The sequence below is a fragment of the Pseudonocardia sp. HH130629-09 genome (genome assembly GCF_001294645.1).
In the GTDB taxonomy this organism is placed as follows: Bacteria; Actinomycetota; Actinomycetes; order Mycobacteriales; family Pseudonocardiaceae; genus Pseudonocardia.
The window spans coordinates 57,672-173,014 of sequence record NZ_CP011869.1 but is presented as its reverse complement, the minus strand read 5'-3'; the positions used below and the strand labels follow the sequence as shown (position 1 = coordinate 173,014).

At 69.2% G+C, this 115,343-nt stretch carries 107 protein-coding genes, 15 pseudogenes and 3 other annotated features; of the genes and pseudogenes, 59 read left to right on the top strand and 63 right to left on the bottom strand.

Annotated elements, in window-relative coordinates; all coding sequences use genetic code 11:
• Positions 1-329: 329 nt before the first annotated feature.
• The 3 genes and pseudogenes from XF36_RS29105 to XF36_RS29095 form a co-directional block, all read right to left on the bottom strand.
• Positions 330-1,541 carry an IS256 family transposase gene (locus XF36_RS29105; RefSeq protein ID WP_238589343.1) on the bottom strand — a complete coding sequence of 404 codons (1,212 nt, stop codon included), beginning with the start codon at positions 1,539-1,541 and terminating at the stop codon, positions 330-332.
• A gap of 303 nt (positions 1,542-1,844) precedes the next feature.
• Positions 1,845-4,130: a S9 family peptidase gene (locus XF36_RS29100; RefSeq protein ID WP_060715150.1), complete on the bottom strand. Its 2,286-nt coding sequence runs from the start codon at positions 4,128-4,130 to the stop codon at positions 1,845-1,847.
• A gap of 518 nt (positions 4,131-4,648) precedes the next feature.
• Positions 4,649-5,828, bottom strand: a pseudogene (locus tag XF36_RS29095) (IS256 family transposase); the annotation flags it as partial.
• 243 nt (positions 5,829-6,071) lie between these two features.
• Here XF36_RS29095 and XF36_RS29090 point away from each other — a divergent pair.
• From XF36_RS29090 to XF36_RS29065, 6 genes and pseudogenes are all read left to right on the top strand, one after another.
• The gene (locus XF36_RS29090; RefSeq protein WP_145981701.1) at positions 6,072-6,422 is read left to right on the top strand and encodes a hypothetical protein; all 351 of its coding nucleotides are present in this window, start codon (positions 6,072-6,074) and stop codon (positions 6,420-6,422) included.
• Complete coding sequence (locus XF36_RS29085; protein WP_060715148.1) at positions 6,419-6,979, top strand: DUF6879 family protein; 561 nt, start codon at positions 6,419-6,421, stop codon at positions 6,977-6,979. The genes XF36_RS29090 and XF36_RS29085 overlap by 4 nt, the downstream gene beginning before the upstream one ends.
• 53 nt (positions 6,980-7,032) lie before the next feature.
• The gene (locus XF36_RS29080) at positions 7,033-7,869 is read left to right on the top strand and encodes a DUF5753 domain-containing protein (RefSeq protein WP_168169628.1); all 837 of its coding nucleotides are present in this window, start codon (positions 7,033-7,035) and stop codon (positions 7,867-7,869) included.
• Between the two features lie 194 nt (positions 7,870-8,063).
• Positions 8,064-8,348: pseudogene (locus tag XF36_RS29075) on the top strand (WhiB family transcriptional regulator); the annotation flags it as partial.
• Between the two features lie 351 nt (positions 8,349-8,699).
• Positions 8,700-9,497: pseudogene (locus tag XF36_RS29070) on the top strand (transposase family protein).
• Between the two features lie 140 nt (positions 9,498-9,637).
• Positions 9,638-10,447, top strand: a pseudogene (locus XF36_RS29065) (IS256 family transposase); the annotation flags it as partial.
• A 227-nt stretch (positions 10,448-10,674) separates the two neighbouring features.
• Here the strand turns inward: XF36_RS29065 and XF36_RS29060 are convergent.
• Positions 10,675-12,108, bottom strand: a complete 1,434-nt coding sequence (locus tag XF36_RS29060) for an IS1380 family transposase (protein WP_060710862.1) — start codon at positions 12,106-12,108, stop codon at positions 10,675-10,677.
• Between the two features lie 259 nt (positions 12,109-12,367).
• Between XF36_RS29060 and XF36_RS29055 the strand changes: the two are divergent.
• Positions 12,368-12,844, top strand: a pseudogene (locus tag XF36_RS29055) (transposase); the annotation flags it as partial.
• Between the two features lie 225 nt (positions 12,845-13,069).
• Positions 13,070-13,690, top strand: coding sequence for a DEAD/DEAH box helicase family protein (locus XF36_RS29050; RefSeq protein WP_168169627.1), 621 nt, complete (start codon positions 13,070-13,072; stop codon positions 13,688-13,690).
• Between the two features lie 144 nt (positions 13,691-13,834).
• On the opposite strand, the gene fahA is transcribed toward XF36_RS29050, so the two are convergent.
• The 6 genes from fahA to XF36_RS31050 form a co-directional block, all read right to left on the bottom strand.
• Positions 13,835-15,019: a fumarylacetoacetase gene (fahA, locus tag XF36_RS29045; protein WP_060715145.1), complete on the bottom strand. Its 1,185-nt coding sequence runs from the start codon at positions 15,017-15,019 to the stop codon at positions 13,835-13,837.
• Entirely contained in the window at positions 15,016-15,894 is an 879-nt protein-coding gene (locus XF36_RS29040) for a hypothetical protein (protein WP_193394054.1), read from the bottom strand. The genes fahA and XF36_RS29040 overlap by 4 nt, the downstream gene beginning before the upstream one ends.
• Complete coding sequence (locus tag XF36_RS29035; RefSeq protein ID WP_060715144.1) at positions 15,861-17,060, bottom strand: homogentisate 1,2-dioxygenase; 1,200 nt, start codon at positions 17,058-17,060, stop codon at positions 15,861-15,863. The genes XF36_RS29040 and XF36_RS29035 overlap by 34 nt, the downstream gene beginning before the upstream one ends.
• A 147-nt stretch (positions 17,061-17,207) precedes the next feature.
• Positions 17,208-18,076, bottom strand: a protein-coding gene (locus XF36_RS29030) for an IS5 family transposase (protein ID WP_060713651.1) whose coding sequence is annotated in 2 segments (ribosomal slippage) — positions 17,208-17,965 and positions 17,965-18,076 — 870 coding nt in all. Because the reading frame shifts where the segments join, the coding sequence is not laid out codon by codon here.
• A gap of 80 nt (positions 18,077-18,156) precedes the next feature.
• Positions 18,157-19,371: an MFS transporter gene (locus XF36_RS31055; RefSeq protein ID WP_168169626.1), complete on the bottom strand. Its 1,215-nt coding sequence runs from the start codon at positions 19,369-19,371 to the stop codon at positions 18,157-18,159.
• Positions 19,372-19,693: 322 nt separating this feature from the next.
• Positions 19,694-20,092: a DoxX family protein gene (locus XF36_RS31050; protein ID WP_168169625.1), complete on the bottom strand. Its 399-nt coding sequence runs from the start codon at positions 20,090-20,092 to the stop codon at positions 19,694-19,696.
• A 231-nt stretch (positions 20,093-20,323) separates the two neighbouring features.
• Here XF36_RS31050 and XF36_RS31045 point away from each other — a divergent pair, with 231 nt between their 5' ends.
• Positions 20,324-21,010, top strand: coding sequence for an IclR family transcriptional regulator domain-containing protein (locus XF36_RS31045; RefSeq protein ID WP_145981699.1), 687 nt, complete (start codon positions 20,324-20,326; stop codon positions 21,008-21,010).
• 221 nt (positions 21,011-21,231) lie between these two features.
• Positions 21,232-21,684 carry a winged helix-turn-helix domain-containing protein gene (locus XF36_RS29025; RefSeq protein WP_145981698.1) on the top strand — a complete coding sequence of 151 codons (453 nt, stop codon included), beginning with the start codon at positions 21,232-21,234 and terminating at the stop codon, positions 21,682-21,684.
• A gap of 51 nt (positions 21,685-21,735) precedes the next feature.
• Here XF36_RS29025 and XF36_RS29020 read toward each other — a convergent pair whose 3' ends face one another.
• The 5 genes from XF36_RS29020 to XF36_RS35900 form a co-directional block, all read right to left on the bottom strand.
• Positions 21,736-22,509 carry an HARBI1 family protein gene (locus XF36_RS29020; protein ID WP_060715202.1) on the bottom strand — a complete coding sequence of 258 codons (774 nt, stop codon included), beginning with the start codon at positions 22,507-22,509 and terminating at the stop codon, positions 21,736-21,738.
• Between the two features lie 399 nt (positions 22,510-22,908).
• Positions 22,909-23,325, bottom strand: a complete 417-nt coding sequence (locus tag XF36_RS29015; RefSeq protein WP_238589389.1) for a cupin domain-containing protein — start codon at positions 23,323-23,325, stop codon at positions 22,909-22,911.
• A gap of 29 nt (positions 23,326-23,354) precedes the next feature.
• Entirely contained in the window at positions 23,355-24,578 is a 1,224-nt protein-coding gene (locus XF36_RS29010) for an NAD(P)/FAD-dependent oxidoreductase (protein ID WP_060715142.1), read from the bottom strand.
• Positions 24,579-24,635: 57 nt separating this feature from the next.
• Positions 24,636-25,127, bottom strand: a complete 492-nt coding sequence (locus XF36_RS29005) for an RrF2 family transcriptional regulator (RefSeq protein ID WP_060715141.1) — start codon at positions 25,125-25,127, stop codon at positions 24,636-24,638.
• A complete protein-coding gene (locus tag XF36_RS35900) occupies positions 25,118-25,918 on the bottom strand; it encodes a GntR family transcriptional regulator (RefSeq protein ID WP_082375957.1) in 801 nt (266 codons plus the stop codon). Before XF36_RS35900 ends, XF36_RS29005 begins: the two co-directional genes overlap by 10 nt.
• Between XF36_RS35900 and XF36_RS28995 the strand changes: the two genes are divergently transcribed.
• The 5 genes and pseudogenes from XF36_RS28995 to XF36_RS28975 form a co-directional block, all read left to right on the top strand.
• On the top strand, positions 25,912-26,118 hold the full coding sequence (locus XF36_RS28995; protein ID WP_082375956.1) for a hypothetical protein: 207 nt from the start codon (positions 25,912-25,914) through the stop codon (positions 26,116-26,118). The two genes, XF36_RS35900 and XF36_RS28995, sit on opposite strands and share 7 nt — an antisense overlap.
• Positions 26,119-26,239: 121 nt before the next feature.
• On the top strand, positions 26,240-27,649 hold the full coding sequence (locus XF36_RS28990) for an IS1380 family transposase (protein ID WP_060713329.1): 1,410 nt from the start codon (positions 26,240-26,242) through the stop codon (positions 27,647-27,649).
• Between the two features lie 463 nt (positions 27,650-28,112).
• Positions 28,113-28,805: a response regulator transcription factor gene (locus tag XF36_RS28985; RefSeq protein ID WP_060715200.1), complete on the top strand. Its 693-nt coding sequence runs from the start codon at positions 28,113-28,115 to the stop codon at positions 28,803-28,805.
• Entirely contained in the window at positions 28,795-29,037 is a 243-nt protein-coding gene (locus XF36_RS28980; protein WP_060715138.1) for a hypothetical protein, read from the top strand. Before XF36_RS28985 ends, XF36_RS28980 begins: the two co-directional genes overlap by 11 nt.
• Positions 29,038-29,126: 89 nt before the next feature.
• Positions 29,127-29,696 (top strand): annotated as a pseudogene (locus tag XF36_RS28975) (leucine zipper domain-containing protein); the annotation flags it as partial.
• A gap of 29 nt (positions 29,697-29,725) precedes the next feature.
• Here the strand turns inward: XF36_RS28975 and XF36_RS28970 are convergent.
• Positions 29,726-30,972 (bottom strand): IS3 family transposase gene (locus XF36_RS28970; RefSeq protein ID WP_238588955.1). Its coding sequence is split into 2 segments (ribosomal slippage): positions 29,726-30,690 and positions 30,690-30,972, totalling 1,248 coding nucleotides; the frame shifts between segments, so codons are not numbered across the junction.
• Positions 30,563-30,691: a sequence feature (AL1L pseudoknot), on the bottom strand. It overlaps the preceding gene by 129 nt.
• A 135-nt stretch (positions 30,973-31,107) precedes the next feature.
• Here XF36_RS28970 and XF36_RS28960 point away from each other — a divergent pair.
• The 6 genes from XF36_RS28960 (at position 31,108) to XF36_RS28935 (ending at position 36,646) form a co-directional block, all read left to right on the top strand.
• Positions 31,108-31,506, top strand: coding sequence for a sensor histidine kinase (locus XF36_RS28960; protein ID WP_060715137.1), 399 nt, complete (start codon positions 31,108-31,110; stop codon positions 31,504-31,506).
• Between the two features lie 106 nt (positions 31,507-31,612).
• Positions 31,613-31,849, top strand: a complete 237-nt coding sequence (locus XF36_RS32060; RefSeq protein WP_145981697.1) for a hypothetical protein — start codon at positions 31,613-31,615, stop codon at positions 31,847-31,849.
• A 287-nt stretch (positions 31,850-32,136) separates the two neighbouring features.
• Positions 32,137-32,475, top strand: a complete 339-nt coding sequence (locus XF36_RS28950; RefSeq protein WP_060715135.1) for a hypothetical protein — start codon at positions 32,137-32,139, stop codon at positions 32,473-32,475.
• 59 nt (positions 32,476-32,534) lie between these two features.
• Positions 32,535-33,791: an IS256 family transposase gene (locus XF36_RS28945; RefSeq protein WP_060711586.1), complete on the top strand. Its 1,257-nt coding sequence runs from the start codon at positions 32,535-32,537 to the stop codon at positions 33,789-33,791.
• Positions 33,792-34,049: 258 nt separating this feature from the next.
• Complete coding sequence (locus tag XF36_RS28940) at positions 34,050-35,423, top strand: S1C family serine protease (protein WP_238589387.1); 1,374 nt, start codon at positions 34,050-34,052, stop codon at positions 35,421-35,423.
• A 71-nt stretch (positions 35,424-35,494) separates the two neighbouring features.
• Entirely contained in the window at positions 35,495-36,646 is a 1,152-nt protein-coding gene (locus XF36_RS28935; protein ID WP_060715134.1) for a DUF418 domain-containing protein, read from the top strand.
• Between the two features lie 100 nt (positions 36,647-36,746).
• Here the strand turns inward: XF36_RS28935 and XF36_RS28930 are convergent.
• Both XF36_RS28930 and XF36_RS28925 read right to left on the bottom strand, forming a co-directional pair.
• Positions 36,747-37,530 (bottom strand): annotated as a pseudogene (locus XF36_RS28930) (transposase family protein).
• A gap of 121 nt (positions 37,531-37,651) precedes the next feature.
• Entirely contained in the window at positions 37,652-37,900 is a 249-nt protein-coding gene (locus XF36_RS28925; RefSeq protein WP_060715133.1) for a hypothetical protein, read from the bottom strand.
• A gap of 166 nt (positions 37,901-38,066) precedes the next feature.
• Here XF36_RS28925 and XF36_RS28920 point away from each other — a divergent pair, with 166 nt between their 5' ends.
• The 6 genes and pseudogenes from XF36_RS28920 to XF36_RS28890 all read left to right on the top strand — a co-directional run bounded on the left by XF36_RS28920 (position 38,067) and on the right by XF36_RS28890 (position 45,173).
• Positions 38,067-38,837, top strand: a complete 771-nt coding sequence (locus XF36_RS28920; protein ID WP_060715132.1) for an IclR family transcriptional regulator — start codon at positions 38,067-38,069, stop codon at positions 38,835-38,837.
• Positions 38,838-39,026: 189 nt separating this feature from the next.
• Positions 39,027-41,039: an MFS transporter gene (locus XF36_RS28915; RefSeq protein ID WP_060715131.1), complete on the top strand. Its 2,013-nt coding sequence runs from the start codon at positions 39,027-39,029 to the stop codon at positions 41,037-41,039.
• Positions 41,040-41,116: 77 nt separating this feature from the next.
• Positions 41,117-42,025 (top strand): zinc-binding dehydrogenase, encoded by a 909-nt coding sequence (locus XF36_RS28910; protein WP_238589386.1) that lies wholly within the window; start codon positions 41,117-41,119, stop codon positions 42,023-42,025.
• Positions 42,026-42,114: 89 nt separating this feature from the next.
• Positions 42,115-44,010, top strand: a complete 1,896-nt coding sequence (locus tag XF36_RS28905) for an FAD-dependent monooxygenase (RefSeq protein ID WP_060715130.1) — start codon at positions 42,115-42,117, stop codon at positions 44,008-44,010.
• A 47-nt stretch (positions 44,011-44,057) separates the two neighbouring features.
• Positions 44,058-44,616, top strand: a pseudogene (locus tag XF36_RS34710) (IS3 family transposase); the annotation flags it as partial.
• 146 nt (positions 44,617-44,762) lie between these two features.
• Positions 44,763-45,173: a transposase family protein gene (locus XF36_RS28890; protein WP_060715128.1), complete on the top strand. Its 411-nt coding sequence runs from the start codon at positions 44,763-44,765 to the stop codon at positions 45,171-45,173.
• Here the strand turns inward: XF36_RS28890 and XF36_RS28885 are convergent.
• A protein-coding gene (locus XF36_RS28885) for an IS3 family transposase (RefSeq protein WP_145981319.1) occupies positions 45,143-46,440 on the bottom strand; the annotation gives its coding sequence in 2 pieces (ribosomal slippage) (positions 45,143-46,167 and positions 46,167-46,440; 1,299 coding nt in all). The genes XF36_RS28890 and XF36_RS28885 overlap by 31 nt on opposite strands.
• Before the next feature lie 71 nt (positions 46,441-46,511).
• Here XF36_RS28885 and XF36_RS28875 point away from each other — a divergent pair.
• Positions 46,512-47,240: an ISAs1 family transposase gene (locus XF36_RS28875; RefSeq protein ID WP_060715127.1), complete on the top strand. Its 729-nt coding sequence runs from the start codon at positions 46,512-46,514 to the stop codon at positions 47,238-47,240.
• Between the two features lie 256 nt (positions 47,241-47,496).
• Here XF36_RS28875 and XF36_RS32055 read toward each other — a convergent pair.
• Both XF36_RS32055 and XF36_RS28870 read right to left on the bottom strand, forming a co-directional pair.
• Positions 47,497-47,652: pseudogene (locus XF36_RS32055) on the bottom strand (IS256 family transposase); the annotation flags it as partial.
• Between the two features lie 27 nt (positions 47,653-47,679).
• The gene (locus tag XF36_RS28870; protein WP_060715196.1) at positions 47,680-48,453 is read right to left on the bottom strand and encodes an HARBI1 family protein; all 774 of its coding nucleotides are present in this window, start codon (positions 48,451-48,453) and stop codon (positions 47,680-47,682) included.
• Positions 48,454-48,748: 295 nt separating this feature from the next.
• Between XF36_RS28870 and XF36_RS28865 the strand changes: the two genes are divergently transcribed.
• The gene (locus XF36_RS28865) at positions 48,749-50,158 is read left to right on the top strand and encodes an IS1380 family transposase (RefSeq protein ID WP_060711311.1); all 1,410 of its coding nucleotides are present in this window, start codon (positions 48,749-48,751) and stop codon (positions 50,156-50,158) included.
• A 180-nt stretch (positions 50,159-50,338) separates the two neighbouring features.
• On the opposite strand, the gene XF36_RS28860 is transcribed toward XF36_RS28865, so the two are convergent.
• From XF36_RS28860 to XF36_RS32850, 4 genes and pseudogenes are all read right to left on the bottom strand, one after another.
• Positions 50,339-51,424: an ISL3 family transposase gene (locus tag XF36_RS28860; protein WP_238589402.1), complete on the bottom strand. Its 1,086-nt coding sequence runs from the start codon at positions 51,422-51,424 to the stop codon at positions 50,339-50,341.
• Positions 51,379-51,597: pseudogene (locus XF36_RS35895) on the bottom strand (hypothetical protein); the annotation flags it as partial. The pseudogene XF36_RS35895 and the gene XF36_RS28860, both read right to left, overlap by 46 nt.
• 51 nt (positions 51,598-51,648) lie before the next feature.
• A pseudogene (locus tag XF36_RS28855) lies at positions 51,649-51,813 on the bottom strand (transposase); the annotation flags it as partial.
• The gene (locus tag XF36_RS32850) at positions 51,771-52,001 is read right to left on the bottom strand and encodes a hypothetical protein (protein WP_068800947.1); all 231 of its coding nucleotides are present in this window, start codon (positions 51,999-52,001) and stop codon (positions 51,771-51,773) included. The pseudogene XF36_RS28855 and the gene XF36_RS32850, both read right to left, overlap by 43 nt.
• Before the next feature lie 216 nt (positions 52,002-52,217).
• Between XF36_RS32850 and XF36_RS28850 the strand changes: the two genes are divergently transcribed.
• Positions 52,218-53,543: an IS1380 family transposase gene (locus XF36_RS28850; protein WP_064485717.1), complete on the top strand. Its 1,326-nt coding sequence runs from the start codon at positions 52,218-52,220 to the stop codon at positions 53,541-53,543.
• A 57-nt stretch (positions 53,544-53,600) separates the two neighbouring features.
• Here XF36_RS28850 and XF36_RS32050 read toward each other — a convergent pair whose 3' ends face one another.
• From XF36_RS32050 to XF36_RS28825, 6 genes are all read right to left on the bottom strand, one after another.
• Positions 53,601-53,783 (bottom strand): type II toxin-antitoxin system VapC family toxin, encoded by a 183-nt coding sequence (locus XF36_RS32050; protein ID WP_145981694.1) that lies wholly within the window; start codon positions 53,781-53,783, stop codon positions 53,601-53,603.
• 55 nt (positions 53,784-53,838) lie between these two features.
• Complete coding sequence (locus XF36_RS28845; protein ID WP_060715124.1) at positions 53,839-54,216, bottom strand: type II toxin-antitoxin system death-on-curing family toxin; 378 nt, start codon at positions 54,214-54,216, stop codon at positions 53,839-53,841.
• Positions 54,213-54,419, bottom strand: coding sequence for a hypothetical protein (locus XF36_RS28840; protein WP_145981693.1), 207 nt, complete (start codon positions 54,417-54,419; stop codon positions 54,213-54,215). Before XF36_RS28840 ends, XF36_RS28845 begins: the two co-directional genes overlap by 4 nt.
• A gap of 393 nt (positions 54,420-54,812) precedes the next feature.
• Complete coding sequence (locus XF36_RS28835; RefSeq protein WP_060715122.1) at positions 54,813-55,295, bottom strand: hypothetical protein; 483 nt, start codon at positions 55,293-55,295, stop codon at positions 54,813-54,815.
• 54 nt (positions 55,296-55,349) lie between these two features.
• Complete coding sequence (locus XF36_RS28830) at positions 55,350-55,703, bottom strand: type II toxin-antitoxin system VapC family toxin (RefSeq protein ID WP_238589398.1); 354 nt, start codon at positions 55,701-55,703, stop codon at positions 55,350-55,352.
• Positions 55,704-55,797: 94 nt separating this feature from the next.
• Positions 55,798-56,082, bottom strand: a complete 285-nt coding sequence (locus XF36_RS28825) for an AbrB/MazE/SpoVT family DNA-binding domain-containing protein (protein ID WP_060715121.1) — start codon at positions 56,080-56,082, stop codon at positions 55,798-55,800.
• A gap of 215 nt (positions 56,083-56,297) precedes the next feature.
• On the opposite strand from XF36_RS28825, the gene XF36_RS28820 reads away from it, so the two are divergent.
• From XF36_RS28820 to XF36_RS28810, 3 genes are all read left to right on the top strand, one after another.
• Positions 56,298-57,848, top strand: coding sequence for a hypothetical protein (locus XF36_RS28820; protein ID WP_060715120.1), 1,551 nt, complete (start codon positions 56,298-56,300; stop codon positions 57,846-57,848).
• A 6-nt stretch (positions 57,849-57,854) separates the two neighbouring features.
• A complete protein-coding gene (locus XF36_RS28815; RefSeq protein WP_060715119.1) occupies positions 57,855-58,307 on the top strand; it encodes a hypothetical protein in 453 nt (150 codons plus the stop codon).
• A 148-nt stretch (positions 58,308-58,455) separates the two neighbouring features.
• Positions 58,456-59,556 (top strand): hypothetical protein, encoded by a 1,101-nt coding sequence (locus XF36_RS28810; protein WP_145981692.1) that lies wholly within the window; start codon positions 58,456-58,458, stop codon positions 59,554-59,556.
• 46 nt (positions 59,557-59,602) lie between these two features.
• Here the strand turns inward: XF36_RS28810 and XF36_RS28805 are convergent, their stop codons facing one another.
• From XF36_RS28805 to XF36_RS28780, 7 genes and pseudogenes are all read right to left on the bottom strand, one after another.
• A complete protein-coding gene (locus XF36_RS28805) occupies positions 59,603-60,814 on the bottom strand; it encodes an IS256 family transposase (RefSeq protein WP_238589343.1) in 1,212 nt (403 codons plus the stop codon).
• Between the two features lie 177 nt (positions 60,815-60,991).
• A pseudogene (locus XF36_RS31030) lies at positions 60,992-61,261 on the bottom strand (integrase core domain-containing protein); the annotation flags it as partial.
• Between the two features lie 390 nt (positions 61,262-61,651).
• Positions 61,652-62,602 (bottom strand): alpha/beta fold hydrolase, encoded by a 951-nt coding sequence (locus XF36_RS31025; RefSeq protein ID WP_082375977.1) that lies wholly within the window; start codon positions 62,600-62,602, stop codon positions 61,652-61,654.
• Between the two features lie 383 nt (positions 62,603-62,985).
• Positions 62,986-63,810, bottom strand: a complete 825-nt coding sequence (locus XF36_RS28795) for an adenylyltransferase/cytidyltransferase family protein (protein ID WP_082375976.1) — start codon at positions 63,808-63,810, stop codon at positions 62,986-62,988.
• 72 nt (positions 63,811-63,882) lie between these two features.
• Entirely contained in the window at positions 63,883-64,758 is an 876-nt protein-coding gene (locus XF36_RS28790; RefSeq protein ID WP_060715116.1) for a dioxygenase, read from the bottom strand.
• A gap of 13 nt (positions 64,759-64,771) precedes the next feature.
• The gene (locus XF36_RS28785) at positions 64,772-66,352 is read right to left on the bottom strand and encodes a 4-hydroxyphenylacetate 3-hydroxylase N-terminal domain-containing protein (protein ID WP_060715115.1); all 1,581 of its coding nucleotides are present in this window, start codon (positions 66,350-66,352) and stop codon (positions 64,772-64,774) included.
• 67 nt (positions 66,353-66,419) lie between these two features.
• Positions 66,420-66,974: a flavin reductase family protein gene (locus XF36_RS28780; RefSeq protein ID WP_060715114.1), complete on the bottom strand. Its 555-nt coding sequence runs from the start codon at positions 66,972-66,974 to the stop codon at positions 66,420-66,422.
• A gap of 144 nt (positions 66,975-67,118) precedes the next feature.
• Between XF36_RS28780 and XF36_RS28775 the strand changes: the two genes are divergently transcribed.
• Positions 67,119-67,937 carry an IclR family transcriptional regulator domain-containing protein gene (locus XF36_RS28775; protein WP_060715113.1) on the top strand — a complete coding sequence of 273 codons (819 nt, stop codon included), beginning with the start codon at positions 67,119-67,121 and terminating at the stop codon, positions 67,935-67,937.
• 257 nt (positions 67,938-68,194) lie between these two features.
• Here XF36_RS28775 and XF36_RS28770 read toward each other — a convergent pair.
• From XF36_RS28770 to XF36_RS28755, 3 genes are all read right to left on the bottom strand, one after another.
• Positions 68,195-69,462, bottom strand: a protein-coding gene (locus XF36_RS28770) for an IS3 family transposase (RefSeq protein WP_414706267.1) whose coding sequence is annotated in 2 segments (ribosomal slippage) — positions 68,195-69,193 and positions 69,196-69,462 — 1,266 coding nt in all. Because the reading frame shifts where the segments join, the coding sequence is not laid out codon by codon here.
• Positions 69,077-69,208, bottom strand: a sequence feature (AL1L pseudoknot). Its footprint overlaps the gene before it by 132 nt.
• A gap of 137 nt (positions 69,463-69,599) precedes the next feature.
• Positions 69,600-69,923 (bottom strand): ribbon-helix-helix protein, CopG family, encoded by a 324-nt coding sequence (locus XF36_RS28760; RefSeq protein ID WP_060715112.1) that lies wholly within the window; start codon positions 69,921-69,923, stop codon positions 69,600-69,602.
• Positions 69,920-70,222, bottom strand: coding sequence for a hypothetical protein (locus tag XF36_RS28755; RefSeq protein ID WP_060715193.1), 303 nt, complete (start codon positions 70,220-70,222; stop codon positions 69,920-69,922). Before XF36_RS28755 ends, XF36_RS28760 begins: the two co-directional genes overlap by 4 nt.
• A 162-nt stretch (positions 70,223-70,384) precedes the next feature.
• On the opposite strand from XF36_RS28755, the gene XF36_RS32045 reads away from it, so the two are divergent.
• From XF36_RS32045 to dnaB, 4 genes and pseudogenes are all read left to right on the top strand, one after another.
• Positions 70,385-70,615: a DDE transposase family protein gene (locus tag XF36_RS32045; protein ID WP_068797468.1), complete on the top strand. Its 231-nt coding sequence runs from the start codon at positions 70,385-70,387 to the stop codon at positions 70,613-70,615.
• A 275-nt stretch (positions 70,616-70,890) separates the two neighbouring features.
• Complete coding sequence (locus XF36_RS28750) at positions 70,891-71,196, top strand: hypothetical protein (RefSeq protein ID WP_060715111.1); 306 nt, start codon at positions 70,891-70,893, stop codon at positions 71,194-71,196.
• 270 nt (positions 71,197-71,466) lie between these two features.
• Positions 71,467-73,080, top strand: a complete 1,614-nt coding sequence (locus XF36_RS28745; protein ID WP_145981691.1) for a helix-turn-helix domain-containing protein — start codon at positions 71,467-71,469, stop codon at positions 73,078-73,080.
• A gap of 37 nt (positions 73,081-73,117) precedes the next feature.
• A pseudogene (dnaB, locus tag XF36_RS28740) lies at positions 73,118-74,127 on the top strand (replicative DNA helicase); the annotation flags it as partial.
• A gap of 72 nt (positions 74,128-74,199) precedes the next feature.
• Here dnaB and XF36_RS28735 read toward each other — a convergent pair.
• The 5 genes from XF36_RS28735 to XF36_RS28710 form a co-directional block, all read right to left on the bottom strand.
• Complete coding sequence (locus XF36_RS28735; protein ID WP_082375949.1) at positions 74,200-75,132, bottom strand: ParB/RepB/Spo0J family partition protein; 933 nt, start codon at positions 75,130-75,132, stop codon at positions 74,200-74,202.
• Positions 75,129-75,791, bottom strand: coding sequence for a ParA family protein (locus tag XF36_RS28730; RefSeq protein ID WP_349675581.1), 663 nt, complete (start codon positions 75,789-75,791; stop codon positions 75,129-75,131). The genes XF36_RS28735 and XF36_RS28730 overlap by 4 nt, the downstream gene beginning before the upstream one ends.
• Positions 75,792-76,147: 356 nt before the next feature.
• The gene (locus XF36_RS28725) at positions 76,148-76,441 is read right to left on the bottom strand and encodes a hypothetical protein (protein WP_060715108.1); all 294 of its coding nucleotides are present in this window, start codon (positions 76,439-76,441) and stop codon (positions 76,148-76,150) included.
• 1,709 nt (positions 76,442-78,150) lie between these two features.
• Positions 78,151-79,448 (bottom strand): IS3 family transposase gene (locus tag XF36_RS28720; protein WP_145981349.1). Its coding sequence is split into 2 segments (ribosomal slippage): positions 78,151-79,175 and positions 79,175-79,448, totalling 1,299 coding nucleotides; the frame shifts between segments, so codons are not numbered across the junction.
• 551 nt (positions 79,449-79,999) lie between these two features.
• Complete coding sequence (locus tag XF36_RS28710; RefSeq protein ID WP_238589397.1) at positions 80,000-80,614, bottom strand: cytochrome P450; 615 nt, start codon at positions 80,612-80,614, stop codon at positions 80,000-80,002.
• A gap of 120 nt (positions 80,615-80,734) precedes the next feature.
• Between XF36_RS28710 and XF36_RS28705 the strand changes: the two genes are divergently transcribed.
• The 5 genes from XF36_RS28705 (at position 80,735) to XF36_RS28685 (ending at position 84,344) form a co-directional block, all read left to right on the top strand.
• Complete coding sequence (locus XF36_RS28705; protein ID WP_060715107.1) at positions 80,735-82,315, top strand: hypothetical protein; 1,581 nt, start codon at positions 80,735-80,737, stop codon at positions 82,313-82,315.
• Entirely contained in the window at positions 82,312-82,752 is a 441-nt protein-coding gene (locus tag XF36_RS28700; protein WP_145981690.1) for a hypothetical protein, read from the top strand. Before XF36_RS28705 ends, XF36_RS28700 begins: the two co-directional genes overlap by 4 nt.
• Positions 82,753-82,808: 56 nt before the next feature.
• Positions 82,809-83,291, top strand: coding sequence for a hypothetical protein (locus tag XF36_RS28695; protein WP_145981689.1), 483 nt, complete (start codon positions 82,809-82,811; stop codon positions 83,289-83,291).
• A gap of 164 nt (positions 83,292-83,455) precedes the next feature.
• Entirely contained in the window at positions 83,456-83,767 is a 312-nt protein-coding gene (locus tag XF36_RS28690; RefSeq protein WP_060715104.1) for a ParB N-terminal domain-containing protein, read from the top strand.
• Positions 83,768-83,780: 13 nt separating this feature from the next.
• The gene (locus XF36_RS28685; protein WP_060715103.1) at positions 83,781-84,344 is read left to right on the top strand and encodes a hypothetical protein; all 564 of its coding nucleotides are present in this window, start codon (positions 83,781-83,783) and stop codon (positions 84,342-84,344) included.
• A gap of 61 nt (positions 84,345-84,405) precedes the next feature.
• Here the strand turns inward: XF36_RS28685 and XF36_RS31015 are convergent.
• A pseudogene (locus XF36_RS31015) lies at positions 84,406-85,299 on the bottom strand (IS5 family transposase).
• A 145-nt stretch (positions 85,300-85,444) separates the two neighbouring features.
• Between XF36_RS31015 and XF36_RS28675 the strand changes: the two are divergent.
• On the top strand, positions 85,445-86,023 hold the full coding sequence (locus XF36_RS28675) for a plasmid pRiA4b ORF-3 family protein (RefSeq protein WP_082375654.1): 579 nt from the start codon (positions 85,445-85,447) through the stop codon (positions 86,021-86,023).
• Between the two features lie 18 nt (positions 86,024-86,041).
• Here XF36_RS28675 and XF36_RS28670 read toward each other — a convergent pair whose 3' ends face one another.
• Positions 86,042-86,869, bottom strand: a complete 828-nt coding sequence (locus XF36_RS28670) for an IS5 family transposase (RefSeq protein WP_060713947.1) — start codon at positions 86,867-86,869, stop codon at positions 86,042-86,044.
• 198 nt (positions 86,870-87,067) lie between these two features.
• A protein-coding gene (locus tag XF36_RS28665; protein ID WP_238588955.1) for an IS3 family transposase occupies positions 87,068-88,314 on the bottom strand; the annotation gives its coding sequence in 2 pieces (ribosomal slippage) (positions 87,068-88,032 and positions 88,032-88,314; 1,248 coding nt in all).
• Positions 87,905-88,033 (bottom strand) — a sequence feature (AL1L pseudoknot). (Overlaps the previous gene by 129 nt.)
• Between XF36_RS28665 and XF36_RS28655 the strand changes: the two genes are divergently transcribed.
• Complete coding sequence (locus XF36_RS28655; protein WP_060715191.1) at positions 88,313-89,395, top strand: IS630 family transposase; 1,083 nt, start codon at positions 88,313-88,315, stop codon at positions 89,393-89,395. The two genes, XF36_RS28665 and XF36_RS28655, sit on opposite strands and share 2 nt — an antisense overlap.
• On the opposite strand, the gene XF36_RS28650 is transcribed toward XF36_RS28655, so the two are convergent.
• From XF36_RS28650 to XF36_RS31010, 5 genes and pseudogenes are all read right to left on the bottom strand, one after another.
• Positions 89,392-89,739 carry a hypothetical protein gene (locus tag XF36_RS28650; protein ID WP_060715102.1) on the bottom strand — a complete coding sequence of 116 codons (348 nt, stop codon included), beginning with the start codon at positions 89,737-89,739 and terminating at the stop codon, positions 89,392-89,394. The genes XF36_RS28655 and XF36_RS28650 overlap by 4 nt on opposite strands.
• A gap of 361 nt (positions 89,740-90,100) precedes the next feature.
• Positions 90,101-91,204 (bottom strand): IS630 family transposase, encoded by a 1,104-nt coding sequence (locus tag XF36_RS28645; protein ID WP_082375975.1) that lies wholly within the window; start codon positions 91,202-91,204, stop codon positions 90,101-90,103.
• A 117-nt stretch (positions 91,205-91,321) separates the two neighbouring features.
• Positions 91,322-93,775, bottom strand: coding sequence for a TOTE conflict system archaeo-eukaryotic primase domain-containing protein (locus XF36_RS28640; RefSeq protein WP_349675582.1), 2,454 nt, complete (start codon positions 93,773-93,775; stop codon positions 91,322-91,324).
• A complete protein-coding gene (locus XF36_RS32840; RefSeq protein ID WP_168169617.1) occupies positions 93,702-94,070 on the bottom strand; it encodes a hypothetical protein in 369 nt (122 codons plus the stop codon). Before XF36_RS32840 ends, XF36_RS28640 begins: the two co-directional genes overlap by 74 nt.
• A 61-nt stretch (positions 94,071-94,131) precedes the next feature.
• A pseudogene (locus XF36_RS31010) lies at positions 94,132-94,911 on the bottom strand (transposase family protein); the annotation flags it as partial.
• A 154-nt stretch (positions 94,912-95,065) separates the two neighbouring features.
• Between XF36_RS31010 and XF36_RS28625 the strand changes: the two are divergent.
• From XF36_RS28625 to XF36_RS28590, 7 genes are all read left to right on the top strand, one after another.
• Positions 95,066-95,428, top strand: coding sequence for a hypothetical protein (locus XF36_RS28625; protein ID WP_145981687.1), 363 nt, complete (start codon positions 95,066-95,068; stop codon positions 95,426-95,428).
• 338 nt (positions 95,429-95,766) lie between these two features.
• A complete protein-coding gene (locus tag XF36_RS28615) occupies positions 95,767-96,228 on the top strand; it encodes an FAD-dependent oxidoreductase (protein WP_145981686.1) in 462 nt (153 codons plus the stop codon).
• On the top strand, positions 96,198-96,521 hold the full coding sequence (locus tag XF36_RS28610) for a hypothetical protein (protein WP_060715095.1): 324 nt from the start codon (positions 96,198-96,200) through the stop codon (positions 96,519-96,521). Before XF36_RS28615 ends, XF36_RS28610 begins: the two co-directional genes overlap by 31 nt.
• Before the next feature lie 113 nt (positions 96,522-96,634).
• Positions 96,635-97,057 carry an FAD-dependent oxidoreductase gene (locus tag XF36_RS28605; RefSeq protein WP_060715094.1) on the top strand — a complete coding sequence of 141 codons (423 nt, stop codon included), beginning with the start codon at positions 96,635-96,637 and terminating at the stop codon, positions 97,055-97,057.
• 105 nt (positions 97,058-97,162) lie between these two features.
• Positions 97,163-97,756 (top strand): LysR family transcriptional regulator, encoded by a 594-nt coding sequence (locus XF36_RS28600; protein ID WP_238589396.1) that lies wholly within the window; start codon positions 97,163-97,165, stop codon positions 97,754-97,756.
• 2 nt (positions 97,757-97,758) lie between these two features.
• A complete protein-coding gene (locus XF36_RS28595; protein ID WP_060710840.1) occupies positions 97,759-98,049 on the top strand; it encodes a transposase in 291 nt (96 codons plus the stop codon).
• On the top strand, positions 98,046-98,918 hold the full coding sequence (locus XF36_RS28590; RefSeq protein WP_060715093.1) for an IS3 family transposase: 873 nt from the start codon (positions 98,046-98,048) through the stop codon (positions 98,916-98,918). Before XF36_RS28595 ends, XF36_RS28590 begins: the two co-directional genes overlap by 4 nt.
• Here the strand turns inward: XF36_RS28590 and XF36_RS28585 are convergent, their stop codons facing one another.
• Together XF36_RS28585 and XF36_RS28580 are read right to left on the bottom strand one after the other, a co-directional pair.
• A complete protein-coding gene (locus XF36_RS28585) occupies positions 98,919-99,692 on the bottom strand; it encodes an HARBI1 family protein (protein ID WP_060715189.1) in 774 nt (257 codons plus the stop codon).
• Positions 99,693-100,270: 578 nt separating this feature from the next.
• Positions 100,271-101,422 (bottom strand): IS30 family transposase, encoded by a 1,152-nt coding sequence (locus XF36_RS28580; RefSeq protein WP_060710806.1) that lies wholly within the window; start codon positions 101,420-101,422, stop codon positions 100,271-100,273.
• Positions 101,423-101,572: 150 nt separating this feature from the next.
• Here XF36_RS28580 and XF36_RS28575 point away from each other — a divergent pair, with 150 nt between their 5' ends.
• From XF36_RS28575 to XF36_RS28555, 5 genes are all read left to right on the top strand, one after another.
• Positions 101,573-101,932 (top strand): hypothetical protein, encoded by a 360-nt coding sequence (locus XF36_RS28575; protein WP_060715092.1) that lies wholly within the window; start codon positions 101,573-101,575, stop codon positions 101,930-101,932.
• Positions 101,933-102,491: 559 nt separating this feature from the next.
• Positions 102,492-103,142, top strand: coding sequence for a hypothetical protein (locus tag XF36_RS28570; RefSeq protein ID WP_060715091.1), 651 nt, complete (start codon positions 102,492-102,494; stop codon positions 103,140-103,142).
• A 41-nt stretch (positions 103,143-103,183) separates the two neighbouring features.
• Positions 103,184-104,443, top strand: coding sequence for an IS21 family transposase (gene istA, locus XF36_RS28565; RefSeq protein ID WP_145981219.1), 1,260 nt, complete (start codon positions 103,184-103,186; stop codon positions 104,441-104,443).
• 92 nt (positions 104,444-104,535) lie between these two features.
• Positions 104,536-105,291: an IS21-like element helper ATPase IstB gene (gene istB / locus XF36_RS28560; protein ID WP_060714314.1), complete on the top strand. Its 756-nt coding sequence runs from the start codon at positions 104,536-104,538 to the stop codon at positions 105,289-105,291.
• Between the two features lie 580 nt (positions 105,292-105,871).
• Positions 105,872-106,144: a hypothetical protein gene (locus XF36_RS28555; RefSeq protein ID WP_060715090.1), complete on the top strand. Its 273-nt coding sequence runs from the start codon at positions 105,872-105,874 to the stop codon at positions 106,142-106,144.
• 64 nt (positions 106,145-106,208) lie between these two features.
• On the opposite strand, the gene XF36_RS32835 is transcribed toward XF36_RS28555, so the two are convergent.
• The 6 genes from XF36_RS32835 to XF36_RS28530 form a co-directional block, all read right to left on the bottom strand.
• The gene (locus tag XF36_RS32835) at positions 106,209-106,385 is read right to left on the bottom strand and encodes a hypothetical protein (protein ID WP_168169622.1); all 177 of its coding nucleotides are present in this window, start codon (positions 106,383-106,385) and stop codon (positions 106,209-106,211) included.
• A gap of 21 nt (positions 106,386-106,406) precedes the next feature.
• On the bottom strand, positions 106,407-106,790 hold the full coding sequence (locus XF36_RS28550) for a hypothetical protein (protein ID WP_060715089.1): 384 nt from the start codon (positions 106,788-106,790) through the stop codon (positions 106,407-106,409).
• Positions 106,787-106,996: a type II toxin-antitoxin system HicA family toxin gene (locus tag XF36_RS28545; RefSeq protein WP_060715088.1), complete on the bottom strand. Its 210-nt coding sequence runs from the start codon at positions 106,994-106,996 to the stop codon at positions 106,787-106,789. The genes XF36_RS28550 and XF36_RS28545 overlap by 4 nt, the downstream gene beginning before the upstream one ends.
• A 54-nt stretch (positions 106,997-107,050) precedes the next feature.
• Entirely contained in the window at positions 107,051-107,419 is a 369-nt protein-coding gene (locus XF36_RS28540) for a hypothetical protein (protein ID WP_060715087.1), read from the bottom strand.
• Positions 107,398-107,682, bottom strand: coding sequence for a hypothetical protein (locus tag XF36_RS28535; RefSeq protein ID WP_060715086.1), 285 nt, complete (start codon positions 107,680-107,682; stop codon positions 107,398-107,400). The genes XF36_RS28540 and XF36_RS28535 overlap by 22 nt, the downstream gene beginning before the upstream one ends.
• A gap of 130 nt (positions 107,683-107,812) precedes the next feature.
• Positions 107,813-108,037, bottom strand: a complete 225-nt coding sequence (locus tag XF36_RS28530; protein ID WP_060715085.1) for a hypothetical protein — start codon at positions 108,035-108,037, stop codon at positions 107,813-107,815.
• Positions 108,038-108,680: 643 nt separating this feature from the next.
• Between XF36_RS28530 and XF36_RS32830 the strand changes: the two genes are divergently transcribed.
• Positions 108,681-109,088 (top strand): hypothetical protein, encoded by a 408-nt coding sequence (locus XF36_RS32830; protein ID WP_060715084.1) that lies wholly within the window; start codon positions 108,681-108,683, stop codon positions 109,086-109,088.
• Between the two features lie 1,180 nt (positions 109,089-110,268).
• Complete coding sequence (locus XF36_RS33080; RefSeq protein ID WP_060715081.1) at positions 110,269-114,153, top strand: hypothetical protein; 3,885 nt, start codon at positions 110,269-110,271, stop codon at positions 114,151-114,153.
• Here the strand turns inward: XF36_RS33080 and XF36_RS32820 are convergent.
• Positions 114,120-114,920, bottom strand: a complete 801-nt coding sequence (locus XF36_RS32820) for a hypothetical protein (protein ID WP_060715080.1) — start codon at positions 114,918-114,920, stop codon at positions 114,120-114,122. The two genes, XF36_RS33080 and XF36_RS32820, sit on opposite strands and share 34 nt — an antisense overlap.
• Positions 114,921-115,343 lie beyond the last annotated feature (423 nt).

The following is a 115,343-nucleotide window of genomic DNA, read 5'->3' as shown; positions in this document are numbered from 1 at the left end:
CTGCAAAACCGCGGGGTCCCCCCGGGGCCAGCGGGCCGTCCGGGCCGACCAGCGAGGCCCCGGACCGGCGCGTCTCGTCGATCAGCTCTCGAGCAAGTCGCACGTCCTACCCGGTCGCATTCCGGTGGCAGGTTCTGTTGGATCAACGGTCGTCTCCGCGACCGTTCAACGGTATCCCCTCCCGGCTGGAACGAAACCCTCCCCAGCCTGCCGGATCACCGTCACACACGATCTTTCAGACAGTTCCGGACAGAAGACCGAAGGCTCTCGGACAGCCGACCCCTACCAGGATGGGGCCTGTCTCGTGATCGGTGTTTCGGCGTCGTTGCTCAGTAGGTCTCGGCTCCCGGCCAGCGGTCACCGAACGTGATGGCGAACGCGTTGATCACGGGCTTCCAACGCATCGTCCACCTCGTGCGGCCCGTCCCGGTCGGGTCCAGGCTGCGAGTCACAAGATACAAGCATTTCATCGCAGCCTGCTCAGTGGGGAAATGACCACGCGCCCGCACCGCGCGCCGGTAGCGGGCGTTAAGCGATTCGATCGCATTCGTAGAGCAGATCACCCTTCGAATCTCGACGTCGTAGTCCAAGAACGGCACGAACTCTTCCCACGCGTTGCGCCATAGCCGGATCATCGCCGCGTACTTACGGCCCCATTTCTCGTCGAGCTCATCCATAGCGATAAGTGCTGCATTCGGGTTGGGCGCGGCATAGATTGGTTTGATGTCGCGCTTCACCGCGTCCCAGTCCTGTCGACCCACCAGCCGGAAAGTGTTTCGGATCAGGTGCACGACGCAGGTTTGGACAATGGTTTGCGGCCACACGTTGGCCACGACCTCCGGGAGTCCTTTGAGGCCGTCGCAGACCAGGAACAGCACGTCACGCACGCCGCGGTTCTTCAGGTCGACCAGCACGCTCATCCAGAACTTCGCGCCCTCACTGCCGACGCCCATCCACAGCCCCAGCACGTCCTTGCAGCCGTCCACGGTGACGCCGATGGCTGCGTAGACCGGCCGGTTGGCGACCTGCCCGTCCCGGACCTTGACGTGGACAGCGTCGATGAACACCGCGGCGTACACCGAATCCAACGGCCGACCAACCCAGTCATTCATCTCGGCGACGACCTTGTCGGTGATCCGCGAGACCGTCTCCTTCGATACTGACGCCCCATAGATGTCAGCGAAATGTGCGGAAACCTCCCCGGTCGTCATCCCTTTCGCATACAGCGACAGTACGACCTCGTCGACATCTGTGAGGCGCCGCTGACGCTTCTTCACGATCTGCGGCTCGAAAGTGCTGGCCCTGTCTCTCGGAACGTCGATCTCCACGTCACCCGCGGCATCCGAGAGAACCGTCTTCGAGCGGGACCCGTTCCGCACGTTGGTGGATTCCCGGCCGGGGTCGGCCCGGTTCTTGTCGTGCCCGAGGTGCTCGGTCATCTCCTCGTTCAGCGCCGTTTCCAGAACATTCTTGGTAAAGAGCTTCAACAGGCCGTCCGGGCCGGTCAACGCCAGCCCGCGCGCCTTCGCCTCGGCCACCATCGCCGCCGCAGCGGCCCGCTCCGCCGACGCCTGCCGAGCAGGCTTCGGGTCACCCTCGCTTGGATCCACAAGGTCCGATGTCATCACTGTCCGTGCCCATCTCGCCGGACCTCAGCCCGGCGTGTCGGGCCGAAAACACCGATCTTGAAACAGTCCCCCAGGATGGACGGGGCGATTCTGGTGAAGCCGTCGGATAAGCGCAGCTTGATGGTCGTCAGCACTTCTGGGGCCTATCGCGCCGACTGGGAACAGGTAGGGCACGACGGAGTGGTCCTTCTCGGATCGGGTGGGCGTCGTGCCGGTTCAGCCGGACGGGTGAGCTGCCCAGTCAGGGATCGAGGGAAACGGTGCGAGGCGGTAGGGCGGAGGCTCGGTGCCGTGCAGGTGCCGGACAAGGTAGTCCCAGGTGCGCCGTGTGACGTAGTGGAAGCGGCCGTGGAAATTGTGCTCGACGCCGGGAATGACAAGCATGTCGACGTCGGCGTCGGCGTCGATGAGCGCGTCAACCAGCCGCATGCTCTGGTGGGGCAGGACGTTGTCGTCGAGTTCGCCGTCGATGAGTAGTAGCTTGCCGCGCAGGTTGGCAGCGTGCACTGTGTTGATCAGTGCCGCACGGGTTTCTGCGGTGATCTCTCCGTGGTGCTGTTCGACCCAGAACGGCAGGTAGGTCGAGAAATCGTGAGGGCCCGCTTGTGCGACGCCCACCGAATAGAAGTCCGGACGGGTCAGCAGTGCCCGGACGGTGAAGAAACCGCCGCCGGAGTGGCCGGTGATACCGACACGGTCGGTGTCGAGCCACGGGTGGCGTCGGCCGAGCTCGCGGATGGCGGCCACGTGGTCGTCGAGTGCCGCGGACATCCCGAGGTCGCCATAGGAGTGGTCGAGGAAGGCCTTGCTGCGTACCGGGGTGCCCCGACCGTCGAGGGCGACGACCGCGAATCCGAGTGCGGCCAGTGCTTCGGCCTCCCCGGTGAACAGGTCCCCGAACGCCGGCGAGGCTCGGTGAATGTTGGGTCCGGGATAGGTGTGGTCGACCACGGGATAGCGCTGGGCGGGGTCGAAGCCGTGCGGGCGCCACAACAGCCCGTAGATCGGGGTGTGTCCGTCGGCGGCGGTCGTGCGGAACCGCTCGGGTGGGCTCCAGCCGGCTGCCGCCAGTGCCGTCGTGTCCGGAGCCTCGAGCTCGGCCAGCACCTGACCGTCGTTCCCGAGGACCCGCGTGCGGGGCGGGAACTCGACGGTCGATGCGCGATCGACGACGTAGTCGCCACCTCGGGGTGGGGCGACGGCGTCGTGGTCGAGGTCGTCGTCGGTGACCCGCACAAAGCCGCCGCCGTCAAGGTCGACCCGGCACACCTGGCGGACATAGGGATCGTCGTTCAGCCCGCACGCGAGGAACCACACCCGACGGCGGTCTTCGTCGACCCTCAGCACCCGCCGGACCAGCCACTGACCCTTGGTGAGCTGCCCGCGCAGCTCCCCTTCGGCCGAGTAGAGATACAAGTGGCCCCAGCCGTCGCGCTGCGACCACCACAGAATCTCCCCCGAGTCCAGGACCCGCACTAGTGGCGGGATGTGCAGGTACGGCGAGGGATCCACTCTGGTCCGGCCGGTCTCGGTGATCAGTGTCGTCATCGCACCTGTGCCGGGAGCGAGGCGGCGCAGCTCGAGAGTGCGCCCGTCGCGCGACTGGTGCAGGATGTGCACCGCTTCGCCCTTCGCCCCGGTCCACCACCGCCGGTCGAGGGCGTAAGGGGCGGTGAGCACCTCCGGTCCGCCCGCGGCGATGATGTTCTGCCTGGTGCGGACATCAAGAATGTGCCACGTCATCGTGGCCTGTGCTTCGTCACCGGGCATCGGGTAGCGGATGTGGTGGGCGACCGGCGGTCCGCCGTTCTTCGGTGCGGCCTCGACCAGAACTTGTTCTGGCAACTCGCGCTGGTCGATCCGATGGGTGATCAACCGGGTGGAGTCCGGCGACCACGCCGCCACGAGCAGCGATTCGACTCCCAGCAGTGGGAGCTTCACCTTGGTCGCCGCCTCGGGCATCCCACCGTAGTCCCAGTGAGGCTCGGCATCGTGGGTGAGCGCGAACTCCTGCTTCCCGTCACGAGCGCGAACCCACACATCACCGTCGCGTCGGAAGGCCACCCATGCCCGGTCCGGGGACGCGATCTCCCCCGGACCCACTGTCGGGCCCTCGTCGACAGCGAGGCAGTGGCCGGATTTCTCAGACCACTCCCATCGGGTGTCGTGCGCCGAGAAGCGGATCGTGTCCGCGCTGCGGTCGGGGACCTCGAAGTCGACCCGATCCAGGGGGAGGTCGTCGGCTTCCACCGCCCGCCCGGACGCCCGGGACAACTCCGTGGCGAGCCGCTCGTGGTCGAACGCGTCGCAACGGAGACCGGAGGTCGGTTCGACCAGGATGTGGCGAGCTCTGGACCGGTACCAGAACCGCGCTCCGTCCCTGGACCACTGCGGTGCCACCATCGCGGTCGGGACCAACCGGTCGCGGTACGGCGCGAGCATCTGCTCGGCACGGGAGTAGTCGGTGTCGGTGACAGGGGTGTACTCGGACGAGTGGTCCATGAGAGGCCTCGTGGTAGGTGCCGGCGCTGCAGGTTGCGGACGTGTGAGCGTGGGTCAGTGATGCGTGCCGTCCTGAAGAGACGCTGTGCCGTCGGGGCATACGCAAGCTGTGTCGCCGAGTCGTGTGGCCCGCTTGACATCCTGTCGACCATGCTGAGACGGCACGGAGTCAGGTCGAGGGGGAAGATCGACCTGAGGCGGCCGGGACGCTGGCGGCGAGCAGCGCAGTGCGGCCGAGCGCCGCGGGCGGGGACTGCGACCCTCGAAAGCGATGCAGGATCGAAGTACGCGAACCTGCTCGCCGAGCCCGCCGAGCCCGCCGATCACGCCTCGGGCCGGTCCCGCGGCGGGCTGTCGACGAAGACTTACCGACTCGTCGGCGGACACGGCCGACCGCCGGTGGTCCTGGTCGGGCCCGGCCAGAGCGCGACCCGCCGATGTTCCCGCACCTGACGGCGTGATGGTGGTGGTCGAGGTCGCCTCCTCAGCGCTGGTGGCGGTGTCGGGGATCGTGGTGACGCGGGAGCGGGCGAGGACGTCGAGGCCGAGGTAGCGGCGTCCTTCGGCCCATTCGTCGTGTTGCTCGGCCAGGACCGCGCCGACGAGGCGGATCAGGGAGTCGCGGTCGGGGAAGATCCCGACGACGTCGGTGCGGCGCCGGATCTCACGGTTCAGGCGCTCGGAGGGGTTGTTCGACCAGATCTGGCGCCACAGTTCTTTCGGGAAGCCGGTGAAGGCCAGGACGTCGGCTCGGGCGGCGTCGAGGTGCTCGGCGACCTTCGGGAGCTTGTCGGCCAAGGCGTCGAGGACCCGGTCGAACTGGGCGTGCACCGATGCGGCGTCGGGCTGGTCATAGACCGAGTGCAGCAACGCCCGCACCCACGGCCAGGACTGCTTCGGGGTCGCAGCCATCAGGTTCGCCGCGTAGTGCGTCCTGCACCTCTGCCAGGCGGCGCCGGGCAGGGTCGCCCCGATCGCGGACACCAAGCCGGCGTGGGCGTCGCTGGTGACCAGCGCGACGCCGGTCAGACCGCGGGCGGTGAGGTCGCGGAAGAACCCCAGCCAGCCGGCGCCGTCCTCGGCGGAGCTGACCTGCAGGCCGAGGATCTCCCGGTGTCCGTCGCCGTTGACCCCGGTGGCGAGCAGGGCGTGGACTGCCACGACCCGGCCGCCCTCGCGGACTTTGAGCACGAGCGCGTCGGCGGCGACGAAGGTGTAGGGGCCCTGGTCGAGCGGACGCGTCCGGAACTGCTCGACTTGGCCGTCGAGGTCCCGGACCATCTCTGAGACCTGCGACTTCGACAACCTCGTGATGCCCAGGGAGTCGACGAGTTTCTCCATCCGCCGCGTCGAGACCCCGAGCAGGTAGCAGGTCGCGACCACCGTGGTCAGGGCCCGCTCCGCCCGGCGACGACGCTCCAGCAACCAGTCGGGGAAGTAGGAGCCGTTGCGCAGCTTGGGGATCGCCACGTCGATCGTGCCAGCGCGGGTGTCGAAGTCGCGGTGGCGGTAGCCGTTGCGGGTGTTCGTGCGAGCCTCGGAACGCTCGCCCCAGGCCGCGCCGCACACCGAGTCGGCGTCGGCGGACATCAGGGTGTTGATGAACGTGGTCAACATGTGGCACAGCAGATCCGGGCTCGCCTGGGACAGCTGCTCGTGCAGGAACTCGGTGGGGTCGATACTGGAGGGTGCGGTCATCGCGTGATCCATCTTCTGTGGGCTGTGAGAGGCGTTCAGAAGATCACGCGGTGGCCGCCCTACAGCTCGACCAGCTCGTCACCGGGCCGGTCGCACACCACCTTGGTGGACGCCACTATTTCCCCACGGCTCCTGTGCTCGCCACCGGGCCCGGACTCGGTCCTTCCGACACCGTTGCCAGCCCGACTAGTCGTGCTTAGTCTTCGAGGTACTAGGATCGCGGCTCAACGGGAAGGCGAACTCATGAGCATGCAGCTGCTCGCCGGGACGATGGAGTGCCGAAACGGCAACTGTCCGACCGCATGGCTGACCGAGCGGGGATCGGTGATCGTGCAGGGCTACATCGCATCCGCTCTGACGGTGCGGGTGCCGCGCGACATCGTCGAACGCGCCGCGCGCGAACTGCAGATGCACGGCCTGCCCGTCGGCGCCGTGCCGGCGCCGCGGTCCGAGACCATCCGAGCGGCGGGGGAGTGGTTCCTCGTGGCCGGCACCCCGACGACGCTGGCATGCCCCGAGGGAGAACGCGCCCACGAGATCCTGGTGAGCGATGTGCTCACCGCCGTCGACGAAGCGACGAGGGAGGCCGTATGACCCCCGAGGACCTGGACGAGCTCTACCGGACCTACGAGCACTCCGCGTTTCGGCTGGAATGCCGCGACGTCTACGCGATCCCCGGCGAGGACCCGGATTTCGACGCCGTCCTCGCCCACAAGCCCTTCCCCGCGCGCACGGTCGACGACGACGACTGGCTGGCCAACGTCCACGCCCAGGTCGGCCGCGGAAAGTACTTCGGCCGGGTCCGGCTGCTCGGCCACCCGGTCACCGACTACACCCGGTTCCAGCTGCTCTGCTACCCCCGGGAGAACATCCCCGCCGGCGAGGACGTCCGCATCCTGGACCGACACTGGCTCGCCGAGGGCGACGATGCCTGGACTCGGCAGGACTTCTGGATGTTCGACGAGCGGCTCGTGGTGCTGCAGCACTTCGACGACGAAGGGCACTTCCTCGGGGTCTCGCAAGCCAGCGATCCCGCCCCCTACATCGCCATCCGTCGTCGCGCGGTCGAGCTGTCCGTCCCGTTCGACGACTACCGGCTGGTCCCGGCCCCGCGATCGGGTGTCGAGACCCCTGAGCGCGCTGCGAGCTAACCCCCTTGACCCACGCCGACATCCACCCACAGCACCAGCGCCTGGCGGCGCGCTTGAAGGAGCTTCGCCAGGCCGCTGGGCTCTCGGCTGCGGCCCTGGGTGAGCAGCTCGGCTGGTCGCAGAGCAAGACCTCCAAGATGGAGAACGGCCACTCCGCCCTCGTGCTTGCCGACATCGAGCAGTGGCTCGACACGGTCCAGGCCGACGAGGACGTGCGTGCAGAGCTGCTCACACTCGCCCAGGAGGCGGGGACCCGGGTACGTCCGTGGCGCAACAGCAACCGCCCCGACGGGCCCAGCCAGCAGGACGCCAGGGCTCGGCGTGACGCAACGACCAGCGGGATCGGGGTGTATCAGTCCGAGGTTGTTCCCGGGCTGTTGCAGACCCCGGACTACGCGCGCAGACTGCGCGAGGTCCACAGCCTGCTCCCCGCCGCGGAGATCCCCGCCGCGGAGATCCCCGCCGCGGTGCTGTCGCTGATGAACCGTCAGACAGTCCTGTTCGACGAATCGAAGCAGTTCGACCTGGTCATGACCGAGACCGCGCTGCGATGGCGGCCCGGTCCGGCTTCGGTGATGCTCGCTCAGCTCGACCGCATCGCCGCGCTGGCCAGCCTCCCCAACGTGCGCATCGGTGTGCTCTCCCGCGAGACACAGGAGCGCACCGAGGTCCGCCCCCTGCACTCCTTCGTGCTCCTGCGCTACGACGACGCACCCACGACCGTCGAGATCGAGACGCTCACCGCCGAGCAGGAAGTGACCGACCCGGCCGACGTCAAGCTCTACGAGCAGTTCCTCGCCGAGCAGCAGCAGTTCGCAGAGCACGGCCCCGCTCTGCTCGCCCTGCTCGACCGCCTCCGCGCCGACCTCTCCTCGAACACCCCGCTCTAGTCGCAGAACGACTAAGGCCCGCGATCAGCGAAATAGCTGGTCGCGAGCCTTTCCTGTGCGCACTGGTTAGTCGCGAGAGCGTAGGGGCGGACTTGCGACTAGTCTGGATGTAGAGATGCCCCGGCGGGTGCGACCGCCGAGGCATCTGAGCGGACAACCGGACCGATCCCCCATCACGAGGAAGTCAGGCGCCCATGAAGACCGTACCCAGGAACGTCGACCCTCAGGCGGTGCCCTGCTCGCCACCGTGTGCCGATGCCGACGTGATCGAGCTCTTCTTCCCCGTCGGCACGGCCGGTCCGGCCCTGCAGCAGATCGCCGAGGCCAAGGCCATCTGCCGTCGCTGCCCGGTGCTGCAGGCCTGCCGGGCCGAGGCCCTGGCTCGGCCCGGCGCCTTCACCCACGGTGTCGTGGGCGGGCTCAGCGAGGACGAGCGGCACGCGCTGCTGCGGCGTCGCGCGGCACGGGAGCGGGGATCCGATGAGCGCCCCAACCAGCAACGGCCACCACCGTCCGACGCCGCAGTCCACGCTCCCGGCCGAGCAGTGGGGGAGCGAGTTCGTCCCCTCCGACGCCACGAGTGAAGGAAACCCGGTCGAGAAGAACGGGGCCGACGCCAACGAGGTCCGGGCGCTGGCTCGCCAGGTCCACCAGGCTCGTGGCCTCGTCGCGCTCCAGGACGACCCGGCCCTGCACGAAGCACTGAGCCTTTGCCAACCTGGTGTTCGGGCTCGTCAGGGCGGCTACGGCGTGGCGTGCCCTCGGATGGGTGAAGCTCCTGGTAGACGGGCGATTGCTGAGATCGAAACCGTCCAACCAGGAGCTTCAAGGTGCTGTCCTACCCGTCCGGGATGACCGTGTCCAGCCGTGCCCTGCACGTACTCTCCGACGCGTTGCGCGCGCACCGCAACCAGCGCCAGAGCCGGTGGCGGAAGCTGACGGCGGGCCGTCAGGCCCTGCTCGTCATGGCCCACCTGCGCAAGGGCGAGACCTACGCCGACCTCGCCTGCGGTTTCCGGGTCGGGACCTCGACGGTGTACCGCTACCTGCGCGAGGCGATCGACCTGCTCGCGACGATGGCCCCCACCCTCGAGCAGGCCATCGAGATCGCCATCGGCAAGGCGTTCGTGATCCTCGACGGCACCTTGCTGCGCATCGACCGCGTCGGGATGGCCTCGGGCTATGACCGCGGGTTCTACTCCGGCAAGCACAAGTGCCACTGACTCAACGTCCAGGTCATCGCCGACCCCGCCGGCCGGCTGGTGTGGATCTCCCCGCCGCTTCCCGGAGCCCGCCACGACATGGGCGCCGCCCGCGAGCACGGCATCATCGACGCCCTGACCGAACATGACATCCCCGCCGCGGCCGATACCGCCTACCAGGGCGCCGGCCCGACGGTCGCGGTCCCGCACCGGCGGCGACGCAAGGACCCCGACACCGGCCGGTTCCGCCCGCTGTCGCACAACCAGCGCGAGGTCAACGCCGCTCACTCACGCCGCCGCGGACCCGGTGAGCGGGTCAACGCCGAGCTGAAGAACTGGAAGATCCTGCGCAAGATCCGCTCCAGCCCGAACCGGGCCGGACAGCTCATCGCCGCAGTTCAGACCCTCATGATCGTCAACACCTGACCAGGTTGGCAAAGGCTCAGTTAACTTAGCGGGGTGTGTCGCTGCCCTGTAGGTCTCTGGCTGGTTGGGGACTGTTTCAAGATCGGTGTTTTCGGCCCGACACGCCGGGCTGAGGTCCGGCGAGATGGGCACGGACAGTGATGACATCGGACCTTGTGGATCCAAGCGAGGGTGACCCGAAGCCTGCTCGGCAGGCGTCGGCGGAGCGGGCCGCTGCGGCGGCGATGGTGGCCGAGGCGAAGGCGCGCGGGCTGGCGTTGACCGGCCCGGACGGCCTGTTGAAGCTCTTTACCAAGAATGTTCTGGAAACGGCGCTGAACGAGGAGATGACCGAGCACCTCGGGCACGACAAGAACCGGGCCGACCCCGGCCGGGAATCCACCAACGTGCGGAACGGGTCCCGCTCGAAGACGGTTCTCTCGGATGCCGCGGGTGACGTGGAGATCGACGTTCCGAGAGACAGGGCCAGCACTTTCGAGCCGCAGATCGTGAAGAAGCGTCAGCGGCGCCTCACAGATGTCGACGAGGTCGTACTGTCGCTGTATGCGAAAGGGATGACGACCGGGGAGGTTTCCGCACATTTCGCTGACATCTATGGGGCGTCAGTATCGAAGGAGACGGTCTCGCGGATCACCGACAAGGTCGTCGCCGAGATGAATGACTGGGTTGGTCGGCCGTTGGATTCGGTGTACGCCGCGGTGTTCATCGACGCTGTCCACGTCAAGGTCCGGGACGGGCAGGTCGCCAACCGGCCGGTCTACGCAGCCATCGGCGTCACCGTGGACGGCTGCAAGGACGTGCTGGGGCTGTGGATGGGCGTCGGCAGTGAGGGCGCGAAGTTCTGGATGAGCGTGCTGGTCGACCTGAAGAACCGCGGCGTGCGTGACGTGCTGTTCCTGGTCTGCGACGGCCTCAAAGGACTCCCGGAGGTCGTGGCCAACGTGTGGCCGCAAACCATTGAGCCTTTTTCAACCTGACCAGCGAGCTTCTGCGTCAGGAGATCGCGAAGGTTGCAGCGCAACTGCTCTGACCCGAATCCGCGAGTAGGTCATGAGCTGATCTTGGTCGGCCAAAGTTGATGTTGCTTGGGTCGGGAGTTGGGTGGTGGGCAAGCGGGCGGCCCGAGTGTCGCCTCGGGTGGCGGGTTCCTGTGCTGGTCGGGGCCGGTGCGGCCGGGTCAGGACGGAGCGGGCAGGGCGCGGACGCGGGCGAGGACCTCGGCGAGTAGGTGCTCGCCGGGTGGTAGGCGCAGGGTGAGGCCGCGGGCGTGGCGCACGAGGCGGGCGGGGATGGTGATCAGCCGCCGGCGCAGGGTGGCGATCATGGCCTGGCCGCCGCGGACGCCGTGCCCGACCAGGCGCCCGTCGCGGGTGCGGGCGGTGAGGTGGTGCAGCCACCCGCTGGTGGTGGCGGCCAGGAGTGCGCCCCACATCCAGGCTCGGTTCACCGCGAGGTGTCCGGAGGGGAGGTGGCGCAGCGCGGCGCCGTGCTTGGTGTCGCGGAACAGGTTCTCCACCTTCGTGCGGTGGCGGTACCAGTACTCGGCCTGCGCGGCTGCGGCAGGTGTGGAGACGTCGAGGTTGGTCACGATGAACGAGTAGGCGAACACCCCGTCGACCTTGGCCACCGTAGCGAGGTCGTCGAGCGGGAGCGCCCGCTGGGCGGGGTGCAGGGTGCGTCGGCGCCGCGCTCGCGGGTCACCGGAGACCTGGCCGTGGTCCAGGTCGAGCCGGACCCGACGGATCAGCAGCTGGGTCGCTGCGGGCCACCAGTTCGGGCAATAGTCGGCCACCGCGACCTGCGCGCCGGTCATGTCGATCGCGTCGGTCCACCCGTCGGCCGCGACGCCGTCGAGGATGCGCCACAGCGGCGCGATGCGTCGGGCGCCGATGGCGAACTCCACGCCGACGAACAGGGCTGCGCGGGCGAGCTGCCCGGCGAAGTAGCCCGCGTCCGCACGCACGCGGACTCGCCCCGCCCGCGCCTGCGCGGGGAGCGCGGCCAGCGCCCGGTAGAACAGCTCGGCGCTGGTGGCGCGGGGGTCATCCCGGCCCGAACCGAGGTCAGCGGCCAGCACCACCGCGGTGTCGGCCCAGGTCGCGACGTGCGGGCGGGCGACCCGCTGGCCTTGGTGGTTGAACGCCACGCCCTGCTTGAGCCGGCCGTAAACCTCGACATCGGTGGTGTCCAGATCGATCGTCACGTCCGCCGTCAGCTGCTCGGCCCGGTCCGGGTCGACCTGGGCGAGCAGGTCCAGCGCGGTGGTGTGCACGTCACCGAGCCCGGTCTCCACCGCCGCCCACTGCCCCTCGATGAACTTGCGCGCGAGCCCGGCGGCGGTCGTGGACGCCAACCCCGGCACCGGCGTGAGTGCCTGCCCGGCGGTGTCGGCGCGGTGCCGGTCCAGCCCGACCAGGAAGTCCTCCCCGCACAGCTGCGCCGCCGACATGCCGACCAGCATCTGCCCGGCGCTGCACCCGCGGTCGCGGTCCTTGATGGGCCCGACCGCGGCGTCGAGCTTGTCGATGATCCCGAGCCGGTCGATCAGTTCGGTCACCGCGGCCAGCCCGGAGAACCTGGTCAGCGCCGCGTCCGGCGCGCCGAGACGCACCCGCGCACACCGCGGGCGTCGCTTGCGTACTGTTCGCACCTGATAGGTGTCCTCTCAACCCGCAATGTCGTGTCGTCGCAAACACGATCATCGCAGGTCAGCGGGCACCTATCGCCATCTCCCCAGTCCGGACACCAGCGCTACTCGCGGATTCGGGTCTGACCACAGCTGCACAGGTCACCGGCTCGCTAGCTCGGCGTCTGCACCCACACAACCAGGCCCCTGAGCTGCCGGAACGGCAGGTTGAAAAAGGCTCATTGTCCAAACCTGCGTCGTGCACCTGATCCGAAACACTTTCCGGCTGGTGGGTCGACAGGACTGGGACGCGGTGAAGCGCGACATCAAACCAATCTATGCCGCGCCCAACCCGAATGCAGCACTTATCGCTATGGATGAGCTCGACGAGAAATGGGGCCGTAAGTACGCGGCGATGATCCGGCTATGGCGCAACGCGTGGGAAGAGTTCGTGCCGTTCTTGGACTACGACGTCGAGATTCGAAGGGTGATCTGCTCTACGAATGCGATCGAATCGCTTAACGCCCGCTACCGGCGCGCGGTGCGGGCGCGTGGTCATTTCCCCACTGAGCAGGCTGCGATGAAATGCTTGTATCTTGTGACTCGCAGCCTGGACCCGACCGGGACGGGCCGCACGAGGTGGACGATGCGTTGGAAGCCCGTGATCAACGCGTTCGCCATCACGTTCGGTGACCGCTGGCCGGGAGCCGAGACCTACTGAGCAACGACGCCGAAACACCGATCACGAGACAGGCCCGATCAGTGGGCGTACCTGTCCGGAGTGCACCGACTGTCCCCTGCTGAGGTCACCCGTCTCGCCGGTCGGGTCGGGGCGGTGAAGGTGGGTGGGGCAGTCGAGAACTTGGCCCCCGCCATGTCGACGCGGACAAGGCCGAGATCAGCGGCTGTAGTCGGGCTACGGCTGGAGGCTGGTTGTGAGGTGGCCGTGTCGGAGCTGACTCCGGCAGCACTGGGGACGCTCAAGCACGCGGCGTCGATGAGCAATCCGTTGTTCGGTGAGCGGCAGCGGCGACGGCTGTCGACGTGGAACGTGCCCCGGTTCCTGTTGAGCTACGACGAGACAGTGGACGGTCGCCTCGTCCTGCCCCGCGGCCTCGGTGAGCGGATCGTCTCGGTGCTGAAGGAGGCGGGGAGCTGCGTCGAGATCGCCGACGAGCGCACCGACGGCGAGAGCCATAGCTTCGAGCTGTCGGTGACGCTGCGCGAGGACCAGGCTGCCGCCGTCTCGGACCTCGCTGCTCACGACCTCGGTGTGCTCGTCGCAGAGCCGGGTGCGGGGAAGACCGTCATGGGATGTGCGTTGATCGCGGAGCACGGTGTGGCCACGCTGATCCTGGTGGATCGCAAGGCGTTGGCGGATCAGTGGCGGAGCCGCGTCAGAGAGTTCTTGGGTGTTCGGGCGGGCCAGCTGGGCGCTGGACGGTCCTCGCTGCGGGGCGTCGTCGATGTCGTCACTCTGCAGACACTGAGCCTTTTTCAACCTGCCGTTCCGGCAGCTCAGGGGCCTGGTTGTGTGGGTGCAGACGCCGAGCTAGCGAGCCGGTGACCTGTGCAGCTGTGGTCAGAGCAGTTGCGCTGCAACCTTCGCGATCTCCTGACGCAGAAGCTCGCTGGTCAGGTTGAAAAAGGCTCACTCTACCACAACGTCTATACGCCAGTTTTCTCACTAGTAAGCCTCTTTGGTGGGTGATTATTCCAGAACTGCTGGAATGATGGTTCCGGTGACGTCGCCGAATCCGATCCGTGTCCCGTCCGGGCCGGGTGCGGTAGCGGAGATGACAACTTCGTCTCCGTCGAGTAGGAAGGTGCGCTTCTCGCCTTTGACTGTGATTGGTTCGTGCCCGCCCCAGGTCAGCTCGATGAACGCGCCGCGCTGGTGGCGCTCGGGCCCGGAGATCGTGCCCGACGCGTAGAGGTCACCGGGGCGGGTGGAGGCGCCGTTGATGGTCAGGTGCGCCAGCATCTGCGCCGGGGACCAGTACATCTCGCGGTACGGCGGGCGAGCCACCTCCTCGCCGTTCCACTCGACGACGAGCTCGATGTCCAGGCTGGCGTCCGTCTCACCACGCAGGTAGGGCAGCGGCTTCGGGTCCTGGCCGGGCAGCGGGACGCGGGCGTCGCGCAGCGCGGCGAGCGGAACCACCCACGGCGAGACCGAGGTCGCGAAACTCTTGCCCAGGTGCGGGCCGAGCGGCACGTATTCCCAGGCCTGCAGGTCGCGGGCGGACCAGTCGTTGACCAGGACCGCGCCGAATACGTGGTCGTCGAACGCGTCGACGCTGATCCGGGTGCCGAGCGCGGACCCGGTCCCGACGACGAAGCCGAGCTCGGCCTCGATGTCCAGGCGCTGCGCCGGACCGTAGGTAGGGACGTCGTCGGCCGGGGCCTTGCGCTGCCCGCACGGGCGGACGATCCCGGTCCCGGAGACGACGACGGTGCCGGCGCGGCCGTGGTAGCCGACGGGTAGGTGCTTCCAGTTTGACGTCAGCGGCTCGGAGTCCGGGCGGAATAGCTGTCCGAGGTTCGTGGCGTGGTGCTCGGAGGCGTAGAAGTCCACGTAGTCGCCGACGGTGAACGGCAGGTGCAGGGTCACCACAGCGACAGGGTGCACGGCGCGCTCTGGTATGTCACTGGCTGCGGCCTCGGTGATCGCGGCGCGGACGGCGGCCCAGCGGTCTCGGCCCTGGGCGAGGAACGGGTTCAGGGTGTCGGTGGCGAAGGTGGCGCGCTCGCCGGGCAGCAGTTCGGCGAGGTCGAGCACGGAGTCGCCGACACGCACCCCGACCCGTCGATCCCCTCCGTCGGGAGAGAACACGCCGTAGGGCAGGTTCGCGAGGCCGAAGAGTGATCCCTCGGGGATCTCGACGGTCGTCATGTTGGGGATCCCTCCCGGTCGGGGACGGTGATCAGGCCGAGGGCGACGAGCTCGGCCAGCGGGTCGGTGACACTGCAGGTGCCGTAGGACACGACGGCGCGACGGACGGCGGAGACTTGCACCGGAGCGAGCTCGTCCAGTCGGGTGGCGAGACCGGGGCCGTCGCGGTCGGCGAGGGCGGCGGCCGCATCGGACCTGCCGCCGCCGTCGAGGAGGACGGAGGTGGCGAGCAGCAGGTTCAGGAACCCGTGTTGGTCAAACCCGGTCGTTGGGTCGGTGGTGCGGACGGCGTGGTGGAGCCCGGCGGTGGCCTTGAACGCCACCCCGGCCGCGACGGCGTCGGTGAGCGCGGCGGCCAGCTCGCCGACCGGCGGGTACAGCTCGGCCCACACCCCACCGGTGCGGAATTTAGCGCGCAGGCCGAGTTCGGCGACCCGCCGGAGCACCGCGGGGCCGGAGCCGTCGCGCGGGATCTCGACGTAGGCGTCGATCCCGGCGGCGGACCCGGCGATCTGGTCCACGGCGTCCACCGGGTCCGCCGCCGGGGCGACCGGCACCTCGACCGACCGCAGATTCACCGGCAGCCGGGCCGCGGTGGCGCGCACCGCGTCGAGACCGTCCGGGCCGCCGGGCAGCGTGACCGACAGCGGTAGCGTCGTCTCGGCCGGGACTAACGTGGCCAGCTCGGCGAGGGCGCCGTCGGGCAGGATGAGCGGGCCGACAAGCGCGGCGTACCAGGCGTCGCGCCGATCCAGGTGGGCCCGCACCGCGGCCGGGAGCGATGCCGACCCGGGTGGGAAGACGGCCGCGTCGTCGCACAGGCCGGTGACCAGCGGGCCGATCACAACGGCGAACCCCGCCCGGCCCAGCTCCACGCGTACGACGGGTCCTCACAGGCCCGGCCGCCCTCACCGAGGGCCAGCGGCCGGAACGTGTCGACCATGACCGCGAGCTCGTCGAAGGACTCCGCGCCGAGCGCCCGCTCGACCGCGCCGGGCTGCGGGCCGTGGCTGTGCCCGCCCGGATGCAACGAGATCGACCCCTGCCCGATCCCGGAGCCCTTACGGGCCTCGTAGTCGCCGCCGCAGTAGAACATGACCTCGTCGGAGTCCACATTGGCGTGGTAATAGGGAACCGGCACGGCGAGCGGGTGGTAGTCGACCTTGCGCGGCACGAAGTTGCAGACCACGAAGCCGGAGCCCTCGAAGACCTGATGCGCCGGCGGCGGCTGGTGCACCCGACCGGTGATCGGCTCGAAGTCCGCGACGTTGAACGTGTACGGGTACAGGCAGCCGTCCCAGCCGACGACGTCGAACGGGTGCGTGGGCACCACGTAGCGGGTGCCGGTGATCCCGTCGGGCCCGCCGCGGTGCTTCACCAGCACCTCGACGTCGGCCTGCTCGACGAGCAGCGGCGCGCCCGGTCCGTGCAGGTCTCGCTCGCAGTACGGGGCGTGCTCGAGCAGCTGGCCGTAGCGCGACAGGTACCGCTTGGGCGGGGCGATGTGCGACGACGCCTCGATCGCGTAGGCGCGCAGCGGCTCGGACCCGCTGGGGACCCAGCGGTGGGTCGTCGCCCGCGGGAGGACGACGTAGTCGCCCTGGACCACGTGCAGCGCGCCGAACACGGTCTCGACGATCGCCGACCCGGACTCCAGGTAGACAACCTCGTCGCCGACGGCGTTGCGGTAGAGCGGGCTGACCTCCCCCGCGACGACGTAGGAGATCCGCACGTCGGCGTTGCCCAGCACCAGCCGGCGCCCGGTCACGACGTCGACCGACTTCCAGTCCGGGGTGCCGAGATCGTGCAGCCGCAGGTGGCGCGGGAGCAGCGGCCGGTTGTCGGTGAGCGACTGGTCGCCCGGGTCCCAGGGGGTGGCGTCGACGATCGCCGACGGGACGCCCGCGTGGTAGAGCAGCGAGGAGTCCGAGGAGAAGCCCTCCTCCCCCATCAGCTCCTCGTAGTAGAGCGTCCCGTCGGGGCGTCGATGCTGGGTGTGCCGCTTCGGCGGGACGTCACCAACATTCCGATAGAAACCCATCACAGCCTTCCCGCAACGCTAGACATCGTTCTGCTCTGCATCCATTTCCACTCATACATCTGGCCAAGCTGGCCGAATCGACTGCACGGAGCCATCGCCACACTACAGGAAGACATAACCCGGTGACTTAGAGAGTGTTTGAGAAGATCATGTTGAGGGTGTGACTACGTACTTCTGCTGGCGTCGGGCGGGTTCGCCACGGGCGATGCGGCGGGTGATGGTGTTGATCGCCGCCCAGCGGATCATGGCCTCGGACACTGCGGGGTGGCGTTCGTAGTCCCGGGCCAGGCGGCGGTGCGCGGTGACCCAGGCCAGGGTCCGCTCGACCACCCACCGCCGCGGGAGGACGGCGAATCCGCGCTGCTCAGGCGGTTTGCGCACGATCTCGACGCTGGTGTGCAGGATCGTGGTCGCCCAGTCCAGCAGGCGCCCGGCGAACCCGGCGTCGGCGTAGACGAACCGCACCCTCGTGCGCAGGTAGAGGTCGAGCAGGGTCGACTTGGCGCCATCGCGGTCCTGGACCGAGGCCGAGCACACCATCGTGGTCAGCAGCAGGCCGAGGGTGTCGGTCACGATGAACCGCTTCCGGCCGTTGATCTTCTTCCCGGCGTCGTAGCCGCGGGTGTCCCGCCCGACCGTGTCAGCGCTCCTCACCGACTGCGAGTCGATGATCCCCGCGCTGGGTTCGGGGTCGCGGCCCTCATCAGCGCGTAGCTGACGGCGCACGATCGGGAGGATCTGCTCGGTGACCCTCTGCTGCTCCCACCGGTTGAAGTACCAGTACACCGTCTGCCACGGCGGGAAATCAACTGGTAGAGCACGCCACGCGCACCCGGCGCGCACGACATAGAGGATCGCATCCACCACATCACGGCGCGCGTGCTTCTCCGGCCGGCCTCCCGCCCCGCCGCTGGCAGCAGCGGCTCGATCAACGCCCACTGCTCATCGCTGGTGTCCGAGGGGTACCGCCGCCTACGCCGAGCCACTCCTCCACGATGGACCACACCCGGACGCATCCAGCGCAGACACGCCGACCCTTCTCAAACACGCTCTCAGAGAGCGGAGTCACCGGGTTCACATCCGATACAGATCTTGGTCAAGTGGCCGCACCATGGTATCTCGGTGAGCGAGGTCGGATGACGGCCAGGATGGCAGCAGCGCCCGCAGATAAAGCTGCGAAGATGATGAATCCGATGAGCGGATCAGATCCACCTACCACCGATCCGATGATAAGAGGGCCGACAATAGTTCCCAGCCGTCCGGCACCGAGGCTCCATCCCAGTGCACGCGCGCGCATGGTATCAGGATATGATGCACCGACGAAGGCATTAATGAGGATCTGCCCACCGTGCCCGCCTATCCCGGCGCAGACAATGGCGATGGATAGCAGTGGCTGCGGCAGCTGCATGGACAGTCCGAAGAGTGCCAGCGTGAGGCCGAAATAGGTACACACCACGACTGGCCGGTTACCCCAACGGTCGGTCGCAGCCGCGATGAACAACGAGCCGACCACGGCACCGAGATTCAAGGTCAGAAGAAATAGCAGACTCGATCCTAGTTCGTACCCTGCTTCGCTCATGATGCCAGGCAGCCAGGTAGCCAGCCCAAACCAGACGAACATCCCACAGAACGTCGCCGAGGCGAAGAGCAATGAAAATGCTCGAAATCGCGGCGCGAAAATGCCGCCTCTCTCACGTAGCGCTGACTCGGGCGCAATCTCATCGTTCACACTATCGTCTGCGACGAGATAATCTGATCCTTCTTTCCGGATAGCTCCACGGGTAAAAATATGTGATTCAGGCAGCCATCTTAACAGTACTGGAATCAGGAAAAGCCCCGGAACGAGCGATAAGAAAAACATCCATCGCCACCCCAGTGTCGGTAGCACGACAAGTCCGGTCAAGGCTGCTCCGACTCCGCCGAGCGGTACCCCGGACAGCATCACGGTGTAAGCCAAGGTGCGGTGGCGGGTAGTGGCGAATTCCATGGTTAACGCGGACGCCGCCGGTACCAGTGCACCGATTCCAATTCCAGTAAGGAGGCGTAGGAGTCCTAGAGAAACAGGACCTGCGGCGACGCCGCAGAGTGCGCCGAACAAGGTGAACGTTACGACAGAGCCGATGGCAATCGGGCGTCGCCCAAAACGGTCTGCGAGGGGACCAGAGGCCAAGGCGCCGATCATCGTTCCGACGAAGACTGCCGCGGCGACCATTCCGATCTCGCCCGTTCCATAACCGCTGTTCGGGTCACGCAGGAGGATCGGCACCACCGTGGAGAACGCGATGAGATCGTATCCCTCGATCACGACCATGGCCCAGCACAGCGCGGTTACGAGTAACGAGACTCGACCTGGTGAAGTTGCTGTGCGGTGTCGATGTGGTCGATAGGAGCGGCGACTGTTCGTCATGGATTCTCACCTCTCTCGTGCGGTTCGCGCCTCACGGTCTGGGGGTACTCGGAACATCGTCGCGACGGACGTGCGAATGTGATGTATCCGTCCAGGCCACCGCACCCACCAGTAGATGCGGTGCATTCGCCATAGTTCAAGAATTTTCTGTTCCATCATCACCACCGAGTCGAGCGGTCGGCTACTTGCGATTCCATGTGTCGACCCGCCTGTCGGGGCTGTATTTCTAAGGGCGCCCTTCGGGGATTTCTCGGTGCTGGGCACGTCTGTGCAACGCGTAATCCACGCTGACACGTCCGGGACCGGCTACCATCAGGAGCAACGTGGAAGCACAGACGACACCCGCCATCAGCCAGCTATCACCGCCGTTCATTATATCTGCTGCGTGGGCGAAGATCAGTGCGCCGAGCATATTTACGACGACGAGTCCTCCCCCGATGAGGGTAAGAAATCCGAGGGCAAGCGCGATCCCACCGAGAAATTCAACAGAAATCGCGAACGTAGCAGAGAGGGACGGTAGTGGGATTCCCATACGCCTGAACTCGACGACCGTGCCTGCGAAGCCGTTTTCGAAGAGCTTTTTGCTTGCCTGTCCGAGCAGGATCGTTGCCACGAGCAGACGCATGCACACCAGGACTGCATCTCGGGCGATGACCGGTAACGCAGGAGGAGTCATCATCGAACCCTTCTTCTTCCGCGTGACACGAGGAGGGCGTGCTATAATCGCACATGTAGTCTCGGAGAGCGAACAGACAGTAAGTTAGCGGTGTCGGAGAGGCACGTCAAGGCATCGTGGATGCAACGATGCTGTGGCGGCGCCCGTAGTATCGGAATGCGCGACGTTGGGGAGAGCTGGATGGTGCTACAGACGCTCGATCGAGGCCTGACGATCCTGCAGTTGCTCTCACACGAGCGATCTGCCGGCATGACGGTCGCGCAGCTCGCTGCTGAACTTGACGTGCACCGTGCAATCTGCTATCGATTGGTCGGGACCCTCGACGCGCACGGTCTGACTGCTCGCACAGCTGACGGCCGAGTGAGGTTGGGGGCGGGAATCGCTGCTCTGGCAGCCAGCTATGAACCTCAGCTCCGGCGAGCAGCCGAACCCGTGCTCGCCGGGCTCGCCAAACAGACCACCGCCACGGCCTGTATCGCCGTAGCCCAGGGTGACGTCTGCATCTACATCATGAGCGTCGAATCCCCTGACGCGGTATTACACATGAGTCCCCGAGTGGGCAGCCGACACCCTCTGAGTATCGGAGCCGCCGGGATCGCGATCCTTGCCGCCCGACAACCTAGCGCTACAGATACCGACGCTGTAAACCTGGCCCGCCTCCAAGGCTACAGTATCACTTCCGGGCAACTCCAGATTGGGGCTACCGGAATCGCAGCAGCGATCCAGCCGAACCGTGCCGAAGACCTATCCGGCTGGAACGCCGAAGCGAGCGTCAGTGTCATCGGTACCGCCGAACTCAACATCCCCCATGCAGTGACAGCCGTCGCTGCAGCCGCCGACCACCTCACTCGCCTGGCAGCCACGTGAAACGCTATACTAGTGAGAAAACTGGCGTATAGACGTTGTGGTAGAGTGAGCCTTTTTCAACCTGACCAGCGAGCTTCTGCGTCAGGAGATCGCGAAGGTTGCAGCGCAACTGCTCTGACCACAGCTGCACAGGTCACCGGCTCGCTAGCTCGGCGTCTGCACCCACACAACCAGGCCCCTGAGCTGCCGGAACGGCAGGTTGAAAAAGGCTCAGTGTATGAGTGAAGGAACGTCGACTCCCGCGTCGTGAGCTGCCAGAGATTCGTTCGCAGTTCGTGCGGATGGTGGATGACGGGATCGGGCGCGAGTCGATCATGTCGGCGCTACGGCTGAAGCGTGCCACGTACTTTCAATGGCGGCGTCTGTACCGGGAGGGCGGGGTGCAGGCGCTGGCCGTGAAGCCCTTGCCGGGGGCGAAATCGAAGCTGACTGAACAGCAGACATCGCAGTTGCGGAGTTGGCTGGTCGGGCGTGATCCGCGCCAGTTCCAGTTCGACTTCGCGTTGTGGACCCGGGTGATCGTCGGTGAGTTGATGAAGACCCGGTTCGGGGTGGAGATGACCCCGCAGGGGATCGGGCAACTGCTGCGTCGTATCGGGCTGTCGCCGCAGCGACCGTTGTACCGGGCCAGTGAGCCTTTTTTAACCTGCCGTTCCGGCAGCTCAGGGGCCTGAACGGCAGGTTGAAAAGGGCTCATTGAGCCTTTCCCAGTAGGTGCTGGTTGATCATGTGGTTCGGTCGTGCTCGACGTGGAGCAGGACGAGCGCGGCGGCGGTGATCGCGCCGATCCGCCAGGGGCAGAAGCTGACCCGGCGTAGCGCCTTGAAGGTGGTCTTGAGCAGGGAGTTCCCGCGTTCGGCCACAGCCCTGACGGCGGAGTGCAGCGTGTTGACGGTGCGCTTGTCCACCGACAGCCCACCGCCGGTGGGGGTCTTGAACGGGCAGGTCAGGCGGGTGTTCTCACCCTCGTAGCCGAGGTCGGCGAGCACGACGTGGGTGTCGTCGGTCCAGCCCTCGATCGCGTCGAGCAGGCCGGGGTGACCGCGGGCGCAGGTGGTGTCGTGCTCGCGGCCCGGGCGCACCGGGGAGGTCCACAACGGCCACCCGTCAGGCGCGGTGAGGACCTGAACGTTCCCGCCGTGGACGTGGTGCTTACCCGACCACCACAGATCCACTCCCGGGGTCGGTCCGGGAGTGCGGGAGCGGTCAGTGTGGATCACGGTGCCGTCGAGGTGAACGTGGGTGTGCCCGGCGGTGCGGGCCGCGAGCAGCGCGCCGGGCAGTCCAGGCGCGGCGGCGGCCAGAACGTCGATGCCTTCGTGCAGGTAGCGGTAGGTACTCGACAGGCTCAGTTGGTTGTCGGTGGCGAGCTGGGCGACCCGGGTCGCGTCGAGGAACCAGCGCAGCACCAGCACCGCGTGGCGGTCACAGTCCAGCGCCCGACGCCCGCGCCGGGTCCCGCGCCGGAGGCGTTCCTCGGCCAACAGCCGCGACAACATGGACGCGGTGGGCTCCCCGATCGGGAGCACGGCGGTGTAGGTGACAGGATCGGGCACGCGGGACCTCGGTGGTGAGTCGATCTTTGAGCGGACCGACCTCTTCTACCGGGGTCCCGCACCCTCGTTGAGCACCTCCACGCCCCCGGCGTGTCGCCGCCAGCCGCTCCCCACTACTGGGAAAGGCTGTCATCGGTACCACCGAACTCAACATCCCCCATGCAGTAAAAGCCACCACCGCAGCCGCCGACCACCTCACTCGCCTGGCAGCCACCGGATCCGGGATCCCCCGGGGGGTCCCGGCGGCCGGTGGCCGTTGGTCGGTGGCTGAGCAGCCCCGGGTGGGCGGGGCCGTGGTGTGCTGGTGCCACCGCGGCCCCGCCCACCGGTGCGGGGAGCGGGTCAGGCCGCCGCGCGCGGGTCGACGACGGGGCCCGGGTGCCGCAGGTGCTTGCGGGCCTCCAGTTTCTCGTCGGAGGCAAAGGTCAGCATGTCTTCTCCGTCCTTGCAGGCCATGAGCACGACGAAGCGGAGCTCGGTGTTCCCGGGATTGGCCGCCTGGTAGTGGATGCGGTCGCCGCCCGGCTCCCAGATCGTGTCGCCGGCCCGCTTGAGCACCGGGGCGTCGCCCTCGAGTTCGACGATCATCTCGCCTTCGAGGACGTAGCCGTAGACCGGTCCGGGGTGGCGGTGGGCCGGTGTACCGGGATTGTTCGGTTCGACTGATACGACGACCGTCATGAGATGGCCGCCTGCGGGCAGCTCGGTCATTGGGTGCTCGTCGAGTGTCTGGATCGTCGTGCCGTTGAGTTCGATCACGGTGCCTCCTGGGTGTCGCTACGGGACGGTCAGGCCGAGACGCTCTGGACCGCCTCGGTCGGCCAGGTCGTGCGGTGGTCGGCGAGGGTGAGGATCGCGCCGGCGTCGTCGATCGGCGGGTAGATCCACTCGCTGTTGATGGTGTGCTTGAGCTTCTTGGCCTCGTCGCCGGTCTGGGCCACGGTGCGGTCCCAGCCGGTGGTGAGCACGGCCCCGTACGGCCCGAGGCTCAGGCAGGTGACGTACGGGTTGGGGGCGAACGGGACCAGCGGCAGCCCGAGCACGTCGGCTCCGACGTTCGCCCCGGCCAGCTTCCCCTGGGGGACGGCGTGCTGGCAGCTCTGCATCACCACGTGTCCGCCCTCGGCGACGGCGGCGGCGGTGTCGCCCGCGGCGTAGACGCCGTCCACCCCGACAACCCGCAGGTGCTCGTCGACCTCGAGCCTGCCGATCGCGTCCCGGGTGCCGGGGATCAGCTCGGTCAGTGCGCTGGCCCGCATCCCGGCGGTCCAGACCACGGTGCGGGTGGGGATCACGGTGCCGTCGGACAGGACGGCCCGCTCGCGATCGACCGACTGTAGGGAGACGTTGAGCGCCAGCTCGACCCCGGCGTGTTCCAGCGCTGCAAGGATCTCCGGGCGGGGCCCGGGGCCGAGCTCGGGGCCGACCGTGTCGGCACGCTCGACCAGGACGACCCGCACGGGCCGGTCGCCGGCGACCGCGCGGAGCCGGGCCGGCAGCTCGGTCACGACCTCGAGGCCGGTGAACCCGGCACCAATCACAACGGCGGTGAAGCGCTCGTCGCCGCCGGCTACCGTGCCGAGCCTGCTCACGTGCGACTCCAGCGCGGCAGCGGCCGGCAGGGTGTCGACGTCGAACAGGTGCTCGGCGCCCTCGACCAGGGGGGTCAGCACCCGGCTGCCTGAGGCCAGGACCAGGCGGTCGTAGCTCAGCTCCAGCGCCGAGCCGTCACGGCCGAGCGCGCTGACCGTGCGGGCCTCGGTGTCGATGCCGGTGACGATGCCGGGGATCCGCCGCACCCCGATCGGCCCGAGAACGCGGTCGAGTGCCACCCGCTTGCCCTGCGGGTCGTCCTCGTAGAGCCGCGGGCGGATCGCCAGGTCGTCTGCGGCGCCGATCAGGGTCACGGTCACGGCGTCCTCGGCTGCGCCGGCCTCCTGCCGGGCCCGGATCGCCCCGGCCGCGGCCCAGACCCCGGCGAAACCACCGCCGATAACCAATATACTTGACATCTAGATTCTCCATCCTCGCCGGCGCAGGTGCGCACTTCAGGGAAACAGGTGGGACGGTCAGCCGGTGGGCTGACGGTCGTAGGCGCTGCGGGTGAGGCTCTGGGCGTCAGGTGCGTTCTCGTCGACTTCGGCACGGATGTCGGCGATCGTGCGGCTCGCGAGCTCGCGGCGCCACGCCATCTCCGCTCGGCGCATCGAGATGCTGATCGCACACGGTGCGCCGAACGCGGAGCGCGGGAGAGCAGCGCCGACACCGTGCTGGCGGATCTCCGCGCAGCGGAAGGCCTCCTGGGGGCCCTCGATGGCCGCGACGACGTCCATCAGCGTGATCGAGGACGCGGCCCGGGCGAGCCGGAATCCGCCGCGCGATCCCGGGACCGACTCCAGGATCTCCGCCTTGGCCAGCACCTGGAGCTGCTTGTTGAGGTAGGGCGCCGGCAGGTCGTGTCCCGCGGCCAGCTTTCCGACCGAGACCGGCTGGTCGTCGTCCAGCCAGGCCAATGTTAGGACGATGTGAAGGGTCCACTCGACGCCCTGGCTCATCCGCATGGCCTATACCGTACAATCCGGATACTTAATGTCAAGGTTTGGGTGTTGACATACCGGCGTGCTGCACCACATGTCCGGAGCACGCGGAGGATCAGGTCGAAGTGCGGCGTGGTGGCCAGTGAGCCTTTTTCAACCTGCCGTTCCGGCAGCTCAGGGGCCTGGTTGTGTGGGTGCAGACGCCGAGCTAGCGAGCCGGTGACCTGTGCAGCTGTGGTCAGAGCAGTTGCGCTGCAACCTTCGCGATCTCCTGACGCAGAAGCTCGCTGGTCAGGTTGAAAAAGGCTCAGTGCCGCGGCGTCGGCGTCCCGCACCTCGAGCGCCGCGACCAGCGCCTCGTGATCGCCGGTCGTGTCGGGCAACGACGGGTCGTCCAGGAGCTCGATGAGCACGTCGCCCAGCGGGCGGTCCTGGCCGAGGCGACGACGGCCCGGTGGAACCGCACGTCGGTGGTGACGAAGGCGCAGGCGTCCCCGGCCGAGGAGCGAGCGCCGCTCGGACAGCATCGTGCGCAGGCGACGAGCTCCTCCGGGGCGGTGCGGACCGCGGCGAGCCGGGCGGCCTCGACCGCGCGGTGGACCTCGAAGACCCCGGTGATCCGGGCGCGGCAAATGCCGTCGTGGACGCTCAGCGACCGCTCGTCGGCCGGGCCCGGGGTCGGCAGCGAAGATGCCGTGGCCATGCCGGACCTCGACCAGGCCGTCACACGCAAGCTGCTGGACGACCTCGCGGGCCGAGGAGCGGCCGACCCCGAACTCGTCGACCAGTTGGCAGGCGGAGGTGGGTGATGCCACGTCAGCCCGAGGTGTTCACCCGCGCGCTCGACCCTGACGAGGCCCAGCTTCTGGTCACGATCACTAGGACGGCGCGCGATCGTGTTCGCCTGCGCCGCGCCGGGATCGTGCTGGCCTCGGTACAGGGCTGCAGCGCTGCCGAGGCGGCTGCGATGTACGCGGCGAAGCCGCAGTACGCGCGGGAGGTGATCCACGCTTAACCCGGGGCTTTCATCGCGGTTCGCCGAGCGGGGCGTGTCAGAAGGCTGGAGGGTGCCACTGACCAGCAAGGATGGGGATTGCTGAGGTCCCGTATCCGCGCGAATCAGGAGCACCCTCCAGGTGAAGAAGGCTATCGGGTTCTACTCGTGCCCGGACATCGACACGGCCGCGACAGCGGTGGTGTCGCATGCCGGGACGAGGCTGCTGACCGAGACCATCGGCAAGGTCGGGCTCGACCACGCTCTGTCGCAGGCGTTGGAACCGTGGCGGCCGCGGTTGGCGGTGCACGACCCGGCGAAGGTCCTGCTCGATCTCGCGTTGACGCTGGCCGCCGGCGGGGACTGCCTGTCCGACATCGCGCTGTTGCGTGCGGAGCCCGCTCTGTTCGGTCCGGTGGCCTCAGACCCGACGGTCTCCCGCACGGTAGATCGCCTCGCCGCCGACTCGACCGCGGTGTTGGCGGCGATCGATGCCGCCCGCGCCACGGCTCGGGCGAAGGTGTGGGCGCTGGCCGGTTCCGCCGCTCCCGACCACCAGACGGACGCGGCGAACCCGCTGGTCATCGACGTGGATGCCACCCTGATCACCGCCCACTCGGACAAGCAGGGCGCCGCACCGACGTTCAAGAAGGGCTTCGGGCACCATCCGTTGTGGGCGTTCTGCGACCACGGCGCGGCCGGGACCGGTGAGCCTCTCGCGGCGCTGCTACGCCCCGGGAACGCCGGGTCGAACACCGCCACCGACCACGTCACCGTCATCCGGGCGGCGCTGCGCCAGCTCCCCGACCACCGCCCGGGCAACCGTCCCGGCCGCAAAGTTCTGATCCGGGTCGACGGCGCAGGTGCCTCGCATGAGCTCCTCGACTGGCTGGCCGGGCAGCGTCTGTCCTATTCAGTCGGCTTCGGGCTGTCCCAGGCTCTGGTCGACCAGCTCGCCGCGCTCCCGGCCACGGACTGGCAGACCGCGCTCGATGCCGACCGCGAGCCCCGTCCCGGAGCCTGGGTCATCGAGGCGACCGGCCTGATGAACTTGACCTCCTGGCCGAAAGGGATGCGGGTGATCGTCCGCCGCGAGCGCCCGCACCCCGGCGCGCAGCTACGGATCACCGACCCGGACGGGTTGCGCTACACTGCATTCGCCACCAACACACACCCCGGTGGAGCGGGCCGCCAACTCGCCGACCTCGAGCTACGACACCGCCGCCGGGCCCGCGCCGAGGACCGCATCCGGGCGGCGAAGGACACCGGGCTGACCAACCTGCCCTTGCACGAGCTCGACCAGAACCGGATCTGGCAGGCCGTTGTCGCGCTCGCCTGCGAGATCACCGCCTGGGCGCAGATGCTCGCCTACACCGACCACCCGGCGCGGCGCTGGGAACCGAAACGACTCCGGCTGCGGCTGTTCTCCCAGCCCGCACAGCGAGCCCGGCACGCCCGCCGAACCGTCCTGCACCTGCCCGCCCACGCACCCTGGGCCAGGCTGCTCTGCGAAGGCCTCGCCCGGCTGCGCGCACTCGCCGTCCCCGGCTGAGCCCGACCCCGCCGTCACGACGACCCAGGACCCCGACCGGACCAGTGGAAACCGGCGCCCACCCGAGCGACCTCGGCTGAACTGTCACACCCGCCAGGCAGAATCAGCGCCACCACACCGACGAGCACCGGTGTCGATCAAGCCGGGACTGCCCGACGAAAGATCCGGGCTAACCCCCAAGGGGGTCGCGGTGCTGGACCCAAAATGGAGCGGGGGTCGTTGGACTCGGCGTGGTCACCCTGGGCGGTGCCGGACTGCGGACCGGGCGGACCATCGGACTGTTGATCGGTGCGATACTATGGATCGTCGGATTTGGTCGTGGTCAGCTGGTTGGTCGGATAGCCAGCGCAGTGGCCCGCTGGCCGGGACCGAGCCGCTGGTGCGGGCCCGGCCGCACAGCTGGCGGCCGGTTGCCGACGGGGCGACACGATCACTGCAGGCCGGGTGCGTGGAGGTTCGGGCGGTGGCCAGGGTCTTGGTGGCTGAGGATGATACCAAACAAGCCCTCGTCTTGCGTGAATACCTGGTCAGGGAGGGGTACGCCGTCCTCGTTGTCGGCGACGGGCGGGCCGCGATCGACGCCATCCGCCAGCGCCGGCCCGATCTGGTCCTGCTCGACGTCATGATGCCTCACCTCGACGGTCTGGACGTGCTCCGTTCGGTCCGCGGCGAGCACCCGATGGCCGTCATGTTGATCACTGCCCGGTCGGCTGAGGAGGACCAACTGCTCGGGTTCGACTTGGGTGCTGACGACTACGTGATCAAGCCCTACAGCCCGCGCCAGCTGATGGCCAGGGTGCGGGCGGTTCTGCGGCGCGCCGGCGCCGGCGCGGCCGAGGCCGTGCTGCAGTTCGGTGAGCTACAGATCGACCTCGAGCGGTGCGCGGTCCGCGTGGCCGGGCAACCGGTGGAGCTGACCGCCCGCGAGTTCACCCTGCTGGAGACCCTGGCCCAACGCCCGGGTCGGGTGTACTCGCGACGGCAGCTTCTGGAGGCGATCGCCGGATTTGACCACCTGGCTATGGAGCGGACGGTCGACATGCACGTGTCCAACATACGACGCAAGATGGAGCCAGACCCGGCCCGGCCTCGGTACCTGCTGACGATGAAAGGCCGGGGATACCGCCTGGCCGAGGATCCGACCGGTGCTGGGTAGCGTCCGGTCGCAGATCGCCACGGCCACGGTAGTGTTGTCGGTCGTCTTGGTCGCGGTGACCGCCTGGCTGGTGACCCGCAACGTGGAGACTGCGGTACAGGACGAGGCCTCGCGTACGCTTAGCAACGACTCGATGATCCACCAGGAGCTGATCGACTACGGCGTCGGGCTCACTAGCTGGGACGGCGCGGCTGACCTAGTTGTGATGTCCATGGACGTTGTTCCAGGTTGAGCTGATGACGGCCTGTCGCTGAGACAGGCGAGGACCCCCGGTTGTGAAGTGGAGCTGTCTAGGAACCGCTTCACCAACCGGAGGCCCTTGTGACCCACGCTAACGCTGCGCTGACTCCGCGTGCCCGGCTACGGCTGGCCCGTCTGATCGTCGACCAGGACTGGACCTGCTCCACCGCGGCCAGAATGTTCATGGTCGCCCCTCGCACCGCCCGAAAGTGGGCTGACCGCTACCGCGCCGAGGGCCCGCCCGGGATGGTCGACCGCAGCTCCCGACCACGGTCGATGCCGGCCAAGACCCCGCCGAGGCTGGTGAAGCAGATCGTGCGACTGCGGTGGCACCACCGACTCGGACCAGTACAGATCGGCGGCCGACTCGCTCTCGCCGCCTCGACCGTGCACGCGGTCCTGCGCCGCTGCCGGATCAACCGGCTCTCCCACATCGACCGGGTCACCGGCGAGCCCCTACGCCGCTACGAACACCCACACCCCGGCTCGTTGATCCACGTCGACGTCACCAAGTTCGGCAACATCCCCGACGGAGGCGGACACCGCTTCGTCGGACGCCGACAAGGCGCCCTGAACAAGCGGTCCACTCCCGGACTGCCCAGGGGAACCGACTACAAGCCGCGCACCGGCAGAGCGTTCGTCCACACTGTCAAGTCCCGGGTTCGATAGAGGCTCGGTTCTCACGCTCCGGCGGGTTGCCGGGCGGGTTCTGTGACGGCGTGCAGGGCCTCGTGCTCAACGGGCGGGATCAGGCCGAGCTCGCCGTGTAGGCGGCGGTGGTTGTACCAGTCGATGTACTCGGCGACGGCCAGCTCGAGGTCGTCGGTGCCTCGCCACGGGCCCCGGTTGCGGACGAGTTCAGCCTTGAACAGCGAGTTGAACGCCTCCGCCATCGCATTATCGTAGGAATCGCCGACCGACCCGACTGAAGCCACAGCGTCGACTTCGGCGAGTCGCTCGCCGTACCGCACGGCGACATATTGGACTCCGCGATCCGAATGGTGTATCAACTCGGAGAGGTCCGCGCCCGCCCGTTGCCGGGTCCAGATCCCCATGTTGAGCGCGTCCAGCGCGAGATCGGTGTACAGGTTACGAGAGAGCTGCCAGCCCACGATCCGTCGGGAGAACACGTCCATCACGAAAGCCGCGTACACCCATCCAGAGAACGTGCGGATGTAGGTGATGTCAGCGACCCACAGGCGGTCCTGGGCGGGTGCGGTGAAGTCCCGTTCGACCAGGTCCGGGCGCCTGTCCGCGCCCTTGGCTCGGACCGTGGTGCGCGGCACACGCAGCCGGGACACTCCACGGAGCCCGTTGCGGCGCATCAGTCGTTCCACGGTGCAGCGAGCGACCCGGCGGCCGCCTACTCCGCCTTCCCGACATAACGCCGCCCACACCTTCCGGCTGCCGTAGACGCTGAAGTTGTCGCGATGCACCCGTTCGATCTCTTTCAAAGTCTCGGCGTCGGTGAGTGCCCGCGCCGAGGGCGGTCGCTTCTTCGACGCATGGAAAGTGGACGGGGCGATCGGAACACCGGCGTCCTTCAACACCGCGCAGATCGGCTCGACCCCGAACTGTGTCTTGTTCTCCTCGATATAGTCGAGGACTACCTGCTGGGGCGGTCGAGCTCCGCCGCGAAGAAAGCCGAAGCCGACTTGAGAATGGCGTTCGCCCGGCGCAACTCCCGAACCTCACGTTCGAGCTCTGCGAGCCGGGTCGCGTCGTCGGTGGTCGTGCCCGGCCTGGTGCCGTTGTCGATCTCGACCTGCTTGACCCAGCCCCGCAGCGTCTCCGGGTTGATCCCCAGCTGCTCGCCGATGCGCTTGAAGATGTTCCCGCCCGCGGACGCCGGGTCGGCCTTGGCGTCCAACACGAGCCGGATCGCTCGCTCCCGCAGCTCGTCGGGGTACTTCCTCGGGGCGGCCATCGGTCGATCATCCTCCAGGCTTGATGGTCTCCATCAAACCCGGGACGAGACAGTCCCACCCGGCTGGATCTCGCCGGCCTCGCCGCTGCGGTCGGCGACACCCATCAACCGCTCGCTGCGGCGGCCGGGATCACCGTGAAGATCCAGGCCCAGGAGCCGTGCCTGGCGAGGGGGGACGACACCCGGGTCCGTCAGATCATCAGCAACCTGCTCACCAACGCGGTCCGACACACCCCGCGCGGGGGCACGGTCACGGTGGCCGTGTCCACCCACGCCGATCAGGCGCTGCTCAGCGCCGCCGATACTGGCCCAGGTATTTCGGCCGAGCACGTGGACGTGGTGTTCGACCGGTTCTGGCGGGCCGACCCGGCCCGCGGCCGCGACGGCGGGGCAGGGCTGGGATTGGCCATCTCCCGCGAGCTCGCCAGGGCGCAGGGGGGAGACCTGACCGTCGAAGGCCGTGACGGTATTGGAGCCCTCGGCCGACCGGGGGCGAGGTTCGTCCTGCGGTTGCCGCGCCCTGCCCATCCCTGATCGGCCCGTCGCGACTGGCGCGGCCCGACCGGTGGCGTGGCTCGTCGCGCCGGAACCTGAATCGGCGTTGATACACCGTTGACACGGAAGGCCAAGAATCAGGGAAATGGGTGAATCAGCTGCCAACAGCGTGCCACCATCAGGGCGAGATCATGCCGTCCCGACCCACACCGCGGCCGGCAACACCGTGGTGGGTCAGGGGGTCACCAGGGCGTCGAACCGGGTGCCTGCTCTGGATGTGCTGCGCGGCATCGCCATTATCGGAACCCTGGCCTCCAATGTCTGGATCTTCACGGCGTCCGTGGGGGCCGAGGCGGGCGGCACTGAGCCTTTTTCAACCTGACCAGCGAGCTTCTGCGTCAGGAGATCGCGAAGGTTGCAGCGCAACTGCTCTGACCACAGCTGCACAGGTCACCGGCTCGCTAGCTCGGCGTCTGCACCCACACAACCAGGCCCCTGAGCTGCCGGAACGGCAGGTTGAAAAGGGCTCAGTGGTGGCTGATCGGGCTCTTCCTAGGCGTCCATCTCGGACATGTCGGATATAGCGGATACCAGGCTTACGAACAAGCCACGACGACGGAGAGGTCTACACTGCCGGTCGACCTGAGGTCTGGCACCTGGTGGTCGGAGGTGCAAGCGAGCTTCAGCCACATCATCGAATCCAGCTTCGTGCCTGACCAGGGGTTCTTCACCGTTATGCTGATGGGATTGGTCACGTTCCTCCTCGGCGCGAAGCTCTACCGCATCGGCATCTTCGCGCCCGGGCACCGTCGCCTGCGGTACTGGCTCATCGGCAGCGGATTCCTGGCCGCTCTTCCGCTTGACTATCTGCTCAGCAGAACCGAGATGTTCGGACCCTACGTCATCTTGTTCGGTCGCTACGGGGCCGCCCTGGGTGTCCGGCGGGTCCTAGTGGCGTCCACCAAGGTGGTGTGCGACCGGCCCGGTGACGAGCTGGTCGAGCTGTAGGGCGGCCACCGCGTGATCTTCTGAACGCCTCTCACAGCCCACAGAAGATGGATCACGCGATGACCGCACCCTCCAGTATCGACCCCACCGAGTTCCTGCACGAGCAGCTGTCCCAGGCGAGCCCGGATCTGCTGTGCCACATGTTGACCACGTTCATCAACACCCTGATGTCCGCCGACGCCGACTCGGTGTGCGGCGCGGCCTGGGGCGAGCGTTCCGAGGCTCGCACGAACACCCGCAACGGCTACCGCCACCGCGACTTCGACACCCGCGCTGGCACGATCGACGTGGCGATCCCCAAGCTGCGCAACGGCTCCTACTTCCCCGACTGGTTGCTGGAGCGTCGTCGCCGGGCGGAGCGGGCCCTGACCACGGTGGTCGCGACCTGCTACCTGCTCGGGGTCTCGACGCGGCGGATGGAGAAACTCGTCGACTCCCTGGGCATCACGAGGTTGTCGAAGTCGCAGGTCTCAGAGATGGCCCGGGACCTCGACGGCCAAGTCGAGCAGTTCCGGACGCGTCCGCTCGACCAGGGCCCCTACACCTTCGTCGCCGCCGACGCGCTCGTGCTCAAAGTCCGCGAGGGCGGCCGGGTCGTGGCAGTCCACGCCCTGCTCGCCACCGGGGTCAACGGCGACGGACACCGGGAGATCCTCGGCCTGCAGGTCAGCTCCGCCGAGGACGGCGCCGGCTGGCTGGGGTTCTTCCGCGACCTCACCGCCCGCGGTCTGACCGGCGTCGCGCTGGTCACCAGCGACGCCCACGCCGGCTTGGTGTCCGCGATCGGGGCGACCCTGCCCGGCGCCGCCTGGCAGAGGTGCAGGACGCACTACGCGGCGAACCTGATGGCTGCGACCCCGAAGCAGTCCTGGCCGTGGGTGCGGGCGTTGCTGCACTCGGTCTATGACCAGCCCGACGCCGCATCGGTGCACGCCCAGTTCGACCGGGTCCTCGACGCCTTGGCCGACAAGCTCCCGAAGGTCGCCGAGCACCTCGACGCCGCCCGAGCCGACGTCCTGGCCTTCACCGGCTTCCCGAAAGAACTGTGGCGCCAGATCTGGTCGAACAACCCCTCCGAGCGCCTGAACCGTGAGATCCGGCGCCGCACCGACGTCGTCGGGATCTTCCCCGACCGCGACTCCCTGATCCGCCTCGTCGGCGCGGTCCTGGCCGAGCAACACGACGAATGGGCCGAAGGACGCCGCTACCTCGGCCTCGACGTCCTCGCCCGCTCCCGCGTCACCACGATCCCCGACACCGCCACCAGCGCTGAGGAGGCGACCTCGACCACCACCATCCCGGCGCTCAGCGCCTGACCGAACAAGAAGATCACGCGGTCGTCGTCACACACCACGCCAGCGGACTTGACCCGGGTCCTCGGGAGATTTCTGGTGTGGTCACAGGTTTGTTTCAGGGTCATGTCGCACAGTCAGACTATGAACCGAGTATGGGCTGGGCTCTGGAGACGAGCTGACGGACGGACCTCTACCAGGGATGAAGCTGCGGCTTCTGATCGGTCTGGTCCGAGGGTGCCCGGGGATTGTTCTGTGCATGGCGATGGTGGCGAGCTGGGGGTGACATCTGGAGTCGATACCGGCTGCGAGACGTTTTCAGATCAGCCACCGCGGCGCGAAGTTTCTGCGAGTCCTGCGGGCTCGACACAGAACTTGGGCAGCCCGCCGAACTCGGTGTATCCGCTTTCCCCGACGCCAGTACCGGCCTTCAAGCTGCCCCGCCGTTTCGGCGCCGGGCTGGTCGCAGTGATGGTGGCTGCCTGTCTGATCGGTGGGGGTGCCGGTTTCGGTGGTGCCTATGCCGCCCTCGGTACGACAGGGTCGGCACCGCTGTCGAGCGTCGCCAACTCCGGCGCTTCAGCCCAGGTTGGGAATGGCACAATCGCTGGCGCAGCCGCCGCGATCGCTCCCAGCACCGTCGACATCAGAGTCCGCGCGGCTCAGGGCACGATCGAGGGATCGGGGGTGGTCCTCACCAGTGACGGCGCGGTCCTCACCAACAACCACCTCCTTACCCGCGCCGGCAGCGAGATCAGCGTGTCGACCGCCGACGGCACCCGCTACCGTGCAAAGGTCGTCGGTACCTCCCCGAGCTACGACCTGGCTGTTATCCGTCTTTTAGGAGCGTCGAACCTGAAGGCCGCCACGTTCGGTGAGGCCAGCAGTGTCCAGGTCGGCCAGCAGGTTGTTGCCACCGGCTCGCCGCAGGGTCTGTCCGGTACCGTCACCGCGGGCATCGTGTCGGCCTTGAACCGGACTGTCACCGCAGGTGATGGCGGCGGTACTCGGGTCGTCTATAATGGGCTGCAGACCGATGCCCCAATCAACCGGGGTAACTCGGGCGGCCCGCTGGTGAACCTTGCCGGCCAAGTCATCGGGATCAACTCCGCGATAGCCACAACAGGGCGTAGCCCTGGCTCGATCGGGCTCGGCTTCGCGGTGCCGGTGAACACCGCCAAGCGGGTCGCTCAGGAACTCATGTCTAGCGGGGTCGCGACCAAGCCTCAACTGGGAGTTCAAGGCACAGCGTCGCCCGCCAGCCACGCCGAGAACAGCACCAGCAACAAAGCTGAAACGAGCAGTGAAGCTGGCGGCGCACGAGTCGACACGGTCCAGTCCGGGACCCCGGCTGCGACCGCGGGCGTGAAGACCGGCGACGTTATCACCAAGATCGACAACTATCCGGTCGCCGACTTTGAGGATTTGATCGCGCGGGTCGGGAACTTCACCCCTGGCCAGCAAGTCACACTGACCATCGGTAGCAACGCCCGCCAGGTCCCGGTAAAGCTCGGCAACGTCCAGGACACCGAGACCGCGAATGTGCAGACAGGACCCAGGACCACACCTGAAAACCCCGGTTGGGGCATCCCAGACCACCCGAGAGGGCCCGGCCTGTTCGGTGTCGACCCCTTCCGCACGAGGAGCTACCTGTGAGGAGTCCGACTCCCGTGGCCCTTGAGCCGCGGGGACCCCATATTGCCCGACTACCGCGCCAGTGATTCGGTATGCCCAACGCGTCTAGTGACGACCGGATCGAGACCCTGGATGTGCTGCGTGGGATCGCGATTGTCGGTACCCTTGCCAGCAATATCTGGATCTTTACGATCAATGTCGGCTCTGCAGCCACCCCTCTTCTCCCAGACTGGATCGGCGAGGTTTCCCAGTGGCTGCCAAACGGCAAGTTCCTCGGCCTGCTGACGATCATGTTCGGGATCGGGCTGGAGATCCAGCGCCAGTCCGCTCTCCGGGGCGGACGGACCTGGCCAGGGACCTACCCAGTCCGCGCCGGGCTGCTCTTCCTCGACGGACTCATCAACTACGTCTTTGTGGTCCAATTCGATGTCCTACGGGCCTACGCGGTCACTGGCCTACTCGTCGCGTTCCTGCTCCTGACTAGCGATCGAGTGCAATGGTGGCTGATCAGTGTGTTCTTCGCACTGCACCTGACCGTGCTCGTCCTCACATCCTCGCTCACGGTGCCCCCCAGGGGCGAGGCGCTATCGCTCCCGGAGCTGTCCCGGGCCGCCCGCGTCCCCACCGAAGACGGCGGCTACTGGTCGCTGGTCAACTCAAACCTCCGCAATATCGGCAACGCTTTCACAATATACTCTGAGTTCTCCACGATCCTGCTGATGGGGATTCCGCTGTTCCTGCTCGGCGGGAAGCTCTACCGGGCCGGGATCTTCAGGACGGAGGGCGTTCAGCTGCGCCGATGGCTCATCGTCATCGGACTGGTGGTCGCACTGCCGGTGGACTTCGTACTCGGCACTTATGACGGCGGCACCCTTAGTAGCTACTCCCGCTACGGTACCGCCCCACTGGTCGCTCTCGGTATCCTGGCGGCGGTCGCCCAATTCTATCAGCACCGAGCTCCCGGCCGATTCGCCCACGCACTCGGCCGAGTCGGGACGATGGCACTCAGCTGTTACCTACTCCAGAACGTCCTCGGCGTCGTGCTCGAACGAACCATTTTCCAGAGCAATGTAGTGCGTACTGTGGACCCGGTACTCGGTACCTATGCCGTGTTCGCGGCAATCTCGGGAATTCTACTGGCGTTCGCCGCGCTGTGGCTTCGCTGGCGTCGCCGCGGCCCGATCGAGCACCTCTGGGTGGCCTCGTTCAAATTACTCGTGCGTGAGCGTCGGGCAGATTCGTAACCATCCAGGTCAGCAGGTCACGGGTGCTGTCCAGAGCAGAGGGTTGGCAAAGCCAGGCCTGACTCGGGACAACTGGTCAGTGAACTCTTTCCACTTGGCGTCAGCCAGCGAGGATGAGGGTCTGGATCGCGTTGACCAGCGCGGTGGTCCGCTGCGGGCAGCACCGGATCTTCCAGCTCTTGAGCATCGCGTTCGCGCGTTCACCGGGGCCGCGTTGCGCTGCGTGGGCGGCGTTGATCTCCCGCTGACTCGGTGAGGGCCGTCGGCGCTCGCCGGTGTCGCGATCGGCGGGTCGGCGTCGCTGTGGGAGGCGGAACATCGCACCGGCACCGCGGTATCCGCTGTCGGCGACCACCTGCACCCCGGCGACGGTGAGGGCGTCGATGATCCCGTGTTCGCGGGCGGCACCCATGTCATGCCGCGCACCGGGCAAACGCCGGCGACGCCCAGACCAGACGACCGGCCGGGTCGCTGATGACCTGCACGTTCATGCCGTGGCACTTCCACTTCCCCGAGTAGTACGGGCGGTCGCGCCCCGAGGCCATGGCGACCCGGTCGATCCGCAGCAAGGTGCCGTCGAGGATCACGAACGCCTTCCGCCGCGCGACCGCGATCGCCTCGGTCAGGTTCGGTGCCGCGGCGGCGAGGACGTCGATCGCTTCGCGGATGTAGCGGAACGCCGTGGTGGTGCCGACCCCGAAACCAGCGGCGAGGTCGGGGTAGGTCTCGCCCTTGCGCAGGTGCGCCAGGGCGAGCAGGGCGTGACGACCGATCGGGAGGCGCCGCCAGCGGGTACCGCGCTGGTTGCGGCTGCGCTGAAGGGCGTTGGTCAAGGTGATCAGCGCGCGAGTGGACACCGACAGCGCGGACGGGTAGGAAAGCACCGGAGCTCCTGGTGGGCAACGAGTTGATCTAGACAATCACTCGTCTACCAGGAGCTCTTCTAGTTTCCGGGCCGCCACGCCGCGACCCCGCCGACCTCGTGACTGTCAGGTTGGAAAGGGTTCACTTGCGGCAGTTCGCCGGGTCGGTGGTGGCGCTGAGGTCGCCGGTGGTGGCCAGCCCGGACCAGCTCTGGTGGCAGGCGGGGACGGGGAGCTGTAGGTCGCCGAGCCAGTCGCGCCAGGTCACGTCGTGCACGACGCGGGAGTGTCCGATCCGCAGCCGGTGCCCGGCGAACGCGGCCGCTTGGGCGCGGGCATAGCTGGCGGGATCGAGCCGGGCGCGGGGGATCAACTCCAGCGGTGCGACCACGACAGCCCTCCGGGTGTAGCTCCGACTCGCAGGTCAAAGCCCATCATGATGAACCCGTTCAACCGCATCGCCATCAGCACGCGGAAGACTCCGACCCTCGAGAGCTGAGGCGGATGCGGGGCCGGGGTCCTTCTCAGCGACCACATTACGGCTGTATCATTCTGCTGTGAAGAACAAGCCGGCGTATGGGATCGAGTCGGTGGACCACGCCCTGCGCCTCGCCACGATCCTGCAGCAGGAGGGTCCACTGCGAGTCACGGATGCGGCGGAGCGGATCGGCGTCGCCCGTTCGACCGCACACCGCCTGCTCTCGATGCTGGTGTACCGGGACTTCGCCGAGCAGAACGAGGACCGGCGTTACGTTTCCGGGCCGGTGCTGAGTGCACATCCCGTCACCGAGCCGCTCGCCGAACTCCGCAGGATCGCGCTCCCGCGCCTGGAGGGCCTCACCGCGAGGACTTCGGAGACCAGCAACCTCCTCGTCGTCACTGCCGACCAGGCGCGGTTCGTCGCCAGCGTGGAGTGTGACCAGGCCCTGCGAGTGGGAGATCGGGAGGGACGAGTCCTCCCCGCCCATCTCGCCTCCGGAGGACGTGCGGTTCTCGCCACGATGGCGCCGGACGCACTGCGTGCCCTGTACGAGTCCGCCGACTCCGGAGTCGACGACGTGGAGGCGCTGCTCCGTGGCATCCGCCGGATCCGCAGGCAGGGTTTCGCGTTGAACGATGGGCTCACCGAGACGGGCTTGACAGCGATCGGCTGTCTAGTCACGGTCTCGGCGGGGTCGATGCCCATCGCGATCTCGTTGGCCATGCCGACCGCTCGGTACCGCAAGGACCTGCTGTCGGACTGGGTGCAGGAGATCAGGGCGACGGCCGACGGCATCGCTCGTGATCTCGAGGCCGCCGCGGCCACCCGTGAGGTGACGACGACATAGGTGATCTGGCGGCGAAGACCGGATGCCCGCCCTGCCTACGACGATTTTGGAACGAAGCATGTATTCTTCACAGCGGAATACTGTTTACGCCGTGGCGCTCGTTGTCTCTACTGGGATCGCTCTCGACGAGCGCGCCGGTGTAGCCGGCGCCGCTCCACGAACCTTCCCTCTCAGACCGGAGTGGCCCCAATGGCGGAGTCCCCCTCGCCCAGCCCGGCTCGCGATCCCGGACAGGCCCGGAAGGCCCGACTCGGGGCCCAGGTCGGACTGTCCGCCGGCATATCCGAGTCGACGACCCGGATCATCACTGCGGCGATCTTCGTCGCCACGCTGCTCGGTCGCCCGCTGGGCGCGCTCGTCTTCGGCCACCTCGCTGATCGGCACGGCCGTCGGCGGGTCACGATCATCTCGCTCTACGGGTTCGGGCTGTGCACGCTCGCGATCGCCCTGCTCCCCGGCTACGGCACTCTCGGGGTGAGCGCGGTCGTCCTGCTGGTGGCCCTCCGGTTCATCGACGGGATCTACCTGGGTGGGCAGTACACGGTGGCCACGCCGCTGGCGTTGGAGCAGAGCCCACGCGACCGGCGGGGCATCAACGGCGCGGTCATCATGACCGGCTTCCCGCTGGCGTACTGCGCCATCGCCCTGTTGACCCTCGGGATCCTGCTGGTCATCCCCGCGTGCGGGCCGGACTCGCCGTACGTCCTGTGGGGCTGGCGGATCCCCTTCGTCATCGGCGCCCTGCTCGCCGTGGGCCGGGCGGTCTGGTACGCGCGCAACGTCGACGAGTCCGATGCGTGGACGCAGGAGAAGGGCAAGCGCCCGGAGCGTTCGCCACTCGCCGAACTGATGAGCGGCCGCAACCTGCGCGGCTTCCTTCAGGTCTTCGTCCTGATGTCCGGTGTATGGCTCGTGTTCAACATGATCGGCGCGGTCCTTCCCGGCGTCCTGCGCTCGGCGGCCGGGCTCACCAGCGTTCAGTCCACTCTGGTCCTCGTCGTCGCCTATGCGGTGCTTGCTGCGGGTTACGTAGGTGCGGGAGCACTCTCGCAGCGCATCGGCCGTAAGCCCTTCCTGCTGACCAGCGGGTTCTCGATCGCGGCGGCGTCCCCTCTGCTGTTCTGGCTGATCGCGAGTGGCCAGATTCGCGGAGTCGGCGCGGTGGGTGTCGTGGTGGTGGTGCTCCTCGTCCTCGTCGTGGTCTCGATCTACGCGGTGGTGAGCACCTACATCATCGAGCGCTTCCACGTCGGCGTCCGGTCCAGCGCCTACGGGCTCGGCTACACCACCGAGGTGATCATCCCGTCATTCTACCAGGCCGGCCTCTCGTCGGTCATGCCCTACGGGTTTGACCCCTGGTGTTCCTGGCGCTCGGCGGCCTTATGGTGGTCGCGGGTGCCGCGCTCGGCCCCGAGACCAAAGACGCCGACCTCGGCGGCCATGCGGCGCCTGGCCCCGACACGGCGGACGCCCTGGGCAACGACGACGGCGCCGTTAGTACTGCAACGGCACTCGACGAGACGCCGAGTGGCTCTCAGTCCTGGGAGCTCGCCGATCACCTGCTCATCGAGCTGGGCTGGGCACTTCGAGCACTCGCCACCGCTACGTCCCACGAGTCGTTGGCCTGCGGAAACGAGCGAGTGCCGTTGCAGTACTAGACCGCGGTCACTCGCGCCACTGATGAAGGAGAGAACCATGGCAATTATCGATCAGGACATGCGGAACGTCGTCGCGCGAGCGTGGCTCGCCTTCGCCGCCACGGTCTGCGAGGACGGGTCCCCAAACCTCTCGCCGAAGGGCTCGTTGCGTGTCTACGACGACGAGCACCTCGTCTTCATGGACATCGGCTCCCCGACCACCGTGGCGAACCTGCGCCGTGACCCTCGGATCGAGATCAACGTCCTCGACGTGTTCAGCCGCCGCGGGTATCGCTTCAAGGGCGAGGCGAGCTTTGCCGGTCCGGGCTCGCCCGAGTACGACTGGCTCAACGCCTGGCTGCTCGACCTCAATGGACCCGGCTATCCGGCGAACGAGGTGGTGCTGGTAAAGGTGGATCGGGTTCGTCCCGTCCTGTCCCCGGCCTATACCTCGGGCAACGCCGAGCAGAGCGCCCTCACCGCCGGATGGGAGGAGCGCTACCGGACGACCCTCGCCGAGGTTCCGCTCGGGCCACCGCCGGCAGCGAAGGCGACGGACCGGTGACGATCCCCAAGAGCATGCGAGCCGCCTTCATCACAGCGACGGGTGGGGCGGAGCGCATTGAGATCGGGAGGCTCCCGGTGGCTCGGCCCGGCCCGACGGACGTCGTGATCGAGGCGGCGGCCAGCACCGTCAACCACGTCGACCTCTTCGTGCGCTCCGGCGCCTACCGGACGCGCACCCCGTTCCCCTTCGTCATCGGACGAGACGTCGTCGGGACGGTGGTCGACGCGGGCGACGCCGTGTCGACCTTCGCCGTCGGTGATCGGGTCTGGTGCAACAGCGCGGGGTACGACGGTCGCCAGGGGACCTACTCCGAGTACGTCACGGTCACCGTCGACCGGGTCTATCCTGTCCCGGACGGGGTGTCGCCCGACGATGTCGCGCCGGTCGTCCACGCCGGGGCGACGGCGGCGATCGGCTTGTTCCGCGAGGCCGCCCTCGGGGCTGGGGAGACAGTGTTCGTGGCGGGCGCCGGCGGAGCGGTCGGCGGAGCGGTCGTCCAGCTCGCGGTCGCCGCGGGTGCCCGGGTGGTGGCGACCGCGGCCCGGGAGGACGAGGACTGGTGCACGGCGCTGGGCGCGGACGCTGTCCTCCCGTACGACGCCGACGACCTCACCGATCGTCTCCTCGCGGCCGCGCCCGGCGGATTCGACGTGTGGTGGGACAACAGCGGGCAGAACGACTTCGCGCTGTCCCTGCCGCTCCTGCGACTCCGCGGGCGAGTCGTCGTGATGTCGGGTCTGCGCGCCACACCCACCATTCCCATCGGACAGCTCTACCTCCGAGACACGAGCCTGCGGGGATTCGCGATCAGCAACGCCTCGGTCCCCGATCTCGCGGACGCGGCGGCGCGGATCAACGCCGCACTCGCAGCCGACTCGCTGCGGAGCCGGATCGGCGCGACGTTCACCCTCGCGGACGCGGCAAAGGCCCACACCGTCATGGAGGAGGGCTCGGTGCGCGGCCGGATCCTCGTCCGGCTGTAAGATCTGCGTCCCCACCCAGCGGAGCAGACAGTCGCATCGAGCAGACCGACACCCGTCCGCGACGCCGGACGATCACCTCAGGAGCAGTGATGGCCCAGTTCTACATCGACGGCTACCGACCGGGGGACCCGTTCGTAGAGACTGCGCACCCCGCAGCCTCTACCCGTCCGTCGACACCGCCCACCTCGACCGACGTGCTGGTCGTCGGCGCTGGGCCCGCGGGTCTCGTGCTGGCGGCCCAGCTGGCCGCGTTCGCCGAGATCGACACGGTTGTCGTCGATCGTAGGGATGGCCCCATCGAGGTCGGCCAGGCTGACGGGGTCGCCTGCCGCACGGTGGAGATGTTCGAGGCGTTCGGCATCGCCGACCGGCTCATTGGCGAAGGCTACCAGGTCAACGAGGTCGCGTTCTGGCGCCCGTCCCCCGACGAACCCGGACGGATCGTCCGTACCGGGCGCATCCCGGACGTCGAGGAGGGGCTGTCCGAGATGCCACACATGGTCGTCAATCAGGCGCGGTTGCTCGCCTACCTGCGGGATTATCTGGCGCGCTCGGCTCGACGGACCGAACCCTACTACGGACTCCACCTGTCCACGGTCGAGGTGGACGACGACCCGGAGCACCCCGTCGTGGCGACCCTCGCCCACGTCGTCGACGGAGTCGAGACGGGCGAGATCTCGACGATCCACGCGCGCTACGTCGTGGGGTGCGACGGCTCGCGCAGCAGCACGCGTTCCGCGCTAGGCCTGAGCCTGGAGGGTGACACGACCGACACCTCGTGGGGGGTGATGGACGTGCTGGTCGACACTAACTTCCCCGACATCAGGCTCAAGTGTGCGGTGCAGTCCGCGGACGAGGGGAGCATCCTCGTCATCCCCCGTGAGGGCGGCCACCTCGTGCGGCTCTACATCGAGCTGGACAACGAGCGGGACCGGGACATGCTGCGCGACCGCACCGTCACCCCGGAAAAGCTGGCGGCCGTGGCCAACCGGATCCTGCACCCGTACGCGGTGACGGTGCACGACGTCGGCTGGTGGTCAGTCTACGAGATCGGGCAGCGGTTGTGTTCCCGCTTCGACAACGTGCCGAAGGCCGAGCCGGAGTCGCTGCCCCGAGTGTTCATCGCGGGGGACGCGTGTCACACCCACAGTGCTAAGGCGGGGCAGGGCATGAACGTGTCGATGGCCGACGCGTGGAACCTCGGCTGGAAGCTGGGTGCGGTTCTCCGCGGGCGTGCGCGACCGGAGCTGCTCCGGACCTACTCGGCGGAACGGCAGGGGGTTGCCCAGCAGCTGATCGACTTCGACCGGGAGTTCGCCACCCTGTTCAGCACGGCGCCCGACGCCGACCCGGAGAAGTTTCAGCGCTACTTCCGCGAGCAGGGCCGCTACACCGCGGGTATGGGGGTCCGCTACGCGCCGTCGATGATCACCGCCGCGACCCCCGCACAGCACCTTGCCACCGGATTCGAGGTCGGCACCCGGTTCCACTCGGCACCCGTGGTTCGTCTAGCCGACGCGAAACCCGTGCACCTCGGGCACATCGCCCGGGCGGACGGGGCATGGCGGCTGTACGTGTTCGCCGACCGCGCGGGCGTGGCGCCGGGCGGAGCCTTCGCCGCGTTCGGGGTCCGGGTGGAGGAGCTCGTGCGGCGGTTCACTCCGCGCGGTGCCGCGCCGGACTCCATGCTCGATGTGCGGGGTGTCCTCCAGCAGCACCACCACGACGTCGAGACCGATGAGCTGCCGCCGTTCCTGCGTCCGCGGAAGGGGCGGTGGGGCCTCCTCGACCACGAGAAGGCGTTCTGCCCCGATCCCGTCCGAGGGGACGTGTTCGACCTTCGCGGCGTCGACCGGGATGCCGGGTGTGCCGTACTCGTGCGCCCGGACCAGTACATCGCGCACGTCGTACCGCTCGACGCCCCGAACGCGCTCGATGACTTCTTCGACAGCGCGCTCCAGGAGGCTGGCGAGGTATTCGGGTAGGCGGAGTCGAGGAGGACACCAGAAAATCGCTCGGCCTGACCGACGACGACGATCTGGGCGTCGAGCGCACCACCCTCGCGTTGTGGCTGGACAACCTGGGCACCCGGACGGCACCCGCACCCGTAGCCCGCGGTCGGCCCGTCCGCCGCGGGAGAGGCCCGGCGCGGCTCCGGTTGCCGATGAGACGTCCGAACAGCGCCTGGCCCGTCTGGAGGCGGAGAACAAGGCGTTGCGGACGGAGAAGACCAAGCTCGAGACCGAACGCGAGATCCTGCGCCAGGCGGCCAAGTATTTCGCCGGCGAGACGAACTGGTGACCCGCTTCCAGTTCGTCGCCGACCACCACGACACGACCTCCAGCCCGCGCCCGGGCTGGACGGTGAAGCGGTTGTGCGCACTACTCGACGTGCGACGTTCCTCCTTCTACGCCTGGCAGAAGGCGGCCCCTGGCCGGGCCGCCCGCGCCGCCGCCGACGCCGCTCTCGCGGCCAGGATCCGGGTCGTGCACGACGGCGACCGCACGTGTGGGCGTCCGCGGATCACCGCCGAGCTCAACGACCAGCCTGGCGCCGAGCGGGTCAACCACAAGCGGGTCGGGCGGGTCATGGGGTATCGGTACCAAAGGGAAAGTTGGCGAGCGGACTGATCATCCGCTGATGTAGGCCAGCGATGGATCACGGAAGAAGCCACGGACAACGTCGGGCAGTGCCCGACCCGCGACGAGCTCGCGGAGTCCGTCATGCCCTGTTGCCGGTGCTGGTGCTGGCTGCGTGCGCGGTGCTGGCCGGTGCCCGCTCGTTCACCGCGATCGCCGAACACGCCCGTGACGTCGGCCCCGGCGTGCTGGTCGAACTCGCCGACCGGCTCGCCATCGACCCGGAACACGCGGCGCTGGTGGTACCACACGAGTCGACGATCCGCCGGCTGCTCCAGCAGCTCGATCCCGCCGCGCTGGAAGCAGCCCGGGGGTCCTGGACCAGCGCGCAGCTGGGTACACGACCGACCGGTGTCGATCGGCCCCGTCGAGAACAGCGACCGGTCTGGGCACTGGACGGCAAGACCGTGCGCGGCGCCCGTACCCCCGACGGACTGAACCGTCCCGGCTTTACTGCCGGTGGTTTGGTGGCCAGTGATCATCTGGCCGATGGTTCTGTGTCAGCGTAGTGGGCTGCCTCGAACTCGGTGGGGCTGATCATGCCCAGACTTGAGTGCAGTCGGCGGTTGTTGTACCACTCGACCCAGCTGGCGGTGGCGTACTCGACGTCGGCGATCGTGCGGTAGGGGCCGTCGTGGAAGACTCGGGTGCGGATGCATTCGGCCTTGTAGAGGCCGTTGATGGTCTCCATCAGGGCGTTGTCGTAGGCGTCGCCGACGCTGCCGACCGAGGGCTGTATGCCCTCGAGGTGCAGGTGCTCGGTGAACCGCAGACTCGTATATTGCGACCCGGCATCGGAATGGCAGATCAGCTGGTCCCGGGCCACGGCTTTGCCCTCGTGGGCACGTCGCCACAGCGCCATCCGTAACGGCACGTCCACCAGCTCGACGTCACGAGTGAGCGCGGCGTGCCAGCCCACGATCTTCTGCGAGAAGCAGTCCACGATGAACGCCACGTAGGTGAACGACTGATACGTGCGCACGTAGGTGAAGTCGGTGACCCACTTGCTGTCGGGTGCTGAGGCGGTGAAGTTGCGGTCGAGCAGATCAGCGGCCCGCTGGGCGGTCGAGTCCGGGATGGTCGTGCGCGGCCGTTTCCCGCGGACCACTCCGGCCAGCCCCACCGAGCGCATCGCCCGGTCGACCGCTCCGAACCCAGCCTCGGGCAGCACCGTTCGACGGATCAGGGCCAGCATCTTGCGACGCCCATAAAGTCCCTCTGGGGCCAGCACCGGTTCGCCGGCGCGGTTGGTGGTGAACGCCGCCGCACGGACGGCGTCTTCGACCAGGGCGTCGGTGACGGTCCGGGCCGCGACCCGGCCGGCGGCGCCGTTCCTGGTGCCGGTCCGAGCGCACCAGGCCCGCAAGGTTCGTGCCGCGATCGTGAGCCCCAGGGTGTTGAGGGCAGCAAGGATCGACTCGACGGCATGACCAGCAGCCCGCATCTGATCGACGAACGCGACGATCAGCGGTTTCGGGGGTCGAGCTCCCCCACGAAGAAAATCGTCGCCGACTTGAGGACCTCGTTGACCTCGCGCAGGCGCTTGTTCTCCGCCCGCAACCGCCGCAGCTCCTCGCGGTCATCGCTGGTCACGCCCGCTACGACGCCGGTGTCGACGTCGTGCTGGGACACCCAGCGACGCACGGACTCACGCGACACCCCGAGTGACTCAGCGACCTGGACATGCACGGCACGCTCGGTCGAGTACGCCGAACGATGCTCGGTCACCAGACGCACAGCCTGGCTCCGAACCGCTGGGTCGATCTTCTTGGGCACGACACCCATCCTCTCAGCCTGCTCACAACGGAGCGGCAGAGAAGCCGGGACGGTTCAGACTCCCACATCTGGTGTCGGTGATCGATCAGGCCAGCGGCGTCGTGCTGGCCCAGACCCAGGTCCCGGCCAAGGCTGCGGAGCTGACTGCCGCCGTGACCGTGCTGTCCGGACTGGACCTGCATGGCGTCGTCGTGACCGCAGATGCCCTGCACACTCAGCGCACGCACGCCGATTACCTGTATGAACGTGGCGGGCACTACGTCATGACGGTCAAGGCCAACCAGCCCGGTCTGCTCGCCCGGCTGCGCCGGATCCCGTGGTCGGCGGTCGGACCGTGCACGCAACAACGCGCTCGTGGACACGGCCGGATCGAGACCCGCACGATCAGCGTGGTCGCCCTGGATCCGTGTCCGGACGGCAGGGGCGAGTTCTTCCCGCACGCCGCTCAGGCGATCAGAGTGATCCGTCGGCGCCGCCCGCTGCGACCCGGCGGGCGCTGGAGGGTGGTCACCGTCTACGCGATCACCAGCCTGGGCGGCGCGGACGCTGATCCGGCGCTGCTCGCCGGCTGGATCCGCGGGCACTGGGGCATCGAGAACCGGCTGCACTGGGTCCGCGATGTCTCCTTCGACGAGGACCGATCAGCAGTGCGTACCGGCGCCGGGCCACAGACCATGGCCGCGCTGCGGAACCTGGCCATCACCGCGCTACGCCTGGACGGGGTCACCAACATCGCCGCCGCACTGCGCCACCACGCCCGCGACGCCTCCCGGGCCCTGCACACCTACAAGATCACGTGACTTTGCCGGGACCCTGGGTTCACGCCTACAACCTGATCTTCTCAAACACGCTCTGAGAACACCTCAGTGACCAGGCGACCCGGCAACCAGCCAGAGACCTACAGGGCAGCGACACACCCCGCTAAGTTACTGAGCCTTTTTCAACCTGCCGTTCCGGCAGCTCAGGGGCCTGGTTGTGTGGGTGCAGACGCCGAGCTGGCGAGCCCCAACCAGCCAGAGAGGGCCTGTCTCGTGATCGGTGTTTCGGCGTCGTTGCTCAGTAGGTCTCGGCTCCCGGCCAGCGGTCACCGAACGTGATGGCGAACGCGTTGATCACGGGCTTCCAACGCATCGTCCACCTCGTGCGGCCCGTCCCGGTCGGGTCCAGGCTGCGAGTCACAAGATACAAGCATTTCATCGCAGCCTGCTCAGTGAGCCTTTCCCAGTAGGTGCTGGTTGATCATGTGGTTCGGTCGTGCTCGACGTGGAGCAGGACGAGCGCGGCGGCGGTGATCGCGCCGATCCGCCAGGGGCAGAAGCTGACCCGGCGTAGCGCCTTGAAGGTGGTCTTGAGCAGGGAGTTCCCGCGTTCGGCCACAGCCCTGACGGCGGAGTGCAGCGTGTTGACGGTGCGTTTGTCCACCGACAGTCCGCCGCCGGTGGGGGTCTTGAACGGGCAGGTCAGGCGGGTGTTCTCACCGTCGTAGCCGAGGTCGGCGAGCACGACGTGGGTGTCGTCGGTCCAGTCCTCGATCGCGTCGAGCAGGCCGGGGTGACCGCGGGCGCAGGTGGTGTCGTGCTCGCGGCCCGGGCGCACCGGGGAGGTCCACAACGGCCACCCGTCAGGCGCGGTGAGGACCTGAACGTTCCCGCCGTGGACGTGGTGCTTACCCGACCACCACAGATCCACTCCCGGGGTCGGTCCGGGAGTGCGGGAGCGGTCAGTGTGGATCACGGTGCCGTCGAGGTGAACGTGGGTGTGCCCGGCGGTGCGGGCCGCGAGCAGCGCGCCGGGCAGTCCAGGCGCGGCGGCGGCCAGGACGTCGATGCCTTCGTGCAGGTAGCGGTAGGTACTCGACAGGCTCAGTTGGTTGTCGGTGGCGAGCTGGGCGACCCGGGTCGCGTCGAGGAACCAGCGCAGCACCAGCACCGCGTGGCGGTCACAGTCCAGCGCCCGACGCCCGCTGCGAGTCCCGCGCCGGAGGCGTTCCTCGGCCAACAGCCGCGACAACATGGACGCGGTGGGCTCCCCGATCGGGAGCACGGCGGTGTAGGTGACAGGATCGGGCACGCGGGACCTCGGTGGTGAGTCGATCTTTGAGCGGACCGACCTCTTCTACCGGGGTCCCGCACCCTCGTTGAGCACCTCCACGCCCCCGGCGTGTCGCCGCCAGCCGCTCCCCACTACCCTGGGGCTTTCATCGCGGTTCGCCGAGTAGGGCGTGTCAGTGGGCTGGAGGGTGCCACTGACCAGCGAAGATGGGGATTGCTGAAGTCCTTATCGTCGCGCAGGCAGGAGCACCCTCCAGGTGAAGAAGGCTATCGGGTTCTACCCGTGCCCGGACATCGACACGGCTGCGACGACGGTGGTGTCTCACGCCGGGACGCGGCTGCTGACCGAGACCATCGCCAAGGTCGGCCTGGACCGAGCCCTGTCGGTTGGGCTGGAGCCGTGGCGGCCGCGGCTGGCGGTGCACGACCCGGCGAAGGTTCTGCTCGACCTCGCGCTCACCCTCGCCGCGGGCGGGGACTGCCTGTCCGACATCGCCCTGCTGCGTGCCGAGCCCACCCTGTTCGGTCTGGTGGCGTCGGACCCGACGGTCTCACGCACGGTCGACCGCCTCGCCGCCGACGGTGCCGCGGCGTTGGCCGCGATCGACACCGCCCGCGCCGCAGCACGGGCGAAGGCGTGGGCACTGGCCGGGCCCGCAGCCCCCGACCACCAGACGAACGCAGCGAAACCGCTGGTCATCGACGTGGACGCCACCCTGGTCACCGCCCACTCCGACAAGCAGGGCGCCGCACCGACGTTCAAGAAGGGCTTCGGCCACCATCCGTTGTGGGCGTTCTGCGACCACGGCGCGGCCGGAACCGGAGAGCCTCTCGCGGCGCTGCTGCGGCCGGGCAATGCGGGGTCGAACACCGCCGCCGATCACGTCACCGTCATCCGCGCCGCCCTGCGCCAGCTCCCCGACCACAAACCCGGCAACCGTCCCGGGCGGAAGGTACTGATCCGCATCGACGGTGCCGGCGCCTCCCACGAGCTCCTCGACTGGCTGACCGGGCAGCGCCTGTCCTACTCGGTCGGGTTCAGCCTCACCCAGGAACTGGTCGACCAGCTCGCCGCTCTCCCGGCTGCGGACTGGCAGACCGCGCTCGACGCCGACCGTGAGCCCCGCCCGGGCGCGTGGGTCATCGAGGCCACCGGCTTGATGAACCTGGGGACCTGGCCGGACGGGATGCGGGTGATCGTGCGCCGCGAACGCCCACACCCGGGCGCGCAGCTGCGGTTCATCGACCGGGACGGGTTGCGCTACACCGCGTTCGCCACCAACACCCGCCCCGGCGGCCCCGGCCGCCAACTCGCCGACCTCGAGCTGCGACACCGCCGCCGCGCCCGCGCCGAGGACCGCATCCGCGCGGCGAAGGACACCGGGCTCACGAACCTGCCACTGCACGAGCTCGACCAGAACCGGATCTGGCAGGCCGTGGTCGCGCTCGCCTGCGAGGTCACCGCCTGGGCGCAGATGCTCGCCTACACCGGGCACCCGGCACGCCGTTGGGAGCCGAAACGACTCCGGCTGCGGCTGTTCTCGATGCCCGCCCAGCGAGCCCGTCACGCCCGCCGAACCGTGCTGCACCTGCCTGCGCACGCACCCTGGGCCGAACTGCTCTGCGACGGCCTCGCCCGGCTGCGCACGCTCGCTGTTCCCGGCTGAGCACGAACCCTCCGTCGCGACGACCCAGGAAACCGACCGGACCCGTGGACCCGGCGCCCCGAGCGACCTCGGCCGAACTGTCACACCCAACGGGCACAATCAGGCCCCGCCACACCGGCCAGCACCGGTGTCGATCAAGCCAGGACTGCCCGACGAAAGATCCGGGCTACTGGGAAAGGCTCAGTGGGGAAATGACCACGCGCCCGCACCGCGCGCCGGTAGCGGTGCGTGGCCGCGACCGTGACGGAATCGGCGCAGGTAACGCTGGACCGCCAGCTCGCCACCCGGGTAGCCGAGCGCGACGATTTCTCGGAACAGGGCCGTGGCGTTGCGCTCGCCCTCGTTCCAGCGCCGGTGTAGATGTTCGACGTAGTCGTCGATCAGGTGTGCGCGCTGCTCGGTCTTCGCGGTCAGCTCGTGCGCCGAGGCGGCGTCGGTGAACTTGCGGACCGTGGCCGGGTGCAGGCCGAGCCTGCGCCCGATCGCCGCCTTCGACATACCTTGAGCCCGTAACTGCTGGACGGCCTGGTAATTCTCCCGAAGCCGGGTCACGATCCGCTTCTCCGGGGCCACCCGCACGACCCGCGGCTCGGTGGCCGGGGCCTGTTCGGGGATGGGGTTCGCCGCGGCCAGGTGGGAGCGTCGGGCGAGGACGGCCTTCTCCACCGCCTCGCCCAAGTTCCGCCACAGATGCCACCGGTCCGCGACCTGGACCGCCTGCGGGGCGCCCTGCCGGGCGGCGTCGGCATAACCGCTGGCTCGGTCCCGACAGATCACCTCGACGCCTGGCCGGGTGCGCAGCCACGCCGCGAGTCTCCCGGTCTCCCGGTCTGCCAGCAGGTCGACCGGGGCGCCGGTGAGCACGTCGATCAGCACCGTCCCGTAGATCCGGCCGCGGCGCAACGCGAAGTCGTCGACTCCCAACACCGTCGGCGTGTCGAGTTCGGGAGCGGGCAAGTCGTGCAGCAGTCGCAGCAGTCGGTGCCGGCTGGTGGGCATGCCCAACCGTCTCGCCAGTCGGGCTCCCGCTCGACCGGCCAGCATCAGCCCGATCTCCAGCAGCATCTCCCGCAACAGCGAGGTGATCCGCGCTCGTGGCGCGGCCAGCCCGTCCGGCTGCTCGGCGAACGTCCGCGCCGCGCACTTTCCGTTCGCGCAGAAGAACCGCCGGACCGCAACCGCACTTGTACCGCCCGACCGGCGATCGGGGCGTCGGCCAGCCGCCGCTCGTAACGCGAATGCACCCGACGTGACCGCTGCCCACAGCGCGGACAGGCCGACTCCCCGGCGGTCAGCCGAGCAAACACCACCACCCCGGCGCCGATGTCCTCGACCGCCTGGAGCTCCACCGCGCCCAGATGCGGCAGCAGCCGCGCAAGATCACATTCAAGTGATCTTGCTCCATCGCGAGCCAGAGGCCGGGAGCCACGCCGAACCATCGATCACGCGGAGTGCGCCAGAGCCACTTTGCGTGATCGGCGGTGTCCTGGTCAGTTCGCGTGGAGGACACGGGTGCGGAGGAGGTCGAAGTTGGCGCGTCCGAACATCTGCCGCTTCAGCATTTTGATCTTGTTGACGGTGCCCTCGACCCGGCCGGAGCTGTGCTCGAGGGTCAGACCGGCGCGGACGGCGTCGTAGTCACGGCGCAGCCCGGTGGTGAACCGGTGTAGCTCGGGCAGGTCGGTGGTCTCGACCGCGGCCAGCCAGTCGTCGCCGGGGCCTTCGAGGCCTGGCCGTAGGCGGTCTCCTCGGCCGAGAGCGGCCCGCCGTCGAGGTCGGTGACGGGTACCAGCCCGCCCGCCGCGACCGCGGCGGTGAGTTCGCGGGGCTGGCAATCGGACACGGTCAGTGACGGTAGCGGGCCGGTCCGGCTCCACCTGGGACCCGCGCCGTGGCGACGCCGTACCGGCGTCGTCACGGAGGCGGGCGCCTCAGTAAGCCCGGATCCACCGAGGCGATGAGCTGACTGCGGCGCGCCTCAAAGATCAAATGCCTCCTGAGCAGGGACGATGTGTCGTGCGACGGACACGATCAGCCCGACCGAGGAGGCATCTGACGGGTGCGAGCATCTCATGACTTGACGCGGGTGTCGGTGAGCTACGACGAACCCAATCTCGTGTCGGCGGCCGGGCTGCTCCCGGCAGCGGCGTTAGCGCAGAAGCTCGGCGTCGCCGAGCTGGTCGGGGATCGGGTGCGGCTGGCCTGCCATGGCGCGAACGGCGGGACGAAGGCGCTGTCGGTGGTCGGGTCGATCCTGGCTGGTGGAGACTCCATCGACGACGTCGCCGTACTGCGGGCCGGGGCGATGCCGGCGCTGTTCGACCAGGTCCGGGCGCCCTCGACGATCGGCACCTGGTTACGGGCATTCAAGTGGTCGAACGTACGTGAGCTCGACGCGGTCACCCGCGGGCTGCTGGCGCGGACCTGGGCGGCCGGGGCCGGTCCCACCGACCCGGCAGGGCCGGTGACGGTGGACATCGATTCGACGATCTGCGAGGTCCACGGCCGCGACAAGCAGGGCGCGGATTACGGCTACACGAAAGTCCGCGGCTATCACCCGCAGCTCGCGACGTGCGCCGAGACCGGGCAGGTGATCTTCTCCCGGCTGCGCGGCGGAGCGGCCGGCGCAGCCCGGGGCGCGAAGTCGTTTCTGACCGAGACCGTGTCCCGTTTGCGTGACGCCGGCGCCACCGGGCCGCTCACGGTGCGGGCGGACTCGGCGTTCTACTCCCGCGCGATGATCTCCACCGCGCGCAAGTTCGACGTCCGCTTCTCGGTCACCGCCCGCCAGGACCGCAAGATCCGGGCCGCGATCGAGGCCATCCCCGAGCACGCGTGGCAGCCCATTCCGTACTGGCTGTCCACCCCGGAAGTCTCCGGCGCCGATATCGCCGAGACCCGCTACACCTGCTTCGCCAGCACCAAGGACGCGGTCGAGGTGCGATTGGTCGTGCGACGGGTCCGTCCCACGCCGGGATCCCAACTGGCCCTGTTCACCAACTGGGACTACCACGCCATGGTCACCGACCGGCCGGGCGAACTCGTCGAGATCGAGGCCAACCACCGCCGCCACGCCGTGGTCGAGCAGTCCATCGCCGAACTCAAGTCCGCCGGGCTGGCCCACCTGCCCTCCGGACGGTTCATGGCCAACGCCGCCTGGCTCGCGCTCGCGGTCATCGCCCACAACCTCGCCCGCGCCGTCGGCTCCCTGGCCGGGAGGCCCCGCACGACGATGGCGACCCTGCGCCGGCAGCTGTTCACCACCCCGGGTCGGCTAGTGCACACCGCCCGCCACCTGCACCTACGGCTACCGAGCCGCTGGCCCTGGGCCGATCAATTCCGGACCGCTCTGGCCGCCGTCACCGCGCTACCCGCGCCAGGCTGACCAGCACTTCCCTGTCCTCTACCAGGAACCTCGGAGCAGCCGACCAGACCGGCAAGATCAGCACGCTAATTTCTGAAACGTCATCGCCAACCACTCTCCGACAACCAGCAGATGATCACCGAGCAGCTGCCTCGGTGGATTCGGGGTAAGGGCTCGAACTGCGCTGGCCGATGACCCGGGCCGGTCGAGGTAGGTCTCGACGACGTCGGCGCCGGGCTCGGCGCGCAGCCAGGCCAGCACCGCGGAGGCATCCAGCGCTGCGGGGCCGGCGCCGGGGAGTCCGCCCCGCCGGGGTCTACTCGGCTCCGGCGCGCAGCGCCTCCGCGATCTTCTCGATGTCGGCGAGCTGCCCGGTGGCCACGGCGAGCACCAAGCCCACAGCGTCGTCGTTGTAGATCGTGAGCCGCTCGTTGTTGAGCCGCAGGAAGGCGTAGGTCGCCGCGAGCGCGGTCCGCTTGTTGCCGTCCACGAACGCGTGGTTGGTGGCGAGGGACTGGAGTAGTGCGGCGGCCTTCGTCCAGACGTCGGGGTAGGCGTCCTGCCCGAACGCGGACGCCTGCGGCCGGTACAGGGCGGACTCGACGAGGCCCCAGTCCCGGACGTGGAGCTGCCCGTGCTCGACGGCGAGGCGGCCGTAGTAGAGGAGCTGCTCCGTCGTCAGGTAGCGGGTCACAGGTCAGCGAGGCGCCGGAACGCCGGGCCGTACTCGCGGAGCATGTCCGCGGCGATGGCCTGGTCATCCTCGGACACGCCGATGGGCCCGCCGTCCTGGTCGGCGGCGATGTCCTCGCTGTCCTGCCGGGGCTGAGGGAAGAATCCCTGGCGCTCGCTGGCCGCAGCTGTCTCGTCGCGGGGGGTGCGGTCGGTCCGGGCCATGCGGAAAGAGTACAGCTGCACGACGGCGCCCCCCCAGCCCGGTTTGTTGGGTGAGGGCCGTGCCGTTGCTGCTCAGGCGCCGTGGCGGCGGCCGCCGAGACCTCAGTCGTTCAGATCCCGGACGACGATCCGGCGGAGCAGCAGGAGCCGCAGCGCGCCCACCACCACGATGATCAGCGCGAGAGTGGTGCCGCCGTTGACGGCCGCCGCCGTCCAGGCGTGGTCGAAGCGGTCGTAGCCGCCGAACAGGCGTATCCCCAGCAGCGCCCCAGGCCAGGACTGTGTAGTAGATCCAGCCCTTCAGCTCGCGCAGGAGGGTGACGATGTCCAGGGCCCGGTGGATCCCGATCCGGACGGTCTCCGGCCGGTCGTGGCGCGGTGCGCTGGCCACGGTCAGGACTCGCAGTCGGCGATGTCGTGGGTGGAGAGCAGGTCGGCGCCGTCGAGGTCGAGCGTCCAGAACCGCTCGTGCGGGGCACCCCACTGCGCGGCCGAGGCACAGCACCAGCAGCGCTGGACCGTGAACAGCTCGCCCGCGGTGAGCCGGTGCCGGCGGGCGAAGACCTGGTCCACTGCGGCGTGCGGATCGGGTGGGAGCGGCGGCCGGGGACCGGCGGTGCCGGGCCGGTCCGGCAGGGCAGTGCGCAGCGAGCAGGTGACGGTGTCGTGGCGGGCGAAGAAGCCGGGGTCGTCGTCCCAGAACCGGTCGGGGGCGACGGCCGGCATCCGGACCGCGCTGGCGCAGATCCAGACATCAGCCAGGGTCCGCAGGACGTCGGCGGGCAACAGGTGGCGGTGCACCCACAGCTCGCTCAGGTCGGCGGGAAGCGTCGCCGGGGGCGCGGGGTAGACGGTCGATCCGTGCGGTGTGGACATGTCCGTGCTCCCTTGCCTCGTTGAGCGAACGGGTGCGGTGCCGGTGCCCGGGGTCTACCGGATGGGTACGACAGTCACGCCGACGTCGAGGGCGGTCCAGGCGGTGTCGGCGGTGATCGCCGGGCCGTCGAGGCGGGTGGCCAGGGCCAGGCAGCACCGATCGCCCAGGGACAGCCCGGCCGCGCGGGTGACCGGCCACAGGGTCGCCGCGGTGACCGCGTCGGCGGCGGTGACCGGTTCGGTCCGGATCCCCAGGGTGCGCAGCTGGCGCAGGGTGCGGTCGGCGTCGACGCCGCGCTGGGCCAGCTTCTGGTAGACCTCCGAGAGGTTCACCGCCGAGAGCACCGCCGCGTCGAGGTAGGTCTCGACGACCTCGGCGCCGGGCTCGGCGCGCAGCCAGGCCAGCACCGCGGAGGCATCCAGGACCGCAGGGCCAGAGACCGAGCCAGGGATCGAGCCGGGGCCGGGTCGGGGGCAGCGGAGCCCGCTTCGTCGCCTGCGCTCACCGGGCGTCCTCGGCGGCCGCCTCGGCGCGGCGCTCGGCGAGCAGCTCGTCGGTGACCGAGACCGCCGGGTCGCCCTGCCAGGCCTCGGCGATCTCCCGGCGCATCCGCGCGACCAGCTGGGCACGGGACTCCATCACCACCCGCCCGTCCTCGACCGACAGCAGCAACGCCGACCCGGCGGCCAGGCCCAGATCACGACGCACCTGCGCGGGGATCAGGATCCGGCCGTCCCGATTGACGACGACCTCGGCATGTCCCGCATCGTCCACCTGCTCCGACATGCGACCGAGTCTAGCGCAGATGTGTCCACTATCTGTCAGGACACTCCACACGACGACAGGAGAGCCGGTGCACCCGCATCGCAGTTCTACGCAACATAACGTTGCTTCTGTCGCGTAGCACGGCAAGCCCGGCGAGCCTATCGTATCGTTTCGTTGCAACGAAACAATATACAGAACGGTTGACGCAACGATACGAAACGGCTAGAGTCGCGATCGTGGACGAGCAGCCCTTCCCTGATAGCCCGGCCGGCGACGAGACGCCGGCGGCCGCGCCGGCTGCTGCGTTGCCGCCGCTGCACAGTCCCGTCGCCGACGGTGAGGACGGTGACGAGGCCGGCGCCGGTGACGTGGCGGCCGCGGATGCCACCGGCCCGGCCGAGGCGGCGTGGCGGGCGCGGCGCGGCCAGCCGGAGGTTGAGCCGTGCCAGTTCCCCGGGGGCTGCGCGAACACGATGGAGTACGCCGGGTCGGGGCGGCGGCCGAAGTACTGCTACCAGGTCGTGGGCGGGGTGATGCACGACCGGGTCAACGCCAAGCGGATCGCCGACGGCGGGGCGCCGGCACGGCGCCGCGGTGAGCCCGACGACACCCTGGCGCGGCCGATCGCCCGGGCCGGGCAGACCGTCACCGAGCAGGTCGCCACGCTGATCGCCCGCCTCGATGAGGGCGGTGGGGAGCTGCGTGATGCCCTGGGCACCCTGGCCGACCCCGAGGCCGTCGCCGCGGAGATCGCTGCCGCCCGCCGCGCTGCACGCGCGGAGGTCGACGCGGCCCAGGCCGCGACCGACGAGGCCCGTGCCCAGGCCCGGGCCGGGCGCGACGCCGCCGACGCCGCCCGCCGCTCGGCCGCCGCGTCCGATGCCGAGGCCGCCGACGCCGTCGAGACCGCCCACGCCGCGGAACAGGCGCGCGAGACGGCTGTGGCCGAGCGCGACCACGCCCGCGATCAGCTCGCCCAGACCCAGGCTGCGCTGCAACAGCAGGTCGTCGAGCTGACCGCCGAACGCGACGCGGCCCGGGCCGACACCGACCGGGTCACCACCGAGCTGAGCGCGCAGCTCGACACGCTGCGCGTCGAGCTGACCTCGGCGATCACCGAACGCGACACCGCGGCCGCCGCCCGCGACACGGCGGCTGCCGAGGTGGAACGGGTCGGTGTCGAGCTGGCCGCTCTGACCCGTGACCACACCCGTCTCGACAGCGAGCTCACCGAGGCCCGGCGCCGGGTTGAGCAGCTGGGCGCCGAACGTGACACCGCCGTCGCGGACCTGGCCGCGACCCGCCAGGACCGCGACCGCGTCGAGACCGAACGCACTCGTCTGGCCGATGAGCTGCACGACGTCCGCGAGCAGGCCGCCGAGCACCGGGCGGCTCGGGCCGGTGCTGAGAGCACTCTCGCCGCGGTGCGTGAACAGCTCGTCCGCGACGTCGATCGCGAGCGCGCCTACGGCGAGCAGCGCCTCGCCGACGCCGACACCCGCCACACCGCTCAGCTCGCCGAGCTACGCACCGACCTCGCTCGGGCCCGGGGCCAAGTACCCGGCCGCACCCGCCGGCAGGACCGCGATCTCGACCCGGACGACAACACCAGCACCGGCGACCGCGCCGCTGACGACCCGCCCGCCACCAAGCCGTCCGAGCAGGCTGCCGCGCCGCGTGGGGCCCGGGCCCGCCGGCCCCGCGCCGCTCAGCGCCGTCCCGGACCCACCGCCACCCAAGCGCCCGCACCGACCGAGCAGCCCGGCGACACCGACGCCCAGGAGTGACGCTCCATGAACCCCGCACCCCACGCCGGTCCCGGACCCGCGGGCCGCCCGCAGCGCTCGGCCCGGCCGGTGAACACCGCCCCCTCCCCCACCGTCACCACCCCTGCCGGCACCACGCCTGCCGGTACCGCCGCGGGTGCGCAGACCCTGCGCTGCAGGCGGTGCGGGCAGCCCCCGGCCGATCCGCACCAGCAGATCCTGATGAGCGCGCTGTGGCTCGTCGACGGCCCGCAGGGCCCCACCCAGGTCCGCTACTGCCGCGCCTGCCCACCCACCGGGCCGATCACCGACCTGACCTGCCTGATCTGCGGTGACGGCCCCCTGCTCGTCGGGGACCTCGCCGCCGCACCAGACGACACCCTGCCCGCACCCACCCGGGCCTGGCTCACCACCGCAGGCTGGCGCCTGGACGGGCCCCTCTGCCCCACCTGCCACCCCGCCCAGCGGACCCCGCGATAATCCGCCCCGGGCGGCCCGCGCGCCTCGGCCGCGCCGGTTCCGACACCCACACCCACACCCCCGCACCCGCGGAGTCTGAAGGCCCGCCCGGCACGACCCGGCCGACGCTGTCGGTATGCGCCGAGGTGGAGGGTGGGAAAATGTGATCATGGGTCAGACGCGACACCGGTCGAACAAGCTGCAACGCCTGGTCGACGACTTCGCCCAAACCTGCCGGCACCGCGGTATCGAGGTCTCCCTGCCGGTGATCGAGCACGGTCTGCGCGACCGCATCGATACGGTCGCCCACCACATGGGCGTCACCTCCGCCACCGCGCTGCGCCGCTACTTCGACGACTCCTGGGGCCGCGAGATGGCCGAACAGTTCTGTGTCGACGTCGAGGCCGGCCACGCCCGGCTCGCCGACGCCGCTGACGTTGCCGACGCGGTACTGCCGGTGGCATTCCTGGGCCGGCTGGTCGCCGCGCTCGGCCAAGCCCAGCTATTCGCCGCGGTGAACACCGACCCGCACACCACCGGACCCCACCCGGCCGACGGCGCCCCCGCAGACTCCCCCGCGCTGCAGCTGCTGCCCGTACTCGACACCCTGCGTCCCACCGTCGGCCGGTTCGAGCCCTGGACCGCCGCCGAAGCGAACACCGGTCTCGGCCTGGCCCTGCGCACCGCCGGCCGCGCCGGCCTCGAACCCGACGAGGCCCAGGTCCCCGGCCGGGTCCTGGCCCAGACCCGCGAGGTCCTCGAGGACTTCACCCGACGCCTGCAACCCGGACCGGGGCAGTGGCGAGCATGCCGATGCGACGGGCCCTGCGCCGAACAGGACACCCCCACCCAGGTCCGTGACGCCGTCCGCAGCGACCTCGACCTGCTCCACCTCGCACTCGACCACCACACCATCGGCCAGACACCGGCCGGGCACAACGACCACCACGACAGCGACGGCGACGGCGGGGCTCGGGTGCTGCGCTTCATGCGCTCACCGACGACCGAGCAGGGACTGAGCCTTTTTCAACCTGACCAGCGAGCTTCTGCGTCAGGAGATCGCGAAGGTTGCAGCGCAACTGCTCTGACCACAGCTGCACAGGTCACCGGCTCGCCAGCTCGGCGTCTGCACCCACACAACCAGGCCCCTGAGCTGCCGGAACGGCAGGTTGAAAAAGGCTCATGGCCCCAGACACGCGTTCCTGACGCTGGTGTGGGCCATACACCCCCGAGACAGCTCCACCCGTGTGTTCACCGGGGGACGGTTTAGAACGTGCTCCGGGCCTGTCTCGTGATCGGTGTTTCGGCGTCGTTGCTCAGTAGGTCTCGGCTCCCGGCCAGCGGTCACCGAACGTGATGGCGAACGCGTTGATCACGGGCTTCCAACGCATCGTCCACCTCGTGCGGCCCGTCCCGGTCGGGTCCAGGCTGCGAGTCACAAGATACAAGCATTTCATCGCAGCCTGCTCAGTGGGGAAATGACCACGCGCCCGCACCGCGCGCCGGTAGCGGGCGTTAAGCGATTCGATCGCATTCGTAGAGCAGATCACCCTTCGAATCTCGACGTCGTAGTCCAAGAACGGCACGAACTCTTCCCACGCGTTGCGCCATAGCCGGATCATCGCCGCGTACTTACGGCCCCATTTCTCGTCGAGCTCATCCATAGCGATAAGTGCTGCATTCGGGTTGGGCGCGGCATAGATTGGTTTGATGTCGCGCTTCACCGCGTCCCAGTCCTGTCGACCCACCAGCCGGAAAGTGTTTCGGATCAGGTGCACGACGCAGGTTTGGACAATGGTTTGCGGCCACACGTTGGCCACGACCTCCGGGAGTCCTTTGAGGCCGTCGCAGACCAGGAACAGCACGTCACGCACGCCGCGGTTCTTCAGGTCGACCAGCACGCTCATCCAGAACTTCGCGCCCTCACTGCCGACGCCCATCCACAGCCCCAGCACGTCCTTGCAGCCGTCCACGGTGACGCCGATGGCTGCGTAGACCGGCCGGTTGGCGACCTGCCCGTCCCGGACCTTGACGTGGACAGCGTCGATGAACACCGCGGCGTACACCGAATCCAACGGCCGACCAACCCAGTCATTCATCTCGGCGACGACCTTGTCGGTGATCCGCGAGACCGTCTCCTTCGATACTGACGCCCCATAGATGTCAGCGAAATGTGCGGAAACCTCCCCGGTCGTCATCCCTTTCGCATACAGCGACAGTACGACCTCGTCGACATCTGTGAGGCGCCGCTGACGCTTCTTCACGATCTGCGGCTCGAAAGTGCTGGCCCTGTCTCTCGGAACGTCGATCTCCACGTCACCCGCGGCATCCGAGAGAACCGTCTTCGAGCGGGACCCGTTCCGCACGTTGGTGGATTCCCGGCCGGGGTCGGCCCGGTTCTTGTCGTGCCCGAGGTGCTCGGTCATCTCCTCGTTCAGCGCCGTTTCCAGAACATTCTTGGTAAAGAGCTTCAACAGGCCGTCCGGGCCGGTCAACGCCAGCCCGCGCGCCTTCGCCTCGGCCACCATCGCCGCCGCAGCGGCCCGCTCCGCCGACGCCTGCCGAGCAGGCTTCGGGTCACCCTCGCTTGGATCCACAAGGTCCGATGTCATCACTGTCCGTGCCCATCTCGCCGGACCTCAGCCCGGCGTGTCGGGCCGAAAACACCGATCTTGAAACAGTCCCCGTGCTCCCCCGGAGGAGCGCTAGATGTGATGTCCAGGCAGGTTGGTCAGGCGACTGATCGGCGGTAGGCCGTTGGTTGCGCTGTGGGGCCGGTGGTGATTGTAGAAGTGCAGCCAGCCGGGGAGCGCGTCTCGCCGAGCCGTTTCGCAGGGGTGGAAGCGGGCGTATGCCCACCCGTCGGCGAGGGTGCGGTGGAAACGTTCGATCTTGCCGTTGGTCTGAGGCCGGTAGGGCCGGGTTCGCTTGTGGGTGATGCCCAGTTCGCTGCAGGTGTCACGCCAGGCGTGTGAGAGTGTGTTTGAGAAGGATCGGTGTGTCTGCGCCGCGCGAGCTGGGATCCGGTCCCCATCGTGGATGGGTGGCTCGGCGTCAGCGGCGGTACCTCTCGGACACCAGCGACGCCCAGTCTCCAGCACGTTCTTGGTGAACAGCTTCAACAGCCCGCCCGGGCCGGTCAGCTCCAACCCGCGCGCCCGCGCGTCGGCCACCATCGCCGCCGCGGCGGCCTGCTCCGGGGAAAGCTGACGCCCTGAACCCGTCTCATCCTTGGCTGAACCCACAAGGTCCGATGTCATCACTGTCCGTGCCCATCTCGCCGGACCTCAGCCCGGCGTGTCGGGCCGAAAACACCGATCTTGAAACAGTCCCCACGAGTGCGATCGGCGTCTCCGGTCGGTACATCAGGTGGGCGACTGCGCGTCGTCGCACGGGAGATCCGCGCCGCGGCCGGTGAGGAAGGTGGACAGCAATGCGGTGACCTGCTGTGGGGCCTCGACATTGGCCAGGTGCGCAGCCCCGTCCACGACGGCGTAGCGGCCGTCCGGCACCCCGTTGGCGATCAGCTTCAGCATCTCGGGGGTGCGGCCGAGTCGGCGCGGGCGGCGATGGCCAGTACGGGGACGGTGATGTCGGGAAGCCTGCGCCGCACGTCGAAGGCTCCGATCGCCTCGCAGCACCCGGCGTAGCCCTCCGGGTCGGTCGCGCCGAGCATGCGCAGCAGGCATACCGCCTCCTCGTTGTGTGTGTCCACGAACTCGTGGGTGAGCCAGACGCCGGGTCGGCTGGTGACCATCGAGGAGGTGCCTCGGGCACGCACCGTCTGGGCGTGGGAGGAGGGCCAGCTCGACGGCTCGGCGAACCGGGCGGCCGAGGCGAGCACCGTCAGGGTCGTCAGACGCCCGGGGGAAGGCGAGGGCGATCTGCTGGCCGATGGCGCCGCCGATGGAGACACCCACGTAGTGGACGCGGCCGATGGCGAGCCGGTCGAGCAGGGCCACGACGTCGCGCGCGAGACCGGCCATCGTGTACGGCCCGGCGGGTGCCGGGCTCGCGCCGTGTCCGGGCAGGTCGTAACGCACGATGCGGAACTCGTCGCCCAGGGCGTCGACCTGGACGTCGAACAGGTGCAGGTCGGTGCCCAGCGACGGTCCGAGCACGAGGACGGAGGCGCCCTCGCGACCGTCGGCCGGTGCGCGAGGGTGATCGGGGGGTGGACGAACTCGACCTCCGGTTCGGGTGCGCCCGTCCAGTAGGTCCCGGCGGCGTCGACGACGCTGAACAAGCCCTTCTCCCACCCGTCGGCGAGCGGGGCGAAGTAGTCGAACGAGACGCGTTTGCGCCGGTAGCGCCATTCACCGTCGACGTGCACGAGGCGGTCGTCGTAGCGGCCGGCGGCCACGTGTGGGACCCCGTCGCGGACACAGGGCTGCCACAGCAGCGAGTGGACGCGCGCCGTCGCGGGCTCCCCCACCGACGGCGTGGTCGTCCAGCTCGACCTCCAGGTTGGACACGTGGTGCCAGAACGAGGTGAGCCCGTCGCGGGCCAGACCGACGAAGAAGCGGCGCAGACCGACCGGGCCTCGCGCGTGGCGGAGGCCGACGAACTCGCCGTCGTCGGTGAACAGCGAGACCAGGGTGTCTCAGTCGCCGTTGTCGAGGGCCCGGCAGTAGCGCGCGTCGAGGGCCCGGATCTCCTCGATGACCTCCAGCCGGGCGAGACGCTGCTCCGCGGTGGTCATCGGAGCGTGCCGTTCCCGGCGAAGACGACCGAGACCGGGCCGTCCGGTGCCGGCCGGTCCCCCACGGCCGCGACGATCCGCACCCGCCCGCCGGGCAGCACCTCGACGTCGCCCGCACAGCCGTCCACGAGACCGCAGTAGCGGCCGGGCGGTGGGAGCGCCGTCCCGGGATCAGGACGGACGACGTCACCGCGGCGCGCGCCGTCGACCCGGTGCGGGCGGCCGAGGGCCCGCGCCGCGGCGTCGAGCCGGCCCGATCGGATGCACCGCCGGGCGTGGGTGGACGAGCAGGGAGCGTCGACCGCCTGCAGCAGCGGCACCACGTGGGTGGTGAAGCCGAGACCCGTCCCCAGAGTCGCCAGCGTGGTGACGTCGCCGGCGGCGCGGACGCCGAAGGTGAAGTTCGCACCGACGACGACCGCCGCGGCCTCCAGCCCGCGGGCGAGGACGTCGCGGGCGAACTCATGCGGGGTCCGGGCGGCCAGCCCGGTGGTGAAGCGGAGTACGCAGACCGCGTCGACGCCGGCGGCGGCCGCCAGCTCCGCGCGGCGGTCCACGGTGGTCAGGACGGCGGTGTCGCGGTCGATCCCGAGCACGCGGGCCGGATGCGGGTCGAAGGTGAGCAGCACGACCGGTAGCCCCCGTTCCCGCCCGACGGCTCGGGCGTGGTCGATGAGGCGTCGGTGGCCACGGTGGACGCCGTCGAAGACCCCGACGGTCACCACGCAGGGGCCGAAGCGGTCAGGGACGGCGTCGACGCCCCACCACAGCGGGACGACGGGCCGACTCGGGGTGCGATCGGGTGCCTGGGCGGTGGTCATGACCGGGACCTCCACGTCACGGTTACGCCGACGGGTGGGCGGACCCCGTGCGGGGCCGCCCACCCGTACGGACTACTCGGGTTCGAGGACGAAGTCGTGGTCCGAGCGGACCTCGGCGCCGTTCCCGGTGGGCTGCGGGTCGAGGACGAGCTCCGGCTTGGTCGCCGAGGCGACGTCGGAGTCCAGGTACCGGTCACCGGTGAAGAACAGCTGGGTGGTGACCGTGCGGTGCCCGGGGGCCGAGACCAGCAGGTGTAGGTGCGCCGGTCGCCACGGACTCCATCCCGCCGACTCGGTGAGCTTCCCGGTGGGGCCGTCCAGCGGGATCGTGTACGGGGCGGGCTTGCGGGTGTGGATCTCGAACCGGCCCTGCTCGTTGCAGGCGACGACGCCGCGCAGGTTTCCGGGCGGGGGCTTCTCGGCGAAGCCGGAGTACCAGCCCTCGTCGTCGGTGTGCCAGATGTCGACCGACGCCCCGGACAGCGGGGTGCCGTCGGTGCCGGTCACCTGCCCGGCGAGGACCAGCGGCGTGCCGGGCTCGTCCTCGCGCATGGGCAGGGTCGCCGGCGAGCTCAGCCGGGCCTGGCCGTCGAGCCAGAACGGGCCGAGGATGGTGCCGGTCGAGCCCTCCTGGGGCTCGGCGGCGACGCGCTCGACCTCGAACTCGAGGTAGACGTCGAGGAACAGCGGCCACTCCCCGGTGTCGGAGACGTCGATGAGCCAGCGCTTGAACGCGTCGAACTCGGCGTAGGTGACTTTGTGGTCGCGGATCGCGGCGCGGATGCCCTCCAAGGCGGCGCCCACGACGGTGGCGACGCGCTCGGCGTCGCCCCGTCCGGTCCCGGCTGTGTCCCGCTTGCTGGACAGCCCGAGGCGGGCGGACTCGGTGGCGTTCGCCCCGGCGAGCCCGGCACCGGACGGGGCGACGCCGTGGTCGGTGGTGGTCATGACGCGTCCCCTTTCAGCGGCCGTTGCGGCCGAACAGCCGCACGTCGTCGTTGTTGATGAGGTCGGGGACGGTCCAGCCGTTGAGGTCGTACTCGGACAGGCACTGCTCGGCGAAGCCCTTCATCGCCGACGCTGTCCCGGATGCCTCGGCGGCGAACAGGAGTTCCGCGCGGACACCCTCGTGGTTGCCGGAGTAGTTGCGCTCGTAGAGCTCGTGGCGGCCGCCGAACTCCGAGCCGATGGAGTCCCAGATGAGCTTCATGAGTTTGACCCGGTCGACGGCCTCGTAGCCGTTGGAGCCGCGGACGTACTTGTCCAGGTAGGGCCGGACCTCCGGCGACAGGAAGTCCACGGAGTGGCTGGGCAGGTAGATCAGCGAGGCGCCAAGGTCCTGCATGATGATCTCCTTGACCCGCGGGTAGCCCAGGGTCATGAACCAGCGGTAGGCCAGGCCGTAGTCGAGCTTGGGCAGCTTCGCCCCACCGACCCACTCGTCGGGGTTGGCGCACATTGCGTCCGACAGCGCCCAGAACATGTTGCGCCAAGCGATGACCTCACCGACTCGGGTCTGCACGCCGCGGAAGTCCTTGGAGCCGGTGACCTCGAGGCCCTTCATCAGCAGACCGGCGATGAAGTCGAGCTTGACCGCGAGCCGGGTGACGCCGTGGAAGGTGAAGCGGTGCAGGAAGCCCGACCCGGGGAAGAACGTCGACGCCTTCTCCGCGTCGCCGTAGATGAAGACGTTCTCCCAAGGGATGAGGACCTTGTCCAGGATGAAGATCGTGTCGTTCTCGTCCATCCGCGACGACAGCGGGTAGTCGAACGGGCTGCCCATCATCGAGGCCTGCTGGGCGTAGGACGGCCGGCAGATCAGCTTCATCCCCGGTGCGCCCATCGGGACCGTGCAGACTAGCGAGTACTCACGCTTCTTGATCGGCAGACCGTAGTGGGCGAGGAAGTTGAAGTGGGTGATCGCCGAGCCGGTGGCGACGACCTTCGCCCCGGACACGACGACGCCGTTGTCGTTCTCCTTCTCGACGTGCATGAACACGTCGGAGACCTCGTCGGGCGGGCGGTGCCGGTCGACCGGCGGGTTGATGATCGCGTGGTTCCAGTAGAGGACCTTCTCCTGGGACTCGGTGTACCAGCGTCGCGCGTTGGCGGCGTAGGGGTCGTAGAACTCGGAGTTGGCGCCCAGGGTGCCGAGGAACGCGGCCTTGTAGTCGGGGCTGCGGCCCATGAACCCGTAGGTCATCCGCGCCCACTCGGCGATCGCCTCACGGTCCTTGCGCAGGTCCTCGACCGAGTGCGGGGTACGGAAGAACGGGTGGGTGACCCCGGTGCTACCGGTGTCGGTCGGGACAACGAGCTTGTCAGCCCGGGTCGGGGCGTGCAGCGCGTCGTAGAGCCGCGCGGTCATCCGCACCGCGTTGCGGAACGCCGGGTGCGTGGTCACGTCGGCGACCTTCTCGCCGTAGAGGTAGACCTCGCGGTCGTCCTTGAGGCTCTCGACGTACTCGTCCCCGGTCATCGGCCGGGTGACGCGGCCGTTCTCGTCGGTCGGGGTGGCGACCGAATCCTGCTGCAGGGTCATCGTCGACTCCTTCGTCGTTCGGGCTCGGGCCGGGCCGTGCGTGCGCACGGCACCGTGGGTGGTGTGGTCAGCGGGTCGCCGTCGTGCCGGCGATCCAGCTCTGGCCCTCGGGGCTGTCGGCCGAGTCGCCCCAGAGGATGGGAGCGTGGTCGTCGCCGAGGTGGTGGAACCGGCCGGTGTGGAACAGCAGCGGGGCTCCGTCGTGGATCAGGAACTCCTGGACCTCGCCCAGGTAGAGGACGTGGTCACCGCCGTCGTAGGCCTGCCAGGGAGTGCACGAGATGTGCGCCAGGGCCCCGGCAAGCTGCGGCGCGCCGCAGGTGCTGTCGTCCAGCCAGTCGACGTCCTGGTTGGGACGACCCGCGAAGTGCAGGGCGAGGTCCTTCTGCCCCGACGCGAGGACGTTCACGGCGAACGGCCGCCGCTCCTGCTCGACCAGCGCGCACAGCCGTGACCGCCGGTCCAGCGACACCAGCACCAGCGGTGGGTCGAGCGACACCGCGGTGAAGGCGTTCACCGTCGCCCCGTGCGGTGCGCCGTCGGTCCCCTGACAGGTGATGACAGTGACGCCGGTGGCGAAGTGCCCGAGACACCGGCGCAGTTCCCGCGGATCGATCGCCATCGACCGACTCCTTCCCTTACGCTTTGCGTACGTGCTGCCCGCTTTGCGTTCACCACTACTGTGTCGGGCGGGAACACACAGGTCAACGCCCCCGTCCGAGGCGGACGGACCGACTTACGATGGATTGAGAGGAACACCGTCCCAATGACCGAGGTGGCCGACGGCGCCGGGGGCCGGGACCGCATCCAGAGCATCGAGCGGGGCTTCGCCGTACTGCTCGCCTTCGACGCCGACCGGCCGCGGCCGACCAGCTCGGACGTGGCTGCGGCGACCGGGCTGTCCCGGCCGGCCGTCCGCCGGATCCTGCTGACGCTGCAGCACCTCGGCTACGTCGAGCCGGTGGGCAGCCGCTGGCGGCTGACCCCGCGGGTGCTGTCGCTCGGGCAGCGCTACTCCGCGACCCACTCGATAGTCGAGGACGCCCGCCCGCACCTGGCCCGTCTGGCCGAGGAGACCGACGAGTCCGCCTCGCTGACCGTGCTCGACGGCGCAGACGTCGTCTACGTCGCCCGGGTGCCGGTGCGCCGGATCCTGCAGGTCGAAGTGTCCCCCGGCACCCGGGTCCCGGCCACGGCGACCGCGATGGGACGGGTCCTGCTGGCTTGGGCCGAGGAGCCGGTCATCGCCCGGATGCTCGCCACGCCACCGCGGGCCTGCACCCCGCGGACCGTCACCGATCCGAAGGTCCTGCGTGGGATCCTCCGCGAGGTGCAGACCCGAGGTTGGGCACTGGCCGTCGGCGAGCTCGACCCCGACCTAATGACGCTGGCGGCGCCGGTGCGCGACCACACGGGCGCAGTGGCCGCCGCGATCGCCTCCGCGACCAGCACCGGACGGTGCTCACCGGAGAAGCTGGTCGAGACCGTCCTGCCGCACGTGCTGGCCGCGGCCGAGCGGCTCAGCCGGAGCCTGGGACGCACGTCGAGCGCCCGGTTCGGCGCCGCCCGGGACGGCTTCTACTGACCGCGTGGGCCAGTGAGCCCTTTCCAACCTGACAGTCACGAGGTCGGCGGGGTCGCGGCGTGGCATCACCGAGATGGGTGAAGCCCCTGGTAGACGGGTGATTGCTGAGATCAACCCGCGCCAACCAGGAGCTTCACCGTGCTTGTCTACCCGTCCTCGATGCAGGTGTCCAACCGCTGCCTGCAACGCCTGTCCGACGCGCTGCGCCAACGCCGGTCGATCATGGGAAGCCGGTGGCGACGTGAAGCGCCCCGGGTTCAGTGGAGGCTGAGTTCTCCCGAGATCGGAGTGTCTCGGGCTGGTTGGTGAGCGTAGTAGTTCTGTTCGTACTCGATCGGCGGCATGTTGCCGATCATGGAGTGCAGCCGCTGGGTGTTGAACCAATGCACCCAGCTCGCGGTGGCCAGCTCGAGATCCTCGACCGCACGGATCGGTCCGTCACGGCGGATGCACTCGGTCTTGTAGAGCCCGATCACCGACTCGGCCAGGGCGTTGTCGTAGCTGTCACCGACCGAGCCGATCGAGGCGATCGCGCCGGCCTCGGCGAGGCGGTTGCCGTATCGGATAGCGCAGTACTGGCTGCCTGCATCGCTGTGATGGATCAACCCGTCCAGGCGCCCGTCGGTCGTCTGACCTGCGCTGTCACGGGTCCACAACGCCATTTCCAGAGCGTCGAGCGGGAGCTCGGTTGGCATCGAGGAAGCGCAACGCCATCCGACGATGCGTCGGGAGAACACGTCGGAGACGAACGCGGTGAACACCATCCCCGACCAGGTCGGCACGTAGGTCAGATCCACTACCCAGAGCCGGTTGGGTGCGGCGGCGGTGAAGTCCCGATCGACCAGATCCGGCGCCCGGGTGGCCTGTCGGTCGGGTCGGGTGGTCAGCACTGGCGCTCCGCGGCGGGCGCCGCGTAGGCCCAGGTAGCGCATCAGCCGCTCGACGGTGCAGCGGGCGACCGGAGCGCCGTCGGCGCCCGGGACGCCGTCTCGGCGCAGCTGGTGCCACATCTTGCGGGCTCCGTAGACCCCGCGGCCCTTGGCTCGGTCCCAGAACGTGGCCTCGATCGTCTCGGCCAGCCCGGTGTCGGAGCGCGCTCGCCGCGACGGCGGGCGGGTCTTGGCTGCGTAGTAGCCGCTCGGGGCGATCGTGGCGCCGTGCTGGGTCAGCACAGCACAGATCGGCTCGACCCCGAACCGGCCCTTGTGGGCGTCGATGTAGTCGACGATCACCGCAGTCGGCGGTCGAGCTCCGCCGAGGCGAAAAACGCCGAGGCAGTCTTGAGGATCTCATTCGCCCGCCGCAGCTCGGCGTTCTCCCGCCGCAGCCGGGTCAACTCGTCGCGGTCCTCGGTCGTGACCCCGGGTGTCAGACCGTCGTCGATATCGGCCTGCTTGCACCAGCCCCGCAGCGTGTCGGGAAGGATCCCCAGCTGCGGTCCGATCCGCTTACACGCGGCGTTGACCGACAAGCCGGGCTCCTGCTGGCGTGCTTCCCGGACCATGCGCTTGGCCCGCTCACGCATCTCGTCGCTGAACTTCCTCGGTGCCGGCACGAAGACCACCTTCCCGTGGCTTCAGTGCCTCCACCAGACCCGGGGCGCTTCAGGTAGACCACGAGCTCTGGTACCTGCTGGGCTCGCGTCCCTCGGTACGTGACTGGTCAGCTGTTGGCGGTGTCGGCGAGTACTCGGCGGGCGATGGCCTCGACCTGTTCCACGGTAAGCACCGATGCGGTGTGGTCGTGCACGACGGCGCGCAGCAGGCGTCGCACCAGCGCCGAGGTGGGGATCTGCGCGGCGGCGGCTCGTTGCTTGAGTTGTGCGTCGAGGTCGCGGTCGATGCGCAGGTTCAGGGGCACGTCCAGCGCTGCGGTGCGCTCGGCGATCTCGGTCTCCGCGGCCTCGGCTTCCTCTTCAGCGTAGTCGGCGCGGACAGCGGCCACCTCTGCGTCGATGTGGGCGTGGGGATCGTCGTTGGTGGTCATGGGCCCTCCTGTCGTTCGTAGGAGCGCAGGTCGGCTCCGCTAGTCTTCCACGCGGTGACGCTGGCGTGGTGGGCCCGTGTGGCGATCACGGTGAGCACGAACCCCACGGTCGGTGAGTAGCCGATGATCCGCAGTGCGGCGCTGCGGCTTCTCGGGTCCGGGTCGCGCACGATCCGGCGGGGATCCTGCGCGGCTTCGAGCGCCCAGCCTGGTTCGATCCCTGTTGCTCCCGGGTAGCGCTCGCTGCGTCGCCGGATGTAGTCGGCGTCCTGATCCCGCCACCAGAGATCGTCCACCATGTATCGCATTGAGCCTTTTTCAACCTGACCAGCGAGCTTCTGCGTCAGGAGATCGCGAAGGTTGCAGCGCAACTGCTCTGACCACAGCTGCACAGGTCACCGGCTCGCTAGCTCGGCGTCTGCACCCACACAACCAGGCCCCTGAGCTGCCGGAACGGCAGGTTGAAAAAGGCTCACTGGCAGATCGAGAACGCGCTGCACTGGGTCCGCGACGTCACCTTCGCCGAGGACCACTCCACCATCCGAACCGTTGCCGGACCCCAGGTCATGGCCTCGCTCCGGAACCTGGTGATCAGCCTGCACCGCCTCGCCGGAGCCACCAACATCGCCGCCGCAGTACGACATCACAGCCGCGACGCGCTGCGCCCCCTCCGACTACTCAAGATCATCTGACTTTGCCGACCCCCTGGCTCAGACGGTCGGTAGCCCTGCAACGGCCACCGCCGCCGAGCAGCGCATCCCTGCGGCGCACGTGCGGAGCGCGCTCGTGGTCGTGCAGTCGGCCCTCGAGCACCTCGAGTAGCAGCCAGCCGGGGAGAGCGCCGTGGCTTGCCCCATGATCAGGCGAAGTAGCGAGATCCAAGGGGCAAAGCAGGGTGGAAACCCGAACTGGTGGCGTCGGCGCGTCGGATCGTGTTGTAACAGGTACTGCTGACAGGATGCCACGCATGAGCGAGCGGAGGCCGCGCGGCCGCAACGGGGCCGCGAAGCGCTACAAGGGTCCGCGAGAACTGGTCGGGACGCGTGTCCCGCCGGAGATCACTGACCAGATCGACGACGAGCGTGAAGCCCTCGGGCTGACCCGCAACGACTATCTCTTCGCAGCGATCCTGATGGCGCTCGAGGACCCGAAGACGGTGCAGGCGACAGCCGCCAGGCTCACCGACCAGCTCACCCGTGCTCTGCCGTCGCAAGACCAACTCCGGCTGGCCGACGAGGCCCTCCAGGAGGAGGTGCTCAGGCAGACCGCTTGACCTCGTTGCCGCTCGAAGCGGCGCCACGACAATCGAACATCTGGGCTGAGTGCATACCCTGAAATGCGCTAGGGCCCGTCCCTCCCGCGAAGAGGAACGGGCCCAACGTAACGGGGTTCGGAGCGCCAACTCCTACACCCAGCCTCTCCCAGAAGGGAGGCGCAACGCTTGCCTGCGCGCTCTCATAGTAGCGCGCGTCCCGAAGTTCGCACAGCACCATCTCGCTGTGCGTCCCGCGAGTCGAACCCCAACCCGGGCCTTCGACTCCTCATGCAGCCAGTTCTGCCTCTTCCGGCAGGGCTGCCGGCGTCCTGGCCGACCCATCCGGGGATCGAACTCCCCCGGATGTGCGTCAGCTGCCGACGTCGGTCGGGAACCGCGCGCAACACTCCACTCAGGTCGTTCGTATGCGCACCGTGCTGGTTCGCCTGCGGTGGCGACGTCTCCGCTGCCGAGCTCACTGCCTCCCTCGAGGCCGACGTCGCGTCGGCCGACGAGCTGCTGTCCGCCGCTGCGACGCTGCTCCCCCGCACCGCGCTGGACTGGTATCGCGCCTTGCTGGGCTCGTCCTGGTATCAGCAGGTCCGTCGCGACGCCGCTGAGCGGTTGCGCGGGCTGCTGGCCGAGCTCGCCCGCCGCGCCGACTGGAACGACCACACCAGCTGGCCCACCTGGGAGCGCCTGCAGGAGGCCAGCGGGTGGCGCCGCAGCAGCACCGCTCGCTGGCTCGCCGAACTGCAGCGCCATGGCTGGCTGCTGCGCGTCGAGGGCGGCACCACCCCTCAGTTCCGTCCACTCGCGCTGCAGCATCTCGCCGGCAACCGGGCCGCGGTCTACCAGCTAAGAGTGCCCGCCGCTGAGGCGGCCGAGCAGGCCATCCCGACCGTGCCGGACCCACGTGCCCAGAGCAGTGAGCACGAAGTGCCAGAGACCCACACAGGCACAACTTGGACCCCAACACCAACACTTAAAGATCCTTCTAAGACTTCTACAGGGGTTCCTACGCGCGCGAGGACACAAATCCACAATCCACAGGTCAGCCCACGTTTTCGTGACCAGTACGGCCCTAACGGGCCGGGACAAGAGGAGCAGCACGCCGGCCACTTCGCCCGACGGGTCCCGGTCACCGGAGCCGAGATGCTCGCCGCGGCCGCGGAGCTGCGCACCGACCCCGCACTGCGCCGGCTGACCCCGCGCTGGATCCGTTCCATCGCTCGCCCCTGGTGGGAAGCAGGCTGGACCAACAACGACCTGCTCTACGCCCTCGAGCACCGGCCCCGCCAGGACGGCCCCGCCACTCCGGCCCACCGCTGCCCAGCCGGTCAACTGCGCAGGCCCGACGGCTGGCTGCGCCATCGCCTGAGCTGGTGGCGCGACGCGCGCGGCCCGCTGGTCTCACCCACTGTCGACTCCCGCCAGCGCCGCTCGGCGGCCCTCGTCCGCGGCCATGCCGCGGCCGAACGACTGCCCTACGGCGCCACCGACCTGAGCCCCACCGATCTGCAGATCAGCAGCTACGACCACCGCGCCGCCCGCTCTGCCATCGTCCGTCAGTGGGCCGCCGAGTTCACCGCCCGCCGCAACGCTGCCCGCCCCGCCGCCGAAGTCGCCACGGTCGAAACCAGCAAGCGCTACTACCGCCGGATCAGCCGCGCACTCGACGAAGGGCGCACTCGCCGCGCAGCCACCCCCCCGCCGCTCGATCCGGCGGATGGTCACGGGAGCGTGCCTACCTCAAGCGCCTCGAACGACACCAGCTCACCGCGCAACGACGAATGCAATGCCCTCGATGAAGGTCGGACCGCCCACGAGCGTGCGCTCGCGCGGGCACGGGCTGAACGCGCCTCCCGGCCTCTCCCCCGAGCTCACCGGAGGCTCCGATGACCGCCATGCCCTCGCGTTATGACAGGAGTGGCGAAGCACCCTCATCGCCACCGTGTCCACCGCGGCGAACGCGGCCTACTACGCCGAGATCGTCGGCGAGAAGGCGCCGACGGCGGCGACGTCGACGACGCGGTGGACCGCGCCCAGGCCGCGGTCTACGAGGTCACCGAGCGCACCACCACCGAGGACTACACGGTCCTGGAGGAGCTCCTCCAGCCCACCATGGACGAGATCGACGCGATCGCCTCCCGGGGCGGCCAGTCCACGGGTGTGCCGACCGGCTTCGCCGACCTCGACCAGGTCACCAACGGTCTGCACCCGGGCCAGATGGTCGTCGTCGCGGCCCGGCCGGGTCTGGGCAAGTCGACCCTGGGTCTGGACTTCGCCCGCTCCTGCTCCATCAAGAACGGCATGACCAGCGCCTTCTTCTCGCTGGAGATGAGCAAGTCCGAGATCGTCATGCGTCTGCTGTCGGCGGAGGCCCGGATCCGGCTGGCCGACATGCGCGCCGGCCGGATGTCGGACGAGGACTGGACGCGGATGGCGCGGCGGATGTCGGAGATCTCCGAGGCGCCGCTCTACATCGACGACTCGCCGAACCTGACGCTCATGGAGATCCGGGCCAAGGCGCGGCGGATGAAGCAGCGCTACGACCTGAAGCTGATCATCCTGGACTACCTGCAGCTGATGACCTCGGGCCGCAAGGTCGAGTCACGTCAGCAGGAGGTCTCGGAGTTCTCCCGGCAGATCAAGCTGCTGGCCAAGGAGCTCGAGGTCCCGGTGGTGGCGATGAGCCAGCTGAACCGTGGTCCCGAGCAGCGCACCGACAAGCGGCCGATGCTGTCGGACCTGCGTGAGTCCGGCTCGATCGAGCAGGACGCGGACATGGTGGTGCTGCTGCACCGTCCCGACGCGTTCGAGCAGGACGACCCGCGTGCCGGTGAGGCCGACCTGATCCTGGCCAAGCACCGTAACGGCCCGACCACGACGATCACCGTCGCCCACCAGCTGCACTACAGCCGGTTCTCCGACCTAGCCCACGGCTGAAGTCGGACTGACGGCGATAACCGGGTTATCGGCTCACCACGAACGGCGCCGGCCGATAACCCGGTTATCGACTCAGCCTCGGAGCGCGACCAGCGCGTCGATCAGCGCGTCCAGTGCATCATCGTCGAGCTGCCGACGAAGGCGGCGCGCCATCTTGCTGACGTCCACAACAGCATCTCGATCGTGCTGCTCTGTCGCCGGCGCAGGAGACGGCGAGGCGTTCCCCGGCTGATCCTGGACCGCGGCGCCGGCGGATGAGGCGCCCTCCCCCGCGGATGACCCGCGGCGCAGGGACTCCAGCTTCTCTGCCTGTTCTTCTGGTGGAGCGGAGGCTACGGTGCGAGCTTCCTTCACCGACAGCTCGCCGATGCGGAGCTTCTCCTGCAGCTCAGGGGTGAGCTTGAGCAGCGACAGTCGCTGCGAAACCCACGCCTGAGTCTTCGCTACTCGCTTCGCCGCAGTGCGCTGCGAACCATGCCGCTCCACGAGACCTTGAAGCTCGCGGGCCTCCAGCAGTGGAGGAAGGTCCTGACGGTGGATGTTCTCCACCAGCGTGGCCTCAGCCAGCATCGGGTCTGCTCCCCCGAGCCGGTCCTCGACCGAGGCGACCAAGTAAGTCAGCTCCGCCAAACGGGCGCCCGCGAGCCGGCGGTTCCCGATGAGGACCACCCACGCCGCGGCTCCGAGCTGATCCGCATCCTCCGGGTAGTGAGCGAGGTAGACATCCCGAGCGACCACAGTCGCTGGTTGCAGCTGCCCGTGCTCCCGAAGGCTGTCGGCGAGCTCCTGGATCGCAGGGTCGTCGTACCCGTAGCGAGGGTTGCGTGGATTGTGAGCCAGGTCGGACAGCGGGATACGGCGTAGGGACGCGCTGGAGTCCGTCGTTGCCTGGAGCGAGGCCTGCGCGGCGAAGACATCGGAGCCGAACGACACCCGCCCGCGCTTGCGCTTCTTCGTCGGCGACCCGGCTGTTGAGTCCGCGCTGCTCGCGGCCACCTCGCTCATCGGGTGCGCCCGTAGCCGAGTTCGAGCGCCAGCCGCAGGATGTCCTGCTGGGCCTCCAAAGCCACACGGCTCTTGGCGTACTGGGTACAGACGACACCCTCTGCTGCCGCCCGACTGTGGATCTTGTAACGACGAATGACCGAGTTCGCGAGCGGCCAGTTCTTCTTACGGGCAAAGGTCAGCGTGTCGTCGAGGTCGACCCGGCCGTCGCGTGGATCCCAGAGATTCACGACCACGGTGTAGGGGACCCCCAGAGGCTCGATGACCTGGGTGATCGTCGTGTCGGCCGGCACGAAGGTGAGCGGCTCTGTCGTGATCGGAACGATCGCGTCGTCGGCACTCTTCAAGACCGTCCGGAGAATGTGCTCATTCTCCAGACTGCCCGGGGTGTCAACGAACACGTGCGAGAAGTCAGCGTCTCGCAACCTCTCCAGATCACTGGGGCTGTCGGTCTCGGTGTAGGCGAACGGGATGTCGTCGCCAACCCGGCTTGCCCACCAATCCATGGATCGCTGCGGGTCAGTGCCCACGACCAGGACGGACGGATCGTCACCCCCGAGCACCTGGTCGACGACAGCAGCGAGGTTGACGGTGATCGTGGTTTTGCCGACGCCGCCCTTCTGGCAGCACACAGCATGAACTCTGGCCAAGATGGCCACCTCTCCGTGGACTTCACGGCCCGGAGTTGGGACGCTACTTCGGATAAGTCAGACCAGATGATGCCAGCTGCGCGTCCGCACTTCGAGGTCATCCCCCGGCGTGTGCGGCACCACGTCAGGCCGCGCGATAACCCGGTTATCGCGGTCATCGCGCTGACGGCTCGGGGGCTGGATCCTGTCGACCTCCCTGCTGCAAGGCCGAGCCCCGGGGGAGTACCTGGGGCCTGAGGTCGCCGGCGAAGACTCTCGCCGTCGACGAGCCGCCAGAGTCCGTCGAGTCGGCGACCACCCATCGATGCCGCGGAGGGGAAGCTCGGAGCGATAACCCGGTTATCACTCACGCAGCGACGGTGAACTCAGTCATCTCGCTGGAACACGCCCTGCGCGACCAGCCACTTCCGCCAGTAATCGACCCGATCTGGGTCGGCTACGAACTCATCCGGCCAGCCGTCGGTCGCAATCTGCCGCAGAACATCACGCACTCGGCTGCGACCAACGCGGGCGCGTGAGGAGACCTTCCGCAGATGCGGGTCCACGACGGCGTTCATCGCGCGTGCGGTGTCATCCAGGGTGAAGTGCACCGGCCGGTAGGCGACCAGGACCTCATGTCCGTGCTCGTCTGGCCTGGCGACCAGCGCACTCTCGCGCACGTCTCCTCCGCTCGCCTCGGTCCGGTACCGAGAACTGTACCGATAGCGGTGCCGTGACTGAGCGCCTTCGGTGAGCGTGTCTTCGCGGAGGGGGCTACTACGCGTCCAAGCCGCCAGGCGAGCCTGCCGTCGAGGGTGTCCCCGCCGGTACGGCAGACGCGTCACACCTGCCTCCTTGGGCCGGATCAACCCAGCCGGACCAGCACATCTCTGACGTCGGCCCCAGCCATGGGCCCGAAGGGGAGCCTTCGGTGCGGGGGACCGAGGCATCATCAGTTGACGAGGCGGTGTCGCCCGCTGCCGCGAGGTGTGACCGCGGTGTCCAGGAGTAGCTATCCCGGCCCCGCGCGCCCGGCGTGGCATTGCGGTTGCGGCCTCGTCGGCGAGGGATCCGTTCGAGTCCCTACGGAAGGTCTCTGACCAGCTGAAACAGTCTCAATTGCGGGATCGCCGCGCGGGCCTGATCTCCGAGGGGGGTGCTGCTACCAGTTCCAGACCCAATGCGCGCCTGACCAGCGACTACGCAACATCCAGCGGCAGCAGGGGAGCGTCGGCAACGACGCCTCAGCCAACCCCACTGGGAGTGAACTATGCCCGCTATGCGGCTTTCGCGGCGTCTGTGGGCGCTGCCGCTCGGTGACCTGTGGAGTATGTGCTGGTCAGCGCCGGGGCGGCGAGCTGCTCCAGTGCGTATCAGGCGGGGGAGTCGAGTACCGCCCCCTCCGGTGCTCCAGAGCCCCGTTTGGCGATCCGCCGCGGGTCGGAGGACGCTCGACGGCCCGGAAGGCGTCGAGGATGTGGCCACGTTCTTGTCGGCGCGGAAGCCTCGGAGCTGGTGGCAGGGCGACCGAGCGCGTGGCTGCCAGACGGTCATCCTCGCGCGTACGCGTGCGTCGGGTGGGCGTCACTCCGCCCCGGCCGGGTCAACTTCCAGAGGGATGTTTCCGGTTCGACCAGGACAGCTGTTGTCGTCGCCCACGGGACCTCGGCGCCGGGCTGCGGGGCGAACTGTGGGAGCAGGTGTCGGCCCTGGAGGTCTCGAAAGGCCCGGCGCCCAACCCGTCGAACCTCGCGGACCGCAACTCCCAGAGGCGAGCTCGGCGCAGCCCGTTGAGCCCCGTGAGTCCCGATGCCCGGCCTGGAGTGCGGGACCCGCCCCGGCTGCCCTCCACCGCGCTCTGGCGAGGGCCTGAGCCCGGTGGCAACGAGCGCCGGAAGCGCCTGTGCTCGTGCTCGGTGCGACTCAGAAGCCGAGGGGGCGGAGAGCGTGCGCGTCGTCGCTGACGCCGTGGGCGCGCGGTGCGGATCGCGCGACCGGTGCGGGCTCTCGGGCTCTCCAGGCTGACGAGCTGCACGAGGCCGGGAGCAGGCCGTCGAGCACCGAGTTGATCGCCCCTCGGCGGAATGCGGCCAGACACGGTCGCTGTCGACGTCGCCGACGAGCGGCTCGCGCGGCGGCGTCGAGTCCCCTCGCAAGCATGCACGCCGAGCGCCGAGCCGCTCCCCAAGGCCTCAGGAAATTTCCGCGCCGCCTCCAGTTGTGGTGGCGGGCCCGAACAACGCGACGCACGCGTGCGCGTGCGAGGCCAGAAATTTCCCCGGTCAAGTCCGCTGGCGTGGTGTGTGACGACGACCGCGTGATCTTCTTGTTCGGTCAGGCGCTGAGTGAACCGTCCCGGCTTTACTGCCGGTGGTTTGGTGGCCAGTGATCATCTGGCCGATGGTTCTGTGTCAGCGTAGTGGGCTGCCTCGAACTCGGTGGGGCTGATCATGCCCAGACTTGAGTGCAGTCGGCGGTTGTTGTACCACTCGACCCAGCTGGCGGTGGCGTACTCGACGTCGGCGATCGTGCGGTAGGGGCCGTCGTGGAAGACTCGGGTGCGGATGCATTCGGCCTTGTAGAGGCCGTTGATGGTCTCCATCAGGGCGTTGTCGTAGGCGTCGCCGACGCTGCCGACCGAGGGCCGTATGCCCTCGAGGTGCAGGTGCTCGGTGAACCGCAGACTCGTATATTGCGACCCGGCATCGGAATGGCAGATCAGCTGGTCCCGGGCCACGGCTTTGCCCTCGTGGGCACGTCGCCACAGCGCCATCCGTAACGGCACGTCCACCAGCTCGACGTCACGAGTGAGCGCGGCGTGCCAGCCCACGATCTTCTGCGAGAAGCAGTCCACGATGAACGCCACGTAGGTGAACGACTGATACGTGCGCACGTAGGTGAAGTCGGTGACCCACTTGCTGTCGGGTGCTGAGGCGGTGAAGTTGCGGTCGAGCAGATCAGCGGCCCGCTGGGCGGTCGAGTCCGGGATGGTCGTGCGCGGCCGTTTCCCGCGGACCACTCCGGCCAGCCCCACCGAGCGCATCGCCCGGTCGACCGCTCCGAACCCAGCCTCGGGCAGCACCGTTCGACGGATCAGGGCCAGCATCTTGCGACGCCCATAAAGTCCCTCTGGGGCCAGCACCGGTTCGCCGGCGCGGTTGGTGGTGAACGCCGCCGCACGGACGGCGTCTTCGACCAGGGCGTCGGTGACGGTCCGGGCCGCGACCCGGCCGGCGGCGCCGTTCCTGGTGCCGGTCCGAGCGCACCAGGCCCGCAAGGTTCGTGCCGCGATCGTGAGCCCCAGGGTGTTGAGGGCAGCAAGGATCGACTCGACGGCATGACCAGCAGCCCGCATCTGATCGACGAACGCGACGATCAGCGGTTTCGGGGGTCGAGCTCCCCCACGAAGAAAATCGTCGCCGACTTGAGGACCTCGTTGACCTCGCGCAGGCGCTTGTTCTCCGCCCGCAACCGCCGCAGCTCCTCGCGGTCATCGCTGGTCACGCCCGCTACGACGCCGGTGTCGACGTCGTGCTGGGACACCCAGCGACGCACGGACTCACGCGACACCCCGAGTGACTCAGCGACCTGGACATGCACGGCACGCTCGGTCGAGTACGCCGAACGATGCTCGGTCACCAGACGCACAGCCTGGCTCCGAACCGCTGGGTCGATCTTCTTGGGCACGACACCCATCCTCTCAGCCTGCTCACAACGGAGCGGCAGAGAAGCCGGGACGGTTCAGTTCACCTTGCGGCACGGTCAAGTCTCGGATCGAGACATGTCGAGACAGCGAGTGAGATGGCCAGAACGCCACGAACGGGCCCGTTCGTCCTGGTCAGCCTTGGCTCGCATTCCTACGCTGCTGATCAGGCGCCAGACCGCCACTCGACTCGCAGTACAAGTGCCCGATGGCCGGCGTGGTTCCGCATCTACGGATTCTCTGTGGGCCGTGCTGCTCGTCACTCTTCTTGTGATCTGCTCGCCGCGCGCATCGTGAAACTGATTCTGCATGGTGGGCCCATCTTCCGAGTGAACGAATCGGCGGGTCGATGCGCGGTGTGACCGCGGTGGACAGTCGTTCCGTCCGAGGGGGACCGCGTTCTCCTGAGCGACTGGATCGTCGATCGGAGAGCTGAGGAGACGCGCCCCCGCTGTGAACGGCCAGGTGCCGAGCTCCGACGTCGGCGACAGACGTCGACGCCAGGCGGCGACGGCCGGCGGGTTCTCGGGGGACGTCACGTGACGGTCACCTCGAGACGTGCCAGGCCACGCAGCCCGTTGTTGATCATCGGACGGGAGGACACGACCTCGAACCGGTGAACCCGGTCGGCCAGCTGCTCCAGCAGTGCGCCCATCTCCAGCCGGGCGAGGTGCATGCCCACGCAGACGTGCTCACCGCGGCCGAACGCGAGGTGGTCCGAGGGGCATCGGGTGATGTCGAAGCGCGTGGGGTCGGGGTACTGCCGGTGGTCGCGGTTCGCCGAGCCGTAGAGCAGGGCGACCCGCGCCCCCGCGGGGAGGACGACCCCGCCGATCTCGTGTTCCTCGGTCAGGACACGGGAGAACTGGGGGACCGGTGTCTCCAGGCGCAGCGACTCGTTGATCGCGTGGGGGATCCACGACCGGTCCACGCGCAGCAGGTCCCACTGGTCCGGGTTGTCGGCGAAGAGCCGGACCAGGTTCGTGATGGCCAGGATGGTTGTGTCCAGGCTCGGGGTGACGTAGTCGAGCATCATCACCGGACACTTGTCGTGCGGCATCTCGCCGCGGTCGGCGGCCTCGTACAGGTGCGCGGCCCACCCCTGCGGGTCCAGGCGACCGGGCACCGCTTCCTCGGTGGCGAAGGCCATGAACTCCTCGACCGACGGCGATGATCCCGCCAAGCACCAGCTGTTTCGTATCGTTTCGTTAATACAAAACTAAATACAGAACGATTGACATAACGATACGAAACAACTAGGGTCGGTGACGTGAGCGAGCAGCCCTCCCCCGGCGAGCCGGCCGACCGCAGCGGCGACACCGCGGCGACGTCACCGGTCGATCCGGCTCCCGGCGCGCCGTCGGACGGCACCGGGTCGGCGAGCACTGCGTCGGCGGGCACCGGGCCGGTCGGGGCCGGCGAGACCACGTCGACCGGGAGTGCGTCGCCCGGGACCGACGGTCCGGCGTGGCGGACACGCGCGACGCCGGAGTTGGAGCCGTGCCAGTTCCCGGGCTGCGCGAACACGATGGAGTACGCCGGGTCCGGGCGGCGGCCGAAGTACTGCTACCAGGTCGTGGGCGGGGTGATGCACGACCGGGTCAACGCCAAGCGGATCGCCGACGGCGGTGTCCCGGCGCGCCGTCGCGGTGAGCCCGACGTCGCCCTCGCCCGTCCGATCGCCCGCGCGGAGCAGACCGTCGCCGAGCAGGTCACCGCGCTGATCTCCCGCCTGGAGGTGAGCGGTCAGGAGCTGCGTTCCGCGCTGGGCACCCTGGCCGATCCCGACGCGGTCGCCGCGGAGATCGCCGCTGTCCGGCGCGCCGCGCGCGCTGAGGTCGACCAGGCCCAGGCCGCGACCGACGAGGCCCGCGCCCAGGCCCGCGCCGACCGCGATGCTGCCGAGGCCGCGCGACGCTCGGCAGCCGAGTCCGACGACGACGCCGCCGCCGCGCTCGCCGAGCGCGATGCAGCCGAGCTCGCCCGCGCCGAGGCCGTCGCCGCCCGCGAGGCCGCCGAGGCCCAGCTCGCGGCGACCCGGGCCGAGCTGGAGCAGCAGGTCGCCGACCTGACCGCCGAGCGCGACGCGGCACGGGCCGAGAGCGAGCGGGTCACCACCGAGCTGACCGTCCAGCTGGCCGGGGTGCGCGCGGAGCTGGAGACCGCCGTCGCCGCGCGCGACACCGCGGCGGCCGCGCGCGACACCGCCGCGGCGGAGACCGAGCGGGTCACCGCGCAGCTGGCCGCGCTGACCCGTGAGCACACCCGCACTGAGACCCAGCTCGCCGAGGTCCAGACCCGCGTCGAGCAGCTGGCCACCGAACGCGACACCACGGCCGCGGATCTGGCGGCGACCCGCCGCGACCGCGACCGCGCCGAGACCGACCGCGCCCGCCTGGCCGACGAGCTGCACGAGACCCGGGAGCAGGCCGCCGAACACCGTGCCGGCCGGGCGGCGGCGGAGAGCAGCCTGGCTGCGCTGCGCGAGCAGCTCGTCCACGACGTCGACCGCGAACGCGCCTACGGCGAGCAGCGGCTCGCCGACGCCGAGAACCGCCATGCCGCCCAGCTCGCCGACCTGCGCACCGAGCTGGCCCGAGCACGACGTCGGTCCGCCGGCCGGGCGGCGCAGCAGGACCTCGACCCCACCGACAGCCCCGGCGACGCGGACGTCGACGTCGTCGACAACGTCGACCTCGCCGTCGACGGGAGCGGCGAAGCTGCGGCTGCGGGACCGTCGCGCCCTGCCGGTGCACGACGAGCCAGGCCCCGCGCCGCGCAACGACGCCCCGGCCCCACCGCGAAGCCCGCGCCCGGCGACTCCTCCGACGCCTCAGGAGACCTCCCGTGAACGCCTTCTCCCCCAGCCCGTCCCCGCGCCCGCAGCACCCCGGAGCACAGGCCCCCAGGGCGCTGGACTCCAGCTCGGCGGCGCGCCCGGTGATGGCCTCCCCCGCGCGCCCCGGCCGTGAGCAGTCCCTGTGCTGCGACCAGTGCGGCCAGGCCCCGGCCGACCCCCTGCAGCAGATCCTGATGAGCGCAGTCTGGCTCGTCCCCGGCCCCACCGGCCCGACCACCGCTCGCTACTGCCGCGCCTGCCCACCCGCCGGCCCGATCACCGACCTGACCTGCCTGCGCTGCGGCGACGGCCCACTACTGGTCGGCGACCTCGCCGCCGACCCCGACGACGCCGACGACGCACTCCCCGCGGCCGCGCAGCAGTGGCTCACCGCCGCGGGGTGGCGCCTCGACGGGCCGGTGTGCCCCGACTGCCGTCCCCGGCTCTGACCGAACCCCCACCTGCGTGGCTGATGGTCACGCCGACGGAGAGGACACGAACGGCCATGCACTCTGACCCCGACAGCCCGCCGCCGCCTGGCCACGGGCGCGCCGTCACCTGCCCGGCCTCCTCCTCCGACCCGCTGGCAGAAGCGATCGAAGTGCTGTTCACCGCGCGCCACCAGCTCACCCCGGGAGCGCTGCGTTCGCTGGCCGACATCTGGAGCTGCGGCTCCGCCGCCCGCTACAACGCACCCCACGAGCGGTTCTGGGAGCTGGACCCCGACTTCTTCACCAAGCACGACACCGCGTCCTGCGAAGCCGAGAACGCCGTACGCGACGAGATCGAGATCGCCGTCCGCAACGCCGAGAGCTACTGGGTCCCCGTCGCGCGGATCCCCAGTGACGGGAAGACCCCGCTGGAGGCGATCCGGATCAACGCGTCCGAGGTGGACCAGCCGGTCGGCACCGAGCTCCGGGTGTCGCTGATCCGCGACTTCGACGGGGAGGACCTGGAACTGCACACGGTCACAGTGCAGGCCCAGTAGTCCGTCACGATGTGATGCACCCTGACTTGCCGCTGACCCGCCGGCGCCGACCACGACCCACATCGCGGCGAGTGGAACTCACCGCCCGCCTCACCAGGACCCCTGATGCCGTCTGGCCCGGTCAAGGGACCGTTTGGCGACAGAGGCTAGCGGCTGAGCGTGACGTGCGCACCGACCGCGGCAGTCTCGACGAGCTCGCCTGCTCACTGATCACTCACGGACTGATCACCCCCCTCACCGTCGTGCCGAGCGAGGAGTCCGGTCGCTACGTGATCAACGCTGGGCACCGGCGCCGCGTTGGACTGCGCCGGGCCGCGGAGCTGCTGCGCACGACCCCGGAGGAATTCGGGCACGACCACGACAGCGCCGAGGCCCGCGCTGTCGAGCTGCTCGGACAGGTCCCGTGCTGGGTCCGCCCCGACCTCGCCGCGCAGTGGTTCTACCTCGGCCGGATGGCGGTCAGGGTCGCGACGTGACCGGCGGGGTGTGATGGGCGAGCCGGAGCGGCTGGTCGTCGGGGCTGCGGACACCTACGGCCGGTACGGGGTCCTCGACCGTGACGCCGGCGCCGGGCGGGTGCTGTGTCACGAGTGCGGCCGGTGGTGGCTGCATCTGGGCACCCACCTGGCCAGGGCGCATGGGATCCGGGCGGCGGACTACCGGGCCGCGCACGGTCTGTCGTCGGGGACCGCGTTGGTCGGGGGCGGGGTCCGGGACAAGTTGTCGGTGTCGTCGTCGCGTCCTGAGCGGCTCGCGCACCTGCAGACGGTCGGCGATCCCGACCGGGCCCGGGCGGGGATGACCGAGAGCGGGCAGCGGGCCCCGGAGCTGGTCGCCGGGCGCAGCGCCCGTGCTCGCGCCCGGCGCCGTGACCCGTCACCGGAGCAGGTCGCGGAGCTGCGCGGGGTCAGCGACGTCGGTGAGTGGGCCCGGCGGGCGTGGGTCCTGATCGAGCGCGACGGGGTGTCCGCGCAGGGCATCGCCCGCGTGCTGGGCATCGCGAAGGCCACGGTCGATGCACGGCTGCGCCGCTATCCCCGCCCGGCCCGGTAGCCGAGGACGGGCCTGACGTGCCCGGGAACGGTGTTCAGCCTGGCGGCATCCGGGTTGCGGGCTAGGGCGTGTCTCCCAATGCGCGGAGCCAGGTGACGATTGCCTTCAGGACGGCGCCGCCGCGGAAGGTCAGGGCGAGCTTGTCGTAACGGGTGGCCAGCCCGCGCCACTGCTTGACGTGGCAGAACCCGCGCTCGACGACGTTGCGGTTTCGGTAGTCGACCGGATCGAATGTGGGCGGTCGCCGCGTGAGCCCCGTCGTTTGCGGTGTCCCTGCTGGTCAGAGGGCTCCGGAATGACAGCGATGATCCGGCGCTCGCGCAGGTGCCGGTGGATCGCGCGTGAGGAGTAGGCCTTGTCCGCGCGCACGCGTTCGGGCCGGGTCCGGGGTCGTCCCGGGCCCGGTCGGGCGATGCTCAGGTGCGCCATCAGGTGCGGAAACATTGGCGAGTCGCCGCCCTGGCCGGGGCCGAGGAGGACCACCAGCGGGCGGCCGTGCCCGTCAACGAGCTGGTGGATCTTCGTCGACAGCCCTCCGCGGGACCGTCCCAGCGCGTGATCTGCTGGTTCGGCGAGCAGATTCGTGTAGTTCGATCCGGCCCCCTGTGTCGCGCTTGAGGGTCGCGGCGTGCTGGTGGGCACGGATGATCGTGGAGTCCACGCTGACCGCCCACCCGAGCACCTCGGCGGCGTCGGCCTCGACCAGAAGAGCAGCCAGGATGTGGTCCCAGGTGCCGTCGCCGCTGTAGCGGCGGTGCCGCTTCCACAACGTCTGCCACGGCCCGAACTCGGCTGGGACGTCGCGCCAGGGAAGCCCGCACCGATACCGGTAGATGATCCCCTCGAGCACCCGGCGGTCATCGCGGAACGGGCGCCCGCGACGACCCTCGGAGGAGGGCAACAGCGGCGCCAGACGGGCCCACTGGGCATCAGTCAGGACAGCGGTGCGCGGCACCGATCAAGCATCGCGCACCCCGGTCCGCCTATCTGGGAGACACGCCCTAGTGTCCTGAGTTGTTAAGAGGTCGTTGCAGAAGTCCGGGAGCGGGTGCAGGGGGTGCGAGGAGCGGTGGGAGCATCGCAGCATGGCGAGGCCTCGGGTGACGACGAAGACGAAGATCTTCCGGATCGAGATCGTGTTGGTCGATGTCGAGCCGACCGTGCGACGGGTGGTCGAGGTTCCGGGTGAGGCCAGCCTCGCGGTCCTGCACGAGGTCGTGCAGGACGCGATGGGCTGGACCAACTCCCACCTGCACGAATTCGAGATCGACGGTGTCCGCTACGGGCTGCCTGATCCGGATTGGGACACCGGCACGCTCGACGAGGCCAAGACGAAGTTGTTCCGGGTGCTGGCTGCCGGTGATGACGCCGGCTACGTCTACGACTTCGGCGACAACTGGCACCACGTTTTGGTCGTCGACGCGGTCACCATCCCAGAGCCTGGGGTGCGGTACCCACGCTGTGTCGAGGGTCAGGGTGCGTGTCCGCCCGAGGATGTGGGCGGGGTGTTCGGCTACTCGGAGTTCGTCGACGCACTCGCCGATCCCGATCATGCTGAGCACGCCGAGCGGGTCGAGTGGTGGGGCTCGGACCGGTTCGACCCACACCACTTCGACCTCGTCGCCACCGACCGAGCGCTGGAGCGTTTGGCCGGGGCGAGCGCGACGGCGCGGTCCTGATCCACCGCGAGGGGTCGTTCAGGGCAGACGGCGCAAACAGATCAACGCGCACGCCAGTTTCAGCAAGGCCTCGATGCTGGTGCGGGAGCGTTCGTAGCGCAGCCCGAGCCGCCGGAACGACAGCAGCCAGGCCATCGTGCGCTCCACGACCCACCGGACCCGGCCGAGCCGGGAGGAGTCTTCGACTCCGCGGCGAGCGATCCGCACCCCGATCCCGCGCCCGGTCAGGTAGCGGCGACACCGTGGATAGTCGTAGCCCTTGTCGGCGTGCAGCTTGCCGGGACGCCGCCGCGGGCGTCCGGCCTGGCCGCGCCGTTCGCGGACGCCGGGGTTGGTGTCGAGCAGCTCGGCCAGTATCCGGCTGTCGTGGGTGTTCGCGCCGGTCACGACCGCGTGCAGCGGCAGGCCGTTGCGGTCGCACAACACGTGGTACTTCGACCCGGCCTTCCCACGATCGGTCGGCGAGGGCCCCGTCTGTTCGCCGCGGCGCTTGGCGCGCACGCTGACCGAGTCCACCGCAGCTCGCGACCAGTCCAGAACCCCGGCCTGGCCGAGCCGATCGAGCACTACTCGGTGCAGCTCATCCCAGACCCCCGCCCGCTGCCAGTCGCGTAGCCGTCGCCAGCAGGTGGTCCCTGATCCACAGCCCAACTCGGGCGGCAGGTCGTTCCAGCCGATCCCCGTGGTCAGCACGAACACGATCCCCGCCAGCGCGGCCCGGTCCGGTACTGGTGGCCGGCCGGTCCGCGCGCCTCGCCGACGTGGCCGAGGACGGGGAAGCAGCGGCTCAATCAGCTCCCACAGCTCGTCGGTGACCAGTCGTTCGACCGTCGATGCCCTTGCCATCAACTCTGAGCATCACCCGACCAGGTCCATCTACATAGGACCAACACGCCCCGACTTCTGCAACGACCTCTAAATCGCTGTCGGTTGTTAGGCTGCGGCATGGCGACTCGGGGACCGAAGCCGGCGCGGATCATCCTGACCGACGACGAGCGGTCCCAGCTTGAGTGTCAAGTCCCGGGTTCGATAGAGGCTCGGTTCTCACGCTCCGGCGGGTTGCCGGGCGGGTTCTGTGACGGCGTGCAGGGCCTCGTGCTCAACGGGCGGGATCAGGCCGAGCTCGCCGTGTAGGCGGCGGTGGTTGTACCAGTCGATGTACTCGGCGACGGCCAGCTCGAGGTCGTCGGTGCCTCGCCACGGGCCCCGGTTGCGGACGAGTTCAGCCTTGAACAGCGAGTTGAACGCCTCCGCCATCGCATTATCGTAGGAATCGCCGACCGACCCGACTGAAGCCACAGCGTCGACTTCGGCGAGTCGCTCGCCGTACCGCACGGCGACATATTGGACTCCGCGATCCGAATGGTGTATCAACTCGGAGAGGTCCGCGCCCGCCCGTTGCCGGGTCCAGATCCCCATGTTGAGCGCGTCCAGCGCGAGATCGGTGTACAGGTTACGAGAGAGCTGCCAGCCCACGATCCGTCGGGAGAACACGTCCATCACGAAAGCCGCGTACACCCATCCAGAGAACGTGCGGATGTAGGTGATGTCAGCGACCCACAGGCGGTCCTGGGCGGGTGCGGTGAAGTCCCGTTCGACCAGGTCCGGGCGCCTGTCCGCGCCCTTGGCTCGGACCGTGGTGCGCGGCACACGCAGCCGGGACACTCCACGGAGCCCGTTGCGGCGCATCAGTCGTTCCACGGTGCAGCGAGCGACCCGGCGGCCGCCTACTCCGCCTTCCCGACATAACGCCGCCCACACCTTCCGGCTGCCGTAGACGCTGAAGTTGTCGCGATGCACCCGTTCGATCTCTTTCAAAGTCTCGGCGTCGGTGAGTGCCCGCGCCGAGGGCGGTCGCTTCTTCGACGCATGGAAAGTGGACGGGGCGATCGGAACACCGGCGTCCTTCAACACCGCGCAGATCGGCTCGACCCCGAACTGTGTCTTGTTCTCCTCGATATAGTCGAGGACTACCTGCTGGGGCGGTCGAGCTCCGCCGCGAAGAAAGCCGAAGCCGACTTGAGAATGGCGTTCGCCCGGCGCAACTCCCGAACCTCACGTTCGAGCTCTGCGAGCCGGGTCGCGTCGTCGGTGGTCGTGCCCGGCCTGGTGCCGTTGTCGATCTCGACCTGCTTGACCCAGCCCCGCAGCGTCTCCGGGTTGATCCCCAGCTGCTCGCCGATGCGCTTGAAGATGTTCCCGCCCGCGGACGCCGGGTCGGCCTTGGCGTCCAACACGAGCCGGATCGCTCGCTCCCGCAGCTCGTCGGGGTACTTCCTCGGGGCGGCCATCGGTCGATCATCCTCCAGGCTTGATGGTCTCCATCAAACCCGGGACGAGACAGAGTCGTGGGCGCGGCGACGAACCAGCGCGGCCGGGTTGGCCACCCGGAGCAAGATCGTGCTAGCTGCCGCCGAGGGTAGGTCGAACACCGAGGTCGCGGCCTGGTTGGGGGTGTCGCGACCGACGGTGACGACGTGGCGGTCCCGTTTTGCCGAGCACCGCCTCGACGGGTTGGTCGACGAGCCGCGGCCGGGGCGTCCGCGCACGGTCACCGACGAGCAGGTCGAGCGCCTGGTCGTGCTGACCTTGGAGACGACACCGGCGGATGCGACTCACTGGTCGACCCGCTCGATGGCAGCCCACCTAGGCATGTCGCAGACGACGGTGTCGCGGGTGTGGCGGGCGTTCGGACTGGCGCCGCACAAGACCGACTCCTGGAAGCTGTCGAAAGATCCGTTGTTCGTGGACAAGGTCCGCGACGTCGTCGGTCTCTACCTCGACCCGCCCGAACGCGCGCTGGTGCTGTGTGTGGACGAGAAGACCCAGATCCAGGCTCTCGATCGCACCCAGCCCGTCTTTCTGATGCTGCCCGGCAGCCCGGCGCGGGCCAGCCACGACTACGTCCGCAACGGCACCTCGAGCCTCTACGCCGCCCTCGACATCACCACCGGCAAGGTCATCGGCTCCCTGCACGCCCGCCATCGGGCGGTCGAGTTCGGCAAGTTCCTGCGCACCCTCGACCGCGAAGTCCCCGCCGAGCTCGACGTGCACCTGGTGCTGGACAACGCCTCCACCCACAAGACCCCGGCGATCCGCCGCTGGCTGGCCGCTCACCCGCGGTTCGTCCTGCACTTCACCCCGACCAGTTCGTCATGGCTCAATCTCGTCGAGCGCTGGTTCGCCGAGCTGACCACGAAGAAGCTGCGGCGTTCCACCCACCGCTCGGTCCGCGCGCTCAACGCCGACGTCCGAGCCTGGATCAAGACCTGGAACGACGATCCCAAGCCCTACGTCTGGACCAAAACCGCCGACGAGATCCTCGACAGCGTCGCTCACTACTGCAAACGAATCACTGACTCAGGACACTAGGGCGTCTCGGAGATGCTGGTCGGTCGCGGTGTGGCGGGCTCGAACAGGGTGGTCTGGCCCGCCACCGCGGTGGTGGTGGCGGGGTTTCGGGCGGTGCACTTGCGGCAGTTCGCCGGGTCGGTGGTGGCGCTGAGATCACCGGTGGTGGCCAGCCCGGACCAGCTCTGGTGGCAGGCGGGTACGGGCAGCTGTAGGTCGCCGAGCCAGTCGCGCCAGGTCACGTCGTGCACGACGCGGGAGTGTCCGATCCGCAGACGGTGCCCGGCGAACGCGGCCGCTTGGGCGCGGGCGTAGCTGGCGGGGTCGAGCCGGGCGCGGGGGATCAGCTCCAGCGGTGCGACCACGACAGCCCTCCGGGTGTAGCTCCGACTCGCAGGTCAAAGCCCAGGCTCGCACGGACCACCGACAGTTACCGACGTCGTGACCGGACCACACCTGCCGGGTACAGCCCGCCCGCGTGCCCAGCTCGGGTCCGAGGGCAAGCGATCACGCAGTGCCAGCGCAGTGATCGCGCGGCAGCCGGGAGCGCCAGCGACCCGTGCAGTGGCCCCTGGGCCTCTAGCGTCCCCGCCCGGCTGCCGCGGCGGGCATGGCACCGGACTCCGAGTCGCCGCCGGCGCGGGCCGGATCCGGACGGACGGCCGCGAGAGGTGCGGGGTGGTGTTCAGGCCAGTGGGCAGCAGGTTCGGTGTTCCTAGTGCCTCGTCAGGCAACGTTGGGTAGGTAATCCGGCCTGCGGATCTTGGACTCGGGCGCGAAGTGTTTCTTGGGTCGGGCGTGGCGGTTGGCCCAGCGGATGTAGCCGGCGATCGCGGCTTCCTGGGCGGTGTGGGAGGGGTAGTCGCTGCCGTCGAGGGTGAAGTAGCGCAGCGCGGTGAACTCCGACTCGATCCAGTTCAGCCAGGACGCGTTCGTGGGGGTGAGCACCAGCTCGACGTCGTGGTCGTGGCACCAGTGCGCGACATCGGTGCGCAGGTGCGGGGAGAAGTTGTCGCAGACCACGTGCAGACCGCCGGTGGGGAAACGGCGGCGCAGCTGGCGGAGGAAGTCGAGGAACTCGCGGCCGCGTTTGCGGTCACGGAGCCGGTAGAACAGCTGCCCGGAGGCCAGGTCCAGACCGGCGAACATGTGCCGGACCCCGCTGTGACGGCTATAGGTGGCCCGTAGCCGGGCCGGGCGCCGGATCGGGAACCAGCCCCGACCGGGGCGGGGCAGCAGGTTCAGCGGCCCGAACTCATCGACACAGATCACCCGCGCACCCGGTTCGAGGCGACCGTCGGCGGCGCGGTCGTAGAGGTCGAGGATCCGGTTCATCTTCTCCACGAACCGCGGGTCCCGGCTGGCCTTCCAGGTCTTCGTGGCCTGCCAGCGGACCCCGGCGTCACGCAGGACCTGGCGGACGGTCTCGACGCTGATCACGACCCGGTGTGCGGCGGCGAGGTGTTCGACCAGCTTGGCCAGGCTCCAGGTGGTGAACGGCAACCCGACCTGCTGGGGCGGGTTGCGAGCGACCCGGCAGATCAGCTCACGGACGTGGGGACCGAACCTACGGGGTCGGCCCCCGCTCCATTTTGGGTCCAAAGCGGCGAAGCCCTGCTGGTTGAACGCGTGGATCACCTCCCGCGCGTACTGCGGCTTCGCCGCGAACATCATCGCGGCCTCGGTCGCGGTCCGGCCCTGCACCGAGGCCAGCACGATCCCCGCCCGCCGCAACCGGACCCGGTCCCGCGCCGTGCGCGTGATCCTGACCAATCGCTGGGCCTCGTCCGGGGTCAGTCCCCGGACGAACACCTCCGGCTGTCGCGCCACGGCCATCACCTCCGGCGCACAGCCTCCTGCGCCAGACCGGGACGGATCAAGCCGACACGATTACGTCCCCCACGTTCCCGGACGCGGCACTAGTATGACCGCCGCCTCATAACCAGATCAGTGCGGAGCCAGGGTCGCCTCGCGGGGGTTGGGGAAGCCGAGGGACTTGTACCCCGGCGCCCGCTTGGCCAACGACGAGGCGAGCACAGCGGTCAGATCGTCGTGGTAGTCGTGCACCTCGGCCGTTGTCTTGCCGGGGTGCGGTCTGAGCACGCGGCCGGCGAACTGTACGAGGCGCCCCTTGAAGGCGATCGGCGCTGCGAGAAAGAGGGCGTCGAGAGCGGGACAGTCGAAGCCTTCCCCCACGTAGGGCCCGGTCGCCACGACGAGCAGCGGCGCCGGCCCTGGTTCAAGACGGGCCAGAGCGGCCTTGCGTTCCCGGACGCCCATCCCGCCACGCAGGACCACCGGATCCCGGCCCTCCTCTCGCAGCTTCGCCGCCAGCGTCTCGACGTGGCTCTTCCACTGGGTCAGGACGAGGCAGTTCCTCCCGCGTCCCAACGCCTCGAGAACGTCACCGACGACCTGGTCCGTGCGCGTCTCGTCGGCGGCGAGGTCTCGGTAGATCGCCGCCATCCCGCCCGGCTTCGACGGATCCGCGTCACCGAGGTACTCGTACGAGGTCGGATGCACAACCAGCTGCCGCTCAGGGGCGTCGGCGGCCCCCAGCGTGCCCGCCGGCGGGGGTGTCACCGTGTGCCGGATCGGACCGAGCTGGTGGTGGATGAGCTCATCGAGGCCGTCGCGTCGGTACGGGGTCGCGGTCAAGCCGACCCATCGCTTCACCCGGATCTGCCGGGCCGCGTTCTCGAACGCGGCGGCGGGCAGGTGATGACACTCGTCCACGAGGACGAGCCCGTATCCCGCGGTCAGCTCCGCGACGTCCTGACGGCGGGCCAGTGTCTGCAGAGTGACGACATCGACGACGCCCCGCAGCGAGGACCGTCCAGCGCCCAGCTGGCCCGCCCGAACACCCAAGAACTCTCTGACGCGGCTCCGCCACTGATCCGCCAACGCCTTGCGATCCACCAGGATCAGCGTGGCCACACCGTGCTCCGCGATCAACGCACATCCCATGACGGTCTTCCCCGCACCCGGCTCTGCGACGAGCACACCGAGGTCGTGAGCAGCGAGGTCCGAGACGGCGGCAGCCTGGTCCTCGCGCAGCGTCACCGACAGCTCGAAGCTATGGCTCTCGCCGTCGGTGCGCTCGTCGGCGATCTCGACGCAGCTCCCCGCCTCCTTCAGCACCGAGACGATCCGCTCACCGAGGCCGCGGGGCAGGACGAGGCGACCGTCCACTGTCTCGTCGTAGCTCAACAGGAACCGGGGCACGTTCCACGTCGACAGCCGTCGCCGCTGCCGCTCACCGAACAACGGATTGCTCATCGACGCCGCGTGCTTGAGCGTCCCCAGTGCTGCCGGAGTCAGCTCCGACACGGCCACCTCACAACCAGCCTCCAGCCGTAGCCCGACTACAGCCGCTGATCTCGGCCTTGTCCGCGTCGACATGGCGGGGGCCAAGTTCTCGACTGCCCCACCCACCTTCACCGCCCCGACCCGACCGGCGAGACGGGTGACCTCAGCAGGGGACAGTCGGTGCACTCCGGACAGGTACGCCCACTGATCCTCGTGCGGCTCGAGAGTGCCCAGGTCGAGGAACACCGTCGCGCCGTCCTTGCGCGCCCGGCCGTGGAGCGGGGCCGCGATCAGGTTCCCGATGCCTCCGGAGGACGGCAGGACGTCCTGGGAGGGGAACAGACGGTCGTAGCTGCGCAAATCCATCCGTCCGCGGACAGCGATCGTCTCCCGGAGCAGCCCCATGCCCAGAACTCTGGCCGCCGCTGCCGAGACCGCACCGGAGAAAAAGATCCACACATGCGCACCGATCCCAGACCGGGACACCTCCAGAGCCGCAGGCACACCGGCCGCCCTGGCCGCCTTGAGATACGCCAACGCGTCGAGCATCGCCGCGGGACCGTCGAAGTCCACCGCAAGCCACCGACAGGTGTCTCCCGGCATCAACGGGTACAGCCCGATGTGGTCGCGACCCGACAGGTGTGCTGCGATGACGTCGTCGCCAAGACGCAGGCGCGGACGGTCCGTGCCCCTGCGCCACCCACCGGTGACCGCCGGAACCCAGCCCGACTTCCCCGATCTCTCGTTCTCCCAGCGGATCGCATAGACGTCCTCGCGTGCCGCGAACATCGCCCTGAAGAAAGCCACCTTCTGCTGCGGTGTCGACGACGCCGTCACCATGCCGGGGCGCTCCAGGAACAACCCCGACTGGGACGGAACCGGGGTGCGGGCCTGCTCTGACGTCAGCCCCAGCAGACGCAGCAGCCGCGCGTTCTCTGCGCGCAGCCGAGCAAGCTCACGCTCGAGGTCCCCGGTCGCCACGGACCTCACGATGCCACGGCTACGCGGAAACCGGCGATCAGCAGGACCCGGCCACGAGCTCAGCCTGGTCGATCCGCGCGACGAAACTCGACTTGCGCTGATGGCGAGCACGCAGCTCAGCGAACCGAACACCGAACCCACCCGGCTGGCCTGTCCGCTCGGCGACGACCTGTAGGTCCTCGAGCAGCGCGACCGCAGCGTCGTACTCGGCCGGCTTCCTGGTAGCGATCATCGCTTCGACCCGGGACCAGCCACCCTGCACGTCCGCGGACAGCGCCGCGAGGCGCCGTTCCCGCGCCGCCGCGCGCTGGCGTTCCTGCTCCGCTTCTGCCTCCGCGCGCACGATCTCGGCACGCCGATGCTTCTCCTGCCGGACCAGGTGAGCGGCATCCAGCAGCTCGGCCACCATCCGACGTGGGCGCGGCCCGCCCACAACCCTTTCCAACTTGATCTCCGCCGGTCTGGATCAGCACCATCACCGCCTGGACCAGGGCCGTTGCCCGGCCGGGGCAGTTGCGGATCTTGCGGGGCACCTGCCACGACTTGAGCTGGGCGTTCGCTCGTTCTCCTGGGCCGCGTTGACGGGCGTGTGCGGCGTTGACCTGCTTCTGCGCCACCGACAGCCGCCGGTAGCGGCCGGTGTCCGGGTCGAGGTGGCGACGGCGCTGCGGGACTCGGACCGTCGGGCCGCCGCCTTGGTAGGCGGTGTCGGCGATGACCTGGATCTCGGCGTCGTTGAGCTTCTCGATCAGGCCGTGTTCGCGGGCGGCGCCCATGTCGTGGCGGGCCCCGGGCAGCGCGGGAGAGGCCCACACCAGCCGACCGGCCGGGTCAGCGAGAACCTGCACATTCACTCCGTGGCGCTTGTGTTTCCCGGAGAAGAACGCCCGGTCATAGCCCGATCTCATGCCGACCCGGTCGATCGCCAGCAGCGTGCCGTCGAGGATCACGAACGCCTTACGCCGGGCCACGTCGAGCGCCTCGTCCAGGCCCGGTGCGACCGCGGCGAGGACGTCGACGCCCTCGCGGACGTAGCGGAACACCGTCGTGGTGCCAATCCCGAACCCGCCGGCCAGCGCGGTGTAGGTCTCGCCCTTGTTCAGGTACGCCAGCACCAGCAGCGCCTGTTGTCCGGGCGGGAGTCGGCGCCACCTGCTGCCGAGGTCCTTGCGGTGCCGGCGTAGTGCGTCGGCGAGGGTCTGCAGGGCGCGGTTGGACACGGGCATCGATGACGGGTAGACAAGCACCGGTGAAGCTCCTGGTTGGCGCGGGTTGATCTCAGCAATCACCCATCTACCAGGAGCTTCACCTACTTCAGCGGCACCACGCCGTGGCCCGCCCGACCTCATGATCGCCAGGTTGGCAAAGGCTCAGTGGTGGATCCAGGGTAAGCTCTTGTGCATGATCCAGCCGCCCGACCTCGAAGCCCGTGTGGCCGCCTTGGAGACGCGCATCAGTGAGCTGGCCGCCGACGCACAGGCCGCACGCGAGGACGCCACTGCGGCCCGACACCTCGCAGCAGCGCGGGACCGCGATATCGCGGACTTGATGGTGAAGATTGACGCGAACCGCTCGGCGATCAACGCGCTCGGCGAGCAGACCCGCGAGCGGTTCGATCAGCTGGAGACTAAGGTTGACGGGGGGTTTGCTCAAATACGAGGCCAGCTGGACGGCACGGCCGCCGGCCTGGAGAGCATCACCGGACTGCTGACTACACTCATCGGCCAGCGGGGCGACGACAACCCAGAAAACCCACCACGCTGATCTGCAGACTATCCGCGGGCGGGTCGTGGCGGACGGACAGTCCCGAACCGATCTCCACGGTAGCGCCGATCCGCCGGCGTGTGGCGTTGGCAGGCGGAGACCTTCGAGGAGGCCTTGTTATGGTCCAGGTCACCGGGCTATCGTGCCCGCCGAACATGTGTGTGATGGCGGTGTGGTGGCCCGGAGGGGACGCGGATCATGATCGCCGGGCGGTAATCGGTTACCTGGCCGGACGCTTCGCGGCGATGGTGAGGATGTCGCGGTAGCGGGCCTGCAGGTCAGCGGCGAGGAGGTTCTCGTGGTGCGTCGCCCGGTTCCGGAGGGTGTGGAGGCGCTCGATGGGCCGGTCGACGTCCTTCTGCCGTGTTCCCGGGGGAACGCGGTGTGCAGGCGGCGTGACCACAGTGCGTGCAGTCGGTCACTTGGTGATCGTCGGTGCCGGAATCGGGGGCCTTTCGCTGGCCCTCTCGTTGCACGCCCGCGGCGTGCAGGTCACCGTCTTCGAGCGAGCGGACGAGCTGCGGGAGGTCGGCGCCGCGGTGGCGCTCTCGGCCAACGGGTTGCGGCTGTTGGAGGAGCTGGACCTGCTCGGGGAGCCGGAGGCGGTCGGGATCCAGCCGACCGAGCTGGTGCACTGGGGCTGGCGCGACGACCGCCGGGTCGCGGGGTTCACCGCCGGGTCGCGGGGTTCCCGGTCGGCTCGAACGGGTCCTACCGGGACCGGTTCCGCGCCCTCTACCTGGGCATCCACCGCGCCGAGTTCCCGCGGGTGCTCGCCGAGGCCTGCCCGGCTGGCATGATCCGGCTCGGAAGCGAGGTCATCACCGTGACTGACCACGGTGGCCACGTCACCGTCGGGCTGGCTGACGGCAGCACCGCGACGGTGTCGGTCGTCGTCGGCGCCGACGGGGCGCACTCCCGGCTGCGCGCGCTGGTCGAACCGGGCGCCGCATCCGTCTACACCGGCACGTCGGGTTTCCACGGCCTGGCGGCCATCGCCGACCTACCCTCACTGAGCCCTTTCCAACCTGCCGTTCCGGCAGCTCAGGGGCCTGGTTGTGTGGGTGCAGACGCCGAGCTGGCGAGCCGGTGACCTGTGCAGCTGTGGTCAGAGCAGTTGCGCTGCAACCTTCGCGATCTCCTGACGCAGAAGCTCGCTGGTCAGGTTGAAAAAGGCTGTGAGACCCGCAGGCGATCCAGTTCTGGATGGGCCCGGACGCACACCTGCTGCACTACGCGATCGGCGCGCACGCCGAGACCGTCAACTTCCTCGCAGTCCTCGAGGGGCCCGCCCAGTGGGAGCACGGCGACGCCGTGCACGCGATGCTGCTGCACCACGGTCAGGGCGCGAACCAGTCTGTCGAGGACGCCGCCGTGCTCGCCGACCTGCTGGTCGCTCCTGGTATCCTAGACGGCGACCACTACGAGGCGTTCGCCCGGTACGGACGACTGCACCGCTGCCGCACCCGGCAAGTGCAGCGCAGCTCGCTGGTCACCTCCGGGTTGCTGCACCTGCCCGACGGGCGGGCCGCCGACGAACGCGACGCTGGACTGGCCGGGCTCGACCCGTGGCTGAGCTGGATTCACGGCGTCGATGCCCGGGCCGGGACCCGTCCGGTACCCGCCTGAGATCCAGACGCGAGTCATCTCAGTCCGGTGCGGGTGGGTCTTTGGACCTACAAGGTTCGTAGCCCTACCGTGGGAACCGCACCACCGGCCAAGAGAGGTGACGGCATGGATCTGCGGCAGCTCCGCTACTTCGTCGCGGTCGCCGAGACACGTCACTTCGGCCGCGCTGCCGAGGGGCTGCACATGGCGCAGTCGCCGCTGTCCCAGGCCATCCGCCAGCTGGAGAGCCAGGTCGGCGCGACCCTGTTCGACCGCACCACCCGTCGCGTCGAGCTGACCGCGGCGGGGGCCTCATTGCTGGAGGACGCCCGCCGGATCCTGGCGAACGTCGACGACGCCCGGCGCCGCGTCGAGCAGGTCGCCGCCGGAACCGAAGGGGTACTCACGGTCGGCGCAACCGACCTCGCCGCCTACCGGCTGCTGCCGCGGATGGCCCGCGTGCTCGCCCGCCACATGCCGGGGGTGACGCTGCGCTTCGTCCCCGGGCTGCTGACCGCCGCCCAAGAGGACGCGCTCGACAAGCGACGCATCGACCTCGCGGTTCTCCGGCCCCCGGTCGTCCGCCCGGAGGTGTCGACCCGCACCGTCGCGCAGGAACGGCTGATCGCGGCGCTGCCCGCCGGGCACCGGCTGGCCGGGCACGGCGCCGTCGCCCTGCGGTTCCCCCATGATCGGGGAGGCATCAGCTATAAGGGGTAGCGATGCCAGAGGTACGGAAGCGCTACGACCGGGAGTTCCGTGACGGAGCGGTCCGGGTCGTGGAGGAGACGGGCAAGCCGATCGCCCAGGTCGCCCGTGACCTGGGGGTCAACGAGGGCACGCTGGGCAACTGGGTGGCCCGTGCACGAGAGGCCCGCGAGGACACCGAGGGCCTGTCTCGCGGCGGCGTCGAGGAGCTCAAGCGGCTGCGCGCGGAGAACGCCGAGCTGCGGATGGAGCGTGATGTCCTCAAGCGATCCGTGGTCCTGTGGGTCAAGGAGGCGACGAAGTGAGCGTGGCCCGTTTCATCGCCGACCAGAGGACCTTCCACCGGGTGCCGCACACGCTGGCCTGCGCCCTGTTGGGGGTGTCGATCTCCTGGCTGTACAAGTGGCTCGACCGCGCCGCGCGTTCCGACGGTGGTGCCACCGCGACCGAGAAGCGCCGCTGTGCGTGGGACGCCGCCGTGGCCGTGGCGTTCGACGACGCCCAGCGGCTACACGGCTCACCCCGTCTGCACGCCGACCTGTGTGAGGCCGGATGGCGGGTGTCGGAGAAGACCGTGGCGGACTCGATGCGCCGCCAGGGCCTGGTCGCCCGCCGGATCAAGCGGCACAACGGGCTGACCCGCCAGGACCGCACGGCGCCGAAGTTCCCGGACCTGCTTCGTCGGGGTTTCACTGCGGCCGAGCCGAACCGCAGATGGGTCGGGGACATGACCGAGATCCCCACCGCGGCCGGGAAGTTGTATCTGGCCACGGTGATCGACCTGTACTCGCGGCGGCTGCTCGGCGCGGCCACGGGGCTGCACCCGAACGCCGAGCTGGCGTGTGCGGCGATCCGGATGGCGGTGGCGGCCCGCGGCGGGGCGGACCGAATCGCCGGGGTGATCTTCCACACCGACCGCGGGTCGACCTACACCGCGGGCGCGTTCACCGCTCTGTGTCGGCGGCTCGACATCCGTCAGTCGATGGGCCGGGTCGGGTCGTGTTTCGACAATGCCGCGGCGGAGGCGTTCTTCTCCAGCCTGGAGTGGGAAGTGCTGTCCCGCAACGACTTCGACACCATCAGTAGGGCGCGGGCGGCGGTCATCGACTGGTGTTACGGCTTCTACAACCACCGGCGGCGACACAGTGAGCCTTTCCCAGTAGGTGCTGGTTGATCATGTGGTTCGGTCGTGCTCGACGTGGAGGAGAACGAGCGCGGCGGCGGTGATCGCGCCGATCCGCCAGGGGCAGAAGCTGACCCGGCGTAGCGCCTTGAAGGTGGTCTTGAGCAGGGAGTTCCCGCGTTCGGCCACAGCCCTGACGGCGGAGTGCAGCGTGTTGACGGTGCGTTTGTCCACCGACAGTCCGCCGCCGGTGGGGGTCTTGAACGGGCAGGTCAGGCGGGTGTTCTCACCGTCGTAGCCGAGGTCGGCGAGCACGACGTGGGTGTCGTCGGTCCAGTCCTCGATCGCGTCGAGCAGGCCGGGGTGGCCGCGGGCGCAGGTGGTGTCGTGCTCGCGGCCCGGGCGCACCGGGGAGGTCCACAACGGCCACCCGTCAGGCGCGGTGAGGACCTGAACGTTCCCGCCGTGGACGTGGTGCTTGCCCGACCACCACAGATCCACTCCCGGGGTCGGTCCGGGAGTGCGGGAGCGGTCAGTGTGGATCACGGTGCCGTCGAGGTGAACGTGGGTGTGCCCGGCGGTGCGGGCCGCGAGCAGCGCGCCGGGCAGTCCAGGCGCGGCGGCGGCCAGGACGTCGATGCCTTCGTGCAGGTAGCGGTAGGTACTCGACAGGCTCAGTTGGTTGTCGGTGGCGAGCTGGGCGACCCGGGTCGCGTCGAGGAACCAGCGCAGCACCAGCACCGCGTGGCGGTCACAGTCCAGCGCCCGACGCCCGCGCCGGGTCCCGCGCCGGAGGCGTTCCTCGGCCAACAGCCGCGACAACATGGACGCGGTGGGCTCCCCGATCGGGAGCTCGGCGGTGTAGGTGACAGGATCGGGCACGCGGGACCTCGGTGGTGAGTCGATCTTTGAGCGGACCGACCTCTTCTACCGGGGTCCCGCACCCTCGTTGAGCACCTCCACGCCCCCGGCGTGTCGCCGCCAGCCGCTCCCCACTACTGGGAAAGGCTCAGTGCCGCCGCCGGGCTCTCACCGATCAACTACGAGAACGCCGCCCTCACCCGAGACGCGGCATAAGAACCCTCCACGATCTCGGGGGAACCGCAATGCTCGCAACCACTGAGGACGGCTCAGGTGAGAAACCGGCTCTGGGATGATGCGCGACAGCGTGGACAGGCACCCGAGATAGACCACCCGGCTGCCACCGTGAGCAGCTGCAGCAACGGGCGCTTGCCGGCGTTGAGCAGACTCGCCTGCATCAGTGGCGTCTGCGTCCGCGCTGACCGGTCCGTTGCTGCCGACGCTGGCGTCGCGACTCATCGCCAGGAACGAGGCACTGCCTTGATCTCGAGCCGATGACGGTGCCTGGTTTTCTGAAAGATGGTGGGCTTGGACTCAACCGGTCAGCGCAACAGTGCTCCGAATCTATCAGCCGGGGTGTCGAAATCAAGCGTTTTGCGCGGTCGGGTGTTGAGGCGTTCCGCGACGCGGTCGAGTTGGGCCTGGGTGATGTGGTCGAGCCGGGTGCCCTTCGGGAAGTACTGGCGTAGTAGCCGGTTGGTGTTCTCGTTCGTGCCACGCTGCCAGGGGCTGGCCGGGTCGGCGAAGTAGACGTCCAACCCGGTCCGGGCGGTGACGATGGTGTGGCGGGCCAGTTCCATCCCGCGGTCCCAGGTCAGCGACTTGCGGACGTGTTCGGGCAGTCGGGCCATCTGCCGGGACAGTTGGTGGGCGACGGTGTGCATGTCGCGCCCTCCGAGCGCGACCAGCACGGTGAACCGGGTCGCGCGCTCGACCACGGTCGCGATCTGGGTGGTGCCACGCCCGAGCAGCAGATCACCTTCCCAGTGCCCGGGCACCGCCCGATCAGTCACCTCGGCGGGCCGGTCGTGGATGGAGACCGCGCCGGGGATCTGCGAGCGCCACTGCCCACCGGTGGTGTTGTGCACGTTACGCCGGATCGGACGGCCCGACCGCAGGTGTTTCTGCAGGTCTTTGGCCAGCACACCGCGGGTCTGCACGAACAGCGACTTGTAGATCGTCTCGTGTGACACCCGCATCCCCGATCCCGGAGCGTAGTGCTTGGCCAGGTGCCCGGCGATCTGCTCGGGCGACCAGTCCTCACCCAGTCTGGCAGCGACGAACCCACACAGCAGCGGACGACGGGCGAGCAGACACGTCTTGGGGCGCTGGGCCCGGCGCCAGGCGCGGTCCTCGGCGTCCACAGCACGGTAGGCACGCCGACCCTTGTTGCGGGCGACCTCCCGGCTCACCGTCGAGGCCGGACGACCGAGCCCAGCCGCGATGGCCCGGATCGAACGATACTGGGCCAGACCACGAGAGATCTCCTCCCGCTCGGCCGCGGTCAGCGTCCCCGGTCGGCGACGACGTGATGGCGGCACGTAGCCACCGGTGGACTTGAGCACCGTGAACACCGACCCCGGCGGGCGTCCGATCGCCCGAGCGATGTCACTGATCGACTCCCCACGCCCCCACCGGACCCACAGATCCGCGCGGTCGGCATCGGACATCCCAGGTCGTCCCAGTCGCGCCATCCCACACCCCTATCATGATCAACTACCCGGGTGTTGCGCTGACCGGTTGAGTCCAAGGGCGTGTCGCGCTGTCCTGATTTCAGAAAACCGGGCAGGATCACCGCCATGGCGAGAAGACCGACAGGGCGCCCGTCGAAGGGCCCGCGTGCAGTGGTTCTTCCACGGGTACTGCTGGCCGACGATCTTGCGCTCAAGACGCTGGCCACCAACCTCGGCTGGTACGTCTCGGAGACCGCTGCGAAGCTCATCAACATCGGGCTTCAGCACGTCGACGAGCTCCCAGACGAGCTGCCCCTCCGAGTCCCCCGCAGCGAGTCAGCAGGCTTCACAGCCCGGATCCCTCTCACCGACGACCAGGTCGTCCGTGAGATCGCTCGGGAACGCGACCGCAGCATCTCGCTCGTCGCCGGCTCACTGATCCACCTGGGCCTGCGCTACCGCAACGAGATCCCGGGCCAGATCCCGGTCCAGTACAACCGCCCGGAGCAGCCCCTGACCAAGGCCTCCTAAAAGAACGAGACGGTCTCCCTGCCAGGAGACCGCCTCGGATCGTTCTCGCGTCAGCCGGACCTGCACCCACCTGATGCCGTAGCCCCGGCGAACCGGGGCCGTTACCCCACCTGCGAAGAAGGGGCGCTTTCGCGTGTCCAGGATACATCCTGGGCCGGGAGCCAACCACCTTAGACACGGGGCGAATTCGTCATGCCCGGAAAACCGCCGCTCACCAGCGGCGGAGACCGGGTTCTGCATCCGCTGCTACGAGCACGGCGCGTTCACCCTGGCCTCCGGCCCCACCTCCGACCTCTGCCTCATCCACCAGCTCCCCCTCGGCGCGCAACCGCCCGCCGGTGACTTCGGCATCCGCTACACCGCCAGGGCCCGGCGCACCCCACGCGGCCGCGCCGCCCGCCCGCCCGCGGGCCCCACCAGCGGGCCCGGGCGCCCGAGCCGCGCCCTGCCTCCTACCGCCCGGGCGCGCGCCCGCGGTGTCACCCGCGCTCGCGCCCGACACGCCCGCGGGTTCACCCCGCACCCCGGGTGGCGCAACTTCATCGACCTCGAGTGGCGGGTGCTGACCTCCCAGCCCGAGGCCCTCGAATACATCGCCCGCCTCGTCGATGACGAGGAGTGGCGCTCGGACAAGCGCGCCAGCTGGTCTGCGATCCTGCGTCGCCTGGTCTGCCACATGGACTGGGACACCGGCCTGATCACCGGGCTCACCACCGACCGCCTCGGTGCCGCCGGCGGCCGCGCCGCCCGCACCGTGTCCCGCGTCCTGGCCTGGGCCCGCGACCGCGGCCTGCTCGTCGTCGTCGAAGCCGGAGCCAGCGCCGAGTTCCTCGGCACCGACACCGGCCGCACACCGACCTACGCTCTGGTCAGCCACAGCCCCCTCCCCCAGCTCACCGCGCCGACCGACCACACACACGAACACCCAGCTCAGACCACTGTGGATAAAAGTGGCGACCTCCCCACTCCCCATGTGAGTCTTAAGCCCTTGTCGGGCGGCAGACGGTCGATGGCCACCAAGCCCAGCAAGTGGCACCCCTACGACGTCCCCGACACCCCCGGTGCCAGGAACCAAGCCACCCTCACCCTGCTCACGCTTCTCGGCCTAGGAGGCCGACAACGGGGCACGATCGACATCTGGCGTGCCCGGTCGCTGCTCAAACCGTGGTGGGAGGCCGGTGTCGACGACGGGCTCAGACTGACCCCCTAGCGTCGGCTTGGGATTGACCCCCTCTGCACGACGCTGAGGGGGTGTTGTCGGTGGAGGACTGGGCCGAGATCCGTCGTCTGCATCGGGCCGAGGGTGTCCCGATCAAGGAGATCGCCCGCCGGCTGGGGGTGGCCCGCAACACGGTGCGCTCCGCGTTGCGGGCGCCGGGCCCGCCGAAGCGGGAACGGGGCCCGCGGGGATCGCTGGCGGATGCGGTCGAGCCGCAGGTGCGGGCATTGCTGGCGCAGTTCCCACGCATGCCGGCCACGGTGATCGCAGAGCGGATCGGGTGGGAGCACTCGCTGACCGTGCTCAAGGACCGGATCCGCCAGATCCGCCCCGAGTATGTCGGGATCGACCCGGTCGACCGGGTCGCCTACGCACCGGGCGAGATCACCCAGTGCGACCTGTGGTTCCCCGAGACCACGATCCCCGTCGGCCCAGGCCAGGAACGGGTCCTACCGGTGCTGGTGATGACGCTGGGCTACTCGCGGTTCTTGTCCGCGACGATGATCCCCTCGCGCCAGGCCGGGGACATCCTGTCCGGGATGTGGCAGCTGATCAGCGACGTCGGGCGGGTGACCCGCACGCTGGTCTGGGACCGGGAGTCTGCGATCGGCGGGACCGGGCGGGTCTCGGCACCGGCCGCTGCGTTCGCCGGCACTCTGGCCACCCGGATCCGGCTTGCCCCACCGCGGGATCCGGAGTTCAAGGGGCTGGTCGAACGCAACAACGGCTACTTCGAGACCTCGTTCCTGCCCGGACGTCGCTTCGCCTCCCCAGCCGACTTCAACCACCAGATCGACGACTGGCTGGCCCGGGCCAACACCCGCACCGTCCGAGCGATCGGCGGCCGCCCGGTGGACGTGCTCGCCCACGACTACGCGGCGATGACTCCGCTGCCGCCGCTGGACCCGCCGATCGGGCTGGCCCAGCGGATCCGGCTGGCACGGGACTACTACGTCCGCGTCGATGCCAACGACTACTCCGTGGATCCGCAGATGATCGGCCGGTTCGTCGATGTCGCCGCCTCACCGCGCGAGGTCGTCGTCTACTGCGCCGGCCAGGTCGTCGCCCGTCACGACCGCAGCTGGGCCCGCCACGCGGTGATCACCGACCCGGCGCACCAGCACACCGCCGCGGCGATGCGCCGCGCCCTGGCCCACGACCGCAACACCCGACAGGCCGCAGCACGCCGTCACCTCGACGGCCACCCGGTGACCCTGCGCGCACTGCCCGACTACGACGCCCTGTTCGGTGTCGACTTCGTCTCCACTGCCGAGGAAGCGAGCAGCTCATGACAACCACACCACCGAAGATCACCACCGACCCCGCTGGGAGCTCGGGGCCGGCCGGTCCGGTGCTGGCCGCGGTCCCCGACGGACTGCCGGCGATGATCGCCTACCTGACCCGGGTCCTGAAGACCCCGACCATCGCGGCCAGCTGGGAACAGCTTGCCGCCCAGGCCCGTGAGGAGAACTGGTCGCACGAGGAGTATCTGGGCGCGCTGCTGCAGCGCCAGGTCGCCGACCGCGAGTCCAAGGGCACGGTCATGCGGATCCGCACCGCGCACTTCCCCCAGGTCAAGACCTTGGAGGACTTCAACCTCGACCATCTGCCCTCGCTGCGCCGCGACATCCTGGCCCACCTGGCCACGAGCACGTTCGTCGCCAAGTGCGAGAACGTGATCCTGCTCGGCCCGCCCGGGATCGGGAAGACCCACCTCGCGATCGGGCTCGGCGTCAAAGCCGCCCACGCCGGCTACTCGGTCCTGTTCGACACCGCCAGCAACTGGATCACCAGACTCGCCGCCGCGCACCAGAGCGGCCGGCTCGAGGCCGAGCTGAAGAAGATCCGCCGCTACAAACTGATCATCATCGACGAGGTCGGCTACATCCCGTTCGACCAGGACGCAGCGAACCTGTTCTTCCAGCTCATCGCTTCCCGCTATGAACAAGGCAGCGTCATGGTCACCAGCAATCTGCCCTTCGGCCGCTGGGGCGAGACCTTCTCCGACGACGTCGTCGCCGCAGCCATGATCGACCGCCTCGTCCACCACGCCGAAGTCCTGACCCTGTCCGGGGACTCCTACCGCACCCGCGCCCGACGCGAGCTCCTGGCCAAACACAACCGCGCCAGCAACGACTGACCATCACCACACCACGCCGGGGGTCAGTTCCAATCCGTCGCTACGGGGTCACTCCCAACCCGCCGTTGACAGCCGGCGCGACCGTCGCCGGACTGCGCCACGCACTCGAACACCACCCCGACTACCCCGACCGACCGCGTGGACCGGTCACCACCGGTGCCCGCGACCCCCTGCGGGTCATCGGCGCCCGCCTGCGCCCCTGGCAGGGACGCCTCGGCGAGATCCGCGCCGTACAGATCGGCCGAATGCGCGCGACCAGCGGCACAAGTAGCAGTCCCACCACTACCTCGCCGCCGGCACAGGCGCTGCGGGACCGGCCGGCGGGACGAGGGGCGCGGATGGCCGCCAGGGAAGCGCTCAGCGAGCACCTCCGCGAGCTGCGCGAAGCCCGCGACCTCCCGTCGAGCGGTCCCCAAGGACCACCGCACCGGTCCGGGACGAGGACCAGGCGGACCCGATGAGCTGGCCGCCCTCCGACCACAGCAGGACCCTCCAGCCCCGAGCCGAGCCGGGAGAGGCCCCGGGAGAGCGCTCCTACCCTCCGTCAAGTCCAAGATCACCAAGCAGGAGGAGTAGGACCATGCGGGTTCTCAAGTCCACGATGATCGGCCTCGCACTCGGGGTCGCCACGCTGACGTCGGTCGGTGCCGGGGTCGCCGTCGCAGCCCCCATTACCCCTGCCCAGTCCCCAACCTGGAGCTACGTCGCGACCTACGCGAACAGGGGTGCGTGCGAGGAGGCGATCGCTGCCTACCGGGGCAGGCCCGACACCTCTGAGTACCGCTGCATCTCCAACGGGAACCCGACCCAGAGCCAGGAAACCAGCTGGTCGCTCTACAACCTGCGGTACTGACCACGACCGACCGCACCGCCCCAGACGACGACGGCCGTCCCGGAAGGAGACCGGGGCGGAGTCGTCAGGTCCCAGCGATGACGATCCGGATGCCCTCCGGGGCCGGGGTATCCAGGTCGGTCACCTGGACACCGTTGAGGCGAACTCGCCCGGCCTCGAAGTGCATCGCGAGTCGGTCGCCCAACAGAGCCGCCCGGGTTCGTACGGTCGGGACGTCCTGCGGCGCGGTCTCATCACTCACGCCGGCCATCCTCTCCCCACGTCACCGGGACGCCTTCCGCAGGTCCGACACCCGGGACCGGGACAGCCGGAGCACGCTCGCGATCTCCGTCCCGGACAGCCCGAGATCGTCGAGCAGCGCGACGGCGGCTCGGGACTCCTTCGCCGCGGCCTCTTGCTCCCGCTGCGCAGCGCGGGTCCGGGCGCGGGACGCTGTGATGCGCTCCTGCACGGCGGTGTCGAACGTCGGCCGGATCTCGACCGGCGCGGCTGCGTCGCGGTCGTCGAGCGCGAGATAGTCCCGGACCATCGCCTCAGCCCCGCCGAGGGTGCGGGACTGCGTCACCCCGACCTCGGTGCCGTGCTCGTCGGCGATGTGGAGTTCCCATCCGCGCTCCCACCGGCGCGCGGTCACGAAGTACCTCACTGCAACCACCCTTCCGGCAGGCACGCCATGCGCTTGCCGATGCTGCGCACCACCCCGGGAGAGATGGTGCGGTGCCGGGGGACCGGCGTGGTGTGGGCGCCGCAGGGGCAGCCCCACTTGGTGTGCGGCCCGGCCTCGGACAACACGCGGCAGTCGTGGGCGAGGAGCGCCCGCTCGACGTCGCGGAGCTTCATGGAGGGGACCACGCCACCGATTGTACGGCTCCCACGTACGGAGTTGTCCACCCCGGGTGAACAATCCTATGGGGCGCCGGGGCCCCGACCGCCGCGACGCAGCTTCCCCGACGCGAGATCCGCGATGATTTGGTCACCGAACGCCAGATCGCCCCGCACCCCGGACCGGATGATCAACCACGCCTCCGACGCCTGCGACGCGCGCTCCCGGGAGATCCCCTCCGCCAGGTAGGCGTCCCGGACGTCGTGCACGCACGCCGACAGCTCGTCGCCGTACAGGCCCTCCATCGCGGCCCTCACCGACGGGTCCCGGGCCACGACCTCGTCGTACCGCATCCGCGCATCGTCGGACACGGCCTGGATCCGCGCCACCGCCGCGTCGGGCAGCTCCTCCGCGGACGGCCCGCCGCCGGTCAACGCTCGCCGGCCTTCCACCGTCGGATCGCGTCCCGCATCCCCCACGCCGGGTCCTCGCGACGCCGCCGACGCACCTCCTCGTCGTGGGCGTCCCATCGGCGCTGCACCTCCGTGCGCAGCTCGACCAGGTACGCCCGCCCCTCGTCGGTGGGGTGGCCGTCCGCATCGACGAGGCCGTACCGGCGCAGCCACCGCAGCGCCGTCCGCGGCTGCGACTCCGGAGCCTGCCCGCCGTCGACGAGGCGGTGCAGTGTCACGCGCTGGAGGGGCGTCAGGTCCACGCCCTCGATCGTGGCGCAGCGAGTAGCCGCCCCGCCACCGGGCATCCGGCCAAGGCGCGGTGCACGGTGGAGCCCGGCGCCGAACCGCGCCGCCGGGGGCGTCCACCGGGGCGCTCCCGGCGCCCCGGGGTCACCCCTCGGCGTACACCCCGCGGCATGTCTCCACGATCGGCCCGAACACCGCTTCCCCGGCCGTCGTAGCGACCTCCTCGCGGGGCGTCAGGTTCGGGGCCAGGGTCGCGCCCATGTCCCGCAGGAGCGCCGCGCCGTCCCCGAGCTGCCTCGTCAGGACCCGGTCGTCGGCCGTCCCCGCCGCGCCCTGGACCTGCTCCCCGGCGCCGTCGCAGGCGGCCACATCGGCGGCCGTGTAGCAGTCGCCCGCCCCGCCCGGCGCGTCCTCGGCGCCAGCCCTGGAGTTGTGAGATTCGAATGCTCCGAACCCTCAGCTCTACTGTTCATACAGTGAATCCGCGGTACGGACGAGTTGTGCGGACGGTGGGCGACCGTATTGGTAGTCGATAGTTCTCAGTGTTCTAGATAGCGTGGACGGCGGCTCGCCACAGCGGCTCGGCGAGTTGCTAGTTCGGGGGCGTCACATGAAAAGCGATCTAGCATAAAAGACGGGGAGATCTGTGGATTCCAGTCTTCTGGCCGCGTAACCTGGGACTATGGAGTTGCAGACAGGACTACGAGGGCCGTACCGCGCATTGCGGAAGTGCGGTTTCGCAGATCTCGAGTGCGGTTCTCGCAGTAGTTCGGCGCGTGTCATTGCGGCATTTTCTGCCGACTCTATCGGGGTGCTGTGATGGCCCGCCGGAGCCGACGAAGCGACCCAGCGAATCAGCTTTCCTTCGACGACCTTCTGTTGGGAGTCTCAGAGGGCGGCAACGAAACGCAAAGTCCAGCCGTCGACGGTCCAACAACACAACTCCCGGAAGTCGTACCCTCGACCGACGAACCGGGGACAGCGGCGGCGAGCCACAGCAGCGAGGCGCGAGATGACGGACTACGGAGCGATGGCCCATCAGTACTGGGCCCGGTGGCTGCCGGACCGGTACCGAGCGATCCCGAACCCGACCCAGTTCTTCCAGGACCTAGGCGAGGAGGTGTCGAAGGAGATCGACTCGCTGGCCCTGGAGCTGGAGGGCCCGGATCCGCAGCAGGAGAGCTACCTCGACAGGGTCGGCCGCATGAGAGGGGCGCGGATGCGCGCCGAGGCGATCGTGCTGCAGGAACGGGTTCGTTTGGACCCGGAGCCGGAGATCGAGCCGGAAGAGCCGACCGCGGCGCCGGCGACGAGCTCGACACTGCCGCTCGTCGTGAGTCCCGAGGATCCGGAGTACCAGCAGATCGTCCAGGAGGAGCGGCAGGCGCAGGAGACGCTGCGCCGCGGTTCCGACCACTGACGCAGGACGATCTCGCTCCCTCCGGCGAACGAGCGCGGGTCGAGGCGAACCTGGCCGCGCTGCGCACGCTGCGCCACGTAGAACGGGCACAGCGGCCGGCGAACGCGGAGGAGCAGGCCACACTCGCCCGCTGGTCCGGGTGGGGAGCAGCCCCCCGGGTGTTCGACCCGCAACGTGAGGAGTTCGCCTGGGCCCGTCGCGAGTTGCGCGACCTGCTCAGCGAGACCGAGTTCAGTGCTGCACGACGGAGCACCCTGAACGCCCACTACACCGACCTGACCATCGCCAAGGCGATGTGGCGAGCAGTCGAGGACCTCGGGTTCGCCGGCGGGACGGTGCTCGAGCCCGGGTGCGGCGCGGGAACGTTCCTCGCGCTCGCACCCGAGAACGCCCGGATGGTCGGCGTCGAGGTGGAACCGACCACCGCAGCCATCGCCCAGGCCCTCCAACCGCACGCCACCATCCGCCACGAGTCCTTCGTCCAGACCCGGGCACCCGAGGGCACGTTCGACCTGGTCATCGGCAACGTGCCGTTCGCGAAGGTCGCCCCGGCCGACCCGGTGCACAACGCCGGAGCCCACAGCATCCACAACTACTTCCTGCTCAAGTCCGTGCACCTGACCCACCCGGGCGGGCTCGTCCTCGCCCTGACCAGCCGATACACCCTCGACTCCGAGAGCCCGAGCGCCCGTCTCGCGATCGGGGAACATGCCGACCTCATCGGTGCGGTCAGGCTCCCGAGCAAGGCCCACCAGCGCGCCGCCGGCACCGCTGTCGTGACCGACCTGCTCGTCCTGCGCCGCCGCGAGCCCGGCGCGGCCCCGGCCGACGACAGCTGGCTCGACACCAGCCCGATGAGCATCGGGGACCAGGGCGAGATCGCGGTCAACCACTACTTCCAGCAGAACCCCGAGATGGTTCTCGGCACCCCCAGCTCGGGCACGGCGCCTACCGCCACGACGAGCTACAGATCGTCGGCGACCTCACCGACACCACGCTGGCCGCCGCCCTCGGCCAGATCGTCCAGCACGCCTCCACGACCGGGCTCGGCTACACGCACGCCGGCCACCCCGGCACCACCGACCCGGTCATCACCCTCGCCAACGGGGCCGAGGCGCAGCAGGAAGGGCTCCTGCAGACGACCCCCGATGGAACCTTCACCCGCATCCAGGACGGGGCGGTGGTCGAGTACCCCGTGCCCCGTACCCAGCAGACCGAGCTGCGTGCCCTCATCGGGCTGCGAGACACCACCCGGGCCCTGCTCGACGCCGAGGCCGCCACCGCGGACGACACCGCCGAGATCGCCGGGCTGCGGGAGGAGCTCGGTCAGCGCTACGCCACCTACGTCGAGACGTTCGGCCCCCTCCGACGCTTCACGTGGCGCCGGACCGGCCGACAGCACGCGGAGACCGGGGAGGACATCCTCGCCAAGCAGTACCCGCCCCAGGGCGGCTTCCGGGCCGACCCCTACTCGCCCGTCGTCCGCGCGCTGGAGGACTACGACGAGTCGACCGGGCAAGCCAGCCGTGCGGCCATCTTCACCGAACGCGTCGTCGCACCGCGACGACCGCGCACCAGCGCAGAGACCCCCGCCGAAGCCCTGGCCATCTGCCTGGACACCTACGGCGCGGTGAACACCAACCACATCGCCGCACTCCTGCAGACCGACCCCGCAGAGGTACGGGACCGCCTCGGCGACCTGGTGTTCGAGCAGCCGCCGCGCGCTGACGCGACCGGCCCCACCACCGAACCCGGGCTCCTGGTCGTCGCGGCGGAGTACCTGTCCGGCAACGTCCGCGCCAAGCTCGCGGCAGCCGAGACCGCGGCCGACGCGGACGCCCGCTTCCAGCGCAACGTCGACGCCCTCCGCCCGATCATCCCCAGTGACCTCGGCCCGGCCGAGATCCACGCCCGACTCGGCGCCCCCTGGATCTCAGCCGAGCACGTGCAGCAGTTCCTGCGCGAGACCCTCGAAGACCCACGCCTGCGGGTCGAGCACGCTGGCGGCAACATCTGGAAGGTCCAGGGCACCGGCACCAGCGTCGCTGCGACCTCGACCTGGGGCACGACCCGTCGTGCAGCACCCGACCTCGCCGAAGCGGCACTCGAGCAGCGCTCCGTGCGCGTCTACGACGAGGACGACGAAGGCCGACGGTGGCTCAACACCACCGAGACCCTGGCCGCCCAGGAGAAGATGACCGCCCTGGACGCCCGCTTCAGCGAGTGGGCCTGGGAGGACCCGCAGCGCGCCGAGCACCTGGCCCGCGTCTACAACGAGCGCTTCAACGCCATCGTGCTGCGCTCCTACGACGGCAGCGAGCTCACCCTGCCCGGCATCGCCGAGACCTTCCCCCCGCTACGCCCGCATCAACGGGCCGCGATCGCCCGGATGATCTCCGAGCCCGCCGTCGGGCTGTTCCACGAGGTCGGCGCCGGCAAGACGGTCGAGATGATCGCCGGAGCGATGGAGCTCAAGCGCCTCGGCATGGTCCGCAAACCAGCCATCGTCGTGCCGAACCACATGCTCGACCAGTTCTCGGCCGAGTTCCTGGCCCTCTACCCCCGAGCCAACATCCTGCCCGCCGGCAAGGACGACCTGTCCGCCCAACGCCGCCGGGACTTCGTCGCCCGAGCCGCCACCGGCGACTGGGACGCGATCATCCTCACCCGGTCCGCGTTCACCAAGCTGCCCATGAGCGTGGAGACCCAGACCCGCTACGAGGAGCGGGAATCGGCCCGAGTCCGTGCCTGGCTCGAGGACCTGAAGGCCAGTGGCGAGCGTTCGCTCAACGTCAAGCGGATGGAGGGCATCCTCGCCCGCGCCGAGGAGCGGCTACGCGAGAAGCTCGACAAGATCAAGGACCCCGGCCTCACGTTCGAACAGACCGGCATCGACTGGCTGGCCGTCGACGAGGCCCACGACTTCAAGAACCTGCGCACCCTGTCGAACATCCCCGACGCCGCGGTGCCCGGAGCCGACCGGGCCACCGACCTGCACATGAAGCTGGAGTACCTGCGCGAGCGCCACGGAGGCCGAGTCGGGGTGCTCGCCACCGCGACACCGATCGCCAACAGCGTCAGCGAAGCGCACGTCATGCAGCGCTACCTGCGCCCGGACCTCCTCCAGGAGGCCGGCATCGAGGACTTCGACTCCTGGGCCGCCACCTTCGGCGAGGTCGTCACCGGCATCGAGCTCGCCCCCGACGGTGGCAAGCCCCGCATGAAATCCCGGTTCGCCAAGTTCAAGAACGTCCCCGAGCTGCTCCGCATGTGGCACGTCTCGGCCGACGTCAAGACCGCCGAGGACCTCGACCTCCCAGTGCCCGCGCTCAAGGCCAACGACGACGGCCGTCGCACCGCCGAAGCCGTGGTCGTCCCGGGCTCCGCCGCACGCGAGGATGTCGTCACCGACCTCGTCCGTCGAGCCGAGCTGCTCCGGAGCGGCGGCGCAGAACGGGGCAAGGAGAACATGCTGACGATCACCGGCGAGGGGCGGGCCGCAGCCCTGGACCTCCGGCTCGTCGGGGCGGACACCGACGAGGCCACCAAGCTCGACATCGCCGCCGACCGCATCGCCCGGATCTGGCGCGACCACCGCGACACCACCTACCTCCACCCCGACACCCAGCAGCCCCATCCGACCCCCGGCGCGCTCCAACTCGTGTTCTGTGACCTGGGCGTCCCCAACGACGAGGGCCGGTTCAGCGTCTACGACGACCTGCGCACCAAGCTCCACGAGCGGGGGCTGCCCGAGGGCAGCGTGCGCTTCATGCACGAGGCAAACAACGACGCGGCCAAGGCGGCGATGTTCCGCGCCGCCCGCTCGGGACAGATCGCCGTGCTCATCGGGTCCACCCAGCGGATGGGCGTCGGGACGAACGTCCAGACCCGCGCCCGCGCGCTGCACCACCTCGACTGCCCCTGGCGACCCGCCGACATCGCCCAGCGTGAGGGCCGCATCATCCGCCAGCGCAACCAGAACCCCGAGGTCGAGATCCTCCGCTACGTCACCGAGGGCAGCTTCGACGCCTACTCCTGGCAGACCATCACCAGGAAGGCGATGCTCATCGCGCAGATGATGCGCGGACGCCTCGACGTCCGCGAGATCGAGGACATCGGCGACGCCGCACTGTCCTACGACGAGGTCAAGGCACTCGCCACCGGCGACCCCCGCGTCATGGAGAAGGCCAAGGCCGACTCCGACGTCAACCGACTCGAACGCCTCGAACGCGCCCACTACCGCAACAACGACCACCTGCTGCGCACCGTCCGTGCGGCCGAGCGCGCCGGGGAGGAGATCACCGAGGAACTCCGCCAGGTCGAGGCCGCCGTCTCGCGCCGCACCACCACACGGGGCGAGGCCTTCCGTGCCGAGGTCTGGGGCCACCCGTACACCTCACGAAGTGACGCCGGCCGCTCGTTGCAGGACCTGCTCCGTCCCGCGCTGACCCGGGCGAACCGCTACAGCGCCCCCACCGACGCCCGCCCCGTCGTCGAGATCGGCGGGCACACCGTCACCGCTGCCGTCCGCCCGGCCGGGGACGACATCGTCGCCGAGCTGACCCTCGTCGACGTGCCCCGCGGGACCTTCACCATCGAACGGTCCCAGTTCCTCGACGGCGACCCCACCGGCCTGATGCAGCGGTTGGAGAACAAGCTCGGCGGTCTCGACAAGCTCGCCGAGACCCTCCAGGAACAGCGCCGCCTGGCCGGCCGCGAAGCCGAACAGGCCCGGGCCGGGCTCGACCAGCCCTTCCCCCACGCCGACCAGCTCGCCAGCGCCCGAGCCACAGCAGAGGTGATCGCCACGCAGATGCTCGAGGAGGCCAACGGGCAGCGCCCGGAAGCCGAGGCGGTGCCGGCCCAGCAGCCCACGACCGATCGGAGCGACGGCCCCGACAGCGCGACGACCCCGCGCGCTGCGACGGCCGAGGAACTAGAAGCCGCCCGCCACGCCTGGAGGGACCGCAGCTCAGCATCGCCGCCGGAAGCAGCGATCAGCGCATCGCCACCACAGCACCAAGCCGCAGGTCAGGGACAGACTGCACGCGGGCTACACCGATGACCGCGACACCCGGGCCGGGGACCGGTCACCGTCCACCACTCACACGCCGGAGCAGGTCCCCCATCCCCGCTCGTGGCTCCCAGATCCCCGAGAAGGCGCTGCAGCCGGGTGACCTGGGCACGATGCTCCTGGCGGTCCTGCTCATCGGTGCCTGCGCGGTCGACGAGGGTCTGGTGCACCTGGATCAGGCGCTCCAGCACAGCACGCCGCTCGACCGAGGCCGCACCGAACTCCTCAGCCCGGAGCCGGTCCAGCCCCTGCAGGTGCACCAGCTCCCGCAAGGGGTGCTGCCGCTCCAGGACCGCGGACACCGGCGCCGGACCGTGATCGGGGTCGCCAGGGTCGCGATGCCGGACCACCCACGCGTCCAGGGTGCGCAGCTGCTCGGCCCTCGACGCCTCCTGCACTGCGGCGTGAGGTGAGCAGCCCGGCTGCTCCTGGCTCCAGACATCGGTGATGGGCTCCCAGCGCTGTCGGACGGCGGCCTCCGCGACGTCGAGGACCTCGGCGATCGCGCCCCAGCCACAGCCGTCCTGCCGCTCGACCAGCACCGCGGCAGTGAGCACATGCCCGGCGAGCTCGACGAGCGCAGCGGCATCGGTGACAAGGGTGCCGTCGTAGGCCTGATCCGGGCGGCGCCCGGACGGCACCAGATGACGAGCCCAATCCGACAGCTCCCGCGCGGTCTCGGCGAGCTGCAGGTGCGCCAGCGAACGAGAGGTGAAGGGGGCGCCGGGAGCCAGCGCAGCCCAGAGGTTCTCCGTCATGGGCCCAGCCTGTGCCGCACAGGAACGACCATCAACGCACTAGGCCGTTCGTGTGGGGACAGCTTCGGCTGTGGGGCCGGGGGTGAGTCCCGCCGGCGAGCCGGGTGGGGATCTCTCCTCGCGTCGGCATCAGGACGGTGCCCGAGAACCTGCTCCGCCACCAGGCCCTCCGCTGCGCTCCGGCCGCTCCGCGGTCGCCTGCGGCGAGCCTGGCAGCTCCACAGAACCTCGGGCAGAGCGCCGTCCTGCCGACGCGAGGAGAGACCCCCACCCTCCACAGGCCAGGTCTGGTCCTCACCCAAGTCAGATCGGCCCTTCGGGCCGCCCCCTCCCGGGGGCCAGGGCGCCGCCCTGGACCCGGCCTCACTCGGAGAGTCCCCCAAGCAAAAACGCAGGTCAGAGCCCTGTAGATCTTGACACGGC

Excerpts from the sequence above, each read along its gene's own strand:
- XF36_RS28795 (WP_082375976.1), bottom strand. The coding sequence starts at position 63,810 with ATGACCACCGCCCAGGCACCCGATCGCACCCCGAGTCGGCCCGTCGTC.
- XF36_RS28585 (WP_060715189.1), bottom strand. The coding sequence starts at position 99,692 with ATGTTGTCGCGGCTGTTGGCCGAGGAACGCCTCCGGCGCGGGACCCGG.
- XF36_RS28775 (WP_060715113.1), top strand. The coding sequence starts at position 67,119 with ATGACCGAGGTGGCCGACGGCGCCGGGGGCCGGGACCGCATCCAGAGC.
- XF36_RS29105 (WP_238589343.1), bottom strand. The coding sequence starts at position 1,541 with ATGGTGGCCGAGGCGAAGGCGCGCGGGCTGGCGTTGACCGGCCCGGAC.
- XF36_RS28710 (WP_238589397.1), bottom strand. The coding sequence starts at position 80,614 with ATGGCCTTCGCCACCGAGGAAGCGGTGCCCGGTCGCCTGGACCCGCAG.
- XF36_RS28935 (WP_060715134.1), top strand. The coding sequence starts at position 35,495 with ATGCCCAACGCGTCTAGTGACGACCGGATCGAGACCCTGGATGTGCTG.
- XF36_RS28670 (WP_060713947.1), bottom strand. The coding sequence starts at position 86,869 with ATGGCAAGGGCATCGACGGTCGAACGACTGGTCACCGACGAGCTGTGG.
- XF36_RS28810 (WP_145981692.1), top strand. The coding sequence starts at position 58,456 with ATGGGTCAGACGCGACACCGGTCGAACAAGCTGCAACGCCTGGTCGAC.
- XF36_RS28915 (WP_060715131.1), top strand. The coding sequence starts at position 39,027 with ATGGCGGAGTCCCCCTCGCCCAGCCCGGCTCGCGATCCCGGACAGGCC.
- XF36_RS28750 (WP_060715111.1), top strand. The coding sequence starts at position 70,891 with ATGAGCGAGCGGAGGCCGCGCGGCCGCAACGGGGCCGCGAAGCGCTAC.
- XF36_RS28755 (WP_060715193.1), bottom strand. The coding sequence starts at position 70,222 with ATGGTGGACGATCTCTGGTGGCGGGATCAGGACGCCGACTACATCCGG.
- XF36_RS29090 (WP_145981701.1), top strand. The coding sequence starts at position 6,072 with ATGAGCATGCAGCTGCTCGCCGGGACGATGGAGTGCCGAAACGGCAAC.
- XF36_RS28835 (WP_060715122.1), bottom strand. The coding sequence starts at position 55,295 with ATGTCCACACCGCACGGATCGACCGTCTACCCCGCGCCCCCGGCGACG.
- XF36_RS28685 (WP_060715103.1), top strand. The coding sequence starts at position 83,781 with ATGGGCGAGCCGGAGCGGCTGGTCGTCGGGGCTGCGGACACCTACGGC.
- XF36_RS31045 (WP_145981699.1), top strand. The coding sequence starts at position 20,324 with ATGGTGCTACAGACGCTCGATCGAGGCCTGACGATCCTGCAGTTGCTC.
- XF36_RS28995 (WP_082375956.1), top strand. The coding sequence starts at position 25,912 with ATGCCACGTCAGCCCGAGGTGTTCACCCGCGCGCTCGACCCTGACGAG.
- XF36_RS28780 (WP_060715114.1), bottom strand. The coding sequence starts at position 66,974 with ATGGCGATCGATCCGCGGGAACTGCGCCGGTGTCTCGGGCACTTCGCC.
- XF36_RS28615 (WP_145981686.1), top strand. The coding sequence starts at position 95,767 with ATGGGCCGGTCGACGTCCTTCTGCCGTGTTCCCGGGGGAACGCGGTGT.
- XF36_RS29010 (WP_060715142.1), bottom strand. The coding sequence starts at position 24,578 with ATGTCAAGTATATTGGTTATCGGCGGTGGTTTCGCCGGGGTCTGGGCC.
- XF36_RS28825 (WP_060715121.1), bottom strand. The coding sequence starts at position 56,082 with ATGTCGGAGCAGGTGGACGATGCGGGACATGCCGAGGTCGTCGTCAAT.
- XF36_RS32820 (WP_060715080.1), bottom strand. The coding sequence starts at position 114,920 with ATGACGGAGAACCTCTGGGCTGCGCTGGCTCCCGGCGCCCCCTTCACC.
- XF36_RS28760 (WP_060715112.1), bottom strand. The coding sequence starts at position 69,923 with ATGACCACCAACGACGATCCCCACGCCCACATCGACGCAGAGGTGGCC.
- XF36_RS29035 (WP_060715144.1), bottom strand. The coding sequence starts at position 17,060 with ATGGGTTTCTATCGGAATGTTGGTGACGTCCCGCCGAAGCGGCACACC.
- XF36_RS31050 (WP_168169625.1), bottom strand. The coding sequence starts at position 20,092 with ATGCGTCTGCTCGTGGCAACGATCCTGCTCGGACAGGCAAGCAAAAAG.
- XF36_RS28605 (WP_060715094.1), top strand. The coding sequence starts at position 96,635 with ATGGGCCCGGACGCACACCTGCTGCACTACGCGATCGGCGCGCACGCC.
- XF36_RS28600 (WP_238589396.1), top strand. The coding sequence starts at position 97,163 with ATGGATCTGCGGCAGCTCCGCTACTTCGTCGCGGTCGCCGAGACACGT.
- XF36_RS28905 (WP_060715130.1), top strand. The coding sequence starts at position 42,115 with ATGGCCCAGTTCTACATCGACGGCTACCGACCGGGGGACCCGTTCGTA.
- XF36_RS31055 (WP_168169626.1), bottom strand. The coding sequence starts at position 19,371 with ATGGTCGTGATCGAGGGATACGATCTCATCGCGTTCTCCACGGTGGTG.
- fahA (WP_060715145.1), bottom strand. The coding sequence starts at position 15,019 with ATGACGACCGTCGAGATCCCCGAGGGATCACTCTTCGGCCTCGCGAAC.
- XF36_RS28790 (WP_060715116.1), bottom strand. The coding sequence starts at position 64,758 with ATGACCACCACCGACCACGGCGTCGCCCCGTCCGGTGCCGGGCTCGCC.
- XF36_RS32830 (WP_060715084.1), top strand. The coding sequence starts at position 108,681 with ATGACGGACTACGGAGCGATGGCCCATCAGTACTGGGCCCGGTGGCTG.
- XF36_RS28785 (WP_060715115.1), bottom strand. The coding sequence starts at position 66,352 with ATGACCCTGCAGCAGGATTCGGTCGCCACCCCGACCGACGAGAACGGC.
- XF36_RS28870 (WP_060715196.1), bottom strand. The coding sequence starts at position 48,453 with ATGTTGTCGCGGCTGTTGGCCGAGGAACGCCTCCGGCGCGGGACTCGC.
- XF36_RS28555 (WP_060715090.1), top strand. The coding sequence starts at position 105,872 with ATGCGGGTTCTCAAGTCCACGATGATCGGCCTCGCACTCGGGGTCGCC.
- XF36_RS31025 (WP_082375977.1), bottom strand. The coding sequence starts at position 62,602 with ATGGCGCTACCGGCGCAAACGCGTCTCGTTCGACTACTTCGCCCCGCT.
- XF36_RS29005 (WP_060715141.1), bottom strand. The coding sequence starts at position 25,127 with ATGCGGATGAGCCAGGGCGTCGAGTGGACCCTTCACATCGTCCTAACA.
- XF36_RS28695 (WP_145981689.1), top strand. The coding sequence starts at position 82,809 with ATGCACTCTGACCCCGACAGCCCGCCGCCGCCTGGCCACGGGCGCGCC.
- XF36_RS29020 (WP_060715202.1), bottom strand. The coding sequence starts at position 22,509 with ATGTTGTCGCGGCTGTTGGCCGAGGAACGCCTCCGGCGCGGGACCCGG.
- XF36_RS28595 (WP_060710840.1), top strand. The coding sequence starts at position 97,759 with ATGCCAGAGGTACGGAAGCGCTACGACCGGGAGTTCCGTGACGGAGCG.
- XF36_RS28815 (WP_060715119.1), top strand. The coding sequence starts at position 57,855 with ATGAACCCCGCACCCCACGCCGGTCCCGGACCCGCGGGCCGCCCGCAG.
- XF36_RS29100 (WP_060715150.1), bottom strand. The coding sequence starts at position 4,130 with ATGGACCACTCGTCCGAGTACACCCCTGTCACCGACACCGACTACTCC.
- XF36_RS29085 (WP_060715148.1), top strand. The coding sequence starts at position 6,419 with ATGACCCCCGAGGACCTGGACGAGCTCTACCGGACCTACGAGCACTCC.
- XF36_RS28945 (WP_060711586.1), top strand. The coding sequence starts at position 32,535 with ATGACCGCACCCTCCAGTATCGACCCCACCGAGTTCCTGCACGAGCAG.
- istB (WP_060714314.1), top strand. The coding sequence starts at position 104,536 with ATGATCGCCTACCTGACCCGGGTCCTGAAGACCCCGACCATCGCGGCC.
- XF36_RS28580 (WP_060710806.1), bottom strand. The coding sequence starts at position 101,422 with ATGGCGCGACTGGGACGACCTGGGATGTCCGATGCCGACCGCGCGGAT.
- XF36_RS28805 (WP_238589343.1), bottom strand. The coding sequence starts at position 60,814 with ATGGTGGCCGAGGCGAAGGCGCGCGGGCTGGCGTTGACCGGCCCGGAC.
- XF36_RS32060 (WP_145981697.1), top strand. The coding sequence starts at position 31,613 with ATGGGTGAATCAGCTGCCAACAGCGTGCCACCATCAGGGCGAGATCAT.
- XF36_RS28745 (WP_145981691.1), top strand. The coding sequence starts at position 71,467 with ATGCAGCCAGTTCTGCCTCTTCCGGCAGGGCTGCCGGCGTCCTGGCCG.
- XF36_RS28735 (WP_082375949.1), bottom strand. The coding sequence starts at position 75,132 with ATGAGCGAGGTGGCCGCGAGCAGCGCGGACTCAACAGCCGGGTCGCCG.
- XF36_RS28840 (WP_145981693.1), bottom strand. The coding sequence starts at position 54,419 with ATGGCCCGGACCGACCGCACCCCCCGCGACGAGACAGCTGCGGCCAGC.
- XF36_RS28625 (WP_145981687.1), top strand. The coding sequence starts at position 95,066 with ATGATCCAGCCGCCCGACCTCGAAGCCCGTGTGGCCGCCTTGGAGACG.